Raw genomic sequence first — 81,119 nt, forward strand, 5'->3', positions numbered from 1 at the left:
CGGGATGGAGTGGAACCTGCGGTTGCAGGGCGTGGGCAACGCCGCGGCGGTGGAGCTCGGCTCCGCGATGGCGACCATCGAGCGCGACGGCGCGCCCTGGCTCAGCATCGACTGCGGCGCCGAAGGCCTGACCGCGTTCATGGCCCACTACGGCCATCCGCCGCGCGCTCTGTTCATGACCCACGCGCACATGGACCACGTCGCCGGTTTCGAGCGCCTGTTCATCGACAGCCTGTTCGACGCCCGATGGCGGGGCCGGGTGAGGGTATACGTACCGGCGCCGCTGGTGCCCCTGCTGCACCAGCGCGTGGGCAGCTACCCGAATGCCCTGGCCGAAGGCGGCGTCAACTTCTGGGACGCCTTCCAGATGATCCCGGTCGGCGACCACTTCTGGCACGAGGGCGAGCGACTGGAGGTCTTCGCGACGCGCCACCACTGGCCCGACAGCGCGTTTGGCCTGCGCCTGCGGGGCAGCCTGGTGTGGACCGGCGACACCCGGCCGATCCCCGAGCAGCTGGCGCGTTGGGCCGACGCCGACGAACTGGTCGCGCACGATTGCGCGCTGGTCGGCAACCCGTCGCACAGCGGCATCGACGACCTCGAACGCGAATACCCCGCGGCGCTGCTGGCGCGCTGCGCGCTCTACCACTACGCCAGCCTGGAGGACGCGCGCGCGCTGCGTGCCCGAGGCTATCGCGTGCTCGACCCGGGCGAAGTGGTGCCCTTGCGCCCGCCGGTGGCCCTGCCGGTGGAGCATGCATGAACACCCCCGCGACGCCCGCCGGCCGGCAAGGGGAGGAGGGGCGCCTGCGCGACCGCCTGGATAGACCGCTCCGCGACCTGCGGCTGTCGGTCATCGAAGCCTGCAACTTCCGGTGTCCATATTGCATGCCCGCCGACGAGGTGCCGGCCGACTACGGCTTCGACGCCGCCACGCGCCTGTCCTTCGACCAGATCGAGACCCTGGTGGGGGCCTTCGTCCGCCTGGGCATGCGCAAGCTGCGCCTGACCGGCGGCGAACCCCTGCTGCGCCGCGACCTGCCCACGCTGGTCGCGCGGCTCGCGCGCATCGACGGCATCGAGGACATCGCCCTGACCACCAATGGCGTGCTGCTGCCGCGCCACGCGGCCGCCCTGCGCGCGGCGGGCCTGGACCGGGTGACGATCAGCCTCGACGCGCTGGATCCGGAGCTGTTCCGTACCCTGTCGGGCGGTCGTGGCGACGTCGCCCAGGCGCTCTCCGGCATCGAGGCCGCGCGCGCCGCCGGCTTCCCGGTCATCAAGTTGAACTGCGTGGTCCAGCGCGGCGTGAACGAGCACCAGGTCCTGCCGCTGGTCGAGCGCTTCCGCGACAGCGGCATGGTGCTGCGCTTCATCGAGTACATGGACGTGGGCACCTGCAACCATTGGCGCCGAGAACGCGTGGTGCCCTCGGCCGAGCTGCGCGACGCCATCCACGCGCGCTGGCCGCTGCAGGCACTGGATCCCCACTACCGCGGCGAAGTCGCCGACCGTTACGGCTTCCTGGACGGTCGTGGCGAGATCGGCTTCGTCAGTTCGGTCAGCGCACCGTTCTGCGGCGACTGCCACCGCGCGCGGGTGTCGGCGGACGGTCGTATGTACACCTGCCTGTTCGCCGGCGATGGCCATGACCTGCGCGTGGCGCTGGCCGGAGGCGAGGACGCGCTGGTCGAGCGCCTGGCCACGATCTGGGGCGCACGCGCGGACCGCTACAGCGAGATCCGCGGCGAGGCGGGCGGCTCGCGCCGGCACGTGGAGATGTTCCTGGTGGGCGGTTGAGTCCATCGTCTGCTGGAAGCTGCAGTCTTTCGCCATCGCGGTCACAATGGCGCCATGAAGAAGCCCGCGTCCCCCCGCCCGGCGAGAGCCCGTGCCGCCCTGACCCATCTCGACGCCCAGGGTCGCCCGGCCATGGTCGACGTATCCGGCAAGGCGGTCACGCCGCGCGAAGCCCGCGCCGAATGCCAGGTCCGCTTCCCGGCCGACGTCGCCTCGCAATTGCGCGAAAGCGGCCTGCGCAGCGCCAAGGGCGGCATCGTCGACACCGCGGTCATCGCCGGCACCATGGCGGTCAAGCGGACCCATGAGCTGATTCCGTTCTGCCATCCGCTGCCGATCGACGGCTGCCGGATCGCCGTCGACTGGGACGGCGACAATCGCTTGCGCATCGAATGCAGCGTGCGCACCACGCATCGCACCGGCGTGGAGATGGAGGCGTTGACCGGCGCCACGGTGGCGGCGTTGACCGTCTACGACATGTGCAAGGCACTGTCGCATCGCATCGTGCTCGGCCCGGCGAAGCTGTTGGGCAAGCGGGGCGGCAGGCGCGACGTGGGGACGCTGGCATGAGCGTGCAGTTGAGCGTGCTGTACTTCGCCAGCCTGCGCGATGCCGCCGGTCGCGCCGAAGAGACGGTGCTGTGCGATGCCGTCGACCTGCGTGGCCTGTACGCCGGACTGCAGGCGCGCCATGGCTTCACGTTGCCGGTCGAGCGCCTGCGCGTGGCCGTCGACGGCGAGTTCGCGCGCTGGTCGGACGCGCCGCGCGCGGGCAGCGAGGTCGCCTTAATCCCGCCGGTGTCGGGAGGCTGAGGTAGATGCACGGATTCCGGCTGGCCGCCGCGCCCTTCGACATCGCGCCACTGCGCGAGGCCCTGCTCGATCCGCGCGCGGGGGCCTTCGCCAGCTTCGAGGGCTGGGTCCGCAACCACCACGACGGTCGTGCGGTCGACGGCCTGTATTACGAAGCCTATCCGGCGCTGGCCGAGCGCGAGGGCGATGCCGTGCTGGCCGAGGCCCGCGCGCGCTTCGCGATCGTCGATGCGTGCTGCGTGCATCGGCACGGCGAGCTGGCCATCGGCGAGCTGGCGGTCTGGGTGGGCGTCAGCGCCGCCCACCGCGACGCGGCCTTCGATGCATGCCGTTACATCATCGACGAGGTCAAGGCGCGCGTGCCGATCTGGAAACGCGAGCGGTACACCGACGGCGAAGCCGGCTGGCTGCACCCGGCACCGGGTCGCTGACACTCCATGAACGAACGGCCCTGCCGGCAATGGGCCCCCAAGCGAAGAGGACTGGACATGCGCTTTTCCGCATCAGGGCAATCAATCGGCGTGCTGAGTCGCGCCGGGCTCACGGCCTGCCTGCTGGCCTTGCCGCTGGCTGGGGTGGCGGGCGACCTGCTGGTTGGCAACAAGTCCGCCGACACGGTCTGGCGGCTGTCGACCGAGGACGGGCGTCGCGTGGGCGCCATCGACACCGGGGTTTCGCCGCATGAGATCGCGGTGAGTCCCGACGGTCGCCGCGCGCTGGTCACCAACTACGGCGGCGACGCGGCGGGGAACAGCCTCACCCTGATCGACCTGGAGGGCGGGGAGGCGCCACGCGCGATCGCCCTGGGCGAGAACGGCAGGCCGCATGGCGTGCGTTTCCTGCCCGATGGCAAGCGGGCGGCGGTCACCACCGAGGCCAGCGGCGCCCTGCTGCTGGTCGACGTGGACGCGGGCGAGGTGGTCGCGCGCATCGGTGTCGGCGACGGCACCGGGCACATGGTCGCGATCGACGAGGCGGGCGACACCGCCTACGTGAGCAAGATCGCGGCCGGCACGGTGAGCCGGGTCGATCTCGGCGCCGAAGAGAAGACACTGGAACGGCCGAGCGGCGAGGGCGCCGAAGGCATTGCCGTCCGGCCCGGCAGCGGGGAGGTCTGGGTGAGCAATCGCGCGGCCGGCACGGTCACAGTGCACGACCCGGACAGCCTGGACCTGCTGCACACACTGGAGAGCCCAGGTTTTCCGATCCGCGTGGTGTTCACCGCCGACGGCGACCGCGCGCTGGTCACCAATGCGCGTGCGGCCGAACTGGCCGTGTTCGATGCGGGCGACAAGACGCGCATGGCGACCGTCAAGCTGCTGCGCGAGGGCGCCCGGTACCGGGAGACCCTGCTGGGCCGCGACGCCCTGCCGATCGGCGTGATCGCCGACCCCCAGCGCCCGCGCGTGTACGTGGCGATCAGCGGCGCCGACGAGATCGCCGTGATCGACACCGCCACCTGGCGCGTGATCGACCACTGGCCCACCGGCCGCGAGCCCGACGCCCTGGCCCTCACCCACTGACCCACCGAAACGGCGTCCCGGCAGGGTGGCCCCGCAAGCATCAGCGCCCATGCCCATGTCCTGGGCCCCAGTCGGCAGTCTGCTCCACCCAGCCCCCCTTGGTAAGGGGGGCGCGCCGAAGGCGCAGGGGATTGGAATGGCGAACCGCCGGGGCCCACGATACGCACCGCGTATCGTGGGATGCACATGCGCAGCGTGTGCAATTACGCGGGGGATCGGAAGAGCGGTCGGCCGGGGTCCACGATTCGCGACGCGGATCATCGGCTTTCCACGAGCGGCCTGATACCGATCAGACTTCCTCCGCGCAAAAACATGGAGGAAAGCCCCCTTGGTAAGGGGGCGCGCCGAAGGCGCGGAGATTGGATAAGCGATCCGCCGGGGCCCAAGATACGCGAAGCGGATCTTGGGATGCACATGCGCAGCGTGTGCAACGGCGCGGGGGATCGGATAAGCGAACCGCCGGGGCCCACGATACGCACCGCGTATCGTGGGATGCACATGCGCAGCGTGTGCAATTACCGAGCAAGAAGTGCAAGCGCTCCAGCCCAGCCCCCCTTGGTAAGGGGGGCGCGCCGAAGGCGCGGGGGATCGGATAAGCGAACCGCCGGGGCCCACGATACGCACCGCGTATCGTGGGATGCACATGCGCAGCGTGTGCAACGGCGCGGGGGATTGGAAGAGCGGTCAGCCGGGACCCACGATTCGCGGAGCGGATCGTGGGATGCACATGCACATGCGCAGCGTGTGCAATGACCGAGCAAGAAGTGCAAGCGCTCCAACCCAGCCCCCCTTGGTAAGGGGGGCGCGCCGAAGGCGCGGGGGATCGGATAAGCGAACCGCCGGGGCCCACTATACGCACCGCGTATCGTGGGATTTTCACGCGAAGCGTGAAAAAGGCGGCGGCCCCGCCAACGATCCTCGGCACCCGCGTCGATCGATACCGTTGCTGCCTTCCGGCCCTGGCGGGGTTTTCGACCTAGCGTCGCGAGGGGCCGACGGGGCCACCATGGGACAGGTGCGCGGCACCTGCCTTTCGACTCTGACTACATGCGTCCACGAACCGGCGACCACAAGGGCACCCGGGGGCATGGAGCGGCAAATATGGCGGAGAGAGGGGGATTCGAACCCCCGAAGCGCGGTTTAGACGCTTACACACTTTCCAGGCGTGCTCCTTCAACCACTCGGACACCTCTCCGCTGGACCCCCGCGCCGGCGCAAACCGGCCCGCGGGGGGCGCAAAGTCTAACCCTGGCGGGGTCCTGCCACAAGCGGCGGCGTTCAGTCGCGGCGGGGCTGGACGGGCATGGCACACTATGGAGGTCTGCCCGGGCGGCGGCCGTGCCGGTCGCCCCCTCCCGGCGTAATCCGAGGTTCGTCTCCAGCCCATGTCCTACCTGGTCCTTGCTCGAAAGTGGCGCCCCCGGCGATTCGCCGAACTGGTCGGCCAGGAACACGTGGTCAAGGCGCTCACCAACGCCCTCGATTCGGGCCGCATCCACCATGCCTTCCTGTTCACCGGTACCCGCGGCGTCGGCAAGACCACGATCGCGCGGATCTTCGCCAAGTCGCTGAACTGCGAACAGGGCACCTCCGCCGATCCCTGCGGCGAGTGCGCGTCGTGCAAGGACATCGACGCCGGCCGCTTCATCGACCTGCTGGAGATCGATGCCGCGTCCAACACCGGCGTGGACGACGTCCGCGAGGTCATCGACAACGCGCAGTACATGCCCAGCCGGGGCCGGGTGAAGGTCTACCTGATCGACGAGGTCCACATGCTGTCCAAGAGTGCGTTCAACGCGCTGCTGAAGACGCTCGAGGAACCGCCGGGCCACGTGAAGTTCCTGCTCGCGACCACCGACCCGCAGAAGCTGCCGGTGACGGTGCTGTCGCGATGCCTGCAGTTCAACCTCAAGCGCCTGGACGAGGCGCAGATCACCGGGCAGATCAACAGGATCCTCGAAGCCGAGGGTATCCCCGCCGAGGCGGGTGCCGTGCGCCAGATCGCCCGGGGCGCCGACGGCAGCCTGCGTGACGGCCTGTCGCTGCTCGATCAGGCGATCGCCTACACCGGCGCGGGCAGCGACGGCGCCGTGCTCCAGGACGCCGCGGTGGCGACGATGCTGGGCACGGTCGACCGTACGCGCGTCGGCGAGCTGCTGGCCGCGCTGGCGGATGCCGACGGCGAGCGGATGCTGGCCGAAGTGGCGACCCTGGCGGAGTTCTCGCCGGACTGGGCGGGCGTCCTGGACGCCTTCTCCGAGGCCCTGCACCGCGTCCAGGTGCGGCAGCTGGTGCCTTCGGCCGAGGTCGAGACCGACGGCCTGGACATCGACGGCCTGGCCGAGCGCCTGCGCCCGGAAGTGGTCCAGCTCTGGTACCAGATGGCCCTGGGCGGGCGTCGCGACCTGGGCTATGCGCCGAGTCCGCGGGCCGGGTTCGAGATGAGCCTGCTGCGGATGCTGGCCTTCCGTCCCGCCGGCGACGCCGACAGCCACGCCGCGCCCCAGCCGCGCGACGGGTCGTCGCGCGCGGGCAGGGTCGCGGCCAGTGCCGGGGCCGCCGACCCGGAACCCGAGCCACGACGCGCGGGCTCCGAACCCGATCCCGAGCCCGCTCCCACCCTGGACGCCCCGCCGTCGCGACCGGCGGTGGACGTGGGATCCCACGTCGTCGCCGGGCCGGAACCGGAAGAAGTTCGCGAGCTGCCGGTGGCGTCGCCTCCATTCGCTGCGGAACCCGTGCGCGTGCCCCGACCGGAGCCCGGCGTCGTCACGCATTCGCATGACGCGCCACGGGCCGCGGTCGCCGCGGCGGGGCCGGTGCTTGCCGATGCCGACGACTGGCATGCGCTGGTCGAGAGCCTGTCCGGCTTGAGGGGACCGGCGAAACTGCTCGCCGAACACGCGGTCTTCGTCTCCCATGCCGATGGCGTGCTGGTGCTTGCCCTGGCCGACAACGACGAACACCTGCGCATGCCGATGACCGTCGACCAATTGTCGACCGCGCTGGAAGCGCGACTGGGCGCGGCCCCCCAGGTACGCTTCGAGGCGGCCCGCGCGCTCGACGACTCGCTGCATGCGCGCAAGGCGCGCGCGCGCGACGAGCGGCAGTCGGCCGCCGAGGCGATCTTCATGAACGATCCGGAGGTGCAACGATTGATCCAGCAGCACGGCGCGACCGTGGTGCCCGATTCGATCCGTCCCTTCGATGGCTGAACCTTCCACCTCCCGTCCCGGCGGGCCGTCGCCCACGCGACATTCCATCAACACCGAACAGAAGCGAGCGAACACCATGCGCGGAAACATCGCCCAACTCATGCAGCAAGCGCAGAAGATGCAGGAAAACATCCAGAAGGCACAGGAAGAACTGGCCAATGTCGAGGTCACCGGCAACGCCGGCGGCGGCATGGTCAGCGTGACCCTGACCGGCCGGATGGAATGCCGCAAGGTCCGGATCGACCCCAGCGTCGTGTCGGACCCGGAAATGGCCGAGGACCTGATCGCCGCGGCCATCAACGACGCGGTCAACAAGGTCAACCAGGCGTCGCAGGAAAAAATGGGCTCCGCCACGGCCGGCATGCCGATGCCGCCGGGCATGAAGCTGCCCTTCTGAGCCGGCCCGACGCGGTCACGTCTTCCATGAAGCCTTCCACGCGGCGCCCATGACGTCCCCCCTGCTCGAACAACTGATCGAGGCGTTCCGGGTCCTGCCCGGCGTCGGCCAGAAGTCGGCGCAGCGGATGGCCTACCACGTGCTCGAGCGCGAGCGCGACGGCGGCCGGCGCCTGTCGCAGGCGCTGGCGGAAGCGGTGGAGAAGGTCGGCCACTGCGCGCGCTGCCGCGACTTCAGCGAGACCGAGGTCTGCGCGACCTGCGCCAGCCCCTCGCGCGGCGCCCAGCTGCTGTGCATCGTGGAGTCGCCGGCGGATCGCCTCGCGATCGAGCAGGCGACCGGATACCGGGGCCTGTACTTCGTCCTCCAGGGGCGCCTGTCGCCGCTCGACGGCATCGGGCCGAGCGAGCTCGGGCTCGACCGCCTGGGCGACCGCCTGGGCGAGGGCGAGGTGCAGGAGATGATCATCGCCACCAATCCCACGGTCGAGGGCGAAGCGACGGCGCACTACCTGTCGCAACTCGCGCGCGGGCATGGGGTCAAGCCCAGCCGGCTCGCCCATGGATTGCCGCTGGGCGGCGAGCTCGAGTACGTCGATCGCGGAACGCTGTCGCACGCGTTCGGCAGTCGCAGCGAAATACCCCAATAGGTCCCGCCGGAGCCGCGGGATACCCCATCGGTGGCCGCCGGTCGCCGGGAACCCAGGAGTTGCACATGGCCGACGACACCATCTTCCACAAGATCATCCGGCGCGAGATCCCGGCCGACATCGTCTACGAGGACGACGACCTCATCGCCGTGCGCGACATCGCGCCACAGGCGCCGGTGCACGTGCTGTTCGTGCCCAAGGAAAGCTTCGCGACGCTCAACGACGTGCCACCGTCGCAGGCGGAGGTGGTAGGCCGCCTGGCGTTGGCGGCGGCCCGCTACGCCAAGTCGGAGGGTTTCGCGGAGGACGGCTACCGGATCGTCATGAACTGCAACGCGCATGGCGGCCAGACGGTATTCCAGATCCACCTGCACCTGCTGGCCGGCGCACCGCTGGGCCACTTCGGTACGCCCTGACCCGGCATCAGCCTCAGCGCGAGGAGAACCCGTTGCGTGCCGTGCGGGGGGAGGCCGACGCGACTTCGAAGCCCTCCCAGCGATAGACCCGGTGGTCGGCGAGGGCGAGCATGGCCTCGTCTTCCTCGCTGTCGCCATAGGCATGGATGGCACGGTAGTCGGTGAGGCGGTAGCGCTTGAGGATGCGGCGTGCCTTGTGGTCGCCCCCGCAGTCGACGCCCCGGTAATACCCCGTCAGCCGACCGCGGCGATGCCCCAGTTGCGAGCACAGCACTTCCAGCCCCTCCCGCTGGCACCAATCGCGCAGGTACAGGTCGAGCGAGGCCGAGACCACCACGACGGTGTCTCCGCGGGCCTGGTGCCAGCGGATCCGTTCCAGGGCGACCGGGCGCACGAAACCGGGCAGCACGTCGCGGGACCAGGCCCGGGCGGCCGCGGCGAGCGCATCGCGCGGCAGGCCCTTCAGTCCCACCCGGGCGACGGCGCGGCGCAGGGTCGTCCCGGACACGAGGTGCAGCCGGTAGTAACCCAACAGCAACGGCGCGACGAGCAGGCCGCCCCAGTAACGACGGCGCGCGGGCACGTGCGCCCTCAGGAAGGCCGAGAAGCTGTCGCGGTCGGTGATCGTGTGGTCGAAATCGAAGAGTGCGAGGTCCATGCCAGCCCCGCGCGCGGTCAGCGCTTGATGTGGCCGGGGCCGCAGCCGAACAGCCCGTAGTGGCCCAGCCAGGCGCACATGTAAAGGCCGGCGAACATCGCCACGAGGCTGAAGATGCCGGGCTCCGACAGGCCGGATGCGAGCCGATAGCCGTGGGCGAGTATCGCGCCCGTACCGAGCAGCGTCAGTACCGCCGCGGCTACGCGCATTCCTCGGGGCGTCGAGGCAGGGATCATGCAGTTCTCCTTCCGTGGAGCGATCGGTCGAGGTCGGGGGCTAGCCGGATCGGGGTCGCCCGGCGTGGGTCGGGCGGGTGGAGCTTACCACCAGCCCCACCAGGGCCAGGGGGCCGGGTAATTGTTGACCACGTCGACCTGTTCCCGGATGGGCCAGAGGTAGATAACGTCGGCTTCGACGGTCGGGAAGCGGTAGTCGTAACCGCCGATCTGGCGGTTCTCATAACCGCTGATGCGACCGGTAAAGGTCACTTCACGCCCTTCCTGGAAGATCGCCGGATCGTAGAAGCCCGCGCGGCAGGCGATGAAGCGTCCGCCGGTATCGTCGGTCGCCCAGTAGGGGCGGGCGCTGCCGTTGAGCTGCGTGGAGAGCATCTCGAAGCAGGTACGGTTCTCCTTGGGCTCGACCTGGATCACCCGTCCGCCCCAGCGGACGCTTGCGCCGGTCTGGTCGACTTCGACGGCCTGGCGTGGCGTCACCGCCGAGTAGTCGCCCTGCAGGGGCGCGGGTTGGGTGGCACAGCCGGCCAGCAGTGCGACGGTCGCGGCCATGGCGGCCATCCATCCGCTCGATTTGGTGTTCATCGCTGTTCTCCCGGGTCACGACGGCGTTGGGGGCGGTGCGAGCGCAGCGCACGGACCAGTTGCTTCCGTGCCGCCTTGCGGTCCCGATCGCGCTCCGTTCCGCCGGCAGGACAAGCGTACCGCCAATCGGCGAAACGGTGGCTGAGTTCCTGCAAAGCCGGTCCCAGATCCGGACGCTCGCCGGCCACGCGTTCGGCCCAGGCCTCCGCCGGTTCATGCGCCTCGCGCTCGAGCCCCATGCGCGCATAACGACGTCCGAGGCGGTGCCAGGCGCGCAGGACCGGATCGCGCGGGCGTTCCCCGCGCAGGCTGAGCCAGGTCATCCAGGCCAGGGCCAGGCAGGCGGACAGGGCGAACAGGCCGATCATGTGCCCGGCCTGCAATCGCCGGATGCCCAGGGGGCGCAACAACCGGCTCTGACGGTCGGCATCGAAGCCCAGCACGAGGTCGTTCCAGCCCTGTCGCAGCCAATCGGTCACCTCGAAGGCCGATCCCATGCCAGCCAGGCCCCCGAGGAGGCCATCGGCGCCCGGGATGCGGTCGTCGAGGGTGTCGTAGATGCGCTCGGGCGCGACCGCCGCGGTGGGGTCAACCCGTACCCAGCCGCGACCGGCGAGCCAGACTTCGGCCCAGGCATGGGCGTCGTTGCGGCGCACCAGCCAATAGCCGCCGAGCCTGTTGAAGTAGCCGCCGGTGTAGCCGGTGACGACGCGCGCCGGGATGCCGGCACCGCGCATCAGGACCACGAATGCGCTGCTGAAGTGCTCGCAGAAACCCGCCTTCTGGTCGAACAGGAATTCGTCCACCGAATGCCGGCCGGGCAAGGGCGTGGTGAGGGTGTAGGCGAACTCGCGCCGGATCCATTGCAGGGAGCGGTCGACCAGGGCCGCGTCGTCGCGTCCCGCGTCGCGGCGCCATTGGCGCGCCAGTGCCAGGGTACGGGGATTGAAGCCTTCCGGCAGGGCCAGTGCGCGCGCCCGCAGGGCGGCGGGCAGGTCGGCCTGGTAACGTGCCGGTGGCGCGGACTGCATCCGCCAGCGGCTCACCGAATGCAGGGGGCGCGCACTGAACAGCGAGTGGTCGAGGGCGAGCTGGGTGCCCTCCGGTGCGTCCAGCGGAAGGTCCAGAGATACCATCAAGGTGCGGTCCGTCGGCTCGATCGCCATCTCGTAGTCCCAGCGCCCGCGCCCGGGCGTGAATGGCGCCGGCGGCAGGCGTCGCGCCCAGTCGGGTTGCCGCCATTCGCGGCCGTCGAAGTCCCAAAGGACGGGGCCGCGCCAATACATCTGCGACGTCGGCGGGGTGTCACCGAAGAACGTGACGCGAAGCGCGGCCGAATCGTCCGCCATCAGGTCGACCCATTCGCCCGGCTTCATGCTGTCGGACAAGCCAGGCCGCGACATTGCACGGTCGGGGATGCCCCACAAGGGCGTGCCCAGGCGGGGAAACAGCCAGAATGCGGCCAGTGCCAACGGCAGCCCGAGCAGCAGCAGGCGTCCCACGCCGGCCCATTGGGCACGGGGATCGGCATGGGCGTCGGGTACCCCGGCCTCCAGGTCCGACAAGCGTTGCAGGCACAGCAGCGTCACGCATGCGGCCGCAAGGCCCAGTCCGAGGCTCAGGGGGCCCTGGTCGAGCAGGAAGGTGGCAAAGGGCGCGAACAGGGCGAAGCCCACCAGGCTGCGTCCGTCGCGCAGGGTGAATGTCTCGGAAGGCTTGGACGCGATCATGGCCGCCAGCAGTGCGCAGCCGGTGTCGCGCCCTACGTTGAAACCCGCCAGCAGGAACACCGCGCCGATCACGCCGATGACCACCAGCAGGCGCAGCAGTCCCGGTAGCCGACGTCGCCACGAGGCCAGGGACACGACCAGGCCCGTGGCCGCGACCAGGATGCCGACGCGCAGGGGCATCTGCAGCAGCAGGGGCAGCAGGCACAGGGTCGCGCTCGCCAGCGCCCAGCGACGGGAGGCGGCATCCATCGTCATTGGCGCGCGTCCCTCAGCCATGGGGGAGCAGTGCCAGGGCACGCTGGCAGGCATGCCGGTGCTGGGCCCCATGGTCGGGGCCCAGGGTGGGCTGGCCCGGCAAGGCCAGCCGGTATCGCCGCCCCTCGCGCTCGGCCAGGTCCACCCAGTGGGCCAGTCGCGAGATGCGCGCCTCGTAGGGCAGGCCGGCGGTCGCCTGCCAGTCGAGCACCACGTCGGCGCCAAGCGGCTGTTCGTACTCGCGGACGAGCAGGCTGTCGCGCCGCGCCGACGCCTTCCAGGCGATGGCCCGGCGCGTGTCCCCGGCGCGATAGTTGCGCAAGTGGTGCACGTCTTCGCCCGTGGGCTTCATCCGCGACTGCGCAGTCTCGCCCTGGCCTTGCGGCAGGGACGGTCCTTGCGTTTCGGGCACGGCATGGACGAGCAGCGGTAGCTCGGGCCAGACGTAGGCCCAGGCGCGCGCCAGGCCGAGCGGGCGGGTGGTCGAAAGCCTCAAGCGGGGCACCTCGAACCAGCCGCGGCGATGGGTGGGCAGGGCGATGTCGGCTTCGCCACGGCCCTCGTCGAGGTCGAGGAGGGTCCCGGGGGCCAGGGCGGGGACCGTGTCCACCTGCAGGCCTCGCCTTTGGCGGTCCAGTGCGGCCTGGGCATGGACGCGCACGCGGATCGACTGCCCGGCGGCGACCGGCTCGGCATCGATCGCGACCACCCGCAGGCCACTGAGCTGCAACTGCGCCGCGATCAGGCTGGCCAGCCCCGTCCCCACCATCAGCAGGGCGAGCAGCAATGCCGGATTGTTGTTGTAGTTCAGCCCGCCCAGCACCATGGTGCCCAGCAGCGCGCTGTAGAACAGGCCGAAGCCGGTCGGCAGCACGTAGATGCGCCGGCGGTCGAAGCGCACGGGCAGCGTCTCCGGCGCCCGCGGCCTGGCCAGGAGCGCGAGGCGATCGAGCAGGGCGCGCACCCGCTGGCGGGGCGCGCCGGTGGTGGCCAGGCCCGTCACCGCGCTCAGTCCACCGGCACCGCGTGGAGGATCGACTTGGCCAGGGCTTCGTCGCTGCCCCCGTCCGCGTCGGCGACCAGCCGATGCGCGGCGACCGAACCGAACAGGGCCTGCACGTCCTCCGGTACCACGTGCTGGCGACCGAGCAGCAGTGCATGTGCCCGCGCCGCCCTCAACAGGGCCAGCCCGGCCCGGGGCGACAGGCCGACGCGCACGCCCGGATGCTTCCGGCTGCGGGCAAGCAGCGCCTGCACGTACTGGATGAGCGCGTCGCTCGCATGCACCGAAGCGGCGGATTCGCGCAGCGCCAGCACCTGCGCCTGGTCGAGTTCGGCGCGCGTGCGCGCGATCAGTTCCCGGCGGTCGACGCCGGCCAGCAGGTCGCGCTCGGCGAGGTCGCCCGGATAGCCCAGGCTCAGCCGCAGGAGAAAGCGGTCCAGTTGCGAGTCCGGCAACGGGTAGGTGCCCGACAGGTCGACGGGGTTCTGGGTGGCGATCACGAAGAATGGGGACGGCAGGCGGTGGGTGGTGCCGTCCACCGTCACCTGGTGCTCGGCCATGGCCTCGAGGAGGGCGCTCTGCGTGCGCGGCGGGGCCCGGTTGATCTCGTCGGCCAGCAACACCTGGGTGAAGACCGGGCCCGGGTGGAACTCGAAGTTGCGGGCCTGCGGATCGAACACCGAAACCCCGACCACGTCGGCGGGCAACAGGTCGGAGGTGAACTGCACGCGCTGGAAATCCAGCCCCAGCGTTGCCGCCAGAGCATGCGCCAGGGTCGTCTTGCCCAGTCCGGGGAGGTCCTCGATCAGCAGGTGGCCGTCCGAAAGCAGGGCGACGAAGGCCAGTCGTACTTCGCGGGGCTTGCCCAGGACGAGCGTGTTGACCTGGTTCACCGCGCGGTCAAGAGCGCTGCGCAGGTCTTCGGTTAGCATGACGGCCCGTGCGGGGGATGACGCCATTCCAGTCTCCTGTGGATTTACTGTCGGAACGCCCGACACCACCCGAGTGTAGCGAGGTCGCGAGTGCATGCGTGATGCAGGTCATGTGCGGTCGATGGCGGAAAGCGAGACGCCATTGCGGGTATCTTCCGCGCGTCGCGCCTTCCTCGTGCTGTTCGCACTGGTGGCACTGGCCAAGCTGCTGGTTGCCTGGCGCCTGCCCCTGTTCGTCGACGAAGCCTTCTACTGGCAGGAAGGCCGTCACCTGGCCCCGGCCTATTCCGATCTCCCCGGCCTGACGGCATGGCTGGCCCGCCTGGGCGTGGAGCTGGGCGGACACAGCAAACTGGCCCTGCGACTGCCGTTCCTGTTGCTCTCGATGTGGGTGCCGTGGCTCGTGGTGCGCATCACCGCGCGCGAGTTCGGCGCACGCGACGGCTGGATCGCGGGCACCCTGGCGCTGTTGTTGCCCCTGGCGGGATCCCTGGGCCTGTTGGCGCTCCCGGATGCGGCGATGGCCGTGGCCACGCTGCTGTGCGTGGATGCGGGCGCGAAGCTGCTGCGCAACGTCGACGCCGCGTCCTCGCTGGAGTTGGCCCTGGGCCTGGCGATGGGCGCACTGAGCCACTATCGCTTCATCGCCGTCATCGGCGTGGGCTTCGTCGCCCTGTTGCTGTTGGCCGACGGGCGCCGGGTCCTGCGGGACGTCCGCGTCTGGACGGCGATCGCCTTCGGCGCGGCCGCATGGGCTCCGCTGGTCGCGTGGAATTTCGACAACGCCGACGCGGGCCTGCGCTTCCAGCTTGTCGACCGCCATCCCTGGTCGTTCCACCTGGACGGCATCCTTTTCATCGCCATCCAGGCGCTGCTGGTGACGCCGGTCCTGTTCGCCGCGATGGTCACCGCCGCGCGACGGGGGCTTGGCGAGAGCGAACCGCCACGACGCTACTTCGCCTGGCTCGGCGCACTCGTCGTGCTGGGCTTCTTCTTCCTGGGCTTCTTCGCCGATACCGAGCGGGTCAGCTTCCACTGGCCGTTGCCCGGCTACCTGGCCCTGTTGCCGCTGGTTCCGATGGTCGTGTCGCGATGGTCGAAGCCGGGGCGGGTCCTGCTTTGGGCCACCAGCGGCGCGGGCCTGGCGCTCGTGCTCGGCTACTACATCGCGGTCTCCATGCCGGCGCTGCGCGCGCACGCCGCGGCGGAGAAGTGGTACCCCTCCAACTTCGCGGGATGGCGCGATCTGTCGATGGCAGTGGACGATGCGCTCGCGGACATGCCCCCGGGCACGCGCGTGGTGGCCGACAACTTCAAGATCGGCGCCGAACTGGGGTTCGCGATGGACGACCCACGCATCCTCGTGCTGGACCATCCGCTGAACCACCGCCACGGCCGCGCGCCGCAGCTTCGCCTGTGGGGGCTGGAGACGGCCGGACGCGCGGACTGGGGCGATGCCCCGGTGCTGCTCGTGGTGGGCGCCAGCGAGGTGCGCTACCGCGAGCTGCTCGCGCACTTCCATGGGCTGTGCGGGAAGGTCGGGCCCTTGCCGCCACCGCGCGTTCTCAACGTCGACCATGGGCGCCAGCGCTTCCTGCTGTTCGCGCTGGAGGGCCGGCCGGACGCCGGGGCGGCCTGCACGGCACCGGCGATGGCCTGGCTCGAGCGGCCGGCGAGCGGCGCGGTGGCCTCCGGCACGCTGGAGGTGTCCGGCTGGGCGTTCAAGGATGGGGTCGGGCTGGAGCGGGTGGAACTGCTGCTGGACGGACGCCCGGTCGGCAAGCTCGACTACGGCCTGCGCAATACCGGCGTGGCCGCCTACTGGGGAATCTCCAACGATCCGCGTCATCCGATGGTCGGCTTCGAAGGGCGGGTCGACCTGTCGGGCGTCCAGGCCGGTCGGCACTGGCTGGGCCTGCGCCTGCATGGCGCCGACGGCAGTGTCGAGGACTGGTCCGAACAGCCGCTGGACGTCGCGCACTGAAGCCCGGCGCCGGCGGCGGGCTCAGGGCAGGGCGTGGCCCGCGGCGCGCAGCAGGCGCGCGGTCGCGATCAATGGCAGGCCGACCAGGGCCGTGGGGTCGCATGTTTCGATCGCGTCGAACAGCGCGATCCCCAGGCCCTCGCACTTGAAGCTGCCCGCGCAATCGTAGGGCGTTTCCGCGTCCACGTAGCGCTCCACTTCGTCGCGCTGCAGGGGTCGGAAGCGCACCGTGGTGATGTCCATAGCCTCGTGCAAGGTCTCGCCGTCCCCATGCCGGCACAGCAGGCTGATCCCGGTCAGGAAGCGCACGTCGCGGCCGGACATGGACATGAGTTGCCCCACGGCGTTGGCGCGGTCCCCGGGCTTGCCCAGCGGGCGACCGTCGAGTTCGGCTGCCTGGTCCGAACCGATCACCCAGTCGCCCGGCCGCTGGCGGGCCACCGCGCGTGCCTTGCCGAGCGAAAGGCGCCGCACCATGGCATCCGGTGCCTCGCCCGCCAGGGGCGTTTCGTCCAGGTCGGGGCGGGCGGTGTCGAAGGGCAGGCGCAGGCGCGCGAGCAGCTCGCGGCGATAGACCGAGGTGGAGGCCAGGACCAGCATGGGGCGCGGGCGGCGGCGGTCATACCGTCGGCGCGCGGGCTTCCTCGATCCGATCAAGCTGGCGATCGATCCGCTGGCGGGCCTGCTCGATGCCGTCGCGGACCTCCTGCAACTGCGCCAGGCTGGCGGCCTCGCCATGGTCGCGGAGCCAGAGTCGCTGGCGCAGCATCTCCTTCAAGGCGTCCTGCACCGGGTCCTCGCCCTGGGTGCCGGCAACCGCCTCGATTTCGTCGCGCGCGGTCCTGAGACGGGCCTCCAGGGCGTCGGCCGCGTCGAGGATGTCGCGCACGGCGCGCTGCCGTCGCCCGCGGCGTGCCAGCAGGGCATAGGCAAGGACGACGGCGGCCGCCAGCAGGCAGGACAGGAGGAGGGCGTTCAAGGTCGGACCGGTCGCGGGCATGCGCCACAGTCTGCCGTGGCGACCGGCGGCGGGCAAATCGCGCCGCGGCGACCCGGGCGCGGGCAAGTGGCCTGAATCCCCTCGTCGAGCAGGTTTGACAGGGGGGCGGGGCATCCTTAATATTCAGCGGCTTATGTCCGCTGATGTGCCACACGCTCAGGTGCCCGAAATGCTGGATGCCTGGCGGATGGTGACCGCGCGGCGCGGCGTCGCTGGTCGATTGCCGTTGTCCTCGCTGGGCCGCCTGGCCGACAGCCTGGTCGATACCGAGGGCGAAGACGTCGTCTATTCGCTCGATTTCGACAGGGACGCATTGCAGGTGCCTTATGTCGAACTTCGCATCGACGCCCAGCTGCCGCTGCTGTGCCAGCGCAGCCTGCAACGCTTCCTGTTCCCGGTGAAGATCGTGCAGCGGCTCGGCCTGATCCGCAACGAAGCGGACGAGGCCGCGCTGCCAGAGGACTACGAACCGCTGCTGGTGCCCGACGACGGCATGCTGCAGGGCGCCGGCCTGGTCGAGGATGAGCTCATCCTGGCCGTTCCGGTCGTGCCGACGATGCCCGGCACGGAGGCAATGGAGCGCGACTGGCCGGCCGAAGAGGCCGAGCTGGAACGCGCCAATCCATTCGCTGCGTTGTCGGCATTGAAGAACAAGTCCGACTGAGGGCTGGAACCCGGCGTTCCAACCCGATGTCTTCCACATTCAACGCGTCATAACCGCTACATCCGGAGCAAGACCATGGCAGTCCAGAAGTCCCGAGTTTCCCCCTCCAAGCGTGGCATGCGCCGTGGTCACGATTCGCTGACCGCCAAGCAGCTGGCCACCGACCCGACCACCGGCGAGACCCACCTGCGCCACCACGTCACCGCCGACGGCTACTACCGCGGCAAGAAGGTGATCGAGCCCAAGGGCCGCGTCGTCGACGAGGAGTAAACCCTCGACCCGCGCCGCGCCGGTGATCCGCGCGCGGCGCAGCCGCCCATGTGGCGGACCCGCTTCCAGCCGGCCACGGCCGGCCGCCGTGCAGGCGTGCTCCGACCGTCGGTTGCGAAGCCTCCCGGGGCCAGACAGACTGGCGGACGATTGCAATCGCCGGACATGACGCCGGCACGGAGTCGCAATGACTGAGCATGCAGGCGCGACGAGCGCCGGGACCGCGGGAGCGGCCGGAACCGTGTTCTCGCGCATCGCGGGAACGGGCAGCTACCTGCCCGAGAAGGTCCTGACCAACGAAGACCTCTCGAAGATCGTCGACACCAGCGACGAATGGATCGCCGCGCGCACGGGCATCCGCGAGCGCCATATCGCCGCCGAGGGCGAAACCACCTGCGACCTGGCCTTCCACGCCGCCAGCCGCGCGATGGAGGCGGCCGGCGTCGACGCCGCCGACCTGGACCTGATCGTCGTCGGCACCACCACGCCCGACCTGATCTTCCCGTCGACCGCCTGCCTGCTGCAACACCGCCTGGGTGCCAACGGCTGCCCCGCCTTCGACGTCAACGCCGCCTGCTCGGGTTTCGTCTACGCGCTGACGGTGGCCGACAAGTTCATTCGTTCCGGCGCCGCCCGCACCGTGCTCGTGGTCGGTGCCGAGACGCTGACGCGCATGCTCGACTGGAGCGACCGCTCCACCTGCGTGCTGTTCGGCGATGGCGCCGGTGCCGTGGTGCTCAAGGCCGATGCCGAGACCGGCATCCTCAGCACCCACATGCACGCCGACGGCGGCAAGAAGGAGCTGCTCTGGAACCCGGTCGGCGTGTCGGCGGGGTTCAAGCCCGAGGAGCACAATGCCGGCGTCAAGGTGCTGATGACCGGCAACGAAGTCTTCAAGCACGCGGTCAAGGCACTGGACTCGGTGGTCGAGGAAACCCTGGAGCACAACGGCCTGGATCGCCACGACATCGACTGGCTGATCCCGCACCAGGCCAACCTGCGGATCATCGAGGCCACGGCCAAGCGCCTGGACATGCCGATGGAGCGCGTGATCGTCACCGTCGATCGCCACGGCAACACCTCCTCGGGTTCGGTGCCGCTGGCCCTGGACGAGGCGGTGCGCTCGGGCCGCGTGCAGCGCGGCCAACTGGTGCTGCTGGAGGCCTTCGGCGGCGGCTTCACCTGGGGCTCGGCGCTGCTGCGCTACTGACGTCCTGGCGAAGGCCGCTCCGCGCATCGCCAGCGAATCCAATGCAACGCCCTGCCATCGTGCGGGGCGTTGTCGCATGGGGCGATCGGAGCGGAGTGTGATGCAGTTCCGTCGGACTGTACGCCCGGGTACAGACGCCACCGGGAAATCGCTCGTATCATGCGCGCTTCGTTTCCGTTGAGTGTTCGCGTGACCCAAGCTGCATCCACCCCACAGGCCGTCGATTCCACCCTCGCATTCGTGTTCCCGGGCCAGGGCTCGCAGTCCGTCGGCATGCTCGCCGAGCTGGCCGCACTCGATCCCCTGGTCCAGGCCTGCTTCGAGGAAGCCGGCGAAGGCGCGGGCGTCGACCTTTGGACGCTGGCCCAGCAGGGACCGGAAGAACGCCTCAACACCACCGAGTTCACCCAGCCGGCCCTGCTCGCCGCCGGCGTGGCGGCCTGGCGGCTATGGCATGCGCGCGGTGGCGCGATGCCGGGCGCCCTGGCCGGACACAGCCTGGGCGAGTACACCGCGCTGGTGGCCGCCGGCGCGCTGTCGCTGGTCGATGCCGCGCGCCTGGTGCGCCTGCGTGGCCAGCTGATGCAGGACGCCGCGCCCGCCGGATCCGGAGGCATGGCCGCGGTCCTGGGCGCCGAGGATGCGCTGGTGGTCGAGACGTGCGAGGCGGTCTCCTCGCCCGGCCAGGTCGTCGTGCCGGCCAATTTCAACTCGCCGGGCCAGATCGTCATCGGCGGCCACGCCGCCGCCGTGGATGCGGCACTGGTCCGCCTGGCGGAACAGGGCGTGCGCAAGGCGGTCAAGCTGGCCGTGAGCGTGCCCTCGCACACCCCGCTGATGCGCGAGGCGGCCGACAGGCTCGCCGTGGCGATGGACGACATCGCGTGGCAGGCGCCGCGCCTGCCGGTCGTGCAGAACGTCGATGCACGCGTGCACGCCGAGGTCGCCGACATCCGCCAGGCGCTGGTCCGCCAGCTGTACCTGCCGGTGCAGTGGACCGGCTGCGTCCAGGCGCTGGCGGGGCAGGGCGTCGGGCGGCTGGTCGAGTGCGGTCCGGGCAAGGTCCTGGCCGGCCTCGCCAAGCGCATCGACAAGGCGCTGGACGCGCGTGCGATCGGCACCGCCGGCGAGTTCGACAAAGCGCTGGCCGACTGGCGCTGACTCCCTTTTCCATGCGGACCCGTACGCGGCGCTCCGCGAACGGTATGATCGTTCCGCGTCCGCAAGCATCTCCAGAGGACTGACATGAGCACTGCCCCGCTTTCCGGCGAGATCGCCCTCGTCACCGGCGCCAGCCGCGGCATCGGTGCCGCCATCGCCGACGAACTGGCCGCGCAGGGCGCGACCGTGATCGGCACCGCCACCAGCGAGTCCGGCGCCGCGGCGATCGGCGAGCGCCTGGCCGCCCACGGAGGCCAGGGCCGCGTGGTCGACGTCGCCGATCCGGCCGCGATCGACGCACTCATCGAGGGCATCGCCAAGGAGGTCGGCGCGATCTCGATCCTGGTCAACAATGCCGGCATCACCCGCGACAACCTCCTCATGCGGATGAAGGACGACGACTGGCAGTCGATCCTCGACACCAACCTGACCAGCGTCTACCGCACGAGCAAGGCGGTGATGCGCGCGATGATGAAGGCGCGCAAGGGCCGCATCATCAACATCGCCTCGGTCGTCGGCGTGACCGGCAATGCCGGACAGGCCAACTACGCCGCGGCCAAGGCCGGGATCATCGCCTTCAGCAAGTCGCTGGCCAAGGAGATCGGTTCGCGCGGCGTGACCGTCAACGTGGTGGCGCCGGGCTTCATCGACACCGACATGACCCGGTCCCTGCCCGAAGACGCGAAGAATGCGATGCTGGCGCAGATCGCGCTGGGCCAGTTCGGCCAGCCCGCCGACATCGCGCGTGCGGTGGCGTTCCTCGCCGGTCCTTCGGCGAGCTACATCACCGGGGAAACCCTGCATGTGAACGGTGGCATGTACATGCCCTGACGCTTGCGGCGCATGGAGGCGTAGCCGATTCATAAGCGGCTGATTCAAAAACCTTTTTTGAGGGGCGCGCCACGGCCCCGATTCCTTTAGACTATTCCGTCGAATATCCCGTCCGGGAGGAGTGAGAACCCATGAGCAGCATCGAAGAGCGCGTCAAGAAAATCGTCGTCGAACAACTCGGCGTCAAGGAAGAGGAAGTCACCAACAACGCTTCGTTTGTCGACGACCTCGGCGCGGACTCCCTCGACACCGTCGAACTGGTGATGGCGCTGGAAGAAGAGTTCGAGTGCGAGATCCCGGACGAAGAAGCCGAGAAGATCACCTCGGTGCAGCAGGCCATCGATTACGTCAAGGCGCACGTCAAGGCCTGATCGACGTCGGGTGCCCGTCCCCGGACCGGCACCCATCGCCAGGCGTCCGGACCGGGCCCCGCCCGGACCGGCCCGGCGACGCGACCGGGGCCGCCGATGGCGCCCCGCGTCCACCCGGGGCCGACGCGGCCCGGGCTTGAACAACGGGCGGCGCCAGGCGCACGGGCGTCCCGTTCGGGCCGGGCATGCAGCCCGCTGCAGGTCGAAGGCGCATCCGCCGCGCCGCAACAGCACCACCCACGAACAGTTTCGCGGTCGCGCCGAGGGTCCGTCGGCCCGTGCGCACCGCTCCTGGAGTCCTCCATGTCGAAACATCGCCGCGTAGTCGTCACCGGGCTTGGCATCGTGTCGCCGCTGGGCAACGACGTCGCCACCAGTTGGGACGGCATCGTCAACGGTCGTTCGGGCATCGGCCCGATCACCCATTTCGATGCATCCGCCTTCACCACCCGCATCGCCGGCGAAGTGCGCGACTTCGATCCCACCCGATGGGTGAGCCCGAAGGATGCCCGCAAGATGGAGCCCTTCATCCAGTACGGCGTCGCGGCTTCGCTGATGGCCCTCGAGGACGCGAGCATCACCATCGACGACTCCAACGCCGAGCGCATCGGCGCGATGATCGGCTCAGGCATCGGCGGCCTGCTCGGCATCGAGGAGCAGACCATCAAGTACCACGAGGGCGGCCCGCGCAAGATCTCGCCGTTCTACGTCCCCAGCACCATCATCAACATGCTGCCCGGCCAGGTGTCGCTGATCACCGGCGCGAAGGGGCCGAACTTCTCGGCCGTGTCCGCCTGCGCGACCTCGAACCACTCCATCGGCATGGCCATGCGCATGATCCAGTACGGCGACGCCGACGTGATGATCGCCGGAGGTGCCGAGCGCGGTTCCTCGCCGACCTCGGTGGGCGGGTTCTGCGCCATGAAGGCCATGTCCACCCGCAACGACGATCCGACCCATGCCTCGCGCCCCTGGGACAAGGATCGCGACGGCTTCGTGCTGGGCGATGGTGCCGGCGTGCTGATCCTGGAGGAGTACGAGCGCGCCAAGGCGCGCGGCGCGCGCATCTACTGCGAGCTCGCCGGCTTCGGCGCCAGTTCGGATGCCTTCCACATGACCGCCCCGAGCGAGGACGGCGAGGGCCCGGCGCGCTGCATGGCCGCCGCGTTCGCCGACGCCGGGATCAACCCCGACCAGGTCGAATACCTAAACGCCCACGGCACCTCGACCCCGCTGGGAGACCTGGCCGAGACGCTCGCGATCAAGCGTGCGCTGGGCGAGCATGCGTACCGCACCATGGTCAGCTCGACCAAGTCGATGACCGGCCACCTGCTGGGCGCGGCCGGTGGTGCCGAGGCGATCTTCTCGGTGCTCGCGCTGCACCACGGGATCATCCCGCCGACCATCAACCTGGAGGTCCCGGGCGAGGGCTGCGACCTGGACTACGTGCCCAAGGTGGCGCGCGAGAAGAAGATCGACGTCGCGGTGTCCAACGGCTTCGGTTTCGGCGGCACCAACGGCACGCTGGTGTTCAAGCGGGCCTGACCGCTTCCAGTCCCCGCGTGCACCGCGATCCCCGCCACGGCGGGGATCGTCGTTTCCGGCGCCCGCAACGGGCGCGCGCAAGCAGGCCCGGATGACGGACAATGGCGGCATGCTGCTGACCCGCCCGCTCGCCGTCCCCCTCGACCTGCTGTCGCTGCACCGCATCGACCCCGATCGTTATCCGATGCTGCTGGAGTCCAGCGCGCACGGTACCGCCCAGGGCCGTTGGGACATGTTGCTGGCGACGCGCGGGGAGGGCATCCGCGTCGATGCGACGGGCCGCGTGCGCGACCACGCCGGACGCGACCTGGGCGGCGACTTCCTGCGCGCGCTGGACCGCGTCTGGTCCCTGCAGCGCACGCCGCGCGACGAACCCCGCTGGCCCTTCCGGGGCGGCTGGGCACTGCTGCTCGCCTACGAGCTGGCGGGCCAGGTCGAACCGGTGCTGGCGTTGCCGGCCGCAGCCGACGCCCTGCCGGTGGCGATGGCGCTGCGCTGTCCGGCGGCGGTGCTGCGCGACCATGTCAGCGGTGAATGCGTGATCGTCGCCGAGCCCGGGCATGAAGACCTGCTGGAAAGCCTGCATGCCGATTGCCAGCAGGCGGCGCGCATGGCCCCGTTGCCGTCCTGGCAGGCGCCGGTCGACATCGAGGAGGAGGCCCCCGGGCGCTACCTGGACGGCGTTGCGCGCGTGCTCGATTACCTGCATGCCGGCGACGTGTTCCAGGTGAACCTGTCCCGCGGCTGGCACGCCCGCTTCGAGGACAGGCTCGACCCGGCGGCCCTGTTCCAGCGCCTTCGCGAGCACAATCCGGCGCCGTTCGCCGGCATCTTCGCCACCGGCCGCGGCGCGGTGGTCAGCGCCTCGCCCGAGCGCCTGGTGTCGGTCCGTGGCGACACGGTCGAGACCCGCCCGATCGCGGGTACGCGGCCACGCATCGACGGCGACGACGATGTCGAGCGCATCCGCGAGCTGGTCGGCCATCCCAAGGAGCGCGCCGAGCACGTGATGCTGATCGACCTGGAACGCAACGACCTGGGCCGTGTCTGCACGCCGGGTTCGGTCGAGGTCGACGAGCTGATGACGGTCGAGAGCTATGCCCACGTCCACCATATCGTCAGCAACGTGCGCGGCCGCCTTCGCGAGTCCGCCACCCCCGGCGAAGTGATCCGCGCCACCTTTCCCGGCGGCACGATCACCGGCTGCCCGAAAGTGCGTTGCATGCAGATCATCGCCGAACTCGAGGGCGTCGGGCGCGGCGCGTACACCGGCGCGATGGGCTGGTTGAACCGCGACGGCGACCTCGACCTCAACATCCTCATCCGCAGCGCGGAAGCGGTGGACACGGGCCTTCGGTTCCGTACCGGGGCCGGCATCGTCGCCGATTCCGACCCCGTGCGCGAGCTCGATGAAACCCGCGCGAAGGCCCGCGGCATGATGCGCGCGCTGGGACTGCGCGCATGAGCGGGGCCATGGCGCGGCGTTGCTTCGTCGGGCATGCGCCGGTCGATGCCTGGCCCGCGGACGATCGCGGGCTGGCCTATGGCGATGGCCTGTTCGAGACCATGCGCGCGCATCGCGGCGACTTGCCCTGGTGGACGGCGCACTGGGCACGGCTGGCGCGCGGTGCCGAGCGGTTGCGGCTCCCCCTGCCCGAGGCCGGGCGCGTGCGCGAGGCTGCACGGGCATTGCTGGACGGCAAAGGCGGCGTGCTCAAGCTGCTGGTCACCCGCGGGCAGGGCGGGCGCGGCTATGCGCCTCCCGCCGAGGCCGTGCCGGCCTGGCAACTGTCCCTGCATGCGCTCCCGCCGCCCGCGCCCCCGGCCGGCCTCGCGTTGCGCTGGTGCCGGACGCGACTGTCGACGCAACCCCTGCTGGCCGGCCTCAAGCACTGCAACCGCCTGGAACAGGTCCTCGCGCGCATGGAGTGGGAGGAGGACGGCATCGATCCGTCGCACGTCCAGGAGGGCCTGATGCAGGGCATCGACGGCGAAGTGGTCTGTGCCACGGCGGCGAACCTGTTCGTCTGCCGCGACGGCCACTGGCTGACGCCCGGGGTAGAACGCAGCGGCGTCGCCGGCACCTGCCGGGCCTGGGCGATGCGGGTCCTGGACGCGCGCGTCGCACGCCTGCAGGTCGCCGACGTCGAAACTGCGGAGTCGGTTTTCCTGTGCAACGCGGTGCGGGGTATCCTGCCCGTTGCACGGCTCGGGGCGCGAGGCTGGGCGCCCGACACGCCATCGCAGCGGCGGGTGGTCGACCTGCGTGCCCGCCTGGCCGCCGAACACCCCGCCTTCGAGATGGAGATGTCGTGAGTCGCAAAGTCCTGCGCCGCCTGGGCGTGTTCGTTTTCCTGCTGGCCCTGCTCGCCGTCGCGGTCGCGTTCTGGGGCTGGCAACGCTATTCGGGTTTCGCCGATGCACCGGTCTCCGGCATCGAGGCCGGCGAACGCCTGGTGGTCGAACGCGGCGACTCGCTGCCGGTGGTGGTGCGCAAGCTGCGCGAGGCCGGCGTACGCGATGGCCACGAGGCCGAGTGGCGGGTGCTGGCGCGCGAGCTCGGGGCCGCCGGACGCCTGCAGGTCGGCGAATACGCGCTGGAACCGGGCATGACGCCGCGCGCGATCCTGCTGGCGATGCGCGACGGCAAGGTGGTGCGTTATGCCTTCACCGTGCTGCCGGGTCGCAACATCCGCGAACTCAGGGCCTCGCTGGCGGCCGCCGAACCCCTGCGCGACGAAACCTCGGACCTGGACGACGCCGCCCTGATGGACGCGCTCGGCCACCCGGGCCAGCATCCCGAGGGCCGCTTCCTGCCCGAGACCTACCACTACACCCTGGGCGACAGCGACCTCGATGTCCTGGGCCGTGCGCATCGTGCGATGGCACGCGCGCTGGACGAGGCCTGGGCCTCGCGCGACCCCGACGGCGTGCTCGCGTCCCCGGAGGAGATGCTGGTGCTGGCGTCGATCGTCGAGAAGGAGACCGGGATCGCCGAAGAGCGCCCGCGGATCGCCGGCGTGTTCGAGCGCCGACTGGCCATCGGCATGAAGCTGCAGACCGACCCCACGGTCATCTATGGCCTGGGCAGCGCCTACGACGGCAACATCCGCCGGCGCGACCTCGAGACCGACACGCCCTACAACACCTATACGCGCGCCGGCCTGCCGCCGACGCCGATCGCGATGCCGGGCGTGGAGGCCCTGCAGGCGGTCGCGCGCCCGGCCGAAGGCGACGCCCTGTATTTCGTCGCCATCGGCGACGGCAGCGGGCGGCATGCGTTCTCGGCGACCCTGGCCGAGCACAACGCCGCCGTGGCGCGTTACCTGAGGCGCTACCGGCAGGCCCGCCAGGCCGAGCGGGGGCCGGTCGTGGCGCCGGACACCGGGACCGGCCCGAGGTCGCCGTGACGCTGCGTCGTTGCCCGCGCTTCATCAGCCTGGAGGGCGGCGAGGGCGCCGGCAAGTCGACCGTGCGCGACGTGCTGGCCGAGCGCCTGCGCGCCACCGGGCGCGAGGTGGTGGCCACCCGCGAGCCCGGGGGCACGCCGCTTGCCGAGCAGATCCGCGCGCTCCTGCTGGACCCGGCGCACGAGGCCCCGGCTCCGGAGACCGAACTGCTGCTCATGTTCGCGGCACGCGCCCAGCACGTGCGCGAAACCGTGTTGCCCGCGCTCGAGCGTGGCGCCTGGGTGCTGAGCGACCGTTTCACCGACGCCAGCCATGCCTACCAGGGCGCGGCACGCGGCGGCGACGCGGCGCTCATCGCCATCCTGGAGCGCGCCGTGGTGGGCATCGAGCCGGGCCTGACCCTGTTGCTCGACGTGCCGGTCGAGGTGGGGCTGGCGCGCGCACGCCGACGGGGCGAGGCCGACCGCATCGAGTCCGAACAGGAGGCATTCTTCGAACGCGTCCGCGAAGGCTACCGGGCGCGCGCGGCCGCGGCACCGGACCGGATCCGCACCGTCGATGCGAGTCGCCCGCAGGCCGACGTCGCCAGCGCCGCGCTGGCGGTGCTCGAGGACTACCTCGCCCGGGTGCCGGCGTGAGCGCCGGCATCGAGGCACGCAACGGGTTCGCGCCCTGGCAGGCGCGCGTATGCGATCGCGTGGCCGCGGCCCTGGATGCCGGTCGCCTCGGCCATGGCCTGCTCTTCTGCGGGCCCGCGCTGCTGGGCAAGCACGACGTGGCCGCCTACCTGGCACGGCGCGTGCTGTGCATGTCGCGGGCGGCGGGCGGAGAACCCTGCGGCCAGTGCCGGAGCTGCCAGCTGATCGCCGCCGGCTCGCACCCGGACTTCCGCGACATCTCCTTCATTCCCAACCGCGACGGTACCCGCCTGCGCACCGAGATCGTGATCGAGCAGATGCGCGAACTGTCCGCGCAGATGGCGCTCACGCCGCAGTACGGGATCGCCCAGGTGGCCATCATCGATCCGGCCGACGCGATCAACACCGCCGCGGCGAATGCGCTGCTCAAGACGCTGGAGGAGCCCGTGCCCGGCCGTTACCTGTGGCTGGTGAGCGCGCAGCCGGGGCGCCTGCCGGCGACGATCCGCAGCCGCTGCCAGCACGTCGAGTTCCGGCTGCCGCCGCACGACGAGGCCGAGACCTGGCTGCAGGCGCGCGGGCACGATGCCGACGACATCGCCGAGGCCCTGGAGGCCGCGCGGGGCCATCCTGGGTTGGCCCACGAATGGCTGGAGGGCGAGGGCCTCGAACTGCGGCGCCAGGTGGCCGGCGATCTCGAGGGACTGGCTGCGGGGCGGGCCTCGCCGGTGGAAGTCGCGAGGCAGTGGACCGCCGACGAAGACGTGGTCCTCAGGCTGCGGCATGCCGCCGACATCGTCGTAATGGAAGCCTCGCACTTGACCGACCCCGCGCGGACGCGCAGTCTGGCGGAGTGGTTCGACAAGGCGAACCGCACCCGCGACCTGATGCGCACCACGGTGCGCGCCGACCTCGCGGTGGTCGAACTTTTGATGGCCTGGCGCGCCGCGCAGCGCGGTCGCTAGGGCCACTGGGCTTTGGACGGGACGTTCACGCCGGGATGCGTGCGAACAGGGGACTGGACATGAGTGGTGGTGGTGCGCGTCAAGGCATTCTGACCCTGGCGATCAAGGACAAGGCCGCGCTGTACAGCGCCTACATGCCGTTCCTGCGGGGCGGCGGCATCTTCGTACAGACCCCCAAGCGCTATTTCATCGGCGACGAGGTCTTCCTCATGCTCACCCTGCCCGAGTCCAGCGAGCGCATGCCGGTGGCCGGCAAGGTGGTCTGGGTGACCCCGGTGGGCGCGCAGGGCAACCGCCCCTCCGGCGTGGGCGTGCAGTTCAACGAGACCGCGGAGAACGAAACCGTCCGCGGCAAGATCGAAGCGCTGCTGGCCGGCCAGCTGCAGTCGGAACGCGCCACCTACACCATGTAGGGCGCCGAGGTGGCGTCCATCAGGGCCGTGCGGCTTGCGCCGGGGGATCCGCGATCTCCACGGATGCCTTCTGGTCGTAAACGAAGCGGCCGGCGTGGATGGACACGTCCCGCGGCATCGTCCCGATCCCGGACACGTCGAAGCGGAGCCGGCTGAAGGCAGGGCACATCATCACCGGCATCCCGGGGTGGGGCTCGGGCTGGTAGCGATAGGCGAGTTCGAGCGAGGGTCCCACCGTCCAGGCCTTGGCCCAGCGGACGTCGACCCGCTGCGAGCCATTGTGTCCGACCCAGCCTTCGACGCGGAGCGTGCCGTCGTCAAGTCGCCAGGCCCTGAACGCCCCGACCTGAGGGGGGGCGGGTCCGGCGTCGCAGTCCGCGACCAGGACCGTCAGGCGGGTAGGCGTCTCGATGTGCTCGAACCACTCCGGTGCCTCGGGCGGCGCCGGCATGGACGTGGGTTGCGCGGCGGCCACCGGGCCTGCCACCAGGCAGGCACCGAGGGCAAGCCACTTCATCCCAGTGCGTCCCAGCCCGGGCGTGGCGCGAAGCGCTCGCCATGGCTCGCCTGCAGCGCCTTCAGGCGCGCGAGCAGGGCCTCGGCGCCGGTCTCGCGCACGTACTGGATCGGACCGCCGCGGAACGGGGCGAAACCGGTGCCGAAGATCACGCCGGCATCGAGCAGGTCGGCGTCCGCGACGACGCCATCGTGCAGGCAGGCGACCGCCTCGTTGAGCAGGGGCAGGACCAGGCGGTCCTCCAGGTCGGCGGGCGCCCGGTAGTCCTTGGGCACCTCGGGCTTGACCGGCTTGCCATCGACCCACTTGTAGAGGCCCTGTCCGTCCTTCTTGCCGCGCTTGCCCGGCTCGACGTTGCCCAGCGCGGCCGGGACCTCGAGGCCGAGGAACGGCGCGAGCTCCGCGCCAACGCCGGCGGCGACGTCCAGTCCCACGGTGTCGATCAGTTCGATCGGGCCCATCGGCATGCCGAACTTCACCGCCGCCTTGTCGATCACCGGGCCCGGGATGCCCTCGGCGAAGGCATGCGCGGCTTCGAGCATGTAGGGGAACAGCACGCGGTTGACGAGGAAGCCCGGCGTGCCCGCGACGGGCACCGGCAGCTTGTCGATCGCCCGGCAGAAGGAGGCGAGTCGAGACTGCGTCGCCCCCGACACGGTGTCGTGGTGGATGATCTCCACCAGCGGCATCAGGGCCACCGGGTTGAAGTAGTGCAGGCCGGCGAACTGCGCCGGGCGCTGGATGTGCTCGCGCAGTTCGGTCAGCGGAATCGACGAGGTGTTGGTGGTCAACAGCGCGTCGGCCTTCATCCGAGGCTCCAGCGTCGCGTACAGGTCGCGCTTGGCCTCGGGGTCCTCGATGATCGCCTCGATCACCAGGTCGGCGTCGGCGACGCCGTCGCCCGCGAGGTCGCCACGCAGGCGGGCGTTGACCTGCTCGCGTCGCGCCTCGTCCTTGACCTTCTTGTCGAACAGCGCGCGGCCGCGCGACAGGGCGCCGTCGATGAAACGCTGCTCGCGGTCCTGCAGGCTTACCTCGAAGCCCTTGTACGCCGACCAGGCGGCGATGTCGCCGCCCATGACGCCGGCCCCGACCACGTGGACGCGGGCGATGCCATGGTCCTTGCCGCCCTGGCTCTTCAACCGCTCCTGCAGGAAGAAGACGCGGATGAGGTTGCGCGCGGTCGGCGTGGCCGACAGCTTGACCACCGAGCGGCGTTCGGCGGCGAGCAGGGACTGAATGTCGCCGCCGCTGCGCTGCCAGGTGCCGATCAGCGCGTAAGGGGCGGGGTAGTGGTCCTTGCGGGCCTTGCGCGCCACCTGCCTGGCCAGCACCGGCGCCAACGCCTGCCGCGCCGGCCAGGTGTTGGTCAGCCAGGCCATGAAGCGTTGCTTGAACGGTCGCGTGGTCCCGCGCAGGGCGAGCTTGGCGGCCTCGTCGACGAGCACCGGTTCATCGGCGAGCTTGTCGACCAGGCCGATCGCGCGCGCCGCCGACGACGACAAGGTGCGTCCGGTCAGCATCATGTCGAACGCGGCGGGCGCGCCGACCAGGCGCGGCAGGCGCACGCTGCCGCCCCAACCGGGATAGATGCCCAGCTTCACTTCCGGCAGGCCGATCCGCGTCGAGGGCGAGCGGCTGGCGACCCGGTAGTCGCAGGCCAGCGCGATCTCCGTGCCGCCGCCCATGCAGAAGCCATGGATGGCGGCGACGGTGGGGCAGGGCAGCTCGGCCAGGCGCTGGAAGACCTGCTGGCCGCGATTGATCGCGTCGCCGACCGTGCCCTTCTCGTCGAAGCTCTGGAACTCCTTGATGTCGGCGCCGGCGATGAAGCCGCTCGTCTTGGCCGAGGCCACCACGACGGCCTTGGGCGGGTCCATCGCGAGGCGTTCAAGCAGGCTGTCGAGCTCGATCAGCACGTCCTGGGCGAAGGTGTTGACCGAGGTGCCCGCCCGGTCGAAAGCGAGTACGAACACACCGTCCTCGCGGAGCGAGGTTTGCCAGTGCTGGAAGCGAAGACCGTCAAGGCCAGCGATCATGCTGCACCATCCGTTAACGTATGGGAGGCCGGTATCATCCCGAGGATGTTTCCCCGCCGTCAAATGCCGGGGGATCCAAGGGTGCCGTGGGTCCCGATTGTGGGGACGCTGGCGTCAATGCCCCGTGCAAGCGGCCGTGCGGCCGGCGCCCGGCCGCTTGAGGTGGATGCCGCCGTCCCCATTAATGTTGTGGATTGAACTTTTCCCCGCAAGGGGTGTCCCAATGTTCGGCTGATGGCCGAGCTGACAGGAGTGCCGGCACGGCATGGCCGATAACGAACTTGCTCAAGACAAGGCCCATGGGCTGGACCACGCGCTGGACCAGGAACTGGTCAGGCGCGTGCAGCAGGGCGACAGCGCGGCCTTCGATGCCCTGGTGCGCAAGTACCAGCATCGGATCGTCGGGCTGGTGGGACGCTATGTATCCGACTGGAGCGAGTGCCAGGACGTGGCCCAGGAGACCTTCATACGCGCCTATCGCGCGCTGGGGAATTTCCGGGGCGATGCCCAGTTCTATACCTGGTTGCACCGGATCGCCGTGAATACTGCCAAGAACCACCTTGTAGCGCAGAACCGCAGGCCGCCGACGGACGACGTCGACGCGGCCGACGCCGAGCAGTTCGACGGCGGGATCCGGCTGCGCGACACCGATACCCCCGAACACGAGCTCATGCGCCAGCAGGTCGAGCGCAGCGTGATGGACACCGTCGAATCGCTCCCCGAGGAGTTGCGCGTCGCCATCACCCTGCGCGAGGTCGAGGGGCTGAGCTACGAGGAGATTGCCCGGCAGATGGACTGCCCCATCGGCACCGTGCGGTCGCGGATCTTCCGTGCCCGCGAGGCGATCGATGAACGCCTGCGCCCCTTGCTCGATACCCCCGGAACCCCGGAGCGTGCCCACCGATGACGCCGACCCCGTCCAATCCCAACGTCCCTTCGATCGATGCCGATCGCGAGACCCTGTGCGCGCTGTTCGATGGCGAGCTGCAGGGCGACGCAGCGCGCTTCGCGCACCGGCGCCTGGGCCACGACCCCGAGTGGCGCGCGGCCTTCGGTCGTTGGCAACTGGCCGGCGACGTGATGCGTCGCCAGTCCTGCGGCCTGGCGCCGTCCGGTTTCGCCGCGCGCGTCGCCGCGGAGCTGGAAGCCGACCAGGACCTCGCCGCGCTGCCGCGTGCGGTGGGCAGCGACCTGGGCGATACGCGTTCGCGCTGGCGGCGCGGCTGGATCCCGGGCGCGGCCCTGGCCGCCTCCGTGGCGGTGGCGGCCCTGTTCGTGGCACGCCCGCTGGGCCAGGCGGACGCGCCCGCCGGCTTCGATAGCTCGCCGCAGGTCGCCGATCGGGAGGCCGGACCGGCGCCCGCCGCGGCCCCGTCGCAACCGGCTCCGGCGGCGCCGCCGGGCGCGGATGCCACGGAGGCCGGGCTCGCCACGGCTGCCGCCGCGGTCGCGGTCGCCGATGCGCCCCGGCGCGCGGTCCGCCAGCGACAGGCCCTGCGCGAGGTCGGCGCGGACGCATCCCGCATGGCCGTGTCGTCGGAGGCCGCCGCGCCGCAGGCCCGGGTCGCCAGCGAGGCCGACCCGGTGCCCAATCCCTTCACCCCGCAAGCCGTGCCCGCCGAGGCGCCGGTGCAGTCGCGGCCATGGCCGCGCGCGGTGTTGCCCGGCTACGGCACGCGACAGGGTTACGCGGTCGGTTACGACGCCGGCACCTCGCCATCGCCTTCGTTCTACCCGTTCGAACCCAGTTTGCAGCAGCCCCCGGTCCAGGATGCGCCGTCGGGCGAACCCGTCCCCGAAGAAGCCCTGCCGGACCCTGGCGTCCCCGGGCCCCACTGACCCCAGACCCCCGGCCGGGGAACGGAACCGCCCCGGCCGTCCAACTTCCTTCCACACTCTCGAGGCCGATTCCATGAACCGACCGCTTCGCGCCCTTGCTTTGTCCGGACTCATCGCCGCCGCACTGCCGGTGGCCTGCACCGCGCAGCCGCCCGCCGATGCCGCGCAGGCCACGCCGACGGCGTCCATCGCGCCGCCGCCCTCCAGTACGCCGGCCCCGCCGCTGGTCTCGGGCCTGCCCGACTTCACCCGCCTGGTGGAGCGCGTGGGTCCGGCCGTGGTCAGCATCCGCGCAGAGATCACGCCCCAGCGCAACACCCGGGGGCAGATGCCCGACGATGCCGAGATCCCCGAGTTCTTCCGCCGCTTCTTCGGCGACCAGTTCCCGCCGTCCGGGCCGCGCGGTCCGCGCGGTGGCGGTACCTCGCTGGGCACCGGCTTCCTGATCTCTGACGACGGCTACCTGTTGACCAACCACCACGTGGTCGAAGGCGCGGACACGGTGACGGTCAGCCTGTCCGACCGTCGCGAGTTCGAGGCCAGGGTGATCGGCAGCGACGAACAGTACGACGTCGCCGTCCTCAAGATCGACGCCAAGGGCCTGCCCTTCCTGCGCATGGCCAACGCCGGCAATACCCGGCCGGGGCAGTGGGCGGTCGCGATCGGTTCGCCCTTCGGCCTCGACCACTCGGTCACCGCGGGCATCGTCAGCGCGGTCGGCCGCAGCAACCCGTACTCGGGCCAGCAGTACGTGCCCTTCATCCAGAGCGACGTCGCGATCAACCGTGGCAATTCCGGCGGCCCCCTGCTCAACACCAGTGGCGAGGTGATCGGCATCAACTCGCAGATCTTCTCCAACTCCGGCGGGTACATGGGCGTCAGCTTCGCCATCCCGATCGACCTGGCGATGAACGCGGCCGACCAGCTCAAGGCCACAGGCAAGGTCAGCCGCGGCCTGCTGGGCGTGCAGGTGCAGGCCATCACCGCCGAACAGGCCGACGCGCTCGGCATCGGCAGCGCCAGCGGCGCGCTGGTCTCGGTGGTCAGTCCGGGAAGCGCGGCCGAGAAGGCCGGCATCGAGCCGATGGACGTGATCCAGTCCGTGGACGGCCGTCCGGTGAACACGTCCGCCGACCTGCCGCCCTTGATCGGCGCCAAGGCGCCGGGCACGCGCGTCAAGCTCACGGTGCTGCGCGAGGGCAAGCCGCGTGACGTCACCGTGGTGCTCGACGCCCTGGATGGCGATGCGGTGGCCGCCGCACCGGCCCGCGGCGACCGCGACGACGCGGCCGACGAAGGCAGCTCCCGCAATGCGCTCGGACTGCAGGTCAGGCCCCTGACCGATGCCCAGCGCCAGCGCGCGGGCCTGGAGGACGACGAGGGCGTGGTCGTCACCGGCGTGGACGCGTCGGCCCGGACCAGCGGCATCCAGCCCGGCGACGTCATCCTGGCCGTGGGCCGCGAGTCGGTCGGCAGCCCCCGGGAGCTCGACGCCGAGCTCAAGGGCGTCGGCAAGGGCGATACCGTGATGCTGCTCGTCCGCCGCGGCGGCGCCACCCAGTTCGTCGCGGTCACGCCCGGGAAGGGCTGAGCCAGGCCGGCCCACCGGCACCGCCGGTGGGTCCGGGGATCCGTGAACCCGTCCCGCGCGCCCGCGCGCGGCGACGGCCCGGGGGCGGGGCGGTGTGCGATAATGCCCCGTTAACCCCTGGATTCCCGCAGGGCCGCCTTCCGCGGCCTCGAAACCCCGCATGCAGCAGATCAGAAACTTCTCCATCATCGCCCACGTCGACCACGGCAAGTCGACGCTCGCCGACCGCATCATCCAGTTGTGCGGCGGCCTGACGGCGCGCGAAATGGAAGCCCAGGTGCTCGACAACAATCCGATCGAGCGCGAGCGCGGGATCACGATCAAGTCGCAGTCGGTGTCCCTGCCGTACACCGCCCGCGACGGCCAGACCTACTTCCTGAACTTCATCGACACCCCCGGCCACGTCGACTTCAGCTACGAGGTCAGCCGGTCGCTGGCCGCCTGCGAGGGCGCGCTGCTGGTCGTCGATGCCGCCCAGGGCGTGGAGGCGCAGTCGGTCGCCAACTGCTACACCGCGGTGGAGCAGGGGCTGGAAGTCGTGCCGGTACTGAACAAGATCGACCTGCCCACCGCCGACATCGACAAGGCCAAGGCGGAGATCGAGGCGGTCATCGGCATCGACGCCGAGGATGCGGTCGCGGTCAGCGCCAAGACCGGCCTCAACGTCGAGGACGTGCTGGAGGCGATCGTCACCCGCATCCCGCCGCCGCAGCCGCGCGACACCGACAAGCTGCAGGCGTTGATCATCGATTCGTGGTTCGACAACTACCTGGGCGTGGTGATGCTGGTGCGCATCATGCAGGGCGAGATCAAGCCCGGCGACAAGCTCACGGTGATGTCGACCGGTCGCAGCCACCAGGTCGACAACGTCGGCGTGTTCACGCCCAAGCGCAAGGAACTGGCCCGGCTGGGCGCGGGCGAGGTGGGCTGGGTCAACGCCAGCATCAAGGACGTGCACGGTGCGCCGGTGGGCGATACGCTCACGCTGACCGCGGACCCGGCGCCCAAGCCGCTGCCGGGCTTCCAGGAAATGCAGCCGCGCGTGTTCGCCGGCCTGTTCCCGGTGGACGCGGAGGACTACCCCGACCTGCGCGAGGCGCTCGAGAAGCTGCGCCTGAACGACGCCGCGATGCGCTTCGAGCCCGAGAGCTCCGAGGCGATGGGCTTCGGCTTCCGCTGCGGCTTCCTGGGCATGCTGCACATGGAGATCGTGCAGGAGCGCCTGGAGCGCGAGTACGACCTCAACCTGATCAGCACCGCGCCGACCGTGGTCTACGAGGTCCTCAAGACCGACGGCAGCATCATCCCGATGGACAACCCGGCCAAGTTGCCGCCGGTGAACCAGGTCGAGGAGGTCCGCGAGCCGCTGATCCGCGCCAACATCCTGACCCCGCCGGACTACATCGGCGGCATCATCACCCTGTGCGAGGAAAAGCGCGGCAGCCAGATCGGGATCACCTACATGGCCAGCCAGGTGCAGATCAGCTACGAGCTGCCGATGGCCGAGGTGGTGCTGGACTTCTTCGACCGGCTCAAGTCCGTCAGCCGCGGCTACGCCTCGCTGGATTACCACTTCCTGCGCTTCGAGCCTGGTCCGTTCGTGCGCGTGGACATCCTCATCAACGGCGACAAGGTCGACGCGTTGAGCGTGATCTGCCACCGCAGCCACGCCGACCGCCGTGGCCGCGACCTGTGCGAGCGGATGAAGGAACTGATCCCGCGGCAGATGTTCGACGTCGCCATCCAGGCCGCCATCGGCTCGCAGGTCATCGCCCGCACCACGGTCAAGGCGATGCGCAAGAACGTGCTCGCGAAGTGCTACGGTGGCGACATCAGCCGCAAGAAGAAGCTGCTGGAGAAGCAGAAGGCCGGCAAGAAGCGGATGAAGCAGGTCGGTAGCGTCGAGATTCCGCAGGAAGCCTTCCTGGCGGTCTTGCAGACGGACAATAAATAAGGCGGGGACGAAGGACTCGACAACCGGCAGCGAAAGCAGTCGCTTTCGCCGCTCCCGGGGAACTACCGTGACCAACGGCGGGTCCGTACCGGGGGCAGGGCAGGCAGACTCGCCGGTAGGCGGGGCCTTTCGACCCTGTCCGGCGTCTAGGCCGATATCCCGGCTCTATCCAAGGAGCGCACATGCGTTGGTTTGAAATCGCCCTGGTGGCACTTACTTTCGTCACCGGGCTGGTCTGGCTGCTCGACAAGCTCTATCTCGCCAAGTACCGGGCCGCCCGGGAAACCCTGCTCGACGACGGCAGCGAGCCCTGGTACGTCGACTATTCCAAGGCGTTCTTCCCGGTGCTGCTGGTGGTGCTGATCCTGCGCAGCTTCGTCGCCGAGCCGTTCCGAATCCCCTCCAACTCCATGATGCCGACCCTGTTGACCGGCGATTTCATCCTGGTCAACAAGTTCACCTATGGCCTGCGCCTGCCCATCACCAACAAGAAGGTGGTATCGATCGGCGAGCCAAGGCGCGGCGACGTGGTCGTGTTCCGGCCGCCGCACCACCCCGACCAGGACTGGATCAAGCGCATCGTCGGCCTGCCCGGCGACACCGTGGCCTACCGCAACAACACCGTGTTCATCAATGGAACGCCCATGGCCTACCAGCCGATCGGCATCTACGAGGGCAAGGGCAGCGGCCGCGAGATGACAGGGGCCGAGGAACTGGAGGAGAATCTGGACGGCCGCCGCCACCGGGTGCTCGAACGGATCGCGCTTCCGTTCCCCGACCAGGGCGACGGAGAGTGGGAAGTGCCAACGGGGCACTATTTCGTGATGGGCGACAATCGTGATAATAGCGAGGACAGCCGTTACTGGCAGACGCACTTCCTCCCGGAGGAGAACCTGCGGGGCAAGGCGTTCCTGATCTGGATGAACATCGATGGGGGCATCGATACGTCCAGGATCGGCAGCAGCATCCAGTAGGGGCGGGGTTCGCCGGCCACCTGGGCCACATTCAACTCATATAGGGGAGTTCGAGCATGAAACGCACGCAAGGTGGCATGACGTTGATCGGCTTCATCATCGTGCTCGCGGTGGTGGGTGTGTTCATCTACATGGGCATGAAGCTCATCCCGATGTATTCCGAGTACTACGCGGTCAAGCGCGCGCTGTCGGAGATGAGCACGGACGCGGCCGTGGAGAACGCCGACCCGCAGAAGATCCGCGACCTGTTCTTCCGTCGCCTGTACGTGAGCTACGCCGAGAACGTGACCAAGGACGATTTCAAGATCGCGCGGAAGGACGCGGGCTGGGAGATCACCGTGGACTATGAAGTGCGCAAGCCGCTCATCGGCAACCTCGACGTCGTGGGCCATTTCGTCGCCCAGCAGAAGCTCAATCGCGGTGCCGGGGGCTGATCCGCTCGCGCACGCGTTCCGCTCACCGGAATTGCTCCGCCAGGCGCTGACGCACCGCAGCGCCGGCGCGCCGCACTACGAGCGGCTGGAGTTCCTCGGCGACGCGCTGGTCAACCTGATCATCGCCGAGGCGCTGTTCCAGCGCTGGCCCCAGGTTGACGAAGGCGCCTTGACGCGCGCGCGAGCCGAGCTCGTGCGCGAGTCCTCTCTGGCCACCATCGCGCGGACCCTGGACCTGGGCGCGCGGCTGACCCTGGGGCCGGGCGAGATGAAGTCCGGCGGTCATCGCCGCGACTCGATCCTCGCCGACGTGGTCGAGGCGATCGTGGCCGCGATCTACCTGGATGCCGGCTTCGAAACCTGCCGGGCGACCGTGCTGCCGTGGTTCGAACCGGCGATGGCCGCGATGCCGCCGCCGCACAAGGTCGGCAAGGACGCCAAGACCCGGCTGCAGGAGTGGCTGCAGGGCCGCCAGAAGCCGCTGCCGGCCTACGCGCTGCTGTCGGAAAGCGGCGAAGAGCATGCCAAGACCTTCCACGTGAGTTGCGAGCTCGTCGATCCTCCGGTGCACACCGAGGGCGAGGGGACGTCCCGGCGGGCGGCCGAACAGGCCGCCGCCGAGCTCGCGCTCGAGCGGATCGAGGCGCCGCGCGGCAAGCCCGGCTGAGTCCGCCGCCAGCGCCGGACCGGATCCGGCCTGGCCCGCGGCACGCGGGGTTTGCCCCGATGACGGCACAGGCGGACAATCCCCGCATGAGCACCCCTCCTTTCCGGGCCGGACACGTTGCTGTCATCGGCCGGCCGAACGTCGGCAAATCCACCCTGACCAACGCCCTCGTGGGCGCGAAGGTCAGCATCGTCTCCAACCGTCCACAGACCACCCGCCACCGCTTGCTCGGCATTGCCAGCTTCGACGCCGGCCAGCTGGTCCTGGTCGACACCCCTGGCCTTCACCGGGACCAGGGCAAGTCGACCGCCTCGGCCATGCACCGGATGATGAACCGGGCCGCGCGCGGCGCCCTGGAGGGCGTCGACGTCGCCGCGCTGGTGGTCCAGGCCGGGCGCTGGGACGAAGCCGATGCCTTCGCCTACGAGGCCCTGAGCAATGCCGGCCTGCCGGTGGTGCTGATCGTCAACCAGGTCGACCGGCTGAAGGACAAGACCGCGCTGCTGCCCTACCTGGCGAAGGTGAGCGAGGGGCGCGACTTCGCCGGCGTCCACCCCATTTCCGCGCTCAAGCGCAATGGACTGGAAGCGCTGGTCGACACCCTGCTCAAGCTGGTGCCCGAACAGCCGGCGATCTACGGCGAGGACGAAATCACCGACAAGAGCCAGCGTTTCCTCGCCGGCGAGATGGTCCGCGAACAGTTGATGCGGCAGCTGGGCAACGAGTTGCCCTACGCCACGACGGTGGAGATCGAGAAGTTCGAGGTCGACGGGGCGTTGCTGCGCATCGGTGCGGTGATCTGGGTCGAGCGCGACGGCCAGAAAGCCATCGTGATCGGCAAGGGCGGCGAACGCCTGCGCGAGATCGGCTCCAAGGCGCGCCAGCACATGGAGCGCCTGTTCGGCGCGAAGGTCTTCCTGGAGACCTGGGTGCGGGTACGCCAGGGCTGGTCCGACGACGAGGCCGCGCTGCGTGCGTTCGGCTATCACGACTAGGACCTGCCTGCGGGCGGCGCGACCATGCGCCTGAGCGCGGAACCCGGTTTCGTGCTGCACGCGCGGCCCTGGCGCGAGACCAGCATGCTGGTGGAAGTGCTCAGTGCCGGCCACGGCCGTGTCGGCCTGCTCGCGCGCGGGGTGCAGGGCGCCAGGCGCCATCCCCTCCGTGCGGCGCTGCAACCGCTGCAGTTCATCCGCTTCGATGCCATCTGGCGCGGCGAACTGGCGCGCCTGGTCGCGGCCGAGGCCGTGGACGTGGCGCCGCGCCTGGCGGGCGAGGCCAGCCTGGGTGCGTTCTACCTCAATGAGCTGACCCTGCGCCTGGCGCCACGTCAGGTCCAGCAGTCCGAGCTGTTCGTGGCCTACGCCACCGCCCGCGAACGCCTGCGTGCGGGCGATGCCCTGGCCTGGACCCTGCGCCGCTACGAACGCGACCTGCTCGATGCACTGGGTGTCGGGTTCGAATGGCATTGCGACGGCGACGGGACGCCGATCGATCCGGCCGCACGCTACCGCCTCGATCCCGAGCACGGGCCGCGTCGCCTGCTGATGGACCGCGGCCAGGCCGACCGCAGCGAGGCCGCGACAGGGCGCGCGCTGCTGTCGCTGGCCGGGGACCTCCAGCCCGAGGCCGAGGACATGGCCGCCCTGCGCCGGGCCATGCGTGCGGTGCTGGCGCACCACCTGGGGCCAAGGGGCCTGAAATCCTGGGAAATGCTGGGGTCGCTGGCGCGGCTGATGCCGGGCGCCGAGGGCGGGTCGCCGGGGACGCTTCAGCCGGGCGGCTGAGCCAGGGTGTCGCGCAGGGCGCGCTCGAAGCCCGAGCGCGGTTCGACCTCCCGCGGCGCGGCCTGCCATGCGGACACGGCGGCGGCCAGGCGCGCGGCGCCGACGAAACCGCAGCTGGCACGCAGGCGGTGCAGCCCCGCCTCGAGGGCATCCAGCTCGTCGTCGCGCCAATGCGCCATGAGGCCCGCGCCCGTTTCCCGCAGCTCGGCCATGAACAGGCCACGCAACTGCGCGACATGCTCCTCATTGCCGTTGAGCGCGCGAAGGGCGCCCGCGTCGTCCCAGACCGGCGCATACGTCGCTGCCACGGCCGTCGACATGCGCAGGGGAGGGCGCGGCTCACGCAGGCCCAGCGCGCAATGCACCGCCGCACGCAGTTCGGCGCCCGCCAGCGGCTTGCACAGGACCTTGCGGAAGCCCGCGTCCAACAATGCGTCGTGGTCGAGGCGGTCGAGCGAGGCGGTGTGGGCGAGCGCGCGCGTGGTCAAGCCGCGTGCCCGCAGGGCGTGGAGCAGGGCGATGCCATCGCCATCGGGAAGCCGCGCATCGACCAGCCACAGGTCGTGGCCGGCCGCGAGGGCGAGTTCGATGGCGCCGGCCTGCGAGTCGGCGACGTCGACCCGTGCGGGGAGGGAATGCAGGGCCGCGGCGATGAAGCGCGACGAGGTCGGGTCATCCTCGACGAGGAGGATGCGCAATGGCGTGTCCATGTCGTGATCGTCTCCTGGGATCCCGCGTCCGGCCGTTCACCCCCCTCGCGCGTGCCGGTATGCTGCGTGCCATGTCCACGTGGATAGTAAGCCTGTTTGCCGGTGCCTGTGGACTGGTGGCGCTCGCGCTGCCGGCGCGGGTGGAGGCGCGGGCCGCGGAGTTGCGGGTGGCGCGGGTGGAGACACCGGTGGCCATCCTGGAAGACGTGGAAGTGCGCCTGGCCTGGTCCCCGGGCGCGTCCAGCGGCCGCCTGCGCGTGCGTGCCCGCACGGCCCGGGCCCCCGACCTGGGCTACCGGTTCTCCGGCCTGGACTGGACCTGCCCCCTGCGACGCGATGGCGACGCCTGGTCCTGCGCGGGGGACGTGTCCGCGGCGGGCGCCGGTACGGCGCGCCTGTCGCTTGCGCTGGACACGGCGTCCACGCAGGCCGAGCTCGTCCGTGGCCAGGCGAGGGTCGCGCTCGACCGCGACGCCGCCAGTCCCGACCTGACCCGCATCGACCTGACCCGCGTGCCGGTGCAATGGGCGCAGGCGCTGGCCAGCCAGGCATGGCCGGACGGGCGTTTCGGCGGCGGTCGCATGACCGGGCAGGTGCTCGTCGATGGGGCCGGCGACCGGCCGCTGCAGGTCGATGCCAGGCTCGAGGTGGACGACCTGGCGGTCGATACGCCGGATGGCAGCATCGCCGCCGAAGGCCTGGGGGCGCGCCTGGGCATCGGTGCCAGCCTGGGGGCGATGCCGGTGATCGCGGTCGATGGCGACCTGCTGGGCGGCGAGCTGCTGTTCGGCACGACCTACGTATCGCTGGGATCACGCGCGGTCGCGCTGTCGGGCGAGGCGCGCAAAGCCGGTGACGGCAGTTGGGATTTCTCCCGGCTCGGCTGGCAGGACGGCGACGGGCTCCAGGCCCGTGGCCGGGCGCGGTGGGCGGCGGACGCCGGCCTCGATGCGCTGCAACTCGAGCTGCACAGCACCGACCTGGGTGCGCTGGGTGCGGACTATCTCAGTGGCTGGCTCGGCGTCGCCGGCCTGGCCGAGCTGCAACTGGGGGGGCGCGCGGACCTGGTCCTGGGCATCGAGTCGGGACACCTCGAACAGGCCGGGCTCCGCCTGGAGGGCGTGAGTGTCGTCGATCCGCGCGAAAGGTTCGGATTCCAGGGCCTGCGCGGCGACCTCGTGTTCTCCAGCGCCACCCCGGTGGACAGCGAGTTGCGGTGGGACTCGGGCACGCTCTATGGCCTGCGCTTCGGAGCGGCGCGGCTGCCCTTCGCCAGTGGCGACGGTACCCTGCGCAGCCGCGAGGCTATCCCCCTGGCGATGCTGGGCGGACAGGTCGTCCTCGACGACGTGCGCATCCAGCCGCCCGGTGCGGCGTCGGGACTGGACGTACGCTTCGGCCTCGCACTGGAGGACCTGGACGTCGCCGCGCTCAGCACGGCCCTGGACTGGCCGCCCTTCACCGGCCGGCTGGGCGGACGCATCCCGATGGCGCACTACGCCGCCGATCGCCTCGATTTCGACGGTGGCCTGGTGATGCGACTGTTCGACGGCGAGGTCGAGGTGTCCTCGCTGTCGATGGAGCGACCGTTCGGGGTGGCGCCGACCCTGTCGGCCGACATCGGCATGGACGGCCTGGACCTGGAGGCACTGACGGGCGTGTTCGGCTTCGGCAGCATCAGCGGCCGCCTGCATGGACGCATCGACAGGCTGCGCCTGGTCAACTGGACGCCGGTGGCCTTCGATGCCGAGCTCCACACCGAACGCGGGCGCGGCGTGCGCCAGCGGATCAGCCAGCGCGCCGTGCAGGATCTGTCCAGCGTCGGCGACGCCTCGTTCATGGGCAGCCTGCAGGGGCGGCTCATCGGCCTGTTCGACGACTTCCGCTACTCGCGCATCGGCATCGCCTGCGTGCTCGCCGACGAGGTCTGCACCATGGACGGCCTGGGTTCAGCCGGTCGCGGCTTTATTATCGTCGAGGGCGCCGGGGTCCCGCGGCTGACCGTGGTCGGCTTCAACCGGCGTGTAGACTGGCCCACTCTGGTTGAACGCCTCGCGGCCATCGGCAGCGGCGATGTCGCGCCGGTGGTCGAATGAATATCGTGCAAGAGTCAGGAGAGATGAGAATGCGTCGTTGGATGGGACTGCCCGTGGCCGCGGTGATGCTGACGGCCTGCGTGACGATCAACGTGTATTTCCCCGCCGCCGAGGCGCGGGAGGCCGCGCAGGAGTTCGTCGAGAAGGTGATCGGCGACGAGGCGGCCGTGCCGGCCGACGAGGGCGACGACGGTGCGTCGCTGCAGCCGGGCAACGCCGCGTCGGCGCTTGCGCTGGCCTCGCGCATCGACTGGTGGGCCCTGGCAGGCGTCGGCAGCGCCCATGCGCAGGGCCAGCCGGACATCACCATCAAGACCCCGGCGATCCAGGCGATCCAGGCGCGGATGGCCTCGCGCTTCGAGTCGCAGCTGCGCGCGGGCTTCGACGCGGGTGCGCTGGGCTTCGCCGCCGACGGCACCATCGTCGTGCGCGACGCCGGGCAGCTGCCGCTCAAGGACCGCGTCGCGATCAACCAGGCGGTCGCCGACGACAACCGCGACCGCAAGGCCGTCTACCGCGAAGTGGCGGTCGCCAATGGCCATCCGGAATGGGAATCGCAGATCCGGGACGTGTTTGCACGCCAGTGGATCTCCAGCGCCCGCAAGGGCTGGTGGTACCAGAGCGGCGGCAGCTGGAAGCAGAAGTAAGCGCGAACGGCATGCCGGTGGCGTTCGACGACGGCCCGCTTCCGCGGGCCGTCTGCGTTCCGGCCGCGGCGCGACCGCCTCGCGCTTCGCCGCATCTGCGACAATGGGCGGCTCCGCCCCAGCGAGCCTGAAGCCAGCCCCGTGGCCCGAATCGACCAGACCCCCTTCGAAGCCGTCATCACCGACCTGACCCACGACGGTCGCGGCGTCGCGCGACGCCCCGATCCGCGCCACCCGGAGGGCGGCGGCAAGGCCGTGTTCGTCGCCGGCGCACTGCCCGGCGAGCGCGTGATGGCCGTGCAGACCCGCCGCCACCGCAGCTTCGACGAAGCGCGCACCGAGACGGTACTGGAGGCCGCGCCCGAGCGGGTGGCGCCGCGTTGCCCGCATTTCGGCACCTGCGGCGGCTGCGCGCTGCAGCACTACGCCGAGGACCGGCAGATCCTCGCCAAGCAGCGGGTCCTGGCCGAGAACCTGGAGCGCATCGGCCACGTCGCGCCCGCGCGCTGGTTGCCGCCGCTCACCGATGCGGCCTGGGGCTATCGTCGCAAGGGCCGCCTGTCGGTCCGCCGGGTCGAGAAGAAGGACAAGACCCTGGTGGGGTTTCGAGAGACCGATCCGCGCTTCGTCGCCGACCTGCGCGAGTGCCACACGGTGATCCCTCGGATCGGCGAGCGCCTGGAGGCGCTGTCGGCCCTGGTCGACGGCCTCGAGGCGCGCCGGGACATCCCCCAGATCGAGTTCATCGCCGGCGATGCCGCCGTCGCGCTGACCTTCCGCCACCTCTCGCCGCTGGGCGAAGCCGACCGCGCGGCGCTGGTGGCCTTCGCGAAGGCGCACGATTTCGCCATCTTCCTCCAGCCTGGCGGCGTCGACAGCGTGCACCCGCTGTATCCGGACGAGGTGTCGCTGTCGTTCCACCTCCAGGACTGGGACATCGAGCTGAAGTTCCGTCCGCTGGACTTCATCCAGGTCAACGCCGGCCTCAACCGCAAGATGATCCACCACGCGTTCGAGCTGCTCGAGCCCGGGGCCGACGAGCGCGTGCTCGACCTGTTCGCCGGGCTCGGCAACTTCACCCTGCCGCTGGCGCGCCGCGTGCGCGAAGTGGTGGGCGTTGAAGGCGAGGCCGGGCTGGTCCAGCGCGCCCGCGAGAACGCCGCCCACAACGGCCTGGGGAACGCGCGCTTCTTCGCCGCCGACCTCGCCAGGGACCTGTCGGCCGAGCCGTGGATGCGCGAAGGCTTCGACAAGCTGCTGCTCGACCCGCCGCGCTCGGGCGCCGACTTCGTGTTGTCGGTGCTGCCGCTCAAGCAGTTCAAGCGCATCGTCTACGTCAGTTGCCATCCGGCCTCGCTCGCGCGCGACGCCGGCTTCCTGGTCAACGAGAAGGGCTGGAAGCTGCAGGCGGCCGGGGTGATGGACATGTTCCCGCACACCGCCCACGTCGAATCCATCGCCCTGTTCGAACCGGGCTGAGGGGCGGGCATGGGCATCGAGATCGAACGCAAGTTCCTGGTCCGCGGCGACGCCTGGCGGGCGCAGGCGCACCAGGTGGAGACGATGGCGCAGGGCTACCTCAACGACCTGGCGGCCATGGAACCCGTCGACGGCGGCGACGCGGCGATGAAGGCGTCGGTGCGGGTGCGCATCGCCGGCGACGCCGCGTTCCTCAACCTCAAGTCGCGCGAGCTGGGCCACACCCGGCAGGAGTTCGACTACGCCATTCCCGTGGCCGATGCCCGCGACCTGCTGGTCCTGTGCGTGGGCGGGCGCATCGAAAAGCGCCGCCACCGGATCGCCGCCGGCGCGCACGAGTGGGAAGTCGATGAATTCCTTGGCGACAACGCCGGCCTGGTCGTTGCCGAGATCGAGCTCGGCGATGCCAACGAGGCTTTCGAACGCCCCGAATGGCTGGGCGCGGAGGTGACCCACGCCATCCGTTACTACAACCTGGCCCTGGCCTCGCGCCCGTATTCGCAGTGGACCGCGGACGAGCGCGCGGGGACGGCCCCCTGACGGAGCGCGCGCCATGCTGCTGATCGGCATCGCCGGTACACGACTCGAAGCGCGCGAGCGCGAATGGCTGCAGCACGACGCCTGCGCGGGCGTGGTGCTGTTCGGCCGCAACTTCGCCTCGCGCGACCAGGTCGCCGATCTGTCGGCGGCCATCCGCGAAGCCGCGCCACGCCCGCAACTGGTATGCGTGGACCAGGAAGGCGGGCGCGTGCAGCGCTTCCGCGACGGCTACAGCGCGTTGCCGGCCCTGGAGGGCTTCAGCCGCCGCCATGCGCTCGATCCCGACGACGCGTTGGCATTGGCCGAGGACCACGCCTGGCTCATGGCCAGCGAGATCCGCGCCAGTGGCGTCGACCTGAGCTTCGCGCCGGTGGTCGACCTGGGATGGGGCAACCGCGCGATCGGCAATCGCGCGTTTTCGGACACGCCCGGGATCGTGGCCGCATTCATCCGCGCCTACGTCCGCGGCATGCACAGTGCGGGCATGGCCGCCACGCTCAAGCACTTTCCAGGACACGGCTCCGTCCTCGAGGACACCCACTTCGAGATGGCCACCGACCCACGCGCGCTGGAGGCCTTGCAGGCGCGCGACCTGGTGCCGTTCGCCGCCGGGATCGAGGCGGGCGCCGACGCGGTGATGATGGCGCACGTGACCTATCCGGCGGTGGCGCCCGAGCCGGCGGGGTATTCGCCACGCTGGATCGGCGACATCCTGCGCGGCGACATGGGCTTCCGGGGCGTGGTCTTCAGCGACGACATCGGCATGAAGGCCGCCGACAGCGCCGGCGGCGTCGGTGCGCGGGTGGACGCGCACCTGGACGCCGGTTGCGACGCCGTCCTGGTCTGCCACCCCGAACTGGTCGAGGACGCCCTGGTCGCCGTGCGCGACCGGCGCCTCGACCCGCGCCCGGTCGAGCGCCTGCTCGGCCGGGGCACGCTCGATTGGAGCGGCCTGCTGGCCGACGCGCGTTACCACGAAAGCCGCAGGAAACTGGAGGGTCTGGTTTGATGAGTGGACATGATCTTGGCTGGGCGCTGGACAATGCCGACATCGTCGTCGAGCAGGCGGTGCTCGAACGGGCGATGGCGCGCATGGCGGACGAGATCCGCCGCGACTACGACGAGGCGCCGGTCTACCTGACGGTCATGCACGGCGGGCTGCCGTTCGCCGCGCGCCTGGCGATGGAGGTGGGCGCGCGCGGGCTGGACCTGGAGTTCGACTACCTGCACGCGACGCGCTATCGCGGCGACACCCGCGGCGCCGACCTGGTCTGGAAGCATCGGCCGGCGACGCCGCTGGAAGGTCGCCGGGTGCTGCTGGCCGACGACATCCTCGACGAGGGCCATACCCTGGCCGGCATCATCGAATGGTGCCGCGAGCAGGGCGCCCGCGACGTCCGCGTCGCGGTGTTGGCGGTCAAGCAGCACGACCGTTGCGTGGAAGGCGTGTGCGCCGACTACATCGGCGTCCACGTGCCCGATCGCTACGTGTTCGGCTACGGCATGGACTTCCACGAACAGGGGCGCAACCTGCCCGACATCCATGCCCTGAAGGACGACGCATGAGCGACATCGACCTGGCCGTGATCGGCGGCACCGGCGTCTATGCGCTGGCGCGCCTGGAGGAGGTGGAGACCCACGTCGTGGAGACCCGCTACGGCGCGCCGTCGGGCCCGGTCCGGGTCGGTCGCCTGGGCGCAAGCCGGGTCGCGTTCCTGGCCCGGCACGGCGAAGGCCATTCCGTGCCGCCGCACCTGGTCAACTACCGCGCCAACCTCGCGGCCCTGCAGCACCTGGGCGCGACGCGCGTGCTGGCCCTGAATACCGTCGGGGGCATCACCGAGCGCTTCGGTCCGCGCGTGCTGGCCTGCCCGGACCAGCTCATCGACTACACCTGGGGGCGGGTCTCGACGCTCTGCGAAGGCGAGCCCTGGGCCGTTTCCGGCGGCGAAGTCCTGCACGTGGATTTCGGCGAGCCCTATTCGCGCGGCCTGCGCCAGGCCGTACTCGCGGCAGCCCGTCGTGCCGGCGTCGACCTGGTCGAGGGCGGCTGCTATGGCGCCACGCAGGGTCCGCGCCTGGAGACGCGCGCCGAGATCGCCCGCCTGCGCCGCGACGGCTGCGACCTGGTCGGCATGACCGGCATGCCCGAGGCGGGTCTCGCGCGCGAGCTGGGGCTGGAATACACCTGCCTCGCGGTTGTCGCCAACTGGGCGGCCGGCGCAGGTCCGGATCCGGACGAAGTGATCACCCTGCAGGACGTGCTGGACAACGTCGCGGCGGCATCGGCGGGGCTGGCGGATCTGATAGGGGCCGTTGTGGAAAACTGAGCCGCCAGCAGTTGTCAAGCGTGCGTTCAGTTTGCATACTCGGCCCTGCGTCGGTCGCGCCTGCGCGCCGTCGCGCCCATCGCATCCAGCATGAGGTCATCAAGGACATGCAGTACGGTACCGTCAAGTGGTTCAACGACGCCAAGGGATTTGGCTTCATCTCACCAGAAGATGGCAGCGCGGACGTGTTCGTGCACTTCTCCGCCATCAATGCAAAGGGCTTTCGTAGTCTCCAGGAAGGCCAGCGCGTCAGCTACCAGCTGACCCAGGGACCAAAGGGCGCGCAGGCGTCCGAAGTCGGCGTCGCCAGCGAGGGCTGATCGCGCCCGCACATCGATATTCTTGAAGCCCCGCCTGGCGGGGCTTTTTTGTGGCCGGCCCCCGCGAGGGAGGGGCCGTCGCAGGGTGGGCCCTGCCGCGTGCCCGCCCGATACGGCCGGGCACCAGCGGTCGCGGTGGGACGGCGCCGTGGGGACGTTCGCCGGGTCTAGAATCAGGCATCCACCCGGAAGGAGGCCGCCATGGACGCACTGCCGCCATTCGCGACGCATCGCGTCGACAACCAGCCGCCGGCATTCGCGCCGCGCGACCTGTGGCGCGACGACGCCGCGCTTCGCCAGGCCCTCGTGCGCGAAGGCGCGGCGGCCTGGGAGGACGACGTCGGCCGCTACGGTGCATTGGCCGGTGGCGAGCTGCATGCGCTGGGTTTCGACGCCCATCGCGACCGGCCCCGCCTGCGTACCCATGACCGCTTCGGCCATCGCATCGACCGGGTCGAGTTCCACCCCAACTACCACGCCATCATGGGCGCGGCGATCGAGCACGGCGTCGCTGGCCTGTCCTGGCGCGACCCGCGCCCGGGCGCGCACGTGGCGCGCGCGGCGCTGAGCTACCTGCACCACCAGGTCGAGCCGGGCAGCAGTTGCCCGTTGACGATGACCCACGCCGCGGTGCCGGTCCTGCAGGGCGTGCCGGCGCTGCGCGACTGGGCCACGCGGGCGGCGGCCCCGTGCTACGACCCGCGCGACGTGCCGGCCATGGACAAGGCCGGGCTCACGCTGGGCATGGGCATGACCGAGAAGCAGGGCGGCAGCGACGTGCGCGCCAATGCGACCGTCGCCCGTCCGCTCGAGGGCGATGCCTACGCGCTGGTCGGGCACAAATGGTTCTTTTCCGCGCCGATGTCGGACGGCTTCCTGGTCCTGGCGCAGGCGCCCGGGGGCCTGGGCTGCTTCCTGCTGCCGCGCTGGCGGCCCGACGGCACGCGCAACGCGTTCCGCCTGATGCGCCTGAAGGACAAGCTGGGCGATTGGTCGAACGCCTCCTCCGAGGTCGAATTCGACGGCGCCTGGGCCCATCGCGTCGGCGAGGAGGGGCGCGGCGTGCCAACGATCCTGCAGATGGTGATGCTCACGCGACTGGACTGCATGCTGGGCTCCTCGGCGGAAATGCGCATGGCGCTGGCCGAGGCGATCCACCACGCGCGGCATCGCCATGCGTTCGGCAAGCGCCTGGCCGAGCACGCGCTGATGCAGAACGTGCTTGCCGACCTGGCCATCGAGGCCGAGGCGGCCCTGGTCTTCTCGATGCGGGTGGCCCGGGCGGTCGACGCCGCCGGCCGGGATACCGACGAGGCCGCGTTCGCCCGGGTGGCCACGGCGATCGGCAAGTACTGGATCTGCAAGCGCGCGCCGGCCTTCGTCAACGAAGCGCAGGAGTGCCTCGGCGGCGCGGGGTATGTCGAGGAATCGATCCTGCCGCGTCTCTACCGGCAGGCGCCATTGAATTCGATATGGGAAGGCAGCGGCAACATCCAGTGCCTCGACGTGCTCCGGGCCCTGCACCGGGAGCCTGCCTGCCTGGACGTCCTGCGACGGGAACTGGCGCGCGCGCCGGGCTTGCCAGCGGCCTGGCTGGCCGACCTGGACGAACGCCTGGCGCGTGCGGGCGAGGCCTCCGCGCGCAGCCTGGTCGAACGCCTGGCCCTTGCGCTGCAGGCCTCGGCCCTGTGCCAGGCCGACAGTCCGCTGGCCGGTGACTTCATCGCCAGCCGGCTGGCGTCGCCGCATGCGCAGGCGCTGGGCACGCTGGCGGACGGGATCGATTTCGCCCGCGCGATCGAACGGGCACTGCCGGCCGCCTGAGTCGCCGCAGCCGGCGGCTCAGCGGCGGCCCAGGCGGGTCGACTCGTCGGGACGCAGGCTGCGCGCCCCGGTGACGATCATGCGCACCATCGTCGAGAGCTGGTTGACCAGTTCGGTATCTTTTTCCCGAGGCAGGTCCATGGCCGTGCCACCCACCGCGAACACCAGGCGGGTGATCGCCTTGGCCGCCAGCGCGGGCTCGTGCAGGGTGGCATGGTCCAGCCGCGCCAGGCGGATCAGGTCCAGGCGCAGTTCCTCTTCGAAGAATTCCAGTTCGCGGTCGACCGCCTGTTTGAACGCGTCGGAGCCGACCGTGCCCTCGCGCAGGAGGACGTGCAGCAGCTTGTCGTCGGCCCGCAGCTGCTCCATGAACGCCTCCACCGAGCTGCGGATCACGCTGCGGTTGCCGCCGGCGACCCGTTGCCGGGCTTCACCGATGATCTGGCGCAGCGAGCGGCCGGCCAGGTCGATCAGCGCGACCGCCAGCTCGTCCATGTCGCGGAACTGCCGGTAGAAGCTGTTGGGGGCGATGCCGGCCTCCCGGGCCACCTCGCGCAGGCTCAGCGAGGACACGCTGCGATGCGGCCCGACCAGCTTCAACGCAGCGGCCAGGATGTCCTCGCGCGAGATGCTCGGCTTGCGGCCGGGGCCGTGCTCGTCGGCGGCGGCCGCGGGGCTGGCTGGAGTGGGGACGATGGTCACGGTTCGAGTATGACGAGTCTGAATGGTGGCAGGGCAGGGGGCATCATAGTCCTGTAATTAATATACAGGTGTATATACATGCGTCCGCACATTGGTATAGTAGCGCCATGAACGCTCGCGTACGCCCCTCCCGATCCCGCCGCCCGTCCGGCTTCCGTCGCTGGCTGCGTCCTTTCGTAGCGCCGGCCGTCTTCGACTTCTGGGCGTCCCGGGTCAACCGCCTTTGGACCTGGGAGCGCCCGCTGGCCCAGCTGGTGGGGCGTCAGCGCGAGTCCAGCGACGCGGTGACCCTGTTGTTGCGTCCGAACCGGCACTGGCACGGCTTCCGCGCCGGCCAGCACGTCAATCTCGGGATCGAGGTCGATGGCGCGCGCGTCACCCGCAGCTACAGCCTGTCGCAGCCGCCTCGCGCGGACGGCCTGCTGGCGGTCACCGTCAAGGCGATGCCCGGTGGCAAGGTCAGCGCGCGCCTATGCGAGGGTGTCGAGACGGGGGAGATCTTCGAACTCGCGCCGGCCTTCGGCGACATGACGCTGCCCAGGACCCCCGAAGGTGAATGGCTGTTCCTGGCCGGTGGCAGTGGCATCACCCCGCTGATGGCGATGATCCGCGCGCTGGCCGCGGACGGCATGCCGGTCCCGCTGACGTTGGTCTACTGGTCGCGCCGACGCGACGAATTCTGCTTCACCGATGAACTGCGGGCGCTGGCCACGGCCCACGCCGGGTTTACCCTGCACCTGGTGCTGACCGGCGAAGCGGCCGAGGCCGCCGACGAGCATGAGGGACGCATCGACGAGGCCCTGCTGTCGCGCCTGGTCGATGGTCTGCAGACCCGCCGGGTCATGGCCTGCGGGCCGGGCGGCTTCGTAGAAGCCGCGCGTGGCCTGCTCGAAGGCCGCGTGCGCGACTTCCAGGCCGAGGCCTTCACCCTGCCCGAAGCGCCGGTGCTGGACGAGGGCGAGGTGGCGCTGACCCTCAACCGCAGCGGTCGCGTCTTGAAGGTGCCCCGTGGCCAGCCCCTGTTGAACGCGCTCGAAGCGCAGGGCATCAAGCCGGCCTCGGGCTGCCGCATGGGGCTTTGCAACACCTGCGCCTGCGGGCAGGCCTCGGGCAGCGTCCGCCACCTGCCCAGCGGTGCGCTCGTGCACGAACCGTCCCAGGCCCTGAAGCTGTGCATCCACGGCGCGGCCACCGACCTGTCGATCGATCTTTGATGGAGACTTCCCAGCGCATGCGCACCCCGACGCCCCGCAAGAAGAACCGCGCCCTGGCCCCCGCAGAACTGGAGGCCTTCGGCAACGAACTCGACGCGCTGCGCGCGCGTACCGTCGCCAGCCTCGGCGCCCGCGACGCCCGTTACATCCGCAACGTGGTCAAGGCCGTCCGCTACACCGAGGTCGCCGGTCGCGGCCTGCTGTTCCTGGGCGCCTTCGTCCACGGCGTGCTGGTCCCGGCCTGGATCGCCGGCGTGCTGCTGCTGGCGCTGTCGAAGATCCTCGAGAACATGGAGCTGGGCCACAACGTCATCCATGGCCAGTACGACTGGATGGGCGATCCCCAGCTCAACGGCCGCACCTACGAGTGGGACATCGCCGGCACCGCCGAGGCCTGGCGCAAGACCCACAACTTCCGCCACCACACCTACACCAACGTCCGCGGCCTGGACGACGACATCGGCTACGGCCTGCTGCGGATCTTCCCGGAGCAGAAGTGGTCGCCCTTCTTCCTGCTGCAGCCGGTCATCGCGCCGATCTTCGCGCTGCTGTTCGAGTGGGGCGTGGCGATCCAGGACCTGAAGCTGGGCCGCTGGCTGCAGGGCAAGGTGAGCGCGAAGCAGATGTACCGCAAGTTCCGCCCGGTCGGCCGCAAGATGGGTCGGCAGGTGCTCAAGGACTACGTCCTCTTCCCGCTGCTGGCCGGCCCGTTCTTCCTGCCGGTGCTGCTGGGCAACGTGGTGGCGAACCTGCTGCGCAACGTCTGGACCTACGTGATCATCTTCTGCGGGCACTTCACCACCGACGTGGAGACCTTCCCGCGGGACGTGATCAAGAACGAGTCGCGCGGGCACTGGTACCTGCGCCAGCTGCGAGGCTCGTCCAACATTTCCGGCGGTTTCCTGATCGACGTCATGTCGGGCAACCTCAGCCACCAGATCGAGCACCACTTCTACCCGGACATCCCGGCCAACCGGTATTCGGAGATGGCGGTCGAGGTGCGCGAGATCTGTGCCCGCTACGGGCAGCACTACAACACCGGTTCGCTGCCCCGGCAGTTCGGCCAGGTCACGTGGCGGATCCTGCGCCACGCCTTCCCGAGCCGCCCGCGTCGTGCGATGCCGCTGGTCAGGCGCGAAGCCGGCGCCTGACACGGGGACGTCTTCGTCGGCCCGCCATCCCGCGACGGCCCGGCAATCGCCGGGCCGTTTGCGTGGGGGGCGGGGTGGAACGCGTCCCCGCCAGTACGCGGAGCGACCCACGCGCGTCGCCCCGCACCGCTGTCAGTCGAGGAACTGGAGCTTCGCCAGTTCGGCGTAGAGCCCGTCCTGTGCGAGCAGCTCGGCATGGGTGCCTTCGGCGACGATGCGACCCTTGTCCATCACCACGATCCGGTCGGCTTTCAACACGGTCGCCAGGCGGTGGGCGATGACCAGGGTCGTCCGGCCCTCCATCAAGGTCTCCAGCGCCTGCTGGACCGAGCGCTCGCTTTGCGCGTCCAGGGCACTGGTCGCTTCGTCGAGCAGTAGGACCGGGGCATCCTTGAGCAGGGCCCGCGCGATCGCGATGCGTTGCTGCTGTCCGCCCGAGAGCCGGGCACCGCGCTCGCCCAGTGGCGTGTCCAGTCCCTCGGGGAGCGCCTGGATGAACTCGCGCGCATGGGCGGCCTGCATCGCCGCGTCGATCGCATCGTCGTCGGCGTCCAGGCGTCCGTAGCGGATGTTCTCGCGGGCGCTGGCGGCGAAGATGGTCGGTTGCTGCGGCACCAGCGCGATCGCCTCGCGCAGCTGCGCCGGCTCGAGCTCGGCGATGTCGACGCCATCCACCCGGACCACGCCGCGGTCGGGGTCGTGGAAACGCAGCAACAGCGAAAGCACCGTGCTCTTGCCCGCGCCGGACGGCCCCACCAGGGCGACCGTTTCACCCGGGCGCACGCGCAGGTCGAAGCCGTCCAGCGCCGGCAGGTCCGGCCGCGCCGGATAGTGGAAGGTCACCTGGTCGAAAGCGATCGAGCCCTGCACCGGCGCCGGCAGCGGTCGCGGCGTCGCCGGGGCATTGATGCGATTGTCGACATGCAGCAACTCGCTGATCCGACCCATGCCGCCCGCCGCGCGCTGCAACTCGTTCCAGACTTCGGCGAGGGCGCCGACCGAGCCGCCGCCGATCAGGGCGTAGAGCACGAACTGGGCCAGGGTGCCGGCGCTCATGCGGCCGGCGGCGACATCGTGCGCGCCCGACCACAACACCAGGGTGATCGCACCGAAGACCAGCAGGATGGCGATCGCCGTCACCCAGGCCTGGGCCTGGATCCGACGTCGCGCCGTCGCCACCGCCGTGGCGATGGCATCGCCGAAGCGGCCGCGCTCGTAGGGTTCGCGCGCATGTGCCTGGACCGTGCCCACCGCGCCCAGGGTCTCGTTGGCCAGGGCGTTGGCGTCGGCCACGCGGTCCTGCGCCGAACGCGAGATCTTCTGCAGTCGGCGGCCGCCGAACACGATGGGCAGCACCGCCAGCGGGATCCCGACCAGGGCGAACGCGGCCAGGCGCGGGCTGGTCACGAACAGCATCGCGATGCTGCCCAGGAAGGTGACGAGGCTGCGCAGCGCCACCGACATGCTCGTGGCGACCACGCCGCGCAACAGTTCCGCGTCCGCGGTGAGGCGGGAAACCAGCTCCCCGCTGCGATTGGCGTCGTGGAAACTGGCGTCCAACCCGATCAGGTGTGCGTAGAGTTGCTGGCGCAGGTCGGCGACCATGCGCTCGCCCAGGAGCGACACGAAGAAGAAACGTGCCGCGGTGGCGAGCGCCAGCACCACCGCCACGCCGAACAGCAGCAGGAACGCCTGGTCGATCGCGCGCCCGCCGCCTGCCGCGAAGCCCTGGTCGATCATCGTGCGGAAGGCGACCGGCAGGCTCAGGGTGGCCGCCGAGGAGCAGGCCAGGGCCAACAGCCAGGCGACCAGGAGGCCGCGGTGCTTGCGCACGAAAGGCCAGAGGGTGCGCAGCTGCCCGACGGGGGCCTTCCGCGCTGCGGGGGCGGCCGTCGCGGTGGCCGTCGCCGGCGCGGGGTCAGTCATCGGACTCGGGTTCCTTCAGGCGTACCCGGTCACGGGTGGCGTCGCGCAGGCGTGTTTTCAAGGGGGCGAGGCTGTCGGCCGGCACCCGCAGGCGCATGTGCGCGCCGTCGGCGGCGAAGCGCTCGTCGAGTTTCTCGGCCGGATGCTGGGCGAGCAGGGCATGGATCGCACCGGTGTCGTCGAACGGATAGGACAGGTCCAGCAGGGCCATCGCCACCAGCGGCTGGCGGGGCGCGATGCGCAGGCACTCGGCCGCGCAGCCGCCATACGCGCGGACCAGGCCGCCGGCACCGAGCTTGATGCCGCCGTACCAGCGGGTGACGACGACCGCGACGCGATCGAACCCCTGTCCCTCGATCGCCGCGAGGATCGGCCGGCCCGCGGTGCTGGCGGGTTCTCCGTCGTCGTTGAAGCGGTATTGGCCGTCGATGCGATAGGCCCAGCAGTTGTGGGTCGCGGCCGCGTCGCCCACCTCGGCGAAGAACGCCAGGGCCGCCTCCGCGCTCTCCACGGAGGCGGCCTGGGCAAGGAACCGGCTGTGCTTGACCTCGATGGCGTGTTCGGCGCGCGCGGCAAGCGTGTCCACGCTCATGGCGCCGGGTCGGGAGCGGCCCGGAGCAGGCCGATGAGATCGTCGGGCACCTGCAGGTAGGGGCGCTGGGCGCGCAGCAGCGCCAGGCTCGCGCGCGCCGCGTCGAGGTCGCCGGCGGCCTTGCGCGCGCGGATCCGCTCGAGCCAGTCGGTCGGGTCGAGCGTCGCGTCGGCTTCCACCGGGATTGCGGCAAGCGCCTCGGGCGAAGCGGGATCCGGCATCGCGACGGCATCGTCCGCTTCCATCCCGGCGGCGGCCGCAGGCGCTTGCGGTGGCGGCGGCGGGGGCGCATGGGCCACCGCCGCCGGCGCGCGCTCGGGGCGCTCGGGCGTCGCGCGCGCGGCTCGCGTGTAAGTGGCCCGACGCGCGGCCGCGGGGGCCGGATCTTCGGCGAAGCTGTCGTTGCCCTGCTTGGCCTGTGCCGCGGCCTGGCCCTGCAACTCGACTGCGCGCGCCTGCTGCGCCGACTCCTGCTGCGTGCGCTCGACGCGGCTCGCGCGCTCGGCTTCGGCGTCTGCTGCGCGCCGGGCCTCGAGCAGCGCGCTCGCATCGGCGCGATCGGATCCGGCGGGCGCCGCGTCAATGGCGGTGGACCGGTCTGCATGCGGGGACGCCGTCGAAGGGGCCCGGGGCTTCGCCGCGGAAGCGGTGTTCGATGCGGCGGCCGGGGTGGAAGGCGGAGCCACCGCGGCTTCGGCGCTTGCCTCGGCCGCCGAGGCCGCGGGCGCATCCGAGGTGCGCCCGGGCAGTGTCTCGATCATGACGACGTGCTCGGTCGCGTCGCCTTCCTCCGGCGGCATGTACAGGCCCTCCACGGGTCGCATCTGCCAGACCACCCCCAGCACCAGCGTGAGCGAAGCGGCGAGTCCCAGCCCGGTCACCAGGCCGCCGGCGCCGCCGGACAGGCCCAGCCAGCGCCGGCGCGCGTGGCGGCGCGGCGCCTCGGTCAAGGCCTGGCGCGCGGCGGACATGATCGTCGCGTCCAGCTCGGGCGACGGGCCGTCGTGCGGCCCGAGGCGCGCCAGGCGTGCGGCGAGGTCGCGCTCTTCCGCCGACAGGGGTTCGTTGGGATGGCCGTTCATGGGTTCAACCTCGTGCGCAGCTTCTCCATCGCGTAGCGAAGCCGCGATTTGACGGTTTCCCGGCCCGCGCCGGTGATCTCGCCGATTTCCTCCAGGCTCAGTTCACGGGTGAGTCTCAGCAGCACGACCTCGCGCTGCTCCTCGGGCAGTTCTTCGATCGCCCGCTGCAATTGCCGTCGCTGCTCGAACTCGGACAACTGCCGCTCGGGGGTGTCCGGGTCGGGGATGCGCGCCGCGCGCTCGTCGCCATCCTCGGGTGCGGGCGGCCGGTGCTTGAGGCCGCGCCAATGGTCGTTGAGGCGATTGTGCGCGATCCTGAACAGCCATGTGCTGAATGCGGCGTCTGGCGTCCATCCGGCGCGGGCGGCGATGACCCGCTGCCACACGTCCTGGAAGAACTCGTCGGCCAGCGCCCGGTTGCGCGCCTGCTGCACCAGGAAACGGTACAGAGGCCCGCGGTGCCTCGCGTACAGAAGGTCGAAGGCATCGGCATCGCCGGCCACCCAGGCGCGCATCAGCGACGCGTCGTCCGGTTCGGTCATGCTGCGTTCGATCCCCGAGTCCATTGCGGCAAGGGTACGTTCAGACGTTGCCGACGGGAAGAAGCTGGTGCATTGTGTACGCACGCCAGGCAGCGGGGGCTGTCCGGCAATGGGGAAGGTCAGGCTCATGGATGACCGAACGCACGAGGGCGCACTTCGGGGTTGCCCACTGCGTTCGACAGGTCGTCCGCGCAGCAGGCCGCAGCGAGGCCAGGCGGGGGGCTCAATGCGTAGAGGCTCGAGAAACAGGTGACGAACCATTCCGACGGGTCCGACATGACGATGGCCGATGGCTCAGAAATGACCCCGGACGGATTGGCGCGGGCCCTCCGACAGACCCTGTACTGCGACGCAAAGGTCTCGATCTGCTGGACCACGCCCGGCCGCCAGCACGTACGGGCGGCCGGTGCGCCACTGGATGCGGACGAGGTCGAGCGCCTGCTCGACGCGCAGGAGGACCTGGGCGACCCGAGGCGGATCGGCGTGTCCTGGACCGTGGAGGACGGCACCCGCGCGGCGATCGCCGCGACCCTGGGCGAGCCGATGCTGCAGACCGCGCGGGACGTCTGGCAGACCATGGCCAGGCGCCTGGTGGACGCATACCTCGCCGCCGAGCGCGCGCAGGCGCGGGTGGTGTCGCTGGAGAAGTCCGAACGCCTGCAGCAGGCCCTGTACGAGATCGCCGACCTGTCCGGCTCGGACATGGACATGGGCGAGATGCTCCGCCGCATCCATGACGTGGTGCGCGGACTGATGTACGCCGAGAACCTGTACATCGTCCTTTACGACGGCGAGCGCGGGACCATGCGCTTCCTGTACTTCGCCGACAACCACGACGCCTTCCAGGCCGATCCGGAGCTGGAGATCCGGGTCAAGGAAATGCCCAACAGCATGACCATCGCGCTGCTGCACCAGGACGAGGCCCACTACGGCCCTTCCGAGCAGGTGCGGCATCGGCTGGGCGTGCCGCGCGACCCCAACCACGGACCCGACAGCGAGGACTGGCTCGGGGTGCAGATGCGGCGCGAGGGGCAGGTCTGCGGCGCGCTGGTGGTGCAATCCTACGAACGCGCCGACCTGTATGGCGAAGAGGAGCGCGCGCTGCTGCAGTTCGTCGCCCAGCACGTGCTCACCGCGCTCGACCGCCGCCAGGCGCGCGACGAGCTCGAGCGCCGCGTCGAGGAGCGCACGCGGGCCCTGCAGGTGAGCAACCGCGACCTGCAGGCCGAGATCGTCGAGCGCCAGCGCGCCGAGCACCTGCAACGCGCGCTGTTCCGCATCGCCGAGCTGTCGATCACGTCGGAGACGATGGAGCGCTTCTACGCCCAGACCCACGACGTGGTCGGCGAACTCCTCTACGCCCGCAACTTCTACATCGCCATCGTCGACGACGATACCCAGGTGCTGCACTTTCCCTACAGCGTCGACGAACGCGACATGGTCCGCTACAGCCGTCCCTTGGGCGACGGCTTGACCGAGTATGTCATCCGCAAGGGACAGCCCGTGCTGGCCGACGGCGCCCGCCTGGCGCGGCTGGACGCCAGCGGCGAGGCGAAGCTGCATGGCGCGGTGCCGCACTACTGGCTGGGCGTGCCGCTGGTCCACGAAGGCGTGGTCGGCGGCGCGATCGTCGTGCAGAGCTACTCGCCGGCGATCAACTTCACCGAGCGCGACCAGGCCTTGTTGACCTTCGTCGCGCACCACATCAGCAACGGCCTGTCGCGCAAGCGCGCGCAGGATCGCCTGGTGGCCGCGCACGCCGAACTGGAACAGCGCGTTGAGGCCCGCACGCACGAACTTGCGCAAGCCAACGCCGAGCTGCTGGAGCAGATCGGCGAGCGCCTGCGGGCCGAACAGCGCCTGACCTACCAGGCCCGCCACGATGCGCTGACCGGCCTGCCCAACCGCAGCCAGCTGCTCGAGCGACTGGGCATGGCGATCAGCCGGTCGCGGCAATCGCCGGCGTCGCTGTTCGCGGTGCTGTTCCTGGACCTGGACCGGTTCAAGCTGGTCAACGACAGCGCGGGCCACTCGGCCGGCGACGACCTGCTGGTCGAGGCCGGGCGCCGGATCGTTGCCGCGGTGCGCGACGACGACATGGTCGCGCGCCTGGGCGGCGACGAATTCGCCGTGCTGGTGGAGGGTGTCGATTCGCCGGCCGTGGTCGAACAACTGGCCGGGCGCATCCTGGGCGAACTCAGTTCGCCGTGCTGGGTGGCCGGCCGCGAGGTCTTCCCGTCCGCGAGTATCGGCATCGCTTACTGGAACCCGCACTACCGCAACGGCGCCGACCTGCTGCGCGACGCGGACGCGGCCATGTACCGGGCCAAGGCGACCGGTCGCGAGCGCTGGGCGGTATTCGACGAGGCCATGCGCGACCAGGCCGTGCGCATCCTCGACCTGGAGGCCGACCTGCGGCGGGCGATCAACGGCGAGGGCTTCGTGCCGTTCTACCAGCCGATCGTGTCGCTGGACGGCGGCGAGGTGGTCGGCCACGAGGCCCTGCTGCGCTGGCGCCATGAACGGCGAGGCCTGCTGGCGCCCGGCGAGTTCATCGGCCTGGGCGAGGACAGCGGGCTGATCGAAGAGGTCGACTGGATCCTCTACCGGCAGGTGATGAAAGAGCTGGCCGTCGCGCCTGGGGGCAGCTATGTCTCCATCAACGTCTCGCCGCGCCACTTCCGCGGGAACGACTTCGCCGAGCGCCTGTTGCGCCTGATCGACAAGGAGAAGGCCGATCCCGCGCGCCTGCGCATCGAGATCACCGAGGTGGCGCTGCTCGACGACGCCCGCCACGCGATCCAGATGCTCAACCAGCTCCGCGCCCATGGCGTGCTGGCGCAGCTCGACGATTTCGGCACCGGTTTCTCGGCGCTGTCCTACCTGCATCGGTTCCCGATCGAATGCCTGAAGATCGACCGCAGCTTCGTGTCCGGGCTGGACACCGACGAGGAGCACGAGAGCGTCGCCGTGGTCCGCGCGATCCAGGCGCTGGCGGGCACCCTGGGCATCTACACGATCGGCGAGGGCATCGAAACGCCCGAGCAGAGCCGGGTGCTCTACGAGCTGGGCTGCGAACGCGGTCAGGGCTACCTGTACGGCCGGCCGGCCGAGGCGCCGGTCTACCTGCCGCGGATTCCCGGCGGCGAAGCCTGAGCCAGGCGCACCGCGCGTCCCCTGCGGAGCGCGCGGTGCGTTCGGCTTACTCGCTTACTCGTGGCGTGTCGTTCGCTCCGGCCGGGGCCACGACTGTGCGCGCGGTTTCCGCCATCGCGACGAAGTCGCCGCGCTGGCCGGAGCGGTCCTCGCCGCGCGCGCCGCGCGCGGTGGCGAGCATGGCGTCCCAGCCCCAGCCATCGAAGTGCGTGCCGCCGCGCAGCAGATCGGCGAAGGCAGCAACGGAGGCAGCGAAGCGCAGCGAAGGACTCGCGCTGGCGGAGGCGTCCGCGGCGCGGATCGGTGTCTCGATCAGGCGGCTGTCGTCTTCACCCGGCCGCTTGTAGCGCAGGCGCAGGTGGGCGACTTCGTTGCCCAACTGCGGGCTGGGCGCGGCCTTGTCGCCGTAGCGCAACGCCGGCAGGCGCTCGACGCCTGACCCGACGGGGGTGATCTCGTACAGCGCGGTGACCTCGTGCCCGGCGCCGATGTCGCCGGCGTCGACCTGGTCGTTGTCGAAGTCCTCGCGCGCCAGCACGCGGTTCTCGTAGCCCACCAGCCGGTACTCGGCGACGCGCGCGGGGTTGAACTCGACCTGGATCTTGACGTCCCGCGCGATGGTCATCAGGGTCGAGCCCATCTCCTCGACGAGGACCTTGCGCGCTTCGTGCAGGCTGTCGATGTAGGCGTGGTTGCCATCGCCCACGTCGGCCAGGCGCTCGGCCATGGCGTCGTTGTAGTTGCCGCGACCGAAGCCCAGGGTGCTCAGCGCGACGCCGGTGCTGCGCTGGTCGCCGACCAGGGTCTCCAGGGCATCGCGGTCGACGGTGCCGACGTTGAAGTCGCCGTCGGTGGCCAGTATCACCCGGTTCACGCCGTCCTTGACGAAGGCCTGCCGGGCCATCGCATAGGCCAGCTGGATGCCTTCACCGCCATTGGTGCTGCCGCCGGCCGACAGCTGTTCCAGCGCGGCGAGGATCTCGCCCTGGCGATCGCCGGGGGTCGGCGGCAGCACCAGCCCGGCCGAGCCGGCGTAGACCACGATCGAGACGCGATCCTGCGGCCGCAGCTGGCGCGTCAGCATCGAGAAGGCGCGCTTGAGCAGCGGCAGCTTGTCGGGGCTGTTCATCGAACCGGAGGTGTCGATCAGGAAGACCAGGTTCGCGGGCGGCAGCGTCGCCTTCGGCACGTCGTAGCCCTTGATGCCGATCATCAGCAGCTGGCGCTTGGCGTTCCACGGCGCCGGCGCGAGTTCGGTGCTGACCCGGAACGGCACCTCGCGGTTCGCGGGCGCCGGATGGCCGTAGTCGAAGTAGTTCAGGAACTCCTCGGCGCGCACGGCGTTGGCCGGCGGCCGCGTGCCGTCGGCGAGCATGCCGCGCACGTTGGTGTAGCTGCCCGTGTCGACGTCGATCGAGAACGTCGAGACCGGCTCCTCCACCGTGCGGTGGACGGGGTTGTCCTCGAGTCCGGCATAGGTTTCGGTATTGGCCGCCGGCAGTCCATGGGCAGGCTGCGGGGGCATGCTCGCGTACATCGCCGGCGGCGGCGGGGGCGGGGTCATGGGGATGGCCGCGGGCGCGTTGGCCATGCGGCTGCCCGAGACGGCCACGGCGTCGAGTTCGCTCTGCGCGGCCATTGCCGGCGGCGCGCTCTTGCGTTCGGCCACGGCCTGCTCCCTCGCCATGTCGGGTTCGGGGGACTTGGCCTTCTGCGCGCAACCGGCGGCGATACAGAGGGCGGCGATGCCGGCGGCCAGTGCGGTACGGCGGAATGTGCGGTTCATGGAGGTCTCCCGGGCGTCTTGCGTTGAGGTGATGAGTTGAACGCCTGGCGCGGGGGAGTGGGGTTGACCCGGGTGTGATCTCCCTGGACCAGCCCCGCCGAGGCTGGTGCTGGTCCTGCCACGACGCCGGTGCGGGCCGGTGGGGCCCGCGTGGCGTCAGCCGCGGATCACCAACAGGCGCGGCTCGGTCATGTCTTCCATGGCATAGCGGATGCCCTCGCGGCCGAGTCCGGAATCCTTGACCCCGCCATAGGGCATGTTGTCGACGCGGAAGCTGGGGACGTCGCCGACGACCACGCCGCCGACTTCCAGGCGGTCCCAGGCGCGCAGGGCATGGTCGAGGCGGCCAGTGAAGACGCCGGCCTGCAAGCCGAAGTCGCTGTCGTTGACCTCGGCGAGCGCGGCGTCGAAGTCCTCGAAGGGCTCGATGAACGCGACCGGCCCGAACACCTCGCCGCGGTACAGACGGCAATCGTGCGGGACCTTCTCCAGCAGCGCCGCGGGCATCATGTTGCCCGCGCGTTCGCCGCCGGCCAGGCGCTTGGCGCCGCCCTTGCGGGCTTCGGCGATCCAGGCCTCGATGCGCTCGGCCGCCGCTTCGCTGATGACCGGCCCGATGAAGGTGGATTCGTCGCGCGGGTCGCCCATGCGCAGCTTCGATACGGCCGCCTTGAGCTTCTTGCGCAGCTTGTCGTGGATGTCGGCGTGCACGTAGATCCGCTGCACGCTGATGCAGCTCTGCCCGCTCTGGTAGTACGCGCCGAACACCAGGCGCTCGACCACGTGGTCCAGGCTGGCCCCGGGGTCCGCGTCGACGATGCAGGCCGCGTTGCCGCCCAGTTCCAGGGTGACCTTCTTCTTGCCGGCGCGCGCCTTCAGGTCCCAGCCCACCAGGCCACCGGTGAAGCTCAACAGCGCGATGCGCTCGTCCTCGACCAGCTGCGAGGCGTCCTCGTTGGAACAGGGCAGGACCGAGAACGCACCTTTTGGCAGGTCGGTCTCGGCCAGCACCTCGGCGATGATCAGCGCCCCCAGCGGTGTGTCGGCGGCCGGCTTCAGGATGAAGGGGCAGCCGGCGGCGATGGCAGGCGCGACCTTGTGGGCGACGAGGTTGAGCGGGAAGTTGAACGGCGTGATGAAGCTGCACACGCCGACCGGGACCCGCTTGACCATGCCCCGGTAGCCACGCGTGCGCTTCGAGATGCCCAGTTCCAGCACCTCGCCCCCGAGGCGAGTGGATTCATCCGCGGCGATGCGGAAGGTGTCGACCAGGCGCGTGACTTCGCCGCGCGCATCCTTGATCGGCTTGCCGGCTTCGATGCACAGGGTGAGCGCGAGTTCCTCGCTGCGCTCGCTGAAGCGCCGGACGCAATGTTCCAGCACGGCGCGGCGCGTATCGGGCGGGAAGGCCGCCATCGCTTCGCGGGCCTTGTGCGCGGCGACGATCGCCTTGCGCACCGCGTTGGCATCGGCGAAGGCGACGCGCGCCGCACGCTTGCCGCTGTACTTGTCCAGCACCTCCAGTTCGGTGTTGGCGCTGACGGGGCGATTGGCCAGGTAGTAGGGAAAGCGCTTCTTCAAACCAGGACCTCCGAAGCCGGGTAACCGCCGCAGACTATCGCAGCCGCCGTCGCGATGGCGTGGAACTTCTTCCAGCGTGGACGGCACCGGGCATGGCCGCGTCCCGCAGGCGAGCCGCCACGGCATGCGCGCCGTTTTCTCCGAAGTCCGCGTAGCCCGGGTAAGCGAAGCGCACCCGGGGTCGCATGCCAGCCATATGGCGACAGGAGGATGGCTGTAGCGAAGCGATACCCATCGCCTCGCGGTGGCGACGCGGACCTGCGTGTCCTGGATCCAGCCCGGCGGGCACGCCAGGACACTGCGACAGAAGGGGGCCCCGAGTCGGTCGCGCTCGCTAGCGTCCCGGCTCGACGCGCAAGCGCAGTTCGCCGTCGACCAGGCGCGCGTCGAGGGCATCGCCGGGACGCGCGTCCAGGGCGCTGCGCACGACGCGGCCGTCCTCGTGGCGCAGGATGGCGTAGCCGCGCGCCACGGTGGCCAGGGGGCTGACCGCCTCCAGCGAACGGGCCAGCCCGCGCAGTCGCAGGCCTTCCTGGGCCAGGCGGCGGTCGAGCGCGGCGCGCGCGCGCGGAGGGAGCGCATCCAGGCGTTGCTGCAGGCGTTCGATACGGCGCCGAGGGTGACCGCCGCGCAGCGCGATCGAGGCGTGGCGGAGTCGCGCACGCTCACGTTCCAGGCGCTGCGCCCAGGCCGACTGCAGCCGGCGCAGGGCGTCGGCCTGGCGTTGGCGCAGGGCATCCAGTCGTGCCTGCGGGCGCAGCGCGTTGAGCCTCAGCGCCGCACGGTCGCTGCGCTGCATCGCATCACGCAGGCGCTGGGCCTGCTGGCGCTGGATGCGCGTGGCCAGCACGCGCAGGCGCTGGCGCAGGTCGTCCTGGCTGGGCACCAGCAGCTCGGCGGCGACCGAGGGCGTCGGCGCGCGCAGGTCGGCGGCGAAATCCGACAGGCTGAAGTCGACTTCATGGCCGACGGCGCTGACCACCGGCACCTCGCTGTCGGCAACGGCACGGACCAGGGTCTCGTCGTTGAACGCCCACAGGTCTTCCAGCGAGCCGCCGCCCCGGGTCAGCAGGAGCACGTCGTAGCGGCCCGAGGCCGCGGCGCGGCGCAGCATCGCGGTGATCTGCGGGGGCGCTTCGTCGCCCTGCACGGGGACCGGCAAGACCTCGGGTTCGGCGAGCGGGAAGCGCCGCGCCAGGACGCTCAGCACGTCGCGCACCGCCGCGCCGGTCGGCGAGGTGATGATGCCGATGCGTCGCGGGAAGCGGGGCAGGGGGCGCTTGCGGGCGGGGTCGAACAGACCCTCGGCCTCGAGCCGGGCCTTGAGCGCGTCGAAGGCCCGGCGCAGCGCGCCTTCGCCGGCTTCTTCCATGTGGTCGAGCACCATCTGGTACTCGCCGCGGGCTTCGTACAGGGTCAGCCGGCCGCGCACGCGCACGTGCAGGCCCTCGCGCGGCTGGAACTTGAGCCAGCTGGCCTTGGGCCGGAACATCGCGCAGCGCACCTGCGCGCGCGCGTCCTTGAGGGTCAGGTACAGATGCCCCGAGGCCGGCCTGGACACGTTGCCCAGCTCGCCCTCCACCCAGACCAGCGGAAAGCTGTCCTCGATCAGGTTGCGCGCCAGCGCGTTCAGCTGGCTCGGGGTGAGGGTGTCGGGCGTCGTCATGGGAGGGGAACCCTACACCCCGGCGCGGCCCTCGGCCAGCGCGACGACGGCGCCAGCCGGCCGGGCTACCATGCCGGCATCGGATTCGGACGGGGAGCGGCATGCACGACACACCAGCGCGATACGGTCGGGGCGCGAAGACGTTCCCGTGGGTCCTCCTGCTGTTGGCGGGTCTCGCCGCCTGCGGCACGGGCAGCGCCCCCGACGCCGACCGCGCCACCCGCGCGCCGGAGGCGACGGTGGCCTTCGACCGCGTCGAAACACTCGACCTGCCGGCCGGCGCCGTCGCATCGCAGCCGGATCTGGTGGCCACGCCCGACGGCGGCTGGCTGCTCGCCTGGATCGAACCCGGCATGGACGACGCGGGCGAGGGCGCGTCCCGGGGTCACCGGCTCATGTTCAGTCGCGCCGCGGCGGGCGAGGGCGAATGGTCGGTCCCCGGCGCGATCGCGCGGGGCGACAACTGGTTCCTCAACTGGGCCGACACGCCCCACGTACAAGCCCTGCCGGACGGTTCGCTGTGGGCGCACTGGCTGCGCAGCACGGGCTCAAGGCGCATGGATTACGGCATCGACCTGGTGCGCTCCGGCGACGGCGGCGAGACCTGGTCGGCGCCGACCCTGGTCAACCTCGCCGATTCGGCAGGCGACCATGGTTTCGTCAGTTTCTGGCCGCAGGGCCGCGACCGGCTCGGCATCGCGTGGCTGGACAGCCGCCAGAAGGCGGCGGCCATCGCCGCCGGCGAGGCCGAAGCCAGCGACGATCCGCATCACGGCGGGGGTGCGCCGATGATGCTGCGGGCGGCGGTGTTCGACGCGGCCGGCGAGCGCAGCGCGGAATGGCCGTTGGACAGCTCCACCTGCGACTGCTGCACGACCGCCGCGGCCATGACCTCGCGCGGTCCGGTCGTGGTCTACCGTGGCCGCACCGCCGGCGAGATCCGCGACACCCGCCTGGTCCGTTTTGAGAATGGCGCCTGGACCGCGCCCCGCGACGTGCACGCCGACGGCTGGATGATGCCGGGCTGCCCGGTCAACGGCCCGGTCGTGGCCGCGCGCGGCGAGCGCGTCTGGGTCGCCTGGTTCACCCAGGCCGACGGTCCGCCGGAGCTGCGCATCGCACGGTCCGACGACGCCGGCGACAGCTTCGGCGCGCCGCTGACCGTGGCCAGGGGCGAACACGTGCTCGGACGCGCGACGCTGGCGCTGGCCGGCGACGCGCTCCTGGTCGCCTGGCTGGAGGAGACCGACGCGCAGCGGCTGCAATTCGCCCGCTACGGCCTCGACCTCTCGGCCCCACCGACGCGGCGCGAGCTGGCCCGACTGGCGATCCGCGGCCGCGCCAGCGGTCTCCCTCGACTGGCCGTGCAGGGCGACGAGGCCCGGATCGTCTGGACCGACACCGAGGGCGGCAAGCCGGTGCTGCGCGGCTTGCGCCTGCATTGAGTGGCGCAAGCCGCCGGCGGGATGGCGGGCGCTCATCCCCGCCCGGCTACAATGGCGCCATGTCCCGTCCCGCTGCCACGATGAACGCCACGCCGCTGCCCTGCGCCACCCCCGACTTCGGTCCTTCGCCCCGGCGCGATACCCATGGCGTGGCGATTGGACCGGTCCAGGTCGGCGGCGGCGCACCGGTGGTGGTGCAGTCGATGACCAACACCGATACCGCCGACGTCGCCTCCACGGTGAAGCAGGTGGCCGAGCTGTGGCGGGCCGGCTCGGAGATGGTCCGGGTGACGGTGAATACCGTCGAGGCCGCCGCCGCGGTGCCGCGCATCGTCGACAAGCTGGCGATGATGGGGATCGAAGTGCCGATCATCGGCGACTTCCACTACAACGGCCACCAGTTGCTCACCGCCGAACCGGCCTGCGCCGAGGCGCTGGCCAAGTACCGCATCAACCCGGGCAACGTCGGCTTCGGCAAGAAGAAGGACAGCCAGTTCGCGACCTTGATCGAGCTGGCGATCCGGCACGGCAAGCCGGTGCGCATCGGCGCCAACTGGGGTTCGCTCGACCAGGCGCTGGCGACCCGACTGATGGACGAGAACGCCGCGCTCGCGCAACCGCGCGAAGCCGGCGAGGTGCTGCGCGAAGCCCTGATCCGCTCGGCCCTGGATTCCGCCGCGCGCGCCGAGAAGATCGGCCTGGCGGCGGACCGCATCATCCTCAGTGCCAAGGTCAGCGGCGTGCAGGAGCTGATCGCGGTCTACCGCGAACTGGCCCGCCGCGGCCGCTACGCGCTGCACCTGGGCCTGACCGAGGCCGGCATCGGCAGCAAGGGCATCGTCGCCTCCAGCGCCGCGCTGGCGGTGCTGATGCAGGAAGGCATCGGCGACACCATCCGCATCTCGCTGACACCCGAGCCGGGCCAGGCGCGCAGCAACGAGGTCATCGTCGCGCAGGAGCTGCTGCAGACCATGGGCCTGCGCGCGTTCACGCCGATGGTCACCGCCTGCCCGGGCTGCGGCCGCACCACCAGCACCTTCTTCCAGGAGCTTGCGCAGCAGGTCCAGAACCACGTCCGCGCGAAGATGCCCGAATGGAAGGTCACCCACCCGGGCGCGGAGAACCTGACCCTTGCGGTCATGGGCTGCGTGGTCAACGGCCCGGGCGAGTCGCGCCACGCCAACATCGGCATCTCGCTGCCGGGCACCGGCGAAGCGCCCTCGGCGCCGGTGTTCGAGGACGGCGAGAAGACGGTGACCCTGCGCGGCGAGCACATCGCCCGCGAATTCGTCGGGCTCATCGACGACTACGTCGAGCGCAAGTTCGGCGCGCGCGCCTGATCGGCGTGCTCGACGGCGGGCGCTCGGCCGGCGCGCGTCTCGCGATCGCTTCAGGTTCGTCCGGCTAGGCTAGGGCGCATGCCTCCCGAAGACCGGATCCTCCCCAAGACACCGCCGCCCTCCGTCGCCATGCGGATGCTGGCGAGCGCGACCGCGGCCACCGCGCGCTTCATCGGCCGGCATTTCTGGCGACTGACCCTGGTCTTCGTCGGCCTGCTGCTGCCCTTGTGGGGCTTCGCCGAGCTCGCCGACGAGATCCACGAGCGCGAAGCGGTGGCGTTCGACGAGCCGATCCTGCTGGGCCTGCAAACCCTGCATGGCCCGGTGCTCGACCGTTTCTTCGTCTCGGTCAGCCACCTGGGCTACCTCTACGGCGTGGTGCCGTTCGACATCGCGCTGGTGGCCTGGCTGGCGGTGCGCCGGCACCTGCGCGAGGCCATCTTCGCCGGCATCGCGCTCGGCGGTTCGGGCCTGCTCAACCTGGGCACCAAGCTGCTGTTCGCGCGCGAGCGCCCCGACCTGTGGGCCTCGATCGCGCCCGAGCACAACTACAGTTTCCCCAGCGGCCACGCGATGGGCTCGATGACCCTGGCGTGGGTGCTGGTGCTGCTGGCCTGGCACACGCGTGCCCGGTGGTGGGTGGTCGCCGCCAGCTTGGCTTTCGCCTTCCTCGTCGGCCTCTCGCGGCTGTACCTAGGGGTCCATTACCCCACCGACATCCTCGCCGGCTGGGCCGCGGCCAGCCTCTGGGTCGTGTCGACCTACCTGGTGGCCTTCCGGTTCCGCAGGCCCTGGGAGCGGCTTGAGGGGTGAGCGGACGTCGTCGCGGGCCACGTGGCAGGTTCACTCGATTGCACTAGCGCGTGTCCCACCGTGCGAATCCTTCGTGTCGGTCGCGCGGACACGTCGGCTGAAAGCGCCTGGCGCCCGGGAGGAGGAGCGGTCGTGGTGGGCCCGCGCGGGCCGCGCGCGAGGCCACGTCGGCTCAGTCAGGCACCACCGTAGACGGGGGCGGGTTCCTGCACGCGATCGGCGTCTGTCCTGACCCGCGCGCGCAACCATTCGGCGAAACCCGCCTCATCGAGGCTGCCGTCGGCGAGGGCGATCATGCGGAGATATTTCTCTTCGTCGCTGGCGACCAGTTCCGCGCCGTTGAGCTTCAGGAACACGCGATAGCAGACGTGCGCGGTGCGCTTGTTGCCATCGACGAAGGGATGGTTGCGTGCCAACCCATGTGCGAGCGCCGCGGCAAGGGCGGCCAGGTCAGGCGGCGGGTCACCGTAGCTATACGCCTGTATGGGTCGCGCCAGGGCGGATTGCAGCAGGCCCGCATCCCGAACACCGGTGCTGCCGCCGTGCTCGGCGAGTTGCCGCTCATGGATGGCCAGCGCAAGGGCTTCACTGATCCAGACGATCATCCTTGATCCCTCCGTTTACTGGGCGAGCTTGTGAAGGACGGTGCGGTCTTCACGCATGACCTGCTCCGCGACCTCGAGTTGCGCCGCCAACTCCGGGTCGTAGGTCGTCAGACGAACCCCGTCTGGCGTCTCCAGGGCATACAGAGCGTCGCCCTTGTCCAGGCGCAGCCGGGCCAGCAGTTCCTTGGGCAGGATGACGCCGGCGGAATTGCCGATGGTGGTGATCTTGAGCTTCATGGCGGGGCCTCCTTGTTATAACCAATGTTATACCTTGTTCGTCGCCCCGCCAAGCCCGGTCGGCGCCCGTCAGCGGCCGCCACGCCTGAAGTGCGCCACCAACGCGTTCGCATGCCCGTGGCCCAGCCCGTGTTCGGCCTTCAGGAACGCCACCTGCTCCCCGTGCTTGAGCCCCTCGCGGCTGCCCAGCACCTCGAACCAGTGCCCCACCGGCTTCCCGTAGGTCTTCTCGATGGACGGGAAGTACGAAGCCGGATCCTTGACCTTCTCGACGGTGCTCATGGTGTTTTCCTCGATCGACGCGGCGGGTCGCCGCCCATGCCCCAGCGACGGTCCAGGCCTTTCGGATTCGACATCGGGCTGCTCCACGCGTCGGGACGACAAGCAAACCACTGCGTTCGAGAGGGCCGCTCGAGCCCGGGTGCACGATGGTTCAATCGCGCACGGCACGCTTTCACGGCCTGTAGTCCACCAGGCCGGGTGGTACCGGATCGGCGTTGGACAGTTCCTTGATGGCGTAGCCAAGCGCTTCAAGGCGGGCAGCCATGCCCTGGTGCATAAGGATGTCGCGGGCAGGGAGGGTGGTGAAGACGGTGTCGTATCGGGAGAGTGCATCGTCCAGCGCTTTCAACCACGCGGTGTCCCTCATTTGATAGGGGGCGGGTACGCCGGTGGCCGTGGCGATCGCCTCATTGGTCAGTTCTGCCCAGCACTGATGGATCGGCGTATAGAGCGCTTCCGCGTTGCGGTAGCGCTCCAGATCGCCGGCGGCCCATGCATCAGCCGCCCCGGGTGAGAACTCCAGGTAAGCCTCGAGATGCTCGAGTGTCTGCTCCAGGCATTCCACGTCGCGCGCCGGGTTGACCTCGAAGGCCTTGGCGGCGAGCCTGCGGTTTCCAACTGGAATCGCATAGCGGGCATCGACCCGCTTGCGACCCGTTGCTTCCAGGGCATCAGCCAGCAGCTTGCCGACGACGGGTTCATCGCTGAGCCCATGCTGCGCCATGGCAGCGCGGTACAGTTCGAACGCGGCGTACATGGGACGAAGCTTCTCGACGCCGCTGTCGTTCCCGATGTACTTCTGCTTGAGGGACTGCCAGTGTGCGTAGCTCTGCGAGGGCAATACCTGGTCGAGCGTTCGACCGTCAGGATTTCGCCTTGCTTTTCGTATTGCGGACCATAGGGTGATCCCTTGCATGATTCCGCCGCTATCGCCGGCCAGGATGCCGGGAGCGGTCAGGGCGATGTCGGATTCGGCGATGTAGCGCTGGATCGTATCGCTGACGAGGACGGCATCTCGTGGCAAAGGCGCCTGAGTGCCCAGGACGATGATCCGCCGGGCGCCGCGAGTGAAAAGCCACAGCGGCGGCGACTGGCTTGGCGTTACGGTGACGGCGTCCAGCAGGGGGGGAGCCGCGGCGGAAGAAGAGGGAGCGGCCAGGGCATCCTCGGACCTTGCCCGCGGATTGGTGACTCCAGGGAAGACCATCGCTGCCAGGCAGCAGGCAAACCACGCTTTGCGCAGGAGCATTTCAAACATTCCTTGTTTGGCTTGTTCCGGGTTCCACGTACTTTCCCGGACTGGCAAATTTACCCGAAGACGCTGGTGGTATGCGGTGATGCTGGCTCTGGCGGGTATGGCCGCCAGTCTCATCAGTCATTTCTTCCGCGCGCTAGCGGTGAGTGTTGGGACGATCCGGTGTTAGCGGTGTAGGGATCAGGCCAGAAGCGCCCGCTGGCGCAGCTAGCAGGGGCATGCTACGGTATGCATCGCAAATGCAATGCATGAGGATGCCGCCGTGAAAACCGCCACCCTGCCGCCGCTGCGCGTTTCCCCCGAACTGCGTCAGGCCGCGGAGGCTGCGCTGCGCGAAGGCGAGAGTCTGTCCAGCCTGATGGAGCAATCCCTGCGCGATGAGGTCAATCGCCGCCGCATGCAGGCCGAGTTCATTGCCCGCGGCCTCGCCGCGCGCGATGAGTCCAAACGCACCGGCGTTTATTTCAGCAAGGAGGAATCGCTTGCGGCACTCGATGCCGTCCTTGCCCATCACAAACCCGGCACCCGGTGAGTTTCAACGTCCGGATCAGCAAGGCGGCGCAGGACGATCTGCAACGTCTGCTGGATTTTCTGGCTCAGGTGGACTATCCCGCAGCGTTGCTGGCGCGCGCAGCGATCGAGCGTGGCTACGAATTTCTTGAGGAAATGCCGTTTGCCTGCCGCAAGGCGGACCGCGCGGATGCCTTTCTGCGCGAACTGGTCATCCCCTTCGGCGAGGCTGGCTACGTCGCTCTGTTCGAAGTCGAAGATTCCCGGACGGTCACGGTGCTGGCGGTTCGGCACCAGCGGGAAGATGACTACCACTGAGTTGGCGCGGGTGAGGAAGGCGTGCCTTCTTTTGCTCATTTCGTTAACGGCACCGCCTCCCAACCTGTCAGGCTTCGCCATCCAGGACCGGCCCTCAAGCGCGGCTTTCGGGCGTTGAGCTGCGCATGAGCCAGTGGCTCATGGACGCGCCGCTCCACCCCCTTTCGCTTCGCGAAAGGGGAGGAGACAAGCTGGCGCTTCCTTACTTGCCTCTCGCTTCGCGCAAGCGGGAGGGCGGGAAGACGCCTCAATACCCCGGCTTCGCCCCCTCCACCGGGGCCTGCGTAGCGGCGCGTCTTGCGAGGACGGCTTCGCGGTGGGCGATGTAAGCGTTGGCGGCGAAGATGACGATGGCGCCGGCGAGGGTCCAGTGGTCGACGCCCTGGTCGAACAGCACCCAGCCCAGGATGGCGACGATGGGCAGCTGCATGAAGCTGATCGGGGTGAGGGCGGAGACGTCGCCGAGCTTGAGGGCGCGGGTCCAGAGCATGTGGCCGGCGGTGCCGAAGATGCCGGCGCAGATCGCCCACAGCCAGGTGATGCCCTGCGGCCACTCCCAGACGAAGAGGGCGGGGACGAGGGACATCGGCACCCACAGCAGGGTGGTGTAGATGACGATGCGGTCGGCCGGTTCGCTCTTGGACAGCTGCTTGATCTGGATGGCGACCAGGCCGCTGAGCACGGCCGCGGCGAGGGCGATCAGGGTGCCGGTGGTGAAGCCGTCGGTGCCAGGGCGGACGATCAGCAGCACGCCCAGGAAGCCGACCGCGACCGCGGCCCAGCGCCGCATGCGCACCTGCTCGCCCAGCCAGAACACCGCGAAAATGGTGACGAACAGCGGCGAGGAATACGACAGCGACACCGCCTGCGCGAGCGGCAGGTGACCGATCGCCCAGAAGCCGCAGAACATCGAGACCACGCCGACCAGGCAGCGGAACAGGTAGCGCGGCAGCTGGTTGGTCCTGAGGATGCCGGCGCCGTGGCGGATCAGCAGCGGCGCGGTGGCGAGCATGCCGAAGAAGTTGCGGAAAAACGCGACTTCGAAGGTGTGCAGGGTCTCCGAGGCCAGGCGGATCATGATGACCATGAACGCGAACATGACGGTGCTGCCCAGCATCAGCAGTGCGGCGCGGCCGTGGGTGGTCATCGGGTCGGGTTACCTGTCTTGGAAAAGAATGGATGCGGGGACGCGATGCCGGCGCCGCCCATGGGGATGCGGGACATCGCGTCCTGGGGGCATGCGGCGTGAGGCGGTGGCCGTCGGCCTTGGAGGCCGCGAGGGGACGTGGTGCGGGCGGCGCGCGCGATTACCACGATGCGCCGACAATGCGGGGTTCGGGTTCGAGGGCGACGCCGAAGCGCGCGTGGACGGAATCGGCGACGCGGCGGGCGAGGTCGAAAAGCTCCTGGCCGCTGGCCTGGCCGTGGTTCACCAGCACCAGTGCGTGGCTGGCGGCGATGCCGGCGTCGCCGGAGCCGTGGCTGTCGCGGTGTCCCTTCCAGCCACAGGCATCGATCAGCCATGCGGCCGAGAGCTTGCGGCGGTCGCTTGCATCCCCAGGGAACATGGGCAGGCCCGGGTGCGCCTGGCCCAGTGCCTCGGCCTGGGCCGCCGGGACGATGGGGTTCTTGAAGAAACTGCCGGCATTGCCGAGCACGGCGGGGTCGGGCAGCTTGCGGCGACGGATCGCGATGACGGCCGCGGCGACATCGCGCGCGTCGGGCGCGGTGATGCCCATGGCGGCCAGTTCCTCGCTGATGCCCGCGTAGCCCATGCGCGGCGCGGCGCGGCGGGGCAGGGCGAACTCGACGGCGGTGACGATGTAGCGGTCGCGCTCGCGCTTGAACACGCTGTCGCGGTAGGCAAACGCGCAGTCGGCCGCGGACAGGCGCAGGAAACGGCCGGTGGCCGGTTCCCAGGCTTCGACCGCGTGCACGAACTCGCGCACCTCGACCCCGTACGCGCCGATGTTCTGGATCGGCGCGGCGCCGACCGTGCCGGGGATCAGGGCCAGGTTCTCCAGTCCGTCGAGGCCGCGCGCCAGGGTCTCCATGACGAAGTCGTGCCAGCCGGCGCCGGCGTCCACGCGCAGGAAGGCGCGTTCGTCGTCTTCGCCGATCGTCTCGATGCGGGTCCCGGTGAGGGCAAGCAGCGGCACCTGCGGGTCGGCGACGAACAGCAGGTTGCTGCCGCCGCCGAGCACGATCGGCGGGCCGCTGTCGGGCAGTCCGGCGAGGGCATCGGGCAGGGCGCGGGCGTCGTCGACCTCGACCAGCCAGGCGGCACGCGCGGGCACGCCGAAGGTGTTGCGGGCGCGCAGCGGCGCATCGCGCAGGACGGTGGGCGGGGACGGCGGGCTCACGACGCGGCGGTCACGGCTTGGGACGCAGCGGATCGCTGCTCGGGGCTTCCTTGCGGCGGCGCATGGCCTCGACGCAATCGTGCACCAGCGACGGCCCGCGATAGACCAGGCCGCTGTAGAGCTGCACCAGGGTGGCGCCGGCCGAGGTCTTGGTGACCGCGTCGGCGCCGCTGAGGATGCCGCCCACGCCGATCAGCGGGATCGACTCGGGCAGGCGGGTGCGCATCATGCGCAACACGGTGGTGGCCTGGCCCATCAGCGGCCGGCCGGACAGGCCGCCGGTCTCGTTGGCGTGCTTCTGGCCCTCGACCGCGGTCCGCGAGACGGTGGTGTTGGTGGCGATGACGCCGTCGACCTCCAGCTCGGTCAGCACGCGCGCGCAGGCGTCGATGTCGGCGTCGGTGAGGTCCGGGGCGATCTTGACCAGCATCGGCACGCGGCGGCCGTGCTTGGCGCCCAGGCGCTCCTGTTCCTCGCGCAGGATGCTGACCAGCCGCCGCAGCTGCTGTTCTTCCTGCAGCTCGCGCAGGCCGGCGGTGTTGGGCGAGGAGATGTTGACCGTCACGTAGTCGGCCAGCGGGTAGACCCGCGACAGGCCGTACATGTAGTCGCCCTCGGCGATCTCGTTGGGCGTGGCTTTGTTCTTGCCGATGTTGATGCCCAGCAGGCCCTTGCCGCGGTTGCGCGACTGCTCGACGTTGCGCACCAGCACGTCCACGCCCAGGTTGTTGAAGCCCAGGCGGTTGATGATGCCGCGCTGGCGGGGCAGGCGGAACATGCGCGGTTTGGGGTTGCCCTCCTGGGCGCGCGGGGTGACGGTACCGATCTCGACGAAGCCGAAGCCCAGGTCGAACAGGGCGTCGATGTGCTCGCCGTTCTTGTCCAGGCCGGCGGCGAGGCCGACCGGGTTGGGGAATTCCAGGCCGAAGGCGCGGGTGGGCAGGGGCGCCGGCCGCCGGGCGACCAGGCGGGTCATGCCGGCCCGGTGCAGCGAGTCCAGTGATCGCAGGGTCAGGTCATGCGCCCGTTCGGGATCGAGTCTGAACAGCAGCGGACGTGCGAGCGCGTACATCGACGGGGGAGTCTCCTGGGCGATGCGGCCGGGAGGGGTCGCAGGTCCGGTGCGGATGCCGCCGACACGACCCCTTCGGGCGGCCCGCCGGTGTCGCTGGCGGCCATTCCGGTGGGGATCGGGTCGACGTACCCATTGTGCCTGAGCGCCACCGATATGGGGACGCCCGGAAGGCGGCCGCCGTCGAAGCGGCCGACCGGGCAAGGCGGTCGGGGCCGGACGGGCCGGCCCCGGGTCGATCATGGGTAGATCATGGGTCGATCAGAGGTCGAACTTGATGCCCTGGGCCAGCGGCAGCGCGTCGGAGTAGTTGATCGTGTTGGTCTGGCGGCGCATGTAGGCCTTCCAGGCGTCGGAGCCGGACTCGCGGCCGCCGCCGGTTTCCTTCTCGCCGCCGAAGGCGCCGCCGATCTCCGCGCCCGAGGTGCCGATGTTGACATTGGCGATGCCGCAGTCCGAACCGGCCGCCGACAGGAAGGCCTCGGCGGCCTTCAGGCTCTCGGTGAAGATCGCCGACGACAGGCCCTGCGGCACCGCGTTCTGCAGGGCGAGGGCTTCGTCGAGCTTGCTGAACTTCATCACGTACAGGATCGGCGCGAAGGTCTCGTGCTGGACGATCTCCGCGTCGTTGTCCAGGCCGGTGACGATGGTCGGCAGGACGAAGTTGCCGGCGCGGTCGATCTTTGCGCCGCCGGTCTCGATGGTGCCGCCGGCGGCCTTGGCCGCTTCGATGGCGTCGAGGTAGGCATCGACGGCATCGCTACTGTTGAGCGGACCCATCAGGTTGGCCGGGTCGGTCGGGTCGCCGATCTTGCCTTCGACCTGCTTGTAGGCGCCGACCAGCTTGGCCAGCACGTCGTCGTAGATGGCCTCGTGGATGAAGGCGCGGCGGGTGCTGGTGCAGCGCTGGCCGGCGGTGCCGACCGCGCCGAACACGATCGCCGGGATCGCCAGCTTCAGGTCGGCGCTCTGGTCGACGATCATCGCGTTGTTGCCGCCCAGCTCCAGCAGCGAGCGGCCCATGCGGCGCGCGACGCGCTCGCCGACGGTGCGGCCGACGCGGGTGCTGCCGGTGAAGCTGACCAGGGCAATGCGCTTGTCGTCGACGAAGTGCTGCGCCAGCTCGGTGCCGCCGTCGTTGAACAGGAAGAAGATGTCCGGGAAGCCGGCCTTCTTCAGCGCCTCGTTGCAGATCTTCATCGAGGCGATCGCCGACAGCGGGGTCTTGGGCGAGGGCTTCCAGATGCAGATGTCGCCGCAGACGCCGGCCACGAAGGCGTTCCAGGCCCAGACCGCGACCGGGAAGTTGAAGGCCGAGATGATGCCGACCAGGCCCAGCGGGTGCCACTGCTCGTACATGCGGTGGCCGGGGCGCTCGGAATGCATGGTCAGGCCGTAGAGCTGGCGCGACAGGCCGACGGCGAACTCGCCGATGTCGATCATCTCCTGCACTTCGCCGTCGCCCTCGGGCTTGGACTTGCCCATCTCGAGCGCGACCAGCGAGCCCAGCGCGTCCTTGTTCTCGCGCAGCGCCTCGGCGCACAGGCGGATGGCTTCGCCGCGGCGCGGGGCGGGAGTGGTGCGCCAGACCTTGAAGGCGGCCTCGGCGCGCTCGACGATGGTGTCGTAGTCGGCCTTCGAGGACGCCTGCACCTTCGCCAGCACCGTGCCATCGGTCGGGTTGATCGGCTCGAGCACGCCGGCATCGGCGGTCTTCGACCACTCGCCGTTGCCCAGGTAGGTGCCGGATTCGTTGCCGCTCAGGCCAAGTGCGGAAAGGACGGGATGGGTCATGGAAACTCCTGTGGTTCGAATGGCCGGCCGCGGGGCGACGGTGGGGCTGTCGCCGCAAGCGGGCGCGGAGAAGGCGCGGCTGCGCCTGGAACATGGCGACCCCGGCACGATTCGAACGTGCGACCTTCCCCTTAGGAGGGGGACGCTCTATCCAGCTGAGCTACGGGGCCGAAGCCGCCTATTTTCGCATGAACCGGGCGGGCGACGGAAATCGGCCGCCGCGGGCCTCATTTGCCAAGGATCTCCAGGATGCCCAGGGCCATCCGGCGCCGGCTGGGCGACAGGCGCCGGAACTGGGTCAGGGCCTGGCTCTCGTCGGCATCGCGGGCGAAATCGTCGACGATCACGGCCGGATCGGCCTCGACCTCGTCGCAGCGCGACGGGCCACGGCCGCTCGCCAGCCATTCGAAATTGACACCGGTCTCCAGCGCGAGTTTGATCAGGTGCTCGACGCTGGGCGTGGTGCCGGCGGCCTGTTCCCACTGGGTCACCGCGCTGCGCTTGACGCCGATGCGTCGCGCCAGTTCGGCCTGCGACAGCGTGGCCATGACCCGTGCCTTGCGTACCCTCAGCGACAATGCACTCACGTGGTGTCCTTTCGTCATCCCTGCAAGGCGGCGCGCAGATGGCGCACCGTGCTTACCGGTAAGCGATTCTTGCGTGATCTTGCCCGCTATCGCTGACCGTCCGGCGGATATCCCTGTCGAGCTTGCCCTGAAAGCGAACGGACAGTGCTACTTGCGCAGGCCAATCCGTGACCGCCCTTCCAAGTCGCGCGCGAATATGCGAAACAGGTCGCCCGCTCGAACGCGCTTGCCGCGGACCGGCGGTCCAGGCTACCCGGCATGATGCCGAACGCGTCCAGCAGGAGCGATGCGTTGCGCGCGACCGGGCAGGCCATCGGGTTCCGGCCGGGGGGCGGACGCGCTACGCGCCTTGTGGGAGCAAATACGGAATGCTCAGGATCTGCCTGTTCGGTTCGTTGTCCGTCGCCCACGGCGAGGGCGGGTCCGGGGCGCGCAGCCTGGCGGGGCGTTGCGGCAGCCTGCTGGCCTACCTCGCGCTGGGACATGGACGCTACTTCAGTCGCTCGGAACTGCAATCGAGCCTGTGGTCGGAGCGCTCGGCGTCGTCCAGCCCGGGCTCGTTCAACACCGCGCTCTGGCGGTTGCGGCGCCTGGTGGAAACGCCACCGCTGAAGCCGGGCGACCTGATCGTCTGCGATCGCCGCGGGGCCATCGGCCTGAATGGTCCGGCCGGCGTCTGGCTCGATGTCGAAGAGTTCGAGCGGCTGGTCGCGCCCGGCCTGGAAAAACCGCCCGAACGCCTCACCGACGCGGACATCGACGGCCTGCGCCGGGGCGTGGAGCTCTACACCTCGGACATCCTGCTCGACCTGTCCGACGACTGGGCACTGCGCGAGCGCGAGAAGCACCGTCGCAACCACCTCAACGCGCTGGGCCGGCTTATGCAGCTGGCCACCATCCGGCGCGACCATGCCGAGGCGATCCGCCACGGCCAGGCCATCCTCGACCACGACGCCCTGCGCGAGGACGTGCATCGCGAGCTGATGCAGCTGTTCGTGCTCAGCGGCCAGCGTGCCCAGGCGCTGCAGCAGTTCGAAGCCTGCCGGGAACTGCTCCGGCGGGAGCTCGCGATCCAGCCGATGCGCGAGACGATGGCGGTCTACCAGCAGATCGCCGAAAGCGCGATCGGACCGTCCAGGGCGCTGCCGCCGTCGATGCCGCCGCCTTCTCCATCGATGCCGCCGGTTCCGACGCAGGACCCGTCGCCACGGGCCATGGCCGGTGAAGCGCCGCCGCGCCCGCTTGTCGGCCCGCCGCATGCGTGCGAGCTGATCGACGCGGCGCGCAAGCAACTCGCCGCCGCCGACGCGCAGCTGCAACTGAGCCTGCGCCTGATGCGCCAGTAGCCAACGCGCTTCGCCGCGCTTGCCATGCATGCTCGACGGGCGGTGCCTGGGGCGGGACCGCTTTGACGCGCGCACTCGACGGGCGGTCACCGTCGCATCACCGCTGCATCACGGGACGGCAGGAAGGGGTGGCGATGCGGTGACCCGACGGTGATGCGGCGGTGACGCGGGGGTGACGCGGGGGTGAGCGGACAGGCGCAGTCTCGATCCCGGCCTCACTGCTTGGACGACCCGTCATGGCATTGCTCGAGGATCGAAGCGCCGCCTTCATCGTACGCGTCTGGAACGAACGCCGGGACGCCGATGCCGTGGCGGCCGAATGGCGGGGCTCCGTCGAGCACGTGCAGTCCGGCCAGCGCACCTTCTTCCGCCACCTGGAGACGGTGGTGGACTTCATGAAACCGCATCTGGAAGGCATCGGCATCGATGCCCAGCAGCGCTTCTGGGAGCGCATCTCCAACGTCATCCAGGACGCAGGCGACGCCCCTGTCGCGCTGTCGCTGGAGGGCGGCGCGCGCACCCCGCCAGCGAGTCAGGGCGGCGAGCGGCCGCGCCGCCATCCCGCCACGCCCCCCAAGTGAGCCGTCCAAGGAGTTCAGTCATGGCACTCATTCGAGCCAACCGCGAATCGATCGACGATCGTTTCAGCGTGCTGGGCTTCACCGTCCGCACCGACCTGCCCCTGTTCGAGATCGGCCTGGCGACCGATCCGGAACTGCTGAAGGCCGAGAACCGTTCGCACCGGACCACGCGGAACTTCTTCTCCACCCGCCTGCTGGCCGCCGGCGGCGACGGGCGCACCGCGCCGGGCGGCCGCGAGGCCGTCTACCTGGTGCCCCCGGCGGTGGTCGCGCGCTTCGTCGGCCAGCCGCGCCTGTACTTCGGCGTGGCGACCTACCAGGACAAGGACCGCAACCGGCCGATCTCGGTCAAGGCCCCCGATGCCGGGCACATGTACGTGAGCCTGTCCGGACTCACCGAGCGCGGCCTGCGCCGTACCCTGGGCGCCAACGGGCAGGGCGGCAACGGCCATGCGCTGGTCTGGGGCGGCGACGCGCTCGCGCCCGCGACGAACGGGGCCGGGGGCCGCAACGGCGCGACGAACGGCAACGGCCATTCGAACGGCAACGCCGACACGCACGCGGCGGCACCCTACAGCGATGGCTACTCAGACGATCTGTGGGAGCAGGGCGCCGGCGGCGCGGCGCCGGCACCGGAGGCGGGCGCTGCCCGACCCAACGGGCATGCGAGCCCGGCGACCGACGGCGCCAGCCCCGCGACCGGGCCCGATGCGGGCGCCGGCGCCCCGCCGGCGACGGCACAGGCCTGGCGC

At 70.3% G+C, this 81,119-nt stretch carries 80 protein-coding genes, 2 tRNA genes, 1 other RNA gene and 1 pseudogene; 53 read left to right on the forward strand and 31 right to left on the reverse strand.

Going from position 1 to position 81,119, the window contains the following annotated elements:
- Positions 1–4: 4 nt before the first annotated feature.
- From H4F98_RS11015 to H4F98_RS11040, 6 genes are read left to right on the forward strand one after another with little or no spacing between them, the layout of a single operon-like run.
- Positions 5–763: an MBL fold metallo-hydrolase gene (locus H4F98_RS11015; RefSeq protein WP_182687755.1), complete on the forward strand. Its 759-nt coding sequence runs from the start codon at positions 5–7 to the stop codon at positions 761–763.
- The gene (gene moaA, locus H4F98_RS11020) at positions 760–1,800 is read left to right on the forward strand and encodes a GTP 3',8-cyclase MoaA (RefSeq protein WP_182687626.1); all 1,041 of its coding nucleotides are present in this window, start codon (positions 760–762) and stop codon (positions 1,798–1,800) included. The genes H4F98_RS11015 and moaA overlap by 4 nt, the downstream gene beginning before the upstream one ends.
- A gap of 54 nt (positions 1,801–1,854) precedes the next feature.
- Entirely contained in the window at positions 1,855–2,370 is a 516-nt protein-coding gene (gene moaC / locus H4F98_RS11025) for a cyclic pyranopterin monophosphate synthase MoaC (protein WP_182687627.1), read from the forward strand.
- Complete coding sequence (locus H4F98_RS11030) at positions 2,367–2,612, forward strand: MoaD/ThiS family protein (protein ID WP_182687629.1); 246 nt, start codon at positions 2,367–2,369, stop codon at positions 2,610–2,612. The genes moaC and H4F98_RS11030 overlap by 4 nt, the downstream gene beginning before the upstream one ends.
- A gap of 5 nt (positions 2,613–2,617) precedes the next feature.
- The gene (locus H4F98_RS11035) at positions 2,618–3,043 is read left to right on the forward strand and encodes a molybdenum cofactor biosynthesis protein MoaE (RefSeq protein WP_182687631.1); all 426 of its coding nucleotides are present in this window, start codon (positions 2,618–2,620) and stop codon (positions 3,041–3,043) included.
- Between the two features lie 57 nt (positions 3,044–3,100).
- Complete coding sequence (locus H4F98_RS11040; protein WP_182687633.1) at positions 3,101–4,135, forward strand: YncE family protein; 1,035 nt, start codon at positions 3,101–3,103, stop codon at positions 4,133–4,135.
- A 902-nt stretch (positions 4,136–5,037) separates the two neighbouring features.
- Here H4F98_RS11040 and ffs read toward each other — a convergent pair.
- Positions 5,038–5,134, reverse strand: an RNA gene (ffs, locus tag H4F98_RS11045) — signal recognition particle sRNA small type.
- A gap of 103 nt (positions 5,135–5,237) precedes the next feature.
- A tRNA-Ser gene (locus H4F98_RS11050) sits at positions 5,238–5,330 on the reverse strand.
- Positions 5,331–5,520: 190 nt separating this feature from the next.
- Here H4F98_RS11050 and dnaX point away from each other — a divergent pair.
- From dnaX to H4F98_RS11070, 4 genes are all read left to right on the forward strand, one after another.
- Positions 5,521–7,350 (forward strand): DNA polymerase III subunit gamma/tau, encoded by a 1,830-nt coding sequence (dnaX, locus tag H4F98_RS11055; RefSeq protein WP_182687635.1) that lies wholly within the window; start codon positions 5,521–5,523, stop codon positions 7,348–7,350.
- 76 nt (positions 7,351–7,426) lie between these two features.
- Positions 7,427–7,747, forward strand: coding sequence for a YbaB/EbfC family nucleoid-associated protein (locus H4F98_RS11060; protein WP_141518988.1), 321 nt, complete (start codon positions 7,427–7,429; stop codon positions 7,745–7,747).
- 49 nt (positions 7,748–7,796) lie between these two features.
- Entirely contained in the window at positions 7,797–8,396 is a 600-nt protein-coding gene (recR, locus tag H4F98_RS11065; RefSeq protein ID WP_182687636.1) for a recombination mediator RecR, read from the forward strand.
- A 65-nt stretch (positions 8,397–8,461) separates the two neighbouring features.
- Positions 8,462–8,812: a histidine triad nucleotide-binding protein gene (locus H4F98_RS11070; RefSeq protein ID WP_182687637.1), complete on the forward strand. Its 351-nt coding sequence runs from the start codon at positions 8,462–8,464 to the stop codon at positions 8,810–8,812.
- A gap of 13 nt (positions 8,813–8,825) precedes the next feature.
- Here the strand turns inward: H4F98_RS11070 and H4F98_RS11075 are convergent, their stop codons facing one another.
- The 6 genes from H4F98_RS11075 to H4F98_RS11100 all read right to left on the reverse strand — a co-directional run bounded on the left by H4F98_RS11075 (position 8,826) and on the right by H4F98_RS11100 (position 14,238).
- Positions 8,826–9,470, reverse strand: coding sequence for an HAD-IB family phosphatase (locus H4F98_RS11075; protein WP_182687638.1), 645 nt, complete (start codon positions 9,468–9,470; stop codon positions 8,826–8,828).
- 17 nt (positions 9,471–9,487) lie between these two features.
- The gene (locus tag H4F98_RS11080; protein ID WP_182687639.1) at positions 9,488–9,706 is read right to left on the reverse strand and encodes a hypothetical protein; all 219 of its coding nucleotides are present in this window, start codon (positions 9,704–9,706) and stop codon (positions 9,488–9,490) included.
- Between the two features lie 84 nt (positions 9,707–9,790).
- Positions 9,791–10,291 (reverse strand): Slp family lipoprotein, encoded by a 501-nt coding sequence (locus H4F98_RS11085; protein WP_182687640.1) that lies wholly within the window; start codon positions 10,289–10,291, stop codon positions 9,791–9,793.
- Positions 10,288–12,297 carry a transglutaminaseTgpA domain-containing protein gene (locus H4F98_RS11090; protein WP_182687641.1) on the reverse strand — a complete coding sequence of 670 codons (2,010 nt, stop codon included), beginning with the start codon at positions 12,295–12,297 and terminating at the stop codon, positions 10,288–10,290. Before H4F98_RS11090 ends, H4F98_RS11085 begins: the two co-directional genes overlap by 4 nt.
- On the reverse strand, positions 12,290–13,270 hold the full coding sequence (locus H4F98_RS11095) for a DUF58 domain-containing protein (protein WP_220479191.1): 981 nt from the start codon (positions 13,268–13,270) through the stop codon (positions 12,290–12,292). Before H4F98_RS11095 ends, H4F98_RS11090 begins: the two co-directional genes overlap by 8 nt.
- 14 nt (positions 13,271–13,284) lie before the next feature.
- Positions 13,285–14,238 carry an AAA family ATPase gene (locus H4F98_RS11100; RefSeq protein WP_182687643.1) on the reverse strand — a complete coding sequence of 318 codons (954 nt, stop codon included), beginning with the start codon at positions 14,236–14,238 and terminating at the stop codon, positions 13,285–13,287.
- A 94-nt stretch (positions 14,239–14,332) separates the two neighbouring features.
- On the opposite strand from H4F98_RS11100, the gene H4F98_RS11105 reads away from it, so the two are divergent.
- A complete protein-coding gene (locus tag H4F98_RS11105; protein ID WP_182687645.1) occupies positions 14,333–16,195 on the forward strand; it encodes a glycosyltransferase family 39 protein in 1,863 nt (620 codons plus the stop codon).
- 21 nt (positions 16,196–16,216) lie between these two features.
- On the opposite strand, the gene H4F98_RS11110 is transcribed toward H4F98_RS11105, so the two are convergent.
- Together H4F98_RS11110 and H4F98_RS11115 are read right to left on the reverse strand one after the other, a co-directional pair.
- A complete protein-coding gene (locus H4F98_RS11110; protein WP_182687647.1) occupies positions 16,217–16,795 on the reverse strand; it encodes a Maf family protein in 579 nt (192 codons plus the stop codon).
- Between the two features lie 19 nt (positions 16,796–16,814).
- A complete protein-coding gene (locus tag H4F98_RS11115; protein WP_182687648.1) occupies positions 16,815–17,174 on the reverse strand; it encodes a hypothetical protein in 360 nt (119 codons plus the stop codon).
- A 154-nt stretch (positions 17,175–17,328) separates the two neighbouring features.
- Here H4F98_RS11115 and H4F98_RS11120 point away from each other — a divergent pair, with 154 nt between their 5' ends.
- From H4F98_RS11120 to H4F98_RS11180, 13 genes are all read left to right on the forward strand, one after another.
- Positions 17,329–17,859 carry a YceD family protein gene (locus H4F98_RS11120; protein WP_182687757.1) on the forward strand — a complete coding sequence of 177 codons (531 nt, stop codon included), beginning with the start codon at positions 17,329–17,331 and terminating at the stop codon, positions 17,857–17,859.
- Between the two features lie 75 nt (positions 17,860–17,934).
- On the forward strand, positions 17,935–18,129 hold the full coding sequence (gene rpmF / locus H4F98_RS11125; RefSeq protein ID WP_141518977.1) for a 50S ribosomal protein L32: 195 nt from the start codon (positions 17,935–17,937) through the stop codon (positions 18,127–18,129).
- A gap of 187 nt (positions 18,130–18,316) precedes the next feature.
- Positions 18,317–19,339: a beta-ketoacyl-ACP synthase III gene (locus H4F98_RS11130; protein ID WP_182687650.1), complete on the forward strand. Its 1,023-nt coding sequence runs from the start codon at positions 18,317–18,319 to the stop codon at positions 19,337–19,339.
- 189 nt (positions 19,340–19,528) lie between these two features.
- Positions 19,529–20,500 carry an ACP S-malonyltransferase gene (gene fabD / locus H4F98_RS11135; RefSeq protein WP_343064760.1) on the forward strand — a complete coding sequence of 324 codons (972 nt, stop codon included), beginning with the start codon at positions 19,529–19,531 and terminating at the stop codon, positions 20,498–20,500.
- Positions 20,501–20,584: 84 nt separating this feature from the next.
- Positions 20,585–21,331, forward strand: a complete 747-nt coding sequence (fabG, locus tag H4F98_RS11140) for a 3-oxoacyl-ACP reductase FabG (protein WP_182687653.1) — start codon at positions 20,585–20,587, stop codon at positions 21,329–21,331.
- A gap of 131 nt (positions 21,332–21,462) precedes the next feature.
- On the forward strand, positions 21,463–21,702 hold the full coding sequence (gene acpP / locus H4F98_RS11145) for an acyl carrier protein (RefSeq protein WP_036135371.1): 240 nt from the start codon (positions 21,463–21,465) through the stop codon (positions 21,700–21,702).
- Between the two features lie 303 nt (positions 21,703–22,005).
- Complete coding sequence (gene fabF / locus H4F98_RS11150) at positions 22,006–23,247, forward strand: beta-ketoacyl-ACP synthase II (RefSeq protein ID WP_182687655.1); 1,242 nt, start codon at positions 22,006–22,008, stop codon at positions 23,245–23,247.
- 109 nt (positions 23,248–23,356) lie between these two features.
- On the forward strand, positions 23,357–24,712 hold the full coding sequence (locus H4F98_RS11155) for an aminodeoxychorismate synthase component I (RefSeq protein WP_182687758.1): 1,356 nt from the start codon (positions 23,357–23,359) through the stop codon (positions 24,710–24,712).
- Between the two features lie 8 nt (positions 24,713–24,720).
- The gene (pabC, locus tag H4F98_RS11160) at positions 24,721–25,563 is read left to right on the forward strand and encodes an aminodeoxychorismate lyase (RefSeq protein WP_182687657.1); all 843 of its coding nucleotides are present in this window, start codon (positions 24,721–24,723) and stop codon (positions 25,561–25,563) included.
- A complete protein-coding gene (gene mltG / locus H4F98_RS11165) occupies positions 25,560–26,657 on the forward strand; it encodes an endolytic transglycosylase MltG (protein ID WP_182687659.1) in 1,098 nt (365 codons plus the stop codon). The genes pabC and mltG overlap by 4 nt, the downstream gene beginning before the upstream one ends.
- The gene (gene tmk / locus H4F98_RS11170) at positions 26,654–27,295 is read left to right on the forward strand and encodes a dTMP kinase (protein WP_182687661.1); all 642 of its coding nucleotides are present in this window, start codon (positions 26,654–26,656) and stop codon (positions 27,293–27,295) included. Before mltG ends, tmk begins: the two co-directional genes overlap by 4 nt.
- On the forward strand, positions 27,292–28,260 hold the full coding sequence (locus tag H4F98_RS11175) for a DNA polymerase III subunit delta' (RefSeq protein WP_343064761.1): 969 nt from the start codon (positions 27,292–27,294) through the stop codon (positions 28,258–28,260). The genes tmk and H4F98_RS11175 overlap by 4 nt, the downstream gene beginning before the upstream one ends.
- Positions 28,261–28,319: 59 nt before the next feature.
- Positions 28,320–28,673 (forward strand): PilZ domain-containing protein, encoded by a 354-nt coding sequence (locus tag H4F98_RS11180; RefSeq protein WP_182687760.1) that lies wholly within the window; start codon positions 28,320–28,322, stop codon positions 28,671–28,673.
- A 19-nt stretch (positions 28,674–28,692) separates the two neighbouring features.
- On the opposite strand, the gene H4F98_RS11185 is transcribed toward H4F98_RS11180, so the two are convergent.
- Positions 28,693–29,190, reverse strand: coding sequence for a hypothetical protein (locus H4F98_RS11185; RefSeq protein WP_182687663.1), 498 nt, complete (start codon positions 29,188–29,190; stop codon positions 28,693–28,695).
- On the reverse strand, positions 29,187–31,229 hold the full coding sequence (locus H4F98_RS11190) for a 3-hydroxyacyl-CoA dehydrogenase NAD-binding domain-containing protein (RefSeq protein WP_182687665.1): 2,043 nt from the start codon (positions 31,227–31,229) through the stop codon (positions 29,187–29,189). The genes H4F98_RS11185 and H4F98_RS11190 overlap by 4 nt, the downstream gene beginning before the upstream one ends.
- Positions 31,230–31,494: 265 nt before the next feature.
- Between H4F98_RS11190 and rpoE the strand changes: the two genes are divergently transcribed.
- The 9 genes from rpoE to recO all read left to right on the forward strand — a co-directional run bounded on the left by rpoE (position 31,495) and on the right by recO (position 40,475).
- A complete protein-coding gene (gene rpoE, locus H4F98_RS11195; RefSeq protein ID WP_182687667.1) occupies positions 31,495–32,136 on the forward strand; it encodes an RNA polymerase sigma factor RpoE in 642 nt (213 codons plus the stop codon).
- Positions 32,133–33,068, forward strand: a complete 936-nt coding sequence (locus H4F98_RS11200) for a sigma-E factor negative regulatory protein (protein WP_182687669.1) — start codon at positions 32,133–32,135, stop codon at positions 33,066–33,068. Before rpoE ends, H4F98_RS11200 begins: the two co-directional genes overlap by 4 nt.
- Before the next feature lie 73 nt (positions 33,069–33,141).
- The gene (locus tag H4F98_RS11205; protein WP_182687671.1) at positions 33,142–34,659 is read left to right on the forward strand and encodes a DegQ family serine endoprotease; all 1,518 of its coding nucleotides are present in this window, start codon (positions 33,142–33,144) and stop codon (positions 34,657–34,659) included.
- Positions 34,660–34,819: 160 nt separating this feature from the next.
- A complete protein-coding gene (gene lepA, locus H4F98_RS11210; RefSeq protein ID WP_182687673.1) occupies positions 34,820–36,613 on the forward strand; it encodes a translation elongation factor 4 in 1,794 nt (597 codons plus the stop codon).
- A gap of 182 nt (positions 36,614–36,795) precedes the next feature.
- Positions 36,796–37,587: a signal peptidase I gene (lepB, locus tag H4F98_RS11215; RefSeq protein WP_182687675.1), complete on the forward strand. Its 792-nt coding sequence runs from the start codon at positions 36,796–36,798 to the stop codon at positions 37,585–37,587.
- A gap of 56 nt (positions 37,588–37,643) precedes the next feature.
- A complete protein-coding gene (locus H4F98_RS11220) occupies positions 37,644–38,021 on the forward strand; it encodes a DUF4845 domain-containing protein (protein ID WP_182687677.1) in 378 nt (125 codons plus the stop codon).
- Complete coding sequence (gene rnc / locus H4F98_RS11225) at positions 38,002–38,688, forward strand: ribonuclease III (RefSeq protein WP_343064764.1); 687 nt, start codon at positions 38,002–38,004, stop codon at positions 38,686–38,688. The genes H4F98_RS11220 and rnc overlap by 20 nt, the downstream gene beginning before the upstream one ends.
- A gap of 86 nt (positions 38,689–38,774) precedes the next feature.
- Positions 38,775–39,683 (forward strand): GTPase Era, encoded by a 909-nt coding sequence (era, locus tag H4F98_RS11230; RefSeq protein ID WP_182687681.1) that lies wholly within the window; start codon positions 38,775–38,777, stop codon positions 39,681–39,683.
- A 24-nt stretch (positions 39,684–39,707) separates the two neighbouring features.
- Positions 39,708–40,475 carry a DNA repair protein RecO gene (gene recO / locus H4F98_RS11235; protein ID WP_182687683.1) on the forward strand — a complete coding sequence of 256 codons (768 nt, stop codon included), beginning with the start codon at positions 39,708–39,710 and terminating at the stop codon, positions 40,473–40,475.
- On the opposite strand, the gene H4F98_RS11240 is transcribed toward recO, so the two are convergent.
- A complete protein-coding gene (locus tag H4F98_RS11240; RefSeq protein ID WP_182687685.1) occupies positions 40,460–41,185 on the reverse strand; it encodes a response regulator transcription factor in 726 nt (241 codons plus the stop codon). The two genes, recO and H4F98_RS11240, sit on opposite strands and share 16 nt — an antisense overlap.
- A 71-nt stretch (positions 41,186–41,256) precedes the next feature.
- Here H4F98_RS11240 and H4F98_RS11245 point away from each other — a divergent pair, with 71 nt between their 5' ends.
- The 9 genes from H4F98_RS11245 (at position 41,257) to H4F98_RS11285 (ending at position 50,421) form a co-directional block, all read left to right on the forward strand.
- Positions 41,257–43,281, forward strand: a complete 2,025-nt coding sequence (locus H4F98_RS11245) for a hypothetical protein (protein WP_182687687.1) — start codon at positions 41,257–41,259, stop codon at positions 43,279–43,281.
- A 29-nt stretch (positions 43,282–43,310) separates the two neighbouring features.
- Positions 43,311–43,928 carry a DUF1318 domain-containing protein gene (locus H4F98_RS11250; protein WP_246373115.1) on the forward strand — a complete coding sequence of 206 codons (618 nt, stop codon included), beginning with the start codon at positions 43,311–43,313 and terminating at the stop codon, positions 43,926–43,928.
- A gap of 141 nt (positions 43,929–44,069) precedes the next feature.
- Positions 44,070–45,407 (forward strand): 23S rRNA (uracil(1939)-C(5))-methyltransferase RlmD, encoded by a 1,338-nt coding sequence (rlmD, locus tag H4F98_RS11255; protein ID WP_182687699.1) that lies wholly within the window; start codon positions 44,070–44,072, stop codon positions 45,405–45,407.
- Positions 45,408–45,416: 9 nt separating this feature from the next.
- Positions 45,417–45,947: a CYTH domain-containing protein gene (locus tag H4F98_RS11260; RefSeq protein WP_182687701.1), complete on the forward strand. Its 531-nt coding sequence runs from the start codon at positions 45,417–45,419 to the stop codon at positions 45,945–45,947.
- Positions 45,948–45,960: 13 nt separating this feature from the next.
- Positions 45,961–46,956, forward strand: coding sequence for a beta-N-acetylhexosaminidase (gene nagZ / locus H4F98_RS11265; RefSeq protein WP_182687703.1), 996 nt, complete (start codon positions 45,961–45,963; stop codon positions 46,954–46,956).
- Entirely contained in the window at positions 46,956–47,513 is a 558-nt protein-coding gene (locus tag H4F98_RS11270) for a hypoxanthine-guanine phosphoribosyltransferase (RefSeq protein WP_182687705.1), read from the forward strand. The genes nagZ and H4F98_RS11270 overlap by 1 nt, the downstream gene beginning before the upstream one ends.
- Complete coding sequence (locus H4F98_RS11275; protein ID WP_182687707.1) at positions 47,510–48,277, forward strand: S-methyl-5'-thioinosine phosphorylase; 768 nt, start codon at positions 47,510–47,512, stop codon at positions 48,275–48,277. The genes H4F98_RS11270 and H4F98_RS11275 overlap by 4 nt, the downstream gene beginning before the upstream one ends.
- A 107-nt stretch (positions 48,278–48,384) precedes the next feature.
- Positions 48,385–48,597 (forward strand): cold-shock protein, encoded by a 213-nt coding sequence (locus tag H4F98_RS11280; protein ID WP_141518518.1) that lies wholly within the window; start codon positions 48,385–48,387, stop codon positions 48,595–48,597.
- A 201-nt stretch (positions 48,598–48,798) separates the two neighbouring features.
- Positions 48,799–50,421 carry an acyl-CoA dehydrogenase family protein gene (locus tag H4F98_RS11285; protein ID WP_182687709.1) on the forward strand — a complete coding sequence of 541 codons (1,623 nt, stop codon included), beginning with the start codon at positions 48,799–48,801 and terminating at the stop codon, positions 50,419–50,421.
- 18 nt (positions 50,422–50,439) lie between these two features.
- Here the strand turns inward: H4F98_RS11285 and fabR are convergent, their stop codons facing one another.
- Complete coding sequence (gene fabR / locus H4F98_RS11290) at positions 50,440–51,117, reverse strand: HTH-type transcriptional repressor FabR (RefSeq protein ID WP_182687761.1); 678 nt, start codon at positions 51,115–51,117, stop codon at positions 50,440–50,442.
- A gap of 113 nt (positions 51,118–51,230) precedes the next feature.
- On the opposite strand from fabR, the gene H4F98_RS11295 reads away from it, so the two are divergent.
- Positions 51,231–52,337 (forward strand): ferredoxin reductase, encoded by a 1,107-nt coding sequence (locus H4F98_RS11295; RefSeq protein ID WP_182687711.1) that lies wholly within the window; start codon positions 51,231–51,233, stop codon positions 52,335–52,337.
- A 17-nt stretch (positions 52,338–52,354) separates the two neighbouring features.
- The gene (locus H4F98_RS11300; RefSeq protein WP_182687762.1) at positions 52,355–53,488 is read left to right on the forward strand and encodes a fatty acid desaturase family protein; all 1,134 of its coding nucleotides are present in this window, start codon (positions 52,355–52,357) and stop codon (positions 53,486–53,488) included.
- 132 nt (positions 53,489–53,620) lie between these two features.
- Here H4F98_RS11300 and H4F98_RS11305 read toward each other — a convergent pair whose 3' ends face one another.
- From H4F98_RS11305 to H4F98_RS11320, 4 genes are read right to left on the reverse strand one after another with little or no spacing between them, the layout of a single operon-like run.
- Complete coding sequence (locus tag H4F98_RS11305) at positions 53,621–55,414, reverse strand: ABC transporter transmembrane domain-containing protein (RefSeq protein WP_182687713.1); 1,794 nt, start codon at positions 55,412–55,414, stop codon at positions 53,621–53,623.
- Positions 55,407–56,006, reverse strand: coding sequence for an IMPACT family protein (locus H4F98_RS11310; RefSeq protein WP_182687715.1), 600 nt, complete (start codon positions 56,004–56,006; stop codon positions 55,407–55,409). Before H4F98_RS11310 ends, H4F98_RS11305 begins: the two co-directional genes overlap by 8 nt.
- The gene (locus H4F98_RS11315) at positions 56,003–57,088 is read right to left on the reverse strand and encodes a hypothetical protein (protein WP_182687717.1); all 1,086 of its coding nucleotides are present in this window, start codon (positions 57,086–57,088) and stop codon (positions 56,003–56,005) included. The genes H4F98_RS11310 and H4F98_RS11315 overlap by 4 nt, the downstream gene beginning before the upstream one ends.
- Positions 57,085–57,759: an RNA polymerase sigma factor gene (locus H4F98_RS11320; RefSeq protein WP_425487600.1), complete on the reverse strand. Its 675-nt coding sequence runs from the start codon at positions 57,757–57,759 to the stop codon at positions 57,085–57,087. Before H4F98_RS11320 ends, H4F98_RS11315 begins: the two co-directional genes overlap by 4 nt.
- A gap of 171 nt (positions 57,760–57,930) precedes the next feature.
- Between H4F98_RS11320 and H4F98_RS11325 the strand changes: the two genes are divergently transcribed.
- Positions 57,931–60,786: an EAL domain-containing protein gene (locus H4F98_RS11325; protein ID WP_182687765.1), complete on the forward strand. Its 2,856-nt coding sequence runs from the start codon at positions 57,931–57,933 to the stop codon at positions 60,784–60,786.
- A gap of 46 nt (positions 60,787–60,832) precedes the next feature.
- Here H4F98_RS11325 and H4F98_RS11330 read toward each other — a convergent pair whose 3' ends face one another.
- The 3 genes from H4F98_RS11330 to xseA all read right to left on the reverse strand — a co-directional run bounded on the left by H4F98_RS11330 (position 60,833) and on the right by xseA (position 65,819).
- The gene (locus H4F98_RS11330; protein ID WP_182687718.1) at positions 60,833–62,572 is read right to left on the reverse strand and encodes a YfbK domain-containing protein; all 1,740 of its coding nucleotides are present in this window, start codon (positions 62,570–62,572) and stop codon (positions 60,833–60,835) included.
- 156 nt (positions 62,573–62,728) lie between these two features.
- Entirely contained in the window at positions 62,729–64,153 is a 1,425-nt protein-coding gene (locus tag H4F98_RS11335) for an aldehyde dehydrogenase family protein (protein ID WP_246373117.1), read from the reverse strand.
- A 334-nt stretch (positions 64,154–64,487) separates the two neighbouring features.
- On the reverse strand, positions 64,488–65,819 hold the full coding sequence (gene xseA / locus H4F98_RS11340) for an exodeoxyribonuclease VII large subunit (protein ID WP_182687722.1): 1,332 nt from the start codon (positions 65,817–65,819) through the stop codon (positions 64,488–64,490).
- A 101-nt stretch (positions 65,820–65,920) separates the two neighbouring features.
- Here xseA and H4F98_RS11345 point away from each other — a divergent pair, with 101 nt between their 5' ends.
- From H4F98_RS11345 to H4F98_RS11355, 3 genes are all read left to right on the forward strand, one after another.
- Positions 65,921–67,264 carry a sialidase family protein gene (locus H4F98_RS11345; RefSeq protein WP_182687724.1) on the forward strand — a complete coding sequence of 448 codons (1,344 nt, stop codon included), beginning with the start codon at positions 65,921–65,923 and terminating at the stop codon, positions 67,262–67,264.
- An 80-nt stretch (positions 67,265–67,344) separates the two neighbouring features.
- The gene (gene ispG, locus H4F98_RS11350) at positions 67,345–68,604 is read left to right on the forward strand and encodes a flavodoxin-dependent (E)-4-hydroxy-3-methylbut-2-enyl-diphosphate synthase (protein WP_182687766.1); all 1,260 of its coding nucleotides are present in this window, start codon (positions 67,345–67,347) and stop codon (positions 68,602–68,604) included.
- A gap of 78 nt (positions 68,605–68,682) precedes the next feature.
- Positions 68,683–69,417 (forward strand): phosphatase PAP2 family protein, encoded by a 735-nt coding sequence (locus tag H4F98_RS11355; RefSeq protein ID WP_246373119.1) that lies wholly within the window; start codon positions 68,683–68,685, stop codon positions 69,415–69,417.
- A gap of 176 nt (positions 69,418–69,593) precedes the next feature.
- On the opposite strand, the gene H4F98_RS11360 is transcribed toward H4F98_RS11355, so the two are convergent.
- The 4 genes from H4F98_RS11360 to H4F98_RS11375 all read right to left on the reverse strand — a co-directional run bounded on the left by H4F98_RS11360 (position 69,594) and on the right by H4F98_RS11375 (position 71,790).
- The gene (locus H4F98_RS11360) at positions 69,594–70,022 is read right to left on the reverse strand and encodes a type II toxin-antitoxin system death-on-curing family toxin (RefSeq protein ID WP_182687726.1); all 429 of its coding nucleotides are present in this window, start codon (positions 70,020–70,022) and stop codon (positions 69,594–69,596) included.
- 15 nt (positions 70,023–70,037) lie between these two features.
- Positions 70,038–70,259: an AbrB/MazE/SpoVT family DNA-binding domain-containing protein gene (locus H4F98_RS11365; RefSeq protein ID WP_182687728.1), complete on the reverse strand. Its 222-nt coding sequence runs from the start codon at positions 70,257–70,259 to the stop codon at positions 70,038–70,040.
- A 69-nt stretch (positions 70,260–70,328) separates the two neighbouring features.
- Positions 70,329–70,541 (reverse strand): DUF4287 domain-containing protein, encoded by a 213-nt coding sequence (locus H4F98_RS11370; protein WP_182687730.1) that lies wholly within the window; start codon positions 70,539–70,541, stop codon positions 70,329–70,331.
- 172 nt (positions 70,542–70,713) lie between these two features.
- Positions 70,714–71,790: a TraB/GumN family protein gene (locus H4F98_RS11375; protein ID WP_182687732.1), complete on the reverse strand. Its 1,077-nt coding sequence runs from the start codon at positions 71,788–71,790 to the stop codon at positions 70,714–70,716.
- 268 nt (positions 71,791–72,058) lie between these two features.
- Between H4F98_RS11375 and H4F98_RS11380 the strand changes: the two genes are divergently transcribed.
- Together H4F98_RS11380 and H4F98_RS11385 are read left to right on the forward strand one after the other, a co-directional pair.
- The gene (locus tag H4F98_RS11380; RefSeq protein ID WP_182687734.1) at positions 72,059–72,328 is read left to right on the forward strand and encodes a YlcI/YnfO family protein; all 270 of its coding nucleotides are present in this window, start codon (positions 72,059–72,061) and stop codon (positions 72,326–72,328) included.
- Positions 72,325–72,624 carry a type II toxin-antitoxin system RelE/ParE family toxin gene (locus H4F98_RS11385; protein WP_182687736.1) on the forward strand — a complete coding sequence of 100 codons (300 nt, stop codon included), beginning with the start codon at positions 72,325–72,327 and terminating at the stop codon, positions 72,622–72,624. Before H4F98_RS11380 ends, H4F98_RS11385 begins: the two co-directional genes overlap by 4 nt.
- A gap of 247 nt (positions 72,625–72,871) precedes the next feature.
- Here H4F98_RS11385 and H4F98_RS11390 read toward each other — a convergent pair whose 3' ends face one another.
- The 6 genes from H4F98_RS11390 to H4F98_RS11415 all read right to left on the reverse strand — a co-directional run bounded on the left by H4F98_RS11390 (position 72,872) and on the right by H4F98_RS11415 (position 78,440).
- Positions 72,872–73,771, reverse strand: coding sequence for a DMT family transporter (locus H4F98_RS11390; RefSeq protein WP_246373121.1), 900 nt, complete (start codon positions 73,769–73,771; stop codon positions 72,872–72,874).
- A gap of 160 nt (positions 73,772–73,931) precedes the next feature.
- Positions 73,932–74,987 carry a UDP-N-acetylmuramate dehydrogenase gene (gene murB, locus H4F98_RS11395; protein WP_182687738.1) on the reverse strand — a complete coding sequence of 352 codons (1,056 nt, stop codon included), beginning with the start codon at positions 74,985–74,987 and terminating at the stop codon, positions 73,932–73,934.
- Between the two features lie 10 nt (positions 74,988–74,997).
- On the reverse strand, positions 74,998–76,059 hold the full coding sequence (locus H4F98_RS11400; protein ID WP_182687740.1) for a quinone-dependent dihydroorotate dehydrogenase: 1,062 nt from the start codon (positions 76,057–76,059) through the stop codon (positions 74,998–75,000).
- A gap of 261 nt (positions 76,060–76,320) precedes the next feature.
- Positions 76,321–77,853 (reverse strand): L-piperidine-6-carboxylate dehydrogenase, encoded by a 1,533-nt coding sequence (gene amaB, locus H4F98_RS11405; RefSeq protein WP_182687742.1) that lies wholly within the window; start codon positions 77,851–77,853, stop codon positions 76,321–76,323.
- A 93-nt stretch (positions 77,854–77,946) separates the two neighbouring features.
- Positions 77,947–78,023: transfer RNA gene (locus H4F98_RS11410), tRNA-Arg, on the reverse strand.
- 57 nt (positions 78,024–78,080) lie between these two features.
- On the reverse strand, positions 78,081–78,440 hold the full coding sequence (locus tag H4F98_RS11415) for a helix-turn-helix domain-containing protein (RefSeq protein ID WP_182687744.1): 360 nt from the start codon (positions 78,438–78,440) through the stop codon (positions 78,081–78,083).
- A gap of 368 nt (positions 78,441–78,808) precedes the next feature.
- Between H4F98_RS11415 and H4F98_RS11420 the strand changes: the two genes are divergently transcribed.
- From H4F98_RS11420 to H4F98_RS11430, 3 genes and pseudogenes are all read left to right on the forward strand, one after another.
- Positions 78,809–79,786: an AfsR/SARP family transcriptional regulator gene (locus tag H4F98_RS11420; protein ID WP_182687746.1), complete on the forward strand. Its 978-nt coding sequence runs from the start codon at positions 78,809–78,811 to the stop codon at positions 79,784–79,786.
- Between the two features lie 236 nt (positions 79,787–80,022).
- Positions 80,023–80,367 carry a hypothetical protein gene (locus tag H4F98_RS11425; protein ID WP_182687748.1) on the forward strand — a complete coding sequence of 115 codons (345 nt, stop codon included), beginning with the start codon at positions 80,023–80,025 and terminating at the stop codon, positions 80,365–80,367.
- A 20-nt stretch (positions 80,368–80,387) separates the two neighbouring features.
- A pseudogene (locus H4F98_RS11430) lies at positions 80,388–81,119 on the forward strand (hypothetical protein); the annotation flags it as partial.

It is taken from the genome of Marilutibacter spongiae, assembly GCF_014145325.1.
In the GTDB taxonomy this organism is placed as follows: Bacteria; Pseudomonadota; Gammaproteobacteria; order Xanthomonadales; family Xanthomonadaceae; genus Marilutibacter; species Marilutibacter spongiae.

What these genes read in the sequence shown, in the direction of transcription:
- H4F98_RS11015 (WP_182687755.1), top strand. Translation starts at nt 5, where the DNA reads ATGGAGTGGAACCTGCGGTTGCAGGGCGTGGGCAACGCCGCGGCGGTG.
- moaA (WP_182687626.1), top strand. Translation starts at nt 760, where the DNA reads ATGAACACCCCCGCGACGCCCGCCGGCCGGCAAGGGGAGGAGGGGCGC.
- moaC (WP_182687627.1), top strand. Translation starts at nt 1,855, where the DNA reads ATGAAGAAGCCCGCGTCCCCCCGCCCGGCGAGAGCCCGTGCCGCCCTG.
- H4F98_RS11030 (WP_182687629.1), top strand. Translation starts at nt 2,367, where the DNA reads ATGAGCGTGCAGTTGAGCGTGCTGTACTTCGCCAGCCTGCGCGATGCC.
- H4F98_RS11035 (WP_182687631.1), top strand. Translation starts at nt 2,618, where the DNA reads ATGCACGGATTCCGGCTGGCCGCCGCGCCCTTCGACATCGCGCCACTG.
- H4F98_RS11040 (WP_182687633.1), top strand. Translation starts at nt 3,101, where the DNA reads ATGCGCTTTTCCGCATCAGGGCAATCAATCGGCGTGCTGAGTCGCGCC.
- dnaX (WP_182687635.1), top strand. Translation starts at nt 5,521, where the DNA reads ATGTCCTACCTGGTCCTTGCTCGAAAGTGGCGCCCCCGGCGATTCGCC.
- H4F98_RS11060 (WP_141518988.1), top strand. Translation starts at nt 7,427, where the DNA reads ATGCGCGGAAACATCGCCCAACTCATGCAGCAAGCGCAGAAGATGCAG.
- recR (WP_182687636.1), top strand. Translation starts at nt 7,797, where the DNA reads ATGACGTCCCCCCTGCTCGAACAACTGATCGAGGCGTTCCGGGTCCTG.
- H4F98_RS11070 (WP_182687637.1), top strand. Translation starts at nt 8,462, where the DNA reads ATGGCCGACGACACCATCTTCCACAAGATCATCCGGCGCGAGATCCCG.
- H4F98_RS11075 (WP_182687638.1), bottom strand. Translation starts at nt 9,470, where the DNA reads ATGGACCTCGCACTCTTCGATTTCGACCACACGATCACCGACCGCGAC.
- H4F98_RS11080 (WP_182687639.1), bottom strand. Translation starts at nt 9,706, where the DNA reads ATGATCCCTGCCTCGACGCCCCGAGGAATGCGCGTAGCCGCGGCGGTA.
- H4F98_RS11085 (WP_182687640.1), bottom strand. Translation starts at nt 10,291, where the DNA reads ATGAACACCAAATCGAGCGGATGGATGGCCGCCATGGCCGCGACCGTC.
- H4F98_RS11090 (WP_182687641.1), bottom strand. Translation starts at nt 12,297, where the DNA reads ATGGCTGAGGGACGCGCGCCAATGACGATGGATGCCGCCTCCCGTCGC.
- H4F98_RS11100 (WP_182687643.1), bottom strand. Translation starts at nt 14,238, where the DNA reads ATGGCGTCATCCCCCGCACGGGCCGTCATGCTAACCGAAGACCTGCGC.
- H4F98_RS11105 (WP_182687645.1), top strand. Translation starts at nt 14,333, where the DNA reads ATGGCGGAAAGCGAGACGCCATTGCGGGTATCTTCCGCGCGTCGCGCC.
- H4F98_RS11110 (WP_182687647.1), bottom strand. Translation starts at nt 16,795, where the DNA reads ATGCTGGTCCTGGCCTCCACCTCGGTCTATCGCCGCGAGCTGCTCGCG.
- H4F98_RS11120 (WP_182687757.1), top strand. Translation starts at nt 17,329, where the DNA reads ATGTCCGCTGATGTGCCACACGCTCAGGTGCCCGAAATGCTGGATGCC.
- rpmF (WP_141518977.1), top strand. Translation starts at nt 17,935, where the DNA reads ATGGCAGTCCAGAAGTCCCGAGTTTCCCCCTCCAAGCGTGGCATGCGC.
- H4F98_RS11130 (WP_182687650.1), top strand. Translation starts at nt 18,317, where the DNA reads ATGACTGAGCATGCAGGCGCGACGAGCGCCGGGACCGCGGGAGCGGCC.
- fabG (WP_182687653.1), top strand. Translation starts at nt 20,585, where the DNA reads ATGAGCACTGCCCCGCTTTCCGGCGAGATCGCCCTCGTCACCGGCGCC.
- acpP (WP_036135371.1), top strand. Translation starts at nt 21,463, where the DNA reads ATGAGCAGCATCGAAGAGCGCGTCAAGAAAATCGTCGTCGAACAACTC.
- fabF (WP_182687655.1), top strand. Translation starts at nt 22,006, where the DNA reads ATGTCGAAACATCGCCGCGTAGTCGTCACCGGGCTTGGCATCGTGTCG.
- H4F98_RS11155 (WP_182687758.1), top strand. Translation starts at nt 23,357, where the DNA reads ATGCTGCTGACCCGCCCGCTCGCCGTCCCCCTCGACCTGCTGTCGCTG.
- pabC (WP_182687657.1), top strand. Translation starts at nt 24,721, where the DNA reads ATGGCGCGGCGTTGCTTCGTCGGGCATGCGCCGGTCGATGCCTGGCCC.
- H4F98_RS11180 (WP_182687760.1), top strand. Translation starts at nt 28,320, where the DNA reads ATGAGTGGTGGTGGTGCGCGTCAAGGCATTCTGACCCTGGCGATCAAG.
- H4F98_RS11185 (WP_182687663.1), bottom strand. Translation starts at nt 29,190, where the DNA reads ATGAAGTGGCTTGCCCTCGGTGCCTGCCTGGTGGCAGGCCCGGTGGCC.
- H4F98_RS11190 (WP_182687665.1), bottom strand. Translation starts at nt 31,229, where the DNA reads ATGATCGCTGGCCTTGACGGTCTTCGCTTCCAGCACTGGCAAACCTCG.
- rpoE (WP_182687667.1), top strand. Translation starts at nt 31,495, where the DNA reads ATGGCCGATAACGAACTTGCTCAAGACAAGGCCCATGGGCTGGACCAC.
- H4F98_RS11200 (WP_182687669.1), top strand. Translation starts at nt 32,133, where the DNA reads ATGACGCCGACCCCGTCCAATCCCAACGTCCCTTCGATCGATGCCGAT.
- H4F98_RS11205 (WP_182687671.1), top strand. Translation starts at nt 33,142, where the DNA reads ATGAACCGACCGCTTCGCGCCCTTGCTTTGTCCGGACTCATCGCCGCC.
- lepA (WP_182687673.1), top strand. Translation starts at nt 34,820, where the DNA reads ATGCAGCAGATCAGAAACTTCTCCATCATCGCCCACGTCGACCACGGC.
- lepB (WP_182687675.1), top strand. Translation starts at nt 36,796, where the DNA reads ATGCGTTGGTTTGAAATCGCCCTGGTGGCACTTACTTTCGTCACCGGG.
- H4F98_RS11220 (WP_182687677.1), top strand. Translation starts at nt 37,644, where the DNA reads ATGAAACGCACGCAAGGTGGCATGACGTTGATCGGCTTCATCATCGTG.
- era (WP_182687681.1), top strand. Translation starts at nt 38,775, where the DNA reads ATGAGCACCCCTCCTTTCCGGGCCGGACACGTTGCTGTCATCGGCCGG.
- recO (WP_182687683.1), top strand. Translation starts at nt 39,708, where the DNA reads ATGCGCCTGAGCGCGGAACCCGGTTTCGTGCTGCACGCGCGGCCCTGG.
- H4F98_RS11240 (WP_182687685.1), bottom strand. Translation starts at nt 41,185, where the DNA reads ATGGACACGCCATTGCGCATCCTCCTCGTCGAGGATGACCCGACCTCG.
- H4F98_RS11245 (WP_182687687.1), top strand. Translation starts at nt 41,257, where the DNA reads ATGTCCACGTGGATAGTAAGCCTGTTTGCCGGTGCCTGTGGACTGGTG.
- H4F98_RS11250 (WP_246373115.1), top strand. Translation starts at nt 43,311, where the DNA reads ATGCGTCGTTGGATGGGACTGCCCGTGGCCGCGGTGATGCTGACGGCC.
- H4F98_RS11260 (WP_182687701.1), top strand. Translation starts at nt 45,417, where the DNA reads ATGGGCATCGAGATCGAACGCAAGTTCCTGGTCCGCGGCGACGCCTGG.
- nagZ (WP_182687703.1), top strand. Translation starts at nt 45,961, where the DNA reads ATGCTGCTGATCGGCATCGCCGGTACACGACTCGAAGCGCGCGAGCGC.
- H4F98_RS11270 (WP_182687705.1), top strand. Translation starts at nt 46,956, where the DNA reads ATGAGTGGACATGATCTTGGCTGGGCGCTGGACAATGCCGACATCGTC.
- H4F98_RS11275 (WP_182687707.1), top strand. Translation starts at nt 47,510, where the DNA reads ATGAGCGACATCGACCTGGCCGTGATCGGCGGCACCGGCGTCTATGCG.
- H4F98_RS11280 (WP_141518518.1), top strand. Translation starts at nt 48,385, where the DNA reads ATGCAGTACGGTACCGTCAAGTGGTTCAACGACGCCAAGGGATTTGGC.
- H4F98_RS11285 (WP_182687709.1), top strand. Translation starts at nt 48,799, where the DNA reads ATGGACGCACTGCCGCCATTCGCGACGCATCGCGTCGACAACCAGCCG.
- H4F98_RS11295 (WP_182687711.1), top strand. Translation starts at nt 51,231, where the DNA reads ATGAACGCTCGCGTACGCCCCTCCCGATCCCGCCGCCCGTCCGGCTTC.
- H4F98_RS11300 (WP_182687762.1), top strand. Translation starts at nt 52,355, where the DNA reads ATGCGCACCCCGACGCCCCGCAAGAAGAACCGCGCCCTGGCCCCCGCA.
- H4F98_RS11305 (WP_182687713.1), bottom strand. Translation starts at nt 55,414, where the DNA reads ATGACTGACCCCGCGCCGGCGACGGCCACCGCGACGGCCGCCCCCGCA.
- H4F98_RS11310 (WP_182687715.1), bottom strand. Translation starts at nt 56,006, where the DNA reads ATGAGCGTGGACACGCTTGCCGCGCGCGCCGAACACGCCATCGAGGTC.
- H4F98_RS11315 (WP_182687717.1), bottom strand. Translation starts at nt 57,088, where the DNA reads ATGAACGGCCATCCCAACGAACCCCTGTCGGCGGAAGAGCGCGACCTC.
- H4F98_RS11320 (WP_425487600.1), bottom strand. Translation starts at nt 57,759, where the DNA reads ATGAGCCTGACCTTCCCCATTGCCGGACAGCCCCCGCTGCCTGGCGTG.
- H4F98_RS11325 (WP_182687765.1), top strand. Translation starts at nt 57,931, where the DNA reads ATGACCCCGGACGGATTGGCGCGGGCCCTCCGACAGACCCTGTACTGC.
- H4F98_RS11330 (WP_182687718.1), bottom strand. Translation starts at nt 62,572, where the DNA reads ATGAACCGCACATTCCGCCGTACCGCACTGGCCGCCGGCATCGCCGCC.
- xseA (WP_182687722.1), bottom strand. Translation starts at nt 65,819, where the DNA reads ATGACGACGCCCGACACCCTCACCCCGAGCCAGCTGAACGCGCTGGCG.
- H4F98_RS11345 (WP_182687724.1), top strand. Translation starts at nt 65,921, where the DNA reads ATGCACGACACACCAGCGCGATACGGTCGGGGCGCGAAGACGTTCCCG.
- ispG (WP_182687766.1), top strand. Translation starts at nt 67,345, where the DNA reads ATGAACGCCACGCCGCTGCCCTGCGCCACCCCCGACTTCGGTCCTTCG.
- H4F98_RS11355 (WP_246373119.1), top strand. Translation starts at nt 68,683, where the DNA reads ATGCCTCCCGAAGACCGGATCCTCCCCAAGACACCGCCGCCCTCCGTC.
- H4F98_RS11360 (WP_182687726.1), bottom strand. Translation starts at nt 70,022, where the DNA reads ATGATCGTCTGGATCAGTGAAGCCCTTGCGCTGGCCATCCATGAGCGG.
- H4F98_RS11365 (WP_182687728.1), bottom strand. Translation starts at nt 70,259, where the DNA reads ATGAAGCTCAAGATCACCACCATCGGCAATTCCGCCGGCGTCATCCTG.
- H4F98_RS11370 (WP_182687730.1), bottom strand. Translation starts at nt 70,541, where the DNA reads ATGAGCACCGTCGAGAAGGTCAAGGATCCGGCTTCGTACTTCCCGTCC.
- H4F98_RS11375 (WP_182687732.1), bottom strand. Translation starts at nt 71,790, where the DNA reads ATGCTCCTGCGCAAAGCGTGGTTTGCCTGCTGCCTGGCAGCGATGGTC.
- H4F98_RS11390 (WP_246373121.1), bottom strand. Translation starts at nt 73,771, where the DNA reads ATGACCACCCACGGCCGCGCCGCACTGCTGATGCTGGGCAGCACCGTC.
- H4F98_RS11400 (WP_182687740.1), bottom strand. Translation starts at nt 76,059, where the DNA reads ATGTACGCGCTCGCACGTCCGCTGCTGTTCAGACTCGATCCCGAACGG.
- amaB (WP_182687742.1), bottom strand. Translation starts at nt 77,853, where the DNA reads ATGACCCATCCCGTCCTTTCCGCACTTGGCCTGAGCGGCAACGAATCC.
- H4F98_RS11420 (WP_182687746.1), top strand. Translation starts at nt 78,809, where the DNA reads ATGCTCAGGATCTGCCTGTTCGGTTCGTTGTCCGTCGCCCACGGCGAG.
- H4F98_RS11425 (WP_182687748.1), top strand. Translation starts at nt 80,023, where the DNA reads ATGGCATTGCTCGAGGATCGAAGCGCCGCCTTCATCGTACGCGTCTGG.